This is a genomic window from Pseudomonas songnenensis, assembly GCF_003696315.1.
Taxonomy (GTDB): Bacteria; Pseudomonadota; Gammaproteobacteria; order Pseudomonadales; family Pseudomonadaceae; genus Stutzerimonas; species Stutzerimonas songnenensis.
The window spans coordinates 623,763-736,229 of the sequence record NZ_RFFN01000001.1 but is presented as its reverse complement, the minus strand read 5'-3'; the positions used below and the strand labels follow the sequence as shown (position 1 = coordinate 736,229).

102 protein-coding genes, 5 tRNA genes and 4 pseudogenes (2 of these 111 running past the window's edge) are annotated in these 112,467 nt (G+C 64.2%); 57 read left to right on the top strand and 54 right to left on the bottom strand.

The window, feature by feature from the left end; translation table 11 throughout:
• Positions 1-1,115, bottom strand: the 5' portion of a protein-coding gene (locus EA798_RS03370; RefSeq protein WP_122098050.1) for a sigma-54-dependent transcriptional regulator. Its footprint begins 445 nt before the window's first position; only the first 1,115 of its 1,560 coding nucleotides appear in the window; the start codon lies at positions 1,113-1,115; its stop codon lies off the left edge, out of view.
• A 250-nt stretch (positions 1,116-1,365) separates the two neighbouring features.
• On the opposite strand from EA798_RS03370, the gene phhA reads away from it, so the two are divergent.
• The 5 genes from phhA to cynS all read left to right on the top strand — a co-directional run bounded on the left by phhA (position 1,366) and on the right by cynS (position 5,338).
• Complete coding sequence (phhA, locus tag EA798_RS03365; RefSeq protein WP_122098049.1) at positions 1,366-2,151, top strand: phenylalanine 4-monooxygenase; 786 nt, start codon at positions 1,366-1,368, stop codon at positions 2,149-2,151.
• 137 nt (positions 2,152-2,288) lie between these two features.
• Positions 2,289-2,645, top strand: a complete 357-nt coding sequence (locus EA798_RS03360) for a 4a-hydroxytetrahydrobiopterin dehydratase (protein ID WP_011914586.1) — start codon at positions 2,289-2,291, stop codon at positions 2,643-2,645.
• On the top strand, positions 2,645-3,841 hold the full coding sequence (locus tag EA798_RS03355) for an amino acid aminotransferase (protein WP_122098048.1): 1,197 nt from the start codon (positions 2,645-2,647) through the stop codon (positions 3,839-3,841). Before EA798_RS03360 ends, EA798_RS03355 begins: the two co-directional genes overlap by 1 nt.
• 201 nt (positions 3,842-4,042) lie before the next feature.
• Positions 4,043-4,804: a phytanoyl-CoA dioxygenase family protein gene (locus tag EA798_RS03350; RefSeq protein ID WP_122098047.1), complete on the top strand. Its 762-nt coding sequence runs from the start codon at positions 4,043-4,045 to the stop codon at positions 4,802-4,804.
• An 84-nt stretch (positions 4,805-4,888) separates the two neighbouring features.
• Positions 4,889-5,338, top strand: a complete 450-nt coding sequence (gene cynS, locus EA798_RS03345; RefSeq protein ID WP_003279998.1) for a cyanase — start codon at positions 4,889-4,891, stop codon at positions 5,336-5,338.
• Between the two features lie 4 nt (positions 5,339-5,342).
• Here the strand turns inward: cynS and EA798_RS03340 are convergent, their stop codons facing one another.
• Both EA798_RS03340 and EA798_RS03335 read right to left on the bottom strand, forming a co-directional pair.
• Positions 5,343-5,900: an ankyrin repeat domain-containing protein gene (locus EA798_RS03340; protein WP_122098046.1), complete on the bottom strand. Its 558-nt coding sequence runs from the start codon at positions 5,898-5,900 to the stop codon at positions 5,343-5,345.
• Positions 5,901-6,011: 111 nt separating this feature from the next.
• Positions 6,012-7,550 carry a catalase gene (locus EA798_RS03335; RefSeq protein ID WP_122098045.1) on the bottom strand — a complete coding sequence of 513 codons (1,539 nt, stop codon included), beginning with the start codon at positions 7,548-7,550 and terminating at the stop codon, positions 6,012-6,014.
• Positions 7,551-7,839: 289 nt separating this feature from the next.
• Between EA798_RS03335 and codB the strand changes: the two genes are divergently transcribed.
• Positions 7,840-9,117: a cytosine permease gene (codB, locus tag EA798_RS03330; RefSeq protein ID WP_122098044.1), complete on the top strand. Its 1,278-nt coding sequence runs from the start codon at positions 7,840-7,842 to the stop codon at positions 9,115-9,117.
• Positions 9,118-9,130: 13 nt separating this feature from the next.
• A complete protein-coding gene (codA, locus tag EA798_RS03325; RefSeq protein ID WP_122098043.1) occupies positions 9,131-10,366 on the top strand; it encodes a cytosine deaminase in 1,236 nt (411 codons plus the stop codon).
• Here codA and EA798_RS03320 read toward each other — a convergent pair.
• Positions 10,360-11,046: a c-type cytochrome gene (locus EA798_RS03320; protein ID WP_106157633.1), complete on the bottom strand. Its 687-nt coding sequence runs from the start codon at positions 11,044-11,046 to the stop codon at positions 10,360-10,362. The two genes, codA and EA798_RS03320, sit on opposite strands and share 7 nt — an antisense overlap.
• A gap of 339 nt (positions 11,047-11,385) precedes the next feature.
• On the opposite strand from EA798_RS03320, the gene EA798_RS03315 reads away from it, so the two are divergent.
• Complete coding sequence (locus EA798_RS03315; protein WP_042927133.1) at positions 11,386-11,889, top strand: acyl-CoA thioesterase; 504 nt, start codon at positions 11,386-11,388, stop codon at positions 11,887-11,889.
• A gap of 117 nt (positions 11,890-12,006) precedes the next feature.
• On the top strand, positions 12,007-12,351 hold the full coding sequence (locus EA798_RS03310) for a zinc ribbon domain-containing protein YjdM (RefSeq protein ID WP_106157632.1): 345 nt from the start codon (positions 12,007-12,009) through the stop codon (positions 12,349-12,351).
• 47 nt (positions 12,352-12,398) lie between these two features.
• Here EA798_RS03310 and EA798_RS03305 read toward each other — a convergent pair whose 3' ends face one another.
• Positions 12,399-13,127, bottom strand: coding sequence for a DUF1294 domain-containing protein (locus EA798_RS03305; protein WP_122098042.1), 729 nt, complete (start codon positions 13,125-13,127; stop codon positions 12,399-12,401).
• Positions 13,128-13,263: 136 nt separating this feature from the next.
• Here EA798_RS03305 and EA798_RS03300 point away from each other — a divergent pair, with 136 nt between their 5' ends.
• Positions 13,264-14,091 (top strand): NYN domain-containing protein, encoded by an 828-nt coding sequence (locus EA798_RS03300; protein ID WP_106157630.1) that lies wholly within the window; start codon positions 13,264-13,266, stop codon positions 14,089-14,091.
• Here the strand turns inward: EA798_RS03300 and EA798_RS03295 are convergent.
• Positions 14,088-15,488 (bottom strand): diguanylate cyclase, encoded by a 1,401-nt coding sequence (locus EA798_RS03295; RefSeq protein ID WP_106157629.1) that lies wholly within the window; start codon positions 15,486-15,488, stop codon positions 14,088-14,090. The two genes, EA798_RS03300 and EA798_RS03295, sit on opposite strands and share 4 nt — an antisense overlap.
• A gap of 217 nt (positions 15,489-15,705) precedes the next feature.
• Between EA798_RS03295 and EA798_RS03290 the strand changes: the two genes are divergently transcribed.
• A complete protein-coding gene (locus EA798_RS03290; protein WP_122098041.1) occupies positions 15,706-16,104 on the top strand; it encodes a hypothetical protein in 399 nt (132 codons plus the stop codon).
• 12 nt (positions 16,105-16,116) lie between these two features.
• Here EA798_RS03290 and EA798_RS03285 read toward each other — a convergent pair whose 3' ends face one another.
• Genes EA798_RS03285 through EA798_RS03260 form a run of 6 tightly spaced genes read right to left on the bottom strand, consistent with a single transcriptional unit; the run spans position 16,117 to position 22,263 of the window.
• Positions 16,117-17,043: an ABC transporter permease gene (locus tag EA798_RS03285; RefSeq protein WP_122098040.1), complete on the bottom strand. Its 927-nt coding sequence runs from the start codon at positions 17,041-17,043 to the stop codon at positions 16,117-16,119.
• Entirely contained in the window at positions 17,043-18,179 is a 1,137-nt protein-coding gene (locus tag EA798_RS03280; RefSeq protein WP_122098039.1) for an ABC transporter permease, read from the bottom strand. Before EA798_RS03280 ends, EA798_RS03285 begins: the two co-directional genes overlap by 1 nt.
• Positions 18,172-19,749 (bottom strand): ABC transporter ATP-binding protein, encoded by a 1,578-nt coding sequence (locus tag EA798_RS03275; protein ID WP_122098038.1) that lies wholly within the window; start codon positions 19,747-19,749, stop codon positions 18,172-18,174. The genes EA798_RS03280 and EA798_RS03275 overlap by 8 nt, the downstream gene beginning before the upstream one ends.
• Positions 19,746-20,843 (bottom strand): BMP family ABC transporter substrate-binding protein, encoded by a 1,098-nt coding sequence (locus EA798_RS03270; protein ID WP_122098037.1) that lies wholly within the window; start codon positions 20,841-20,843, stop codon positions 19,746-19,748. The genes EA798_RS03275 and EA798_RS03270 overlap by 4 nt, the downstream gene beginning before the upstream one ends.
• A gap of 26 nt (positions 20,844-20,869) precedes the next feature.
• Positions 20,870-21,256 carry a VOC family protein gene (locus tag EA798_RS03265; RefSeq protein WP_122098036.1) on the bottom strand — a complete coding sequence of 129 codons (387 nt, stop codon included), beginning with the start codon at positions 21,254-21,256 and terminating at the stop codon, positions 20,870-20,872.
• Positions 21,253-22,263: an isopenicillin N synthase family dioxygenase gene (locus EA798_RS03260; protein ID WP_122098035.1), complete on the bottom strand. Its 1,011-nt coding sequence runs from the start codon at positions 22,261-22,263 to the stop codon at positions 21,253-21,255. Before EA798_RS03260 ends, EA798_RS03265 begins: the two co-directional genes overlap by 4 nt.
• A gap of 419 nt (positions 22,264-22,682) precedes the next feature.
• Here EA798_RS03260 and EA798_RS03255 point away from each other — a divergent pair, with 419 nt between their 5' ends.
• The 3 genes from EA798_RS03255 (at position 22,683) to EA798_RS03245 (ending at position 26,226) form a co-directional block, all read left to right on the top strand.
• Positions 22,683-24,239 (top strand): sensor domain-containing diguanylate cyclase, encoded by a 1,557-nt coding sequence (locus EA798_RS03255; RefSeq protein ID WP_122098034.1) that lies wholly within the window; start codon positions 22,683-22,685, stop codon positions 24,237-24,239.
• Between the two features lie 242 nt (positions 24,240-24,481).
• Positions 24,482-24,931, top strand: coding sequence for a DUF2231 domain-containing protein (locus EA798_RS03250; protein WP_167462872.1), 450 nt, complete (start codon positions 24,482-24,484; stop codon positions 24,929-24,931).
• Positions 24,928-26,226 carry a PQQ-dependent sugar dehydrogenase gene (locus EA798_RS03245; protein ID WP_122098033.1) on the top strand — a complete coding sequence of 433 codons (1,299 nt, stop codon included), beginning with the start codon at positions 24,928-24,930 and terminating at the stop codon, positions 26,224-26,226. The genes EA798_RS03250 and EA798_RS03245 overlap by 4 nt, the downstream gene beginning before the upstream one ends.
• A gap of 100 nt (positions 26,227-26,326) precedes the next feature.
• Here EA798_RS03245 and EA798_RS20735 read toward each other — a convergent pair.
• Positions 26,327-26,605: pseudogene (locus EA798_RS20735) on the bottom strand (tyrosine-type recombinase/integrase); the annotation flags it as partial.
• Between the two features lie 227 nt (positions 26,606-26,832).
• Between EA798_RS20735 and EA798_RS03235 the strand changes: the two are divergent.
• The 3 genes from EA798_RS03235 (at position 26,833) to EA798_RS03225 (ending at position 28,394) form a co-directional block, all read left to right on the top strand.
• On the top strand, positions 26,833-27,147 hold the full coding sequence (locus tag EA798_RS03235; protein WP_122098032.1) for a carboxymuconolactone decarboxylase family protein: 315 nt from the start codon (positions 26,833-26,835) through the stop codon (positions 27,145-27,147).
• Positions 27,148-27,416: 269 nt separating this feature from the next.
• On the top strand, positions 27,417-27,809 hold the full coding sequence (gloA2, locus tag EA798_RS03230; RefSeq protein WP_122098031.1) for an SMU1112c/YaeR family gloxylase I-like metalloprotein: 393 nt from the start codon (positions 27,417-27,419) through the stop codon (positions 27,807-27,809).
• Positions 27,810-27,935: 126 nt separating this feature from the next.
• Entirely contained in the window at positions 27,936-28,394 is a 459-nt protein-coding gene (locus EA798_RS03225) for a hypothetical protein (protein ID WP_122098030.1), read from the top strand.
• Positions 28,395-28,436: 42 nt separating this feature from the next.
• Here the strand turns inward: EA798_RS03225 and EA798_RS03220 are convergent, their stop codons facing one another.
• Positions 28,437-28,895: a carboxymuconolactone decarboxylase family protein gene (locus EA798_RS03220; protein WP_019405316.1), complete on the bottom strand. Its 459-nt coding sequence runs from the start codon at positions 28,893-28,895 to the stop codon at positions 28,437-28,439.
• A gap of 94 nt (positions 28,896-28,989) precedes the next feature.
• On the opposite strand from EA798_RS03220, the gene EA798_RS03215 reads away from it, so the two are divergent.
• From EA798_RS03215 to EA798_RS03205, 3 genes are all read left to right on the top strand, one after another.
• Entirely contained in the window at positions 28,990-29,796 is an 807-nt protein-coding gene (locus tag EA798_RS03215) for a helix-turn-helix transcriptional regulator (RefSeq protein ID WP_122098029.1), read from the top strand.
• 158 nt (positions 29,797-29,954) lie between these two features.
• Positions 29,955-30,944, top strand: coding sequence for a GlxA family transcriptional regulator (locus EA798_RS03210; RefSeq protein WP_122098028.1), 990 nt, complete (start codon positions 29,955-29,957; stop codon positions 30,942-30,944).
• Positions 30,945-31,032: 88 nt separating this feature from the next.
• Complete coding sequence (locus tag EA798_RS03205) at positions 31,033-32,214, top strand: MFS transporter (RefSeq protein ID WP_122098027.1); 1,182 nt, start codon at positions 31,033-31,035, stop codon at positions 32,212-32,214.
• Positions 32,215-32,236: 22 nt separating this feature from the next.
• On the opposite strand, the gene EA798_RS03200 is transcribed toward EA798_RS03205, so the two are convergent.
• Together EA798_RS03200 and rutR are read right to left on the bottom strand one after the other, a co-directional pair.
• Positions 32,237-32,611, bottom strand: a complete 375-nt coding sequence (locus tag EA798_RS03200) for a VOC family protein (protein ID WP_122098026.1) — start codon at positions 32,609-32,611, stop codon at positions 32,237-32,239.
• Between the two features lie 104 nt (positions 32,612-32,715).
• Complete coding sequence (rutR, locus tag EA798_RS03195) at positions 32,716-33,426, bottom strand: HTH-type transcriptional regulator RutR (RefSeq protein ID WP_122098025.1); 711 nt, start codon at positions 33,424-33,426, stop codon at positions 32,716-32,718.
• 282 nt (positions 33,427-33,708) lie between these two features.
• Between rutR and rutA the strand changes: the two genes are divergently transcribed.
• The 9 genes from rutA to EA798_RS03150 all read left to right on the top strand — a co-directional run bounded on the left by rutA (position 33,709) and on the right by EA798_RS03150 (position 40,582).
• Entirely contained in the window at positions 33,709-34,791 is a 1,083-nt protein-coding gene (gene rutA, locus EA798_RS03190; RefSeq protein WP_122098024.1) for a pyrimidine utilization protein A, read from the top strand.
• Entirely contained in the window at positions 34,791-35,537 is a 747-nt protein-coding gene (gene rutB, locus EA798_RS03185) for a pyrimidine utilization protein B (RefSeq protein ID WP_122098023.1), read from the top strand. Before rutA ends, rutB begins: the two co-directional genes overlap by 1 nt.
• Before the next feature lie 78 nt (positions 35,538-35,615).
• Positions 35,616-36,002 carry a pyrimidine utilization protein C gene (gene rutC / locus EA798_RS03180; RefSeq protein WP_013984042.1) on the top strand — a complete coding sequence of 129 codons (387 nt, stop codon included), beginning with the start codon at positions 35,616-35,618 and terminating at the stop codon, positions 36,000-36,002.
• A 64-nt stretch (positions 36,003-36,066) separates the two neighbouring features.
• Positions 36,067-36,864, top strand: coding sequence for a pyrimidine utilization protein D (rutD, locus tag EA798_RS03175; protein WP_122098022.1), 798 nt, complete (start codon positions 36,067-36,069; stop codon positions 36,862-36,864).
• A gap of 10 nt (positions 36,865-36,874) precedes the next feature.
• Positions 36,875-37,465, top strand: a complete 591-nt coding sequence (locus EA798_RS03170) for a malonic semialdehyde reductase (RefSeq protein WP_122098021.1) — start codon at positions 36,875-36,877, stop codon at positions 37,463-37,465.
• Positions 37,466-37,478: 13 nt separating this feature from the next.
• On the top strand, positions 37,479-38,003 hold the full coding sequence (gene rutF, locus EA798_RS03165) for an NADH-dependent FMN reductase RutF (RefSeq protein ID WP_122098020.1): 525 nt from the start codon (positions 37,479-37,481) through the stop codon (positions 38,001-38,003).
• 318 nt (positions 38,004-38,321) lie between these two features.
• Positions 38,322-38,726, top strand: a complete 405-nt coding sequence (gene dksA / locus EA798_RS03160) for an RNA polymerase-binding protein DksA (RefSeq protein ID WP_122098019.1) — start codon at positions 38,322-38,324, stop codon at positions 38,724-38,726.
• Between the two features lie 9 nt (positions 38,727-38,735).
• A complete protein-coding gene (gene zigA, locus EA798_RS03155) occupies positions 38,736-39,938 on the top strand; it encodes a zinc metallochaperone GTPase ZigA (protein WP_122098018.1) in 1,203 nt (400 codons plus the stop codon).
• A complete protein-coding gene (locus tag EA798_RS03150) occupies positions 39,938-40,582 on the top strand; it encodes a DUF1826 domain-containing protein (RefSeq protein ID WP_122098017.1) in 645 nt (214 codons plus the stop codon). Before zigA ends, EA798_RS03150 begins: the two co-directional genes overlap by 1 nt.
• Positions 40,583-40,627: 45 nt before the next feature.
• Here the strand turns inward: EA798_RS03150 and EA798_RS03145 are convergent, their stop codons facing one another.
• A complete protein-coding gene (locus EA798_RS03145; RefSeq protein WP_106157595.1) occupies positions 40,628-40,957 on the bottom strand; it encodes a four-helix bundle copper-binding protein in 330 nt (109 codons plus the stop codon).
• 209 nt (positions 40,958-41,166) lie between these two features.
• On the opposite strand from EA798_RS03145, the gene EA798_RS03140 reads away from it, so the two are divergent.
• From EA798_RS03140 to EA798_RS20600, 3 genes are all read left to right on the top strand, one after another.
• Positions 41,167-41,754 carry an IMPACT family protein gene (locus EA798_RS03140; RefSeq protein ID WP_102821368.1) on the top strand — a complete coding sequence of 196 codons (588 nt, stop codon included), beginning with the start codon at positions 41,167-41,169 and terminating at the stop codon, positions 41,752-41,754.
• 459 nt (positions 41,755-42,213) lie between these two features.
• Positions 42,214-43,164, top strand: coding sequence for an adenosine deaminase (locus EA798_RS03135; RefSeq protein WP_122098016.1), 951 nt, complete (start codon positions 42,214-42,216; stop codon positions 43,162-43,164).
• A 100-nt stretch (positions 43,165-43,264) separates the two neighbouring features.
• Entirely contained in the window at positions 43,265-43,429 is a 165-nt protein-coding gene (locus EA798_RS20600) for a hypothetical protein (RefSeq protein ID WP_167462869.1), read from the top strand.
• A 3-nt stretch (positions 43,430-43,432) separates the two neighbouring features.
• On the opposite strand, the gene EA798_RS03130 is transcribed toward EA798_RS20600, so the two are convergent.
• Entirely contained in the window at positions 43,433-44,605 is a 1,173-nt protein-coding gene (locus EA798_RS03130) for a Bcr/CflA family multidrug efflux MFS transporter (protein ID WP_122098015.1), read from the bottom strand.
• 202 nt (positions 44,606-44,807) lie between these two features.
• Between EA798_RS03130 and EA798_RS03125 the strand changes: the two genes are divergently transcribed.
• On the top strand, positions 44,808-45,455 hold the full coding sequence (locus EA798_RS03125) for a TetR family transcriptional regulator (RefSeq protein ID WP_122098174.1): 648 nt from the start codon (positions 44,808-44,810) through the stop codon (positions 45,453-45,455).
• A gap of 4 nt (positions 45,456-45,459) precedes the next feature.
• On the opposite strand, the gene EA798_RS03120 is transcribed toward EA798_RS03125, so the two are convergent.
• Positions 45,460-45,651: a heavy-metal-associated domain-containing protein gene (locus EA798_RS03120; protein ID WP_106157592.1), complete on the bottom strand. Its 192-nt coding sequence runs from the start codon at positions 45,649-45,651 to the stop codon at positions 45,460-45,462.
• A gap of 149 nt (positions 45,652-45,800) precedes the next feature.
• Between EA798_RS03120 and EA798_RS03115 the strand changes: the two genes are divergently transcribed.
• From EA798_RS03115 to EA798_RS20875, 4 genes and pseudogenes are all read left to right on the top strand, one after another.
• Positions 45,801-48,179 carry a heavy metal translocating P-type ATPase gene (locus EA798_RS03115; RefSeq protein ID WP_122098014.1) on the top strand — a complete coding sequence of 793 codons (2,379 nt, stop codon included), beginning with the start codon at positions 45,801-45,803 and terminating at the stop codon, positions 48,177-48,179.
• A gap of 13 nt (positions 48,180-48,192) precedes the next feature.
• Complete coding sequence (gene cueR / locus EA798_RS03110) at positions 48,193-48,636, top strand: Cu(I)-responsive transcriptional regulator (RefSeq protein ID WP_106157590.1); 444 nt, start codon at positions 48,193-48,195, stop codon at positions 48,634-48,636.
• Positions 48,637-48,816: 180 nt separating this feature from the next.
• Positions 48,817-49,836, top strand: a pseudogene (locus tag EA798_RS20880) (methyl-accepting chemotaxis protein); the annotation flags it as partial.
• 39 nt (positions 49,837-49,875) lie between these two features.
• Complete coding sequence (locus tag EA798_RS20875) at positions 49,876-50,739, top strand: methyl-accepting chemotaxis protein (protein ID WP_420849505.1); 864 nt, start codon at positions 49,876-49,878, stop codon at positions 50,737-50,739.
• Between the two features lie 42 nt (positions 50,740-50,781).
• On the opposite strand, the gene bfr is transcribed toward EA798_RS20875, so the two are convergent.
• Entirely contained in the window at positions 50,782-51,249 is a 468-nt protein-coding gene (bfr, locus tag EA798_RS03100; RefSeq protein ID WP_106157588.1) for a bacterioferritin, read from the bottom strand.
• A 234-nt stretch (positions 51,250-51,483) separates the two neighbouring features.
• Between bfr and EA798_RS03095 the strand changes: the two genes are divergently transcribed.
• The 3 genes from EA798_RS03095 to EA798_RS03085 are packed head-to-tail and all read left to right on the top strand — an operon-like array spanning position 51,484 to position 57,090.
• Positions 51,484-52,563: an efflux RND transporter periplasmic adaptor subunit gene (locus EA798_RS03095; RefSeq protein WP_122098012.1), complete on the top strand. Its 1,080-nt coding sequence runs from the start codon at positions 51,484-51,486 to the stop codon at positions 52,561-52,563.
• Between the two features lie 4 nt (positions 52,564-52,567).
• Entirely contained in the window at positions 52,568-55,612 is a 3,045-nt protein-coding gene (locus tag EA798_RS03090) for an efflux RND transporter permease subunit (protein WP_122098011.1), read from the top strand.
• On the top strand, positions 55,609-57,090 hold the full coding sequence (locus EA798_RS03085) for an efflux transporter outer membrane subunit (protein WP_122098010.1): 1,482 nt from the start codon (positions 55,609-55,611) through the stop codon (positions 57,088-57,090). The genes EA798_RS03090 and EA798_RS03085 overlap by 4 nt, the downstream gene beginning before the upstream one ends.
• Before the next feature lie 81 nt (positions 57,091-57,171).
• Here the strand turns inward: EA798_RS03085 and EA798_RS03080 are convergent, their stop codons facing one another.
• Positions 57,172-58,062, bottom strand: coding sequence for a PA4780 family RIO1-like protein kinase (locus EA798_RS03080; protein WP_003283153.1), 891 nt, complete (start codon positions 58,060-58,062; stop codon positions 57,172-57,174).
• A 157-nt stretch (positions 58,063-58,219) separates the two neighbouring features.
• On the opposite strand from EA798_RS03080, the gene ada reads away from it, so the two are divergent.
• Genes ada through EA798_RS03065 form a run of 3 tightly spaced genes read left to right on the top strand, consistent with a single transcriptional unit; the run spans position 58,220 to position 60,389 of the window.
• Positions 58,220-59,260: a bifunctional DNA-binding transcriptional regulator/O6-methylguanine-DNA methyltransferase Ada gene (gene ada, locus EA798_RS03075; protein ID WP_122098009.1), complete on the top strand. Its 1,041-nt coding sequence runs from the start codon at positions 58,220-58,222 to the stop codon at positions 59,258-59,260.
• 51 nt (positions 59,261-59,311) lie between these two features.
• Positions 59,312-59,554, top strand: a complete 243-nt coding sequence (locus tag EA798_RS03070; RefSeq protein WP_106157582.1) for a hypothetical protein — start codon at positions 59,312-59,314, stop codon at positions 59,552-59,554.
• A gap of 49 nt (positions 59,555-59,603) precedes the next feature.
• Positions 59,604-60,389 carry a TatD family hydrolase gene (locus EA798_RS03065; RefSeq protein ID WP_122098008.1) on the top strand — a complete coding sequence of 262 codons (786 nt, stop codon included), beginning with the start codon at positions 59,604-59,606 and terminating at the stop codon, positions 60,387-60,389.
• 12 nt (positions 60,390-60,401) lie between these two features.
• Here the strand turns inward: EA798_RS03065 and EA798_RS20870 are convergent.
• The 5 genes and pseudogenes from EA798_RS20870 to nfi all read right to left on the bottom strand — a co-directional run.
• Positions 60,402-60,971, bottom strand: a pseudogene (locus EA798_RS20870) (methyl-accepting chemotaxis protein); the annotation flags it as partial.
• Positions 60,972-61,259: 288 nt separating this feature from the next.
• Positions 61,260-61,463 (bottom strand): annotated as a pseudogene (locus EA798_RS20865) (HAMP domain-containing protein); the annotation flags it as partial.
• A 1,231-nt stretch (positions 61,464-62,694) separates the two neighbouring features.
• Complete coding sequence (gene ampE, locus EA798_RS03055) at positions 62,695-63,531, bottom strand: regulatory signaling modulator protein AmpE (RefSeq protein ID WP_122098006.1); 837 nt, start codon at positions 63,529-63,531, stop codon at positions 62,695-62,697.
• A gap of 16 nt (positions 63,532-63,547) precedes the next feature.
• Positions 63,548-64,099: a 1,6-anhydro-N-acetylmuramyl-L-alanine amidase AmpD gene (gene ampD / locus EA798_RS03050; RefSeq protein ID WP_122098005.1), complete on the bottom strand. Its 552-nt coding sequence runs from the start codon at positions 64,097-64,099 to the stop codon at positions 63,548-63,550.
• 105 nt (positions 64,100-64,204) lie between these two features.
• On the bottom strand, positions 64,205-64,933 hold the full coding sequence (gene nfi / locus EA798_RS03045) for a deoxyribonuclease V (RefSeq protein ID WP_122098004.1): 729 nt from the start codon (positions 64,931-64,933) through the stop codon (positions 64,205-64,207).
• Between the two features lie 155 nt (positions 64,934-65,088).
• On the opposite strand from nfi, the gene EA798_RS03040 reads away from it, so the two are divergent.
• Entirely contained in the window at positions 65,089-66,078 is a 990-nt protein-coding gene (locus EA798_RS03040; protein WP_122098003.1) for a GlxA family transcriptional regulator, read from the top strand.
• A gap of 143 nt (positions 66,079-66,221) precedes the next feature.
• On the opposite strand, the gene zapE is transcribed toward EA798_RS03040, so the two are convergent.
• From zapE to EA798_RS03025, 3 genes are all read right to left on the bottom strand, one after another.
• Complete coding sequence (gene zapE, locus EA798_RS03035; RefSeq protein ID WP_106157575.1) at positions 66,222-67,316, bottom strand: cell division protein ZapE; 1,095 nt, start codon at positions 67,314-67,316, stop codon at positions 66,222-66,224.
• A gap of 169 nt (positions 67,317-67,485) precedes the next feature.
• On the bottom strand, positions 67,486-68,844 hold the full coding sequence (locus EA798_RS03030; RefSeq protein WP_122098002.1) for a tryptophan--tRNA ligase: 1,359 nt from the start codon (positions 68,842-68,844) through the stop codon (positions 67,486-67,488).
• Positions 68,845-68,889: 45 nt separating this feature from the next.
• Positions 68,890-69,516, bottom strand: a complete 627-nt coding sequence (locus EA798_RS03025) for an alpha/beta hydrolase (protein ID WP_122098001.1) — start codon at positions 69,514-69,516, stop codon at positions 68,890-68,892.
• 138 nt (positions 69,517-69,654) lie between these two features.
• Between EA798_RS03025 and EA798_RS03020 the strand changes: the two genes are divergently transcribed.
• Entirely contained in the window at positions 69,655-70,086 is a 432-nt protein-coding gene (locus tag EA798_RS03020; protein WP_106157572.1) for a Z-ring associated ZapG family protein, read from the top strand.
• 47 nt (positions 70,087-70,133) lie between these two features.
• Here EA798_RS03020 and nadC read toward each other — a convergent pair whose 3' ends face one another.
• On the bottom strand, positions 70,134-70,982 hold the full coding sequence (gene nadC, locus EA798_RS03015) for a carboxylating nicotinate-nucleotide diphosphorylase (RefSeq protein ID WP_122098000.1): 849 nt from the start codon (positions 70,980-70,982) through the stop codon (positions 70,134-70,136).
• Positions 70,983-71,412: 430 nt separating this feature from the next.
• Here nadC and EA798_RS03010 point away from each other — a divergent pair, with 430 nt between their 5' ends.
• From EA798_RS03010 to EA798_RS03000, 3 genes are all read left to right on the top strand, one after another.
• A complete protein-coding gene (locus EA798_RS03010) occupies positions 71,413-73,671 on the top strand; it encodes a DUF1631 domain-containing protein (RefSeq protein WP_122097999.1) in 2,259 nt (752 codons plus the stop codon).
• A 122-nt stretch (positions 73,672-73,793) separates the two neighbouring features.
• Positions 73,794-73,967, top strand: coding sequence for a DUF3094 family protein (locus tag EA798_RS03005; RefSeq protein ID WP_015275657.1), 174 nt, complete (start codon positions 73,794-73,796; stop codon positions 73,965-73,967).
• A 53-nt stretch (positions 73,968-74,020) separates the two neighbouring features.
• Entirely contained in the window at positions 74,021-75,316 is a 1,296-nt protein-coding gene (locus EA798_RS03000) for an NAD(P)/FAD-dependent oxidoreductase (RefSeq protein WP_122097998.1), read from the top strand.
• A gap of 113 nt (positions 75,317-75,429) precedes the next feature.
• Here the strand turns inward: EA798_RS03000 and EA798_RS02995 are convergent.
• From EA798_RS02995 to rluD, 6 genes are all read right to left on the bottom strand, one after another.
• Positions 75,430-75,505 (bottom strand) — tRNA-Lys (locus tag EA798_RS02995).
• Between the two features lie 5 nt (positions 75,506-75,510).
• Positions 75,511-75,587 (bottom strand) — tRNA-Pro (locus tag EA798_RS02990).
• Between the two features lie 9 nt (positions 75,588-75,596).
• Positions 75,597-75,672: transfer RNA gene (locus tag EA798_RS02985), tRNA-Asn, on the bottom strand.
• Positions 75,673-75,868: 196 nt separating this feature from the next.
• Complete coding sequence (gene clpB / locus EA798_RS02980; protein WP_122097997.1) at positions 75,869-78,433, bottom strand: ATP-dependent chaperone ClpB; 2,565 nt, start codon at positions 78,431-78,433, stop codon at positions 75,869-75,871.
• 165 nt (positions 78,434-78,598) lie between these two features.
• Entirely contained in the window at positions 78,599-79,336 is a 738-nt protein-coding gene (gene pgeF / locus EA798_RS02975; RefSeq protein ID WP_208643704.1) for a peptidoglycan editing factor PgeF, read from the bottom strand.
• Positions 79,333-80,307: a 23S rRNA pseudouridine(1911/1915/1917) synthase RluD gene (gene rluD / locus EA798_RS02970; protein WP_122097995.1), complete on the bottom strand. Its 975-nt coding sequence runs from the start codon at positions 80,305-80,307 to the stop codon at positions 79,333-79,335. Before rluD ends, pgeF begins: the two co-directional genes overlap by 4 nt.
• Positions 80,308-80,512: 205 nt before the next feature.
• Here rluD and EA798_RS02965 point away from each other — a divergent pair, with 205 nt between their 5' ends.
• The 4 genes from EA798_RS02965 to EA798_RS02950 all read left to right on the top strand — a co-directional run bounded on the left by EA798_RS02965 (position 80,513) and on the right by EA798_RS02950 (position 84,900).
• Entirely contained in the window at positions 80,513-81,502 is a 990-nt protein-coding gene (locus EA798_RS02965; protein WP_106157565.1) for an outer membrane protein assembly factor BamD, read from the top strand.
• Between the two features lie 112 nt (positions 81,503-81,614).
• Positions 81,615-81,848: a PP0621 family protein gene (locus EA798_RS02960; RefSeq protein WP_106157564.1), complete on the top strand. Its 234-nt coding sequence runs from the start codon at positions 81,615-81,617 to the stop codon at positions 81,846-81,848.
• Positions 81,838-83,430, top strand: a complete 1,593-nt coding sequence (locus tag EA798_RS02955; protein WP_122097994.1) for a sensor histidine kinase — start codon at positions 81,838-81,840, stop codon at positions 83,428-83,430. The genes EA798_RS02960 and EA798_RS02955 overlap by 11 nt, the downstream gene beginning before the upstream one ends.
• A gap of 132 nt (positions 83,431-83,562) precedes the next feature.
• A complete protein-coding gene (locus tag EA798_RS02950) occupies positions 83,563-84,900 on the top strand; it encodes a sigma-54-dependent transcriptional regulator (RefSeq protein ID WP_122097993.1) in 1,338 nt (445 codons plus the stop codon).
• Between the two features lie 44 nt (positions 84,901-84,944).
• On the opposite strand, the gene EA798_RS02945 is transcribed toward EA798_RS02950, so the two are convergent.
• Positions 84,945-86,003, bottom strand: a complete 1,059-nt coding sequence (locus EA798_RS02945) for a DUF2333 family protein (RefSeq protein WP_106157561.1) — start codon at positions 86,001-86,003, stop codon at positions 84,945-84,947.
• Positions 86,004-86,220: 217 nt separating this feature from the next.
• Between EA798_RS02945 and EA798_RS02940 the strand changes: the two genes are divergently transcribed.
• Together EA798_RS02940 and EA798_RS02935 are read left to right on the top strand one after the other, a co-directional pair.
• On the top strand, positions 86,221-87,816 hold the full coding sequence (locus EA798_RS02940) for a response regulator (RefSeq protein WP_106157560.1): 1,596 nt from the start codon (positions 86,221-86,223) through the stop codon (positions 87,814-87,816).
• 139 nt (positions 87,817-87,955) lie between these two features.
• On the top strand, positions 87,956-89,917 hold the full coding sequence (locus EA798_RS02935) for a methyl-accepting chemotaxis protein (protein WP_122097992.1): 1,962 nt from the start codon (positions 87,956-87,958) through the stop codon (positions 89,915-89,917).
• A gap of 54 nt (positions 89,918-89,971) precedes the next feature.
• On the opposite strand, the gene EA798_RS02930 is transcribed toward EA798_RS02935, so the two are convergent.
• A complete protein-coding gene (locus EA798_RS02930) occupies positions 89,972-92,251 on the bottom strand; it encodes a YgiQ family radical SAM protein (protein WP_106157558.1) in 2,280 nt (759 codons plus the stop codon).
• A 168-nt stretch (positions 92,252-92,419) separates the two neighbouring features.
• Here EA798_RS02930 and EA798_RS02925 point away from each other — a divergent pair, with 168 nt between their 5' ends.
• On the top strand, positions 92,420-94,285 hold the full coding sequence (locus EA798_RS02925) for a diguanylate cyclase domain-containing protein (RefSeq protein ID WP_122097991.1): 1,866 nt from the start codon (positions 92,420-92,422) through the stop codon (positions 94,283-94,285).
• On the opposite strand, the gene alr is transcribed toward EA798_RS02925, so the two are convergent.
• The 9 genes from alr to rnr form a co-directional block, all read right to left on the bottom strand.
• Positions 94,273-95,349, bottom strand: coding sequence for an alanine racemase (gene alr, locus EA798_RS02920; RefSeq protein WP_122097990.1), 1,077 nt, complete (start codon positions 95,347-95,349; stop codon positions 94,273-94,275). The two genes, EA798_RS02925 and alr, sit on opposite strands and share 13 nt — an antisense overlap.
• A gap of 135 nt (positions 95,350-95,484) precedes the next feature.
• Positions 95,485-96,879 (bottom strand): replicative DNA helicase, encoded by a 1,395-nt coding sequence (gene dnaB / locus EA798_RS02915; protein WP_015275642.1) that lies wholly within the window; start codon positions 96,877-96,879, stop codon positions 95,485-95,487.
• 103 nt (positions 96,880-96,982) lie between these two features.
• Positions 96,983-97,429 (bottom strand): 50S ribosomal protein L9, encoded by a 447-nt coding sequence (rplI, locus tag EA798_RS02910; protein ID WP_015275641.1) that lies wholly within the window; start codon positions 97,427-97,429, stop codon positions 96,983-96,985.
• 21 nt (positions 97,430-97,450) lie between these two features.
• Complete coding sequence (locus EA798_RS02905; RefSeq protein ID WP_106157555.1) at positions 97,451-98,344, bottom strand: YybS family protein; 894 nt, start codon at positions 98,342-98,344, stop codon at positions 97,451-97,453.
• Positions 98,345-98,378: 34 nt separating this feature from the next.
• On the bottom strand, positions 98,379-98,609 hold the full coding sequence (gene rpsR, locus EA798_RS02900) for a 30S ribosomal protein S18 (RefSeq protein WP_003283112.1): 231 nt from the start codon (positions 98,607-98,609) through the stop codon (positions 98,379-98,381).
• Between the two features lie 28 nt (positions 98,610-98,637).
• Positions 98,638-99,054, bottom strand: coding sequence for a 30S ribosomal protein S6 (rpsF, locus tag EA798_RS02895; RefSeq protein WP_003298557.1), 417 nt, complete (start codon positions 99,052-99,054; stop codon positions 98,638-98,640).
• Positions 99,055-99,234: 180 nt separating this feature from the next.
• Entirely contained in the window at positions 99,235-101,403 is a 2,169-nt protein-coding gene (locus EA798_RS02890; RefSeq protein WP_122097989.1) for a PAS domain-containing protein, read from the bottom strand.
• Positions 101,404-101,577: 174 nt separating this feature from the next.
• Positions 101,578-102,333 (bottom strand): 23S rRNA (guanosine(2251)-2'-O)-methyltransferase RlmB, encoded by a 756-nt coding sequence (gene rlmB, locus EA798_RS02885; protein WP_122097988.1) that lies wholly within the window; start codon positions 102,331-102,333, stop codon positions 101,578-101,580.
• The gene (rnr, locus tag EA798_RS02880) at positions 102,330-104,831 is read right to left on the bottom strand and encodes a ribonuclease R (protein WP_122097987.1); all 2,502 of its coding nucleotides are present in this window, start codon (positions 104,829-104,831) and stop codon (positions 102,330-102,332) included. Before rnr ends, rlmB begins: the two co-directional genes overlap by 4 nt.
• A gap of 204 nt (positions 104,832-105,035) precedes the next feature.
• Here rnr and EA798_RS02875 point away from each other — a divergent pair.
• Both EA798_RS02875 and EA798_RS02870 read left to right on the top strand, forming a co-directional pair.
• A tRNA-Leu gene (locus tag EA798_RS02875) sits at positions 105,036-105,122 on the top strand.
• Between the two features lie 116 nt (positions 105,123-105,238).
• Positions 105,239-105,325, top strand: a tRNA-Leu gene (locus tag EA798_RS02870).
• Positions 105,326-105,479: 154 nt separating this feature from the next.
• On the opposite strand, the gene EA798_RS02865 is transcribed toward EA798_RS02870, so the two are convergent.
• The 7 genes from EA798_RS02865 to miaA form a co-directional block, all read right to left on the bottom strand.
• Positions 105,480-106,775, bottom strand: coding sequence for an adenylosuccinate synthase (locus EA798_RS02865; protein WP_122097986.1), 1,296 nt, complete (start codon positions 106,773-106,775; stop codon positions 105,480-105,482).
• 89 nt (positions 106,776-106,864) lie between these two features.
• The gene (locus EA798_RS02860) at positions 106,865-108,052 is read right to left on the bottom strand and encodes an ATP phosphoribosyltransferase regulatory subunit (RefSeq protein ID WP_122097985.1); all 1,188 of its coding nucleotides are present in this window, start codon (positions 108,050-108,052) and stop codon (positions 106,865-106,867) included.
• Positions 108,053-108,334: 282 nt separating this feature from the next.
• Positions 108,335-109,201: a protease modulator HflC gene (hflC, locus tag EA798_RS02855; protein ID WP_015275634.1), complete on the bottom strand. Its 867-nt coding sequence runs from the start codon at positions 109,199-109,201 to the stop codon at positions 108,335-108,337.
• Positions 109,201-110,379 (bottom strand): FtsH protease activity modulator HflK, encoded by a 1,179-nt coding sequence (gene hflK / locus EA798_RS02850; RefSeq protein WP_015275633.1) that lies wholly within the window; start codon positions 110,377-110,379, stop codon positions 109,201-109,203. The genes hflC and hflK overlap by 1 nt, the downstream gene beginning before the upstream one ends.
• A gap of 98 nt (positions 110,380-110,477) precedes the next feature.
• Positions 110,478-111,779 (bottom strand): ribosome rescue GTPase HflX, encoded by a 1,302-nt coding sequence (hflX, locus tag EA798_RS02845; protein ID WP_122097984.1) that lies wholly within the window; start codon positions 111,777-111,779, stop codon positions 110,478-110,480.
• An 11-nt stretch (positions 111,780-111,790) separates the two neighbouring features.
• A complete protein-coding gene (gene hfq, locus EA798_RS02840; RefSeq protein ID WP_003283098.1) occupies positions 111,791-112,045 on the bottom strand; it encodes an RNA chaperone Hfq in 255 nt (84 codons plus the stop codon).
• Positions 112,046-112,137: 92 nt separating this feature from the next.
• On the bottom strand, positions 112,138-112,467 hold the end of the coding sequence (gene miaA / locus EA798_RS02835; protein WP_122097983.1) for a tRNA (adenosine(37)-N6)-dimethylallyltransferase MiaA. It continues 642 nt past the right edge of the window; the window shows 330 of its 972 coding nt (coding positions 643-972); its start codon lies off the right edge, out of view — the gene reads right to left on this strand; its stop codon occupies positions 112,138-112,140.

Below are 112,467 nucleotides of genomic sequence, written 5' to 3'. Positions count from 1 at the left end.
AGCACGTTGAGCCGGTGGTACAGGTCCTGGCGAAACTGCCCGCTGGCGCAGAGTTCGGACAGATCGAGCTGCGTCGCGCAGATCACCCGCACATCCAGATAGACCTCCTCATCGCTGCCGACCCGACGGAAGCCTCCGTCCTGCAGGAAGCGCAGCAGCTTGGCCTGCAGCCGTGGGCTCATCTCGCCGACACCATCGAGAAACAGCGTGCCGCCTGCGGTCAGCTCCAGCAGGCCGAGTTTGCCTTCCGGACGCGCGCCTTCGAAGGCGCCGGGGCCGTAGCCGAACAGCTCGGTCTCGGCCATCGACTCGGGCAGGCCGGCGCAGTTGAGCGCCATGAACGGCGATTGCCCGCGCGGGCTCGACAGGTGACAGGCGCGCGCCAAGAGTTCCTTGCCGGTGCCGGTCTCGCCCTCGATCAGCAGCGGTGCATCCAGCGGCGCCATGCGCCGCGCCTCGCGCACCACCGCGGCCATCACTTTCGAGCTCTGGAAGATGCTGTCGAAGCCGCGCAGCTCCTGCTTGCGTACCTGGTAGATCCGCTCGCCCACCCGGTCGGCGCGATGCAGGGTCAGCACCGCGCCGGCCAGCGCCTCGCTGTCATCGTGTTCGGACTGCAGCGGCGCGATGTCGGCGAGGAACACGTCGCCCTTGATCTTCACCCGCAGGCCGTTGATCCGCGCCTTGTTGGCCCGCACCAGTTCGGGCAGGTCGAAGTCCTCGGCGTAGCGCGACAGGCTCATGCCCGGCACCTCGTCGACGCGCACGCCGAGCAGCTGCGCAGCGGCGCGGTTGGCGGCAACGATGGCACCGCTCATGTCGATGGACAGCACGGGAAACTCCAGCGCGCCGAGCAGTGCATTGAGTTCCAGCGAATGCCGCTCGCTGGGCATCAGGCTGACCTTGCGCAGCTCGAACACGCCAGGCAGCGCCTCGATCTTCGGCCGCAGGGCCTGCAGCTGCAGGTTCATCAGGTTGGGGCAGTGCAAATAGATGGCGTTGCCCTGCTCGCCGCCGACCTCGCCGCGGGCGACATTGATGCCGTAGTCGACCAGCAGGTTGAGCATGTCGCGCAGGATGCCGACGCGGTTCTGGCAGAGAATCTTGATACGCATGGCGAAGCCCTGTTGTTTTGTTGTGGGGCTGACGACGCTTCGTTCGAGCGCCGCAAAATTCCGTCAAGATTATTTGCCAGATAAGCCGCTTGGCAATGCCGCCGATCCAGACATTGACGCAAACGTCAGGCTTTCCTTACAGGCAGCATCCGGCAAGGTGCGACATCGCGCCACAGCGGGACTCGTCGAGGGTGCGTGTTCGCGTTCGAATGAGGGCAACAACAAGATGCCCAAGCGGCCAGGAGTACCGATGAAGACGACCCACTACGTAGCCCGCGAACCGGACGCGCAGGGGCATATTCATTACCCCGACGCCGAGCACGCGGTGTGGCAGACGCTGGTCGAGCGGCAACTGAAGCTGCTCGAAGGGCGCGCCTGCCAGGAATACCTCGACGGCCTCGACCAGCTCGCCCTGCCTCACGAGCGCATCCCGCAGCTGGGCGAGATCAATCGCGTGCTCGAGGCAACCACCGGCTGGCAGGTGGAGCGCGTACCGGCGCTGATCCCCTTCCAACGCTTTTTCGAACTGCTGGCGAGCAAGCGCTTTCCCGTCGCCACCTTTATCCGCACCCCGCAAGAGCTGGACTACCTGCAGGAGCCCGACATCTTCCACGAGATCTTCGGTCACTGCCCGCTGCTGACCAATCCGTGGTTCGCCGAATTCACCCACACCTACGGCCAGCTCGGATTGAAAGCCAGCAAGGAGGAACGGGTCTTTCTCGCCCGGCTGTACTGGATGACCGTGGAGTTCGGCCTGGTGGAAACCCAGGCCGGGCTGCGCATCTATGGCGGCGGCATCCTCTCCTCGCCGAAGGAGACGCTCTACAGCCTGTCCGCCGAGCCGGAGCGGCAGCCGTTCGATGCCATGGAAGCCATGCGTACGCCCTATCGCATCGACATCCTGCAGCCGCTGTACTTCGTCCTGCCGGACCTCAAGCAGCTGTTCGACCTCGCCCAGCAGGACATCATGGCCATGGTCCGCGAGGCCATGCGCCTGGGCCTGCACCAGCCGAAGTTTCCGCCGAAGGCGGCGTGATTCGGCCTGTGCGGTGCTGGTGGGCTGAGGCCCCGTACGCCCTCCACCTATTCGGGTAGGGTGAGCGTCAGCCCGCCATCTTGCCTAAGCTTCAACCTTCAAAAACGACTTCGATCATCAAGAAAGGGACCTACACCATGACCGCCCTCGCCCAAGCCCAATGCGAAGCCTGCCGCGCCGATGCACCCAAGGTGTCCGATGAAGAACTGGCCGAGCTGATCCGCGAAATCCCCGACTGGAACATCGAAGTGCGCGGCGACCACATGGAGCTGGAGCGTGTCTTCCTGTTCCGCAACTTCCGCCACGCCCTGGCCTTTACCAACGCAGTCGGCGCCATCGCCGAGGAAGTCGGCCACCATCCCGCCCTGCTCACCGAGTGGGGCAAGGTCACCGTCACCTGGTGGAGCCACGAGATGCGCGGCCTGCACCGCAACGACTTCATCATGGCCGCCCGCACCGACCAGCTCGCCGCCAGCGCGGAGGGCCGCAAGTAATGCACTTCGGCCAGATTCCCCGCGTGCCCGGCGACCCGATCCTCGGTCTGATGGACCTGTATCGCGCCGACACCAACCCGGCCAAGCTCGACCTGGGCGTCGGCGTCTACAAGGACGCCCAGGGCCTGACGCCGATCCCGCGCGCGGTGAAGCTGGCCGAGCAGCGCCTGGTGGACAGTGAGCAGACCAAGAGCTACATCGGCGGCCATGGCGACGCCCAGTTCGGCGCTCTCTTGCTGCGTCAGGTGCTCGGCAGCCGCGCCATTGCCCTCGGCGAGCAGCGCGCCGGCTGTACCCAGGCGCCGGGCGGCACCGGTGCGCTGCGCCTGGCCGGCGAGTTCATCGCCAAATGCCTGCCCGGGCGCAGCATCTGGCTGAGCGATCCGACCTGGCCGATCCACGAAACCCTGTTCGCCGCCGCCGGCCTGCGCGTGCAGCACTATCCCTACGTCGGTGCCGACAACCGCCTCGATGTCGACGGCATGCTCGCCGCGCTGCAGCAGGTGCCGACCGGCGACGTGGTGCTGCTGCACGCCTGCTGCCACAACCCCACCGGCTTCGACCTGAGTCACGACGACTGGCTGCGGGTGCTGGACGTGGTGCGTGCGCGCGAGCTGCTGCCACTGTTCGACTTCGCCTACCAAGGCTTCGGCGACGGACTCGAAGAGGACGCCTGGGCAGTTCGACTGTTCGCCGAAACGCTGCCGGAGATGCTCATCACCAGCTCCTGCTCGAAGAACTTCGGCCTCTACCGCGAACGTACCGGCGCGCTGATCGCCGTCACCAGCGATGCCGAGCGTCTGCTCGACGTGCGCAGCCAACTCGCGTCGCTGGCCCGCAACCTCTGGTCGACGCCACCGGCTCACGGCGCCTCGGTAGTGGCGACGATCCTGGCCGATGAGCCCCTGCGGCAGATCTGGCAGGACGAGGTGGAACGCATGCGCCGGCGCATCGCCAGCCTGCGTCAGGGGCTGGTCGAAGCGCTGACGCCCTATGGGCTGGCCGAGCGCTTCGCGCACATCGCCCAGCAGCGCGGGATGTTCTCCTATACCGGCCTGACCGCCGAGCAGGTACGCCGGCTGCGCGCCGAAGATTCGGTGTATCTGGTGGAAAGCGGCCGCGCCAACGTCGCCGGGCTGGATGCCGAACGCCTGGACGATCTGGCCAGGGCCATCGCACGCGTGGTGCAGGACTGAACGACGTGAAGGTGCGCGCCGGTGACGCCGCTTCTGGCGACGCCGCCGGGTACGCCGGAGCGAGGAGACAGTCGCGCGGCTCGTGACCACGCAGCTGGCTGCCGAAGCAGCGCCGGCACAGTAGCGCGGCAAGCTTTCAGCCGGCTTTCAACGCGCGCCCACCCTGCCTATGCTGAGCGAAAGTCATCCGCCAGCACCGCCATGCCTGAATCCAGCGACCTCCAGCAACAGCTCGCCGCCCTGCACCAGCAGGGCTTCGTGCTGCTGCCTGCCGTACTCGATCCCGCGGGCATCGCGGCGCCGCGCGAAGCCATCGATGGCCTCGAACCCATCCACTGGGATTACCAGGGCCTGGTCGACGACCACTACACGTGCGTCTTCAATCGCTCGCCGTTCTGGCTGCGCTTTCTCGATCTGCCCGGGGTGATCGAACTGGCCGAGGCGGCACTCGGGACGGACTGCCATATCATCGGCCAGACCGCCTGGCGCAGCCGCCCGGGCTTTATCGGCGGCGAGCTGCATGCCGACTACCTGGCCATGGAGCTGCCGGAAAGCCTGCTGGCCGATCCCTCCTTCGAACTGCCGATGCAGATCTGCACCGCGCACCTGTATCTGGACGACATCAATGCCGACCTCTGCCCGACGCTGGTGATTCCCGGCAGCCACCGCGCCGGGCGCAAACCGCAGCCGGGCGAAACCCAGTGGCACGGCCGCGCGGCCGTGCCGGTGCTGTGCAAGGCCGGCGACGTGCTGCTGTTTCGCAGCGACCTCTGGCACGCGGGCAGCCGCAACCGCAGCGCCGAGCGCAGCCGCTACCTGCTGCAGATCCACTACGGCCGACGCATGGTGGCGCAGAAGTTCTCGCCCTACCTGCACTTCAGTTTCAATCCCGAGGTGCTGACTGCCGCCACGCCGCGCCAGCGCCGCCTGCTCGGCGAGCACGAAGCAGCCGAATACGACTGAATCCCCTGGCACCGAACCTGCATCGACCGAAGCCCGCCGCGCCCGCGCGGCCATTGACTCGTATTCCCCAGATGAGGATTCGCCATGATCAGCAGTCGTGAACAGGTCACCCAGATGATCGTCGCCGCCAAGGTGCGCAAGGGCCTGAAGTGGGCACATGTCGCCGAAAGCATCGGCATGTCCAAGGAATGGACCACCGCCGGTTGCCTCGGTCAGATGGCCTTCGACAAGGCCCAGGCCGAGACCCTGGGGCAGCTCTTCGAGCTCTCCGACGAGGCCGTCGCCTGGCTGCAGATCGCCCCCTACAAGGGCTCGCTGCCCACTGCGGTGCCGACAGATCCGCTGATCTACCGCTGGTACGAGCTGGTCAACGTCTACGGCACCACCATCAAGGAACTGATCCACGAGGAGTTCGGTGACGGCATCATGAGCGCCATCGACTTCTCCATGGATATCCAGCGCCAGAGCGACCCCAAGGGCGATCGCGTCAATGTGGTGCTGTCCGGCAAGTTCCTGCCCTACAAGAGCTACTGAGAAATCAGCGGGTGCGGATCTCCCCGCGCGCCAGGCTTTCCACGCTGTTGCCCAGTGGGTCCGCCGCGTTCAGGTCCGCACCACGTTCGCGCAGCGCATCTAGCAATGCCTCGCGCTGGAACAGCGCGGCGTACATTGCCGGCGTCTGACCGGCGTTGTTGCGCTGGTTGGGATCGCACTCGGTGGCCAGCAGGCGCTTGGCGATACGCAGCTCGCCTTTGAAGATCGCCCCGAGCAGCGCCGTATTGCCGCGCTTGTCTTCGGCGCAGGCATCGGCCCCGGCGGCGAGCAGGCGCTCCACCGTCTCACCATGGCCGTTGTAGGCCGCCAGGATCAGGGCTGTATAGCCCTTGTCGTCGGCGCTGTTCAGGTCGTAACCGGCCTGGATGAATTCGTCGAGAACCTCGTTATCGCCGAAGCGCGCGGCATTGAAGAAGTAGTCGCGCAACTGCTGCCGGACCGCCTCGGGCGTGTCCGCGGCATTCGCCAGCGGGCCATCGGCGGCCAATGCAGCCCCGCTGCCCAACAGCAGCGCTGCCATCAGCAAAAAAAGACCTTGCATACTGCCTCCACAAAAAAAGACCCGGGCCATCGCCCGACCCGGGTCGAAACAACCGACGCCCATGCAGCGCAAAGGAGCCTCCACTGCATGCCGGGCGCCGGTCCGGGGACCTTAGTCCTTGAGCTCGGCGGCCAGCGCCTTGACCCGCTTGAGGTCGGCCTTGGCGACCTTGGTCAGGCCCTCGCCGTAGTTGGCATCGGCCTTGTAGAAGAACGACAGCAGGATGTGCCTGGCCTCGTCGTCCGCCTTGGCCAGCTCGCCGCCCAGGGTGTTGATCAGGTCGGTCTGCTCCTTCTTGCTGAACGAGCGATACAGATCGCCGGCCTGCTTGAAGTTCTGCTGACGCTGGATCGGCGCCTGCTGGGTGGTCCCGCTCAGCGGCAGCTTGGAGTAGACGGCGCGTGGCGTTTCCTCGCGGTTCTCGCGGCGGCTCGGCTGGTAGTTGACGCTGCTGGTGGTGTGGCCGGCGTTCAGCTGGCCGTCCTGGTTGCCGTTGTTGACCGGCACCTTCGGGCGGTTGATCGGCAGGCTCATGCCATTGGCACCGACGCGGTACATCTGGGTATCGGCGTAGGAGAACAGACGGCCCTGCAGCAGGCGGTCCTCGGACGGCTCGATGCCCGGCACCAGGTTGGCCGGCGCCATGGCGACCTGCTCGGTTTCCTGGAAGATGTTGTCCGGGTTCTTGTTCAGCACCATCTGGCCGATCTTGCGCTCGGGCACGTCAGGCCAGATCTTGGTGGCGTCCAGTGGATCGAAGTCGAACCTGGCCAGGTCCTCCGGCTTGAGCACCTGGATCATCAGGTCCCACTTGGGATAGTCGCCGTTGTCGATGGCGGTGATCAGGTCACGGGACAGGTGGCTGTAGTCCTTGCCCTGCATCGTCTCGTTCGCTTTCGGGTCGAGGTTCTTCAGGCCCTGCAGGCTCTTCCAGCGGAACTTCACGTAGTGCGTTTCGCCTTCGTCGTTGACGAACTTATAGGCGTGCACACCATTGCCATCCATCATCCGGTAGCTGGCCGGGGTGCCCTGGTTGGAGTACAGCAGGGTCAGGGTGCGGGTCGATTCGGGATGGTGCGAGAGGAAGTCGAAGCGGCGGCTGTCGTCATCCAGGTTGGTGCGCGGGTCCGGCTTGAAGGAGTGGACCATGTCCGGGAACTTGACCGCGTCGCGGATGAAGAAGGTCGGGAAGTTGTTGCCGACCAGGTCCCAGTTGCCATCGGCGGTGTAGAACTTGGTGGCGAAGCCGCGCGGGTCGCGCAGGGTTTCCGGCGAGTGCAGGCCGTGCACCACGGTGGAGAAGCGCACGAACACCGGCGTGGTGCTGCCCTTCTCGAAGACCTTGGCCAGGGTCAGGTCGGAGATGTCTTCGGTGGCGGTGAACTTGCCATGGGCTCCGGTGCCACGGGCGTGCACGACGCGCTCGGGGACGCGCTCGCGACCGAAACGCTGCAGCTTCTGCAGCAGCTGCACGTCCTGCAGCAGGGTCGGGCCGTTGGGGCCGGCGGTCTGGGAATTCTGGTTGTTGCCGACCGGCGCGCCATTGTCGCGGGTCAACGGGGCAGCATTGGCGGACAAGGCAAACAGGCTCGCGGAAAGAACGCCGAGCGCAAAACGCGCGGGCGCGGAGCGCAATTGATTCGGGGACATGATGCTTCCTCTTCTGATTTCTAATCGCGTACAGGACGCGGAATAGAAGCCTAAGAGCCGGCGCACGGATGCCCCAATTGAATAAGCCGAACAGACCGATAGAGAAAAAGTCGCTCCGCTTGCTGGAACTTTGAGTATTGGGCTTCATCGCGGTGCATTCGATTGCGCCTCGCACCAGCAAGCAACACGTGGGCGCCAGGCTCACGGACGCATACCGCGAGCTGGCCGATCGGTCAGCTATGGCATGGCATCTGCACCTCTGCTGCATCCACCTTGCGGAGCGTCCAACATGAAACAGCCCGTCGACACCGACTACCCCCTGAGCGAAGTGCCCGCCGGCGCGCGCAAGGGGCTGTGGTCCACCTCCATCCTGCTGTTCGGCTTCACCTTCTTCACCGCCACCATGTTCGCCGGCGGCAAGATCGGCCTGGCCTTCGACTTCAAGACCATGCTCTGGGCCGCGGTGATCGGCAATCTGCTGCTCGGCGCCTATGCCGCGGTGCTCGGGCTGATCGCCTGCCGCAGCGGGCTGAACTCGGTGCTGATGGGGCGCTTCTGCTTCGGCGAGGTCGGCAGCCGGCTTTCCGACTTCCTGCTCGGCTTCACCCAGATAGGCTGGTACGCCTGGGGCACGGCGACCATCGCCATCGTCCTGGTGCGCCTGCTGGCGTTGCCGGAAAGCTGGACGCTGCCGTTGATGGTGCTGTTCGGCTTCGGCTTCTGCCTGACCGCCTTCGTCGGCTACAAGGGCCTCGACCTGCTCTCGCGCATCGCGGTGCCGGCGATGCTGATCCTGTTGATCGCCTCGCTGTGGACCGCAACCCGTGACATTGGCGGGCTGGACGGCCTGCTGGCGGTGCAGCCGGGCGACAGCCTGACCCTCGGCATGGCCATCACCATGATCTTCGGCACCTTTGTCAGCGGCGCGACCCAGGCCACCAACTGGACGCGCTTCGCCCGTAGCAGCAAGGTCGCGGTATGGGCCAGTCTGATCGGTTTCTTCATCGGCAACGGCCTGATGATCGTCGCCGGCGCCTACGGGGCCATCGTCTACCAGCAGCCGGACATCGTCGAAGTGCTGGTGCTGCAGGGCCTGTCGATGGCGGCAGTGGTGATGCTTTTCCTCAACCTCTGGACCACCCAGGACAACACCATCTACAACTTCGCCGCGGCCGGCTGCAACCTGCTGCGCACCGAGCGCCGCCGCCTGGTGACCCTGGGCGGCGCCTTCGTCGGCACGCTGCTGGCGCTGGGCGGCATGTACGAGTTGCTGATCCCCTTTCTGATCCTGCTCGGCTCGATCATCCCGCCCATCGGCGGCGTGATCATGGCCGACTACTTCTACCGCCATCGCGGACAGTACCCGAAGCTGGCCGAAGCGCACCTGCCCAGGTACAACAGCCTGGGCCTGGCGGCCTATGTGCTGGGCGCTGCCTGCGCCTACTTCTCGCCCTGGGTGGCGCCCATCGTCGGCATACTGGTGGCCGCCGCAGCCTATATTGTGCTGTACGAGGGTCAGCGCCTGGCCCTGTCGCGCACGGTGCTGACGCAAACCGACGCCCGCTGATCAAGGAGCCACCATGAACATCCTCAACGCCCGCCTGCGCGGCCGCAGCGGCCTGTACCGCATCGAACTGGACGGCGCGCGCATCGCCGCCATCAGCGCGCAGCAGGCGCCGGCCGAAGCCAGCGAGGGCGATATCGACGCCGCCAGCAACCTGGTGGTGCCGCCCTTCATCGAACCGCACATCCACCTGGACGCCACCCTTACCGCCGGCGAGCCGGCCTGGAACATGAGCGGCACGCTGTTCGAAGGCATCGAACGCTGGGGCGAGCGCAAGGCGCTGGTGACCCACGAAGACACCAAGGCGCGGGCGAAGAAAACCATCGACATGCTGGTCGACCACGGCATCCAGCATGTGCGCACCCATGTCGACGTCACCGACCCGACGCTGTCGGCGCTGAAATCGATGATCGAGGTGCGCGAGGAAACCCGCCACCTGATCGACCTGCAGATCGTCGCCTTTCCGCAGGAGGGCATCGAGTCGTTCAAGGGCGGTCGCGAGCTGATGACCGAGGCGATCACCATGGGCGCCGATGTGGTCGGCGGCATTCCGCACTTCGAGAACACCCGCGACCAGGGCGTCAGCTCGATCAAGTTCCTCATGGACCTGGCCGAACGCACGGGCTGTCTGGTGGACGTGCACTGCGACGAAACCGACGACCCGCAGTCGCGCTTTCTCGAAGTGCTCGCCGAAGAGGCGCGGGTGCGCGAGTTGGGCGAGCGCGTCACCGCCAGCCACACCACGGCGATGGGCTCCTACGACAACGCCTACTGCTCCAAGCTGTTCCGCCTGCTCAAGCTGTCGAAGATCAACTTCGTCTCCTGCCCGACCGAGAGCATCCACCTGCAGGGCCGCTTCGACACCTACCCCAAGCGCCGCGGCCTGACCCGCGTGGCCGAGATCGACCGCGCCGGGATGAACGTCTGCTTCGGCCAGGATTCCATCGTCGACCCCTGGTACCCGCTGGGCAACGGCAACATCCTGCGCATCCTCGAAGCCGGGCTGCACATCTGCCACATGCTCGGCTACGAGGACCTGCAGCGCGGCCTGGACCTGATCACCGACAACAGCGCACGCACGCTGAATCTGGGCGAGCGCTACGGGCTGGAGGTGGGGCGCCCGGCGAACCTGCTGGTGCTGTCGGCGGCGGACGACTACGAGATGCTGCGCACCCAGGGCCATGCCCTGCTCTCGGTGCGCAACGGTGAGGTGCTGATGCGCCGCACGCCGGCGCAGATCCAGCGTTACTGAGCGGCGGCGGTGGTCTTGCGCAGGCGGCTGATGTTGGCCATCTCCTCGGCCGGGGTCAGCTTGAGGTGCGACAGGTAGGCCGCCAGCGCCTCGACATCTGCGGCGGACAGGTGGCTGGCAACGCCGATCATCACCGAGCCGGCACGGCTTGGGTCGTTCTCGCGGAAGCGCGTCAGCGCCTTGCGGATGTACTCGTCCGGCTGGCCGGCCAGCCGCGGCATGGTTTCCATGCCTTCGGCATGGGCACCGTGGCAGCCGGTACAGGTGGTCTTGAAGATCTTCTCGCCGCTCTTGTGCAATGCCAGGTTCGGTGCACCCTCCGGCGGATTGACCTTCTGCTGGCTGAAGTACACCGCGATGTTCACCCGTTCCTCCATGCTGAGGTTCTGCGCCAGCTTGGACATGACGAAATCGACGCGCTCGCCACTGGCGAACTTCTCGAAGGAATGGAACAGGTACAGCGGATTCTGCCCGGCGAGGTTGGGGATGTGCTTGCGCTTGCTGTTGCCGGTTTCGCCGTGGCAGTACGAGCAGAACACGGCGCGTTCCTGACCGGCCAGGCTGGCCTGCTCGCGGCGCTGTTCATCGGCCATCAGGTAGTTGAATCGCTCCATCGCCTCTTCGCTGGCATGGGCAAGCGGGACGAAGCAGGCGAGCAGAGCAAGAACGAGCGTGCGCATGAGGATCATCCGTGTATGGAGGTGGCCAATGGAACGTTGCGGGCGCCGACTATAGGAAGCGCGGCGGTGCAGAACCCCGGCACAAGTCAACAAAAGTGCTGCCTGACGAGCGCACCGCCGGACTTCCGTGACGAACATCACAAAAGCCCATCACTGGCCTTCTCGATACGATGATATTTGCGTCTTAGCACCGGCTTATTCAGCCAAATCACGCCAGTGCGCGCCTTTGCCGCATTGACGATAGAAAATTTTGATGAAGGGCTCTGCTGGTTTGACCAGACAGACGGGAGGCATTCGACTAAAGTAGCACCCCTTGATCACCGAGGAGCCGTAACCCCCATGCTAGATGGACACGCAGAGCTGACCATGACCGTGCTGATGACGCCGGACAAAGCCAATTTCTCCGGCAACGTACATGGCGGCACGCTGCTCAAGTATCTCGACGAAGTCGCCTATGCCTGCGCCAGCCGCTACGCCGGGCAGTACGTCGTCACCCTCTCGGTGGACCAGGTGGTGTTCCGTCAGCCGGTGCATGTCGGCGAGCTGGTCACCTTTCTCGCCTCGGTCAACTACACCGGCACCACATCGATGGAGATCGGAATCAAGGTCGTCACCGAAGACATCCGCGAGAAGACCGTGCGCCATACCAACAGCTGCTTCTTCACCATGGTTGCCCTCGGCGAAGACGGCAAACCGGTAGCGGTACCGCCGCTCAACCCGAAGACGCCGGAACAGCAGCGTCGCTTCGCCCAGGCCTACCAGCGCCGCGAAATCCGCCGCGAACTGGAACATCGCTACAGCGAGCTACGTGCTGGCAACGAGCGCCTCACTGCCGTGAAGTAAGCGCCGCTCTGTGAACCACGTGGAATCCGGCAGCCCGGATTCCACGGCGGCCCCAAATTTGTAACAAAACCTTATACAATGCACGGCTTTCCGCAATATCCCATTGAAGGACCTGCCGTGAGCACCTTGCCGCCCTGCCCCAAATGCAACTCCGAATACACCTACGAGGACGGCCAGATGCTGGTCTGCCCCGAGTGCGCCCATGAGTGGTCCGCCAACGAAAGCGCCGCGACCGCCGGTGAGAGCGACAAGGTGATCAAGGATGCCGTGGGCAACACCCTGCAGGACGGCGACACGGTCAGCGTGATCAAGGACCTCAAGGTCAAGGGCTCGTCGCTGGTGGTCAAGGTCGGCACCAAGGTAAAGAACATCCGCCTGTGCGATGGCGACCACGACATCGATTGCAAGATCGACGGCATCGGCGCGATGAAGCTGAAGTCCGAGTTCGTCAAGAAGGTCTGAGCCGCAATGCTCGCCCGAAAGCCCGGCATTCGCCGGGCTTTTGCGTTTCAGAGCAGCCGCAGCAGCCAGTCCAGGCGCTCGCGGGTAAAGCCGCTGCCGATGAACAGCAGATCGATCCAGAACGCCTGATGCAGCACCACGATCAGCCAGAACGCCAGTTGATAGCTCAGCTTGCGGGTCTTGTGGCGAAAGACCTGCTGCGCCACGAGGGCGCCCGGCCAGCCGCCGGCCAGCTCGAACAGGTGCAGCGTGGTTTCCGGCGTGCGCCAGCGATCCTTCAGCGCGCTGTGCTTGTCGCGCCAGTAGAGAAAGAAGGTCAGTAGGCTGGCAACGGCATAGAGCGCCAGCGGCAGCGCCGTGCCCATACGGTAAAGGCTACCCACCAGCGGCAGCAGGCACAGCAGCGCGAACAGCACCAGCTTGAGCGCAAGCCGCTGAATGTTACCGGCCGCCAGTCGACGTGCAGGTTTTCCAGCGGCTCGCCCGGACGTGCGCGGGCCGGCCTGCCGCTCGGTCGTCTGCCGCGCCCTGCCCGGGCGGTGGCGAATCGAGGGCTGATCCAGCGTCAGTGGCGCGTCCAGCCGCAGATGCTCGGCGCGCAGCCGTCCCTGTGGATCGCGCCCGGCCACATACAGCACCCGATCGCCCACCAGCGGCCGGCGCTCGCCATGCACCGCCGAGATGTGCGCGAAGACATCCTCGCCACCCTGCTCCGGGCGAATAAAGCCGAAGCCCTTCTGGTCGTTCCAGCTTTTCAGCGTGCCACGCTGTTCCATGCCTTCAATCCGTGCGTTCAAAGGCGCGCATGCTAACCGAGCCCGCCGTGTTCGGCATGCCCTGACCGCACGCCGCTATGGCCAGGGCACGGTTGTCGGCGTTATGGTCGGGCGATCTCAAGTCCAGGGAAGAACCATGGCCAGCAAGCCCAGCAGTTCGAACAAGCAGAAGCACCTCGCGGTTCTGATTGACGCCGACAACGCACCCGCCGCCATCGTCGAGGGGCTGTTCGAGGAGATCGCCAAGTATGGCGTCGCCAGCGTCAAACGCATCTATGGCGACTGGACCAAGCCCAACCTGGGCAGCTGGAAGAAGGTGCTGCTCGACTATTCCATCCAGCCGATCCAGCAGTTCGCCTACACCTCAGGCAAGAACGCCACCGACAGCTCGCTGATCATCGATGCCATGGACCTGCTCTACACCCGACGCTTCGACGGTTTCTGCCTGGTTTCCAGTGACAGCGACTTCACCCGCCTGGCCGCGCGCATCCGTGAGGAAGGCCTGACGGTGTACGGCTTCGGCGAACAGAAAACGCCCTCGCCGTTCGTCTCGGCCTGCGACAAGTTCATCTACACCGAGATCCTGCGTGCCGATGCGCCGAAAGCCGTCGAAGCGCCGTCGCCGGAGAAACTTGCCGCGGCGGCTCAGGTCGAGGAAGCAGGCAGCAAGCCGGCGCGTACCAACGACAAGGGCGATGCCATCAAATGCCAGCAGGTACCGGTGGACTTCATCGCCAAGGTGCTCGACGACCTGTCCGAAGAAGATGACTGGATCCAGCTGGGCACGCTCGGACAGAACATCAGCAAGCTGCGCCCCGCCTTCGATCCGCGACTATATGGCTGCAAGAAGCTCAGCGAGCTGATCGCCAACCAGCCCAGGCGTTTCGACCTGGAGTCCCGTGGCAGCAGCGCCACCGGCGGCAAGGATCTCTACGTACGGCTGCGCAAGCCCGGCAAGCACTAGCTCGGCTGCGCGTCGGCCGCCAGCCAGCAGACGCGGTCGCGGCCTTCACGCTTGGCCCGGTACAGCGCGGCGTCGGCGCGGCGCAGCAGGCTGTCCGGCGTGTCGCTCGGGCTCAGCTCGGCGACACCGGCGCTGAGGGTCTGACTGACGCCGGTGGCGAAAGGAAATGCCCGTGCCTGCTCACACAGACGTTCGGCGAACTGCACCGCCTGCGGGCCGCTGGTTTCCGGGCAGAGAATCAGAAACTCCTCACCGCCCCAACGCCCCACCGCATCGCTGCCGCGCAGGCAGTCGTCCAGCAGCGCGGCGAACTCCCGAAGCACGCGGTCACCCATCTGGTGGCCGAAGTCGTCATTGATGCGCTTGAAGTGATCGATATCCAGCATGACGATCGACAACGGTCGGCGATAGCGCCGCGCCTGCTCCAGCGCCGTGGCGAAGCGCCGATCCAGCGCCGCGCGGTTGGCCAGCCCGGTAAGCGAGTCGGTCTGCGACTTGATGCGCAGCTGATCGTTGAGCCGGCGCAGGCGCCTGATCCAGAACAAACTCGTCAGCAGCATCGCCGAGAAAACAACCACCACCTGCATGAGCAACCGGTAGTCGGTACCGGACTCGACGAGGATGGGTGCATGGCGGTTGGCGATCTGATGCAACTCTGCCGGTGTGATGGTGGCAATCGCCTTGTTCAGGATATCGCGCAGCACCGGCTCGCTCTTTAGCACACCGATCCGAAACTGGTTGTCGAGGCTGGCCACTTGCCCGGCGATCTTCAGGTTGAACCAGCCTTCGCGGCGAATGGTGTAGGCGGCCACGGTCAGCGAGCGCACCGTCAGGTCGGCCTTGCGCTCGTTTACCAGCGCCAGTGCCATGGCATCCGTCTCGGTGCTGATGACGCGCAACCGGGGAAAGTCGCGCCGCACGCTTTCCTCGATGAACGTGCCGGACGGCAGCGCCACCGTTGCATTCTCCAGAGCGGACAGATCAGCCACGTATGGGTGGTCTTCCCGTGCAATCACCACGTTGGCGTCGGTGAACAGCGGCTGGGTGAAGATCAGCCAGGCATCGCGCACGGGCGTCTGGTTGAGAAAGCTGAGCAGCTGGCATCGACCAGCCTGGGAAAAGGCGACCGACTGGCCCCAGTCACTGGTCGGCACGATATCCAGTTGCAGGCCTGACCGCTGCGCAACGAGCCGCAGCAGATCGGCCGCGATTCCCTCGTGCTCGCCACGCGCATTGAGCATTTCGAACGGCAGCCAGTCGGGATCGACGCAGATGCTGACCGAACGATTGGCCGCCAGCCATTCGCGTTCGGCCGCGTCGAGATCGAGCGCCACATCAGCCGTTGCCGCTGCACCGCCTGCAAACGCCAGCAACGCCAGAAGCAGATACCTAGTCACTTCAGCCACCCTCGGGAGAGCGCACGTAACATTGGCGACGGATACAGTTCAACACGACGCTAATGCCACGGCAAGGAAAGTCATGGCAATGAGCTATCACATATCGTGCCAAACGGTTTTTTGACGCTAGAAAATCATTTGCAATCATTCCTTGGCGCAACGATCGAACCGAGGGCGGATGCGCTCTTCTAAAGGGGACCGATCAATGGAGGTTTCCATGAGCAAACAGCTACTACTCGCCTGCGGCCTGGCGATTTGCGTGCCGGCAGCGCTGGCGCAGACGCCGCAGCCAGAGATCATCACCCACCTCAACGGCTTGGATGTCGAGGTCAGCCCCATGGGCGTGCCGGCCAAGTCCGAAGGCGTCGAGGGCGAACTGCTAGGGGTGCGCGCGGTGAAGGTGATGAACCGTACCGGCGGCCAGATATCCTGCGAATTCCACGTGCCGGCCGAAGCGCGCTCGGATACCTCGGCCTCGCCGGTGTTTACCGTCGCGCCAAATACCCAGCGTACCGAACGCGTGCCAGGCGACTATTCGCCCGACGAGCCCTACGCAGAGATCACCTGCCGTTCCAGCGACCAGAGCCAGAACCAGAACCAGAACCAGGCGCAGTAAGCCGTAAGGCTTTCAGCGGCGCTCCTCGCGGATAAAGGGAATGCCCAGCGCGCCCGGCTGGTTGCCGGTGGCGTGCCTGCCGCTGGCAACCCAGATCATCACCGCCAGCGTCACCGCGTAGGGCGTCATCAGCACGAAGTACTGCGGCAGGCGCACGCCAGCGGCGGCCAGCTGCGGAATCAGCGCCTCGATGCAGCCGAACAGCAGCGCTCCGGCCAGCGCCTTCCAGGGTGACCAGCGGGCAAAGATCACCAGCGCCACGGCGATCCAGCCGCGGCCGCCGGTCATGTCGGCGATCCACAGCTTGGTGCTGAGCAGCGAGATATAGCCTCCTGCCAGACCGATCAGCGCGGCACCGACGAGAATCGCTGCCAGCCGATAGCCGAGCACGGAAATGCCCGCGGCATCCGCCGCCTGCGGGTTTTCCCCCACCGCGCGCAGGCGCAGGCCCGTGGTGGTGCGGGTGAGAAACCAGACCACGGCGAGCACGATCAGCGGCGTCATGAACACCAGCGGGTTCTGCACGAAGAGCTTGCCCAGCAGTGGCAGCTCGGACAGCGGCCAGAGCTCGACGGCAGCCAGCCCCTTGACCGGCTTGTTGGTCCACTCCAGCAACGTGCCGAGCAAGCCGGTCAGCCCCTGACAGAAGAACACCAGCGCCAGGCCGGCGATGACCTGGTTGATGCGCAGCACCAGCACCATCAGCGCGAACAGCAGCGACACCACGGCCGCCGCCCCCATCGCCAACAGCAGCGAAACGCCGTGGCTGCCATAGGCCAGCTGCGCGCCGATGGCGGCCAGCGCACCGACCAGCATCAGGCCCTCGGCACCGAGGGCCAGCACGCCGGCACGTTCGGTGAGGATCAAGCCCAGCGCCGCGAGGGCGAAAGGCACGGCGAAGTCAGGCGTGTTGCCGAGCCAGTTGGCGATCATGTCCATCAGCTTTCGCCTCCCTGAACGCGGCGGATGCGGTGGCGGATAAAGAAATCCGAGGAGGCGACGCAGATCACCAGGATCGCCTGGATCAGCTGCACCATGGAAAAGGGGATCTGGTAGAACACCTGCAGGCTGCGCCCGGCGACGAACAACATCGCCATCAGCAGCGCCACCACCAGTGCCGCCACCGGGTTGTTGCGGGCGAGAAAGGCGATGAGGATGCCGGAGAAGCCATAGCCCTGATAGAACGACTGGGTCAGCCGCCCCTCCTGCCCCGCCGTGACCAGAAACCCGGCGATCCCGGCCATGGCGCCGGAAATCAGCACCGTGCCGATGATCATCTTCTGCACCGGCACGCCGACCGCGCCGGCCACCCGCGGGTTGGCATCGACAAAGCGCAGGTACAGCCCGGCGCGGGAGATGCCGAGAAACCACAGCGCCAGCAGCGCGACGACCACCGCCAGCGGCACCGCCGCGCTGATGCCATCGAACAGTTCGGGCAAGCGCTCGAACGTCTGGAACTGCGGCGAATAGGGAAACGAGCTTTTCGGGTCCTTCCAGCTTCCGTACAAAAGGTGCAGCAGGAAGTTGATCGCCAGGTAGTTGAGCATCAGCGTCGAGATGATCTCGTTGACCTTAAGCCGCAGCTTGAGCACCACCGGCGCCAGCGCCCAGAGCAGGCCGCAGAAAATGGCCGCCGCCAGCATCAGCGGCAGGCGCAGCGCCGGCGGGCCGACCTCGAACAGCGAGATCGCCGTGGCACCGATGGCGCCCCAGATCATCTGCCCCTCGAGGCCCAGGTTCCAGAACTTGGCGCGAAACGCCATGCAACCGGCCAGGCCGACAAGGATCATCGGCGAAGCCTGAAACAAGACCGCTTTCAGGCTCTGCGCATCGAACACCGTCAGGATGACGAACTCATTGAGCAGCTCGCCGGCCGGTACGCCAGCGGCGACGAGAATCGCGGCGGAAACGCCCAGCCCCAGCAACAGCGCGAGGCCGATGATCACAGCCTGCCAATGCCAGGCCAGTTGCTGGCGGATCTCCAGAGCGTAACAGCGCGACAGCAGCGGCTGTTTCGGGCGCTTCGCCGCCTGCGCGGCCTGCTCGAGCATCACCGGGCGTACCTGTTCATTCATGGCTGGCCCCTTCAGCTACTGGTTCTGCGTGGTCCTGTTCGTCGTGGCTGACCATGGCGCTGCCGATGGCCTGGCGATCCGCTGGCCGGTCGAATTCGGCGACGATGCGTCCGCCGCTCATCACGCCGATGCGATCGGCCAGGGCCAGCACCTCATCGAGGTCTTCGCTGATCACCAGCACCGCCGCGCCGGCCTCGCGGGCGGCGTACAGGCGGGCATGCACCGCGGCGGTGGCGCGCACGTCGAGGCCGCGGCTGGGGCTGTGTACCAGGACCAGCTGCGGGTCGCGGGAAAACTCCCGGGCGATCACCAGCTTCTGCGCGTTACCGCCGGAAAGCAGCGCGGCCTTCTGTTTCAGCGAGCGAACGCCCTGCACATCGAAACCCGCGACTGCCTCGGCAGCCTCCGCCTCCAGACGCTTGCGGCGCAATCGGAAGAAGGAACCGTAGCGGCCGCTATGGACCTGGCCGACACCGAAGTTCTCGGCCACCGAAAGCTCTCCCGCCAGCGCGGCGCCGTAGCGATCCGCCGGGATTGCGGCGATGCGCAGCTCGCGGCGTTGCTCGGCGCTGGCCCGGCGCAGATCGCCGAAGCCGGTCAGCTCCAGCGTGCCATCGCAGGGCTCGGGCAGCCCCATCAGCACGTTGGCCAGTTCGCTCTGGCCGTTGCCGCCGACGCCGGCGATGCCGTAGATCTCGCCGGCGCGCAGGTTCAGCGTCACACCATTGAGCGCGCCATGACCGCTCGCCCCCTTCGATCTGAGATTGCGCACCTGCAGTCGCACCTCGCCCGGTATCGCCGGCTGGTACTCGCTGGCCGGCGCCGACTCACCCACGGTGAGGCGCACCAGCTCGGGCACCGAGACCGTCTGCGGGTCGAGGGTCTGGATGGTACGACCGCCCCGCATCACGGTGACGCGGTCGGCGAAGCGCTTCACATCACTCATCTTGTGGGTGACCAGGATCACCGCCGCGCCCTGGCGGGCAAAGGCGCGCACCGTTTCCAGCAGGCGTTCGGCTTCCCCGTCGGTCAGTACCGCCGTCGGCTCGTCGAGGATCAGGATGCGCGCGCCGGCCAGCAGCACCTTGAGAATCTCCACCCGCTGCTGCTCGGCCACCGAAAGCGACTCGGTGATCTTGCGCGGGTCGATGCTGAAACCCAGTTCGGCCGCCTTGTCGCTGATCCGCTGCTCCAAAGCCGCCAGGCGCTGGCGATGGCTGCCCGAGAAGGCGTGGTTGCCCGGCCCCTCGGGCAGCGCCAGCTGGATGTTCTCGGCCACGGTGAAGGGCTTCACCAGCTTGAAGTGCTGATGAACCATGCCGATGTGGTAGCGGCTGGCATCCCGCGGGCCGCTGAGCCGCACCGCATTGTCGTTGATCAACAGCGATCCGCTCTCCGGTGCGTAGAGGCCGGCGGCGATGTTCATCAGCGACGACTTACCCGCGCCGTTCTCGCCGAGCAGCGCATGGACCTCGCCCCACCTGGCGGTAAAGTCCGCCTGGGACAGGGCCATGAAGCCGTCGAACGACTTGCTGACCCCGGAAAGCTGGATCGCGTTGAGGTTGCTCATTGCTGGGTGGTCACTCCCTTGACGAACCAGTCCATCTGCCACAGCGCGGGATCAGCCATCACCTCACCGGCGGCGATGCGCTCGGTGCCGTCACGGTCGAGCATCGGGCCGGCGTAGATCTGCTTCTCGCCTTTTAGCAGCTGCTCGCGGGTGGCCATGATCTTCGCTTTGTCCGCTTCGGAAACCGCCGGGCCGCAGCAGGCCGCGTCGGTGCCGCCCTCGGCCATGGACAGCAGCGCGCCGTTCTCCGGTGGCGTCCAGTTGCCGGCGCTGATCTTCTTCAGCTCCGGCGCGAGGAATCTGTCCCAGACCCAAACCGAGGAACAGACGGTGGCGTCCGGGGCAAATTCGCGCATGTCGCGATGGTGCCCGGTGCCGTGCACGCCGCGCTCCTGGGCGACGATCTGCGGCGTCGGGCTGTCGACGTGCTGGCCGAGCACGTCGGCGCCGGCATCGATCAGCGCCATCGCCGCGGCGCGCTCCTTGACCGGATCGTTCCAGGCGCCGGTGTAGACCACGGTGACGGTGGCGTCGGGGTTGATCGCCTGGGCGCCGAGGGCGAAGGCGTTGACCGTCCAGTTCACCTGTCCGAAGGGGTTGGCCGCGACGAAGCCGAGCTTGCCGGTCTTCGACGCCGCGCCGGCAGCCATGCCGCACAGGTACTGGCTCTCGTAGGTACGGCCGTAGAAGGATTCGAGGTTGGCGCTGTTGGTAGTGCCCGAGCCGTTGAGGAAGGCCACGTCCGGATACTTGGCGGCCAGCTCCTTGAAGGTGTCGGAATAGCCGAAGGCGGTGCCGATGATGACGTTGGCGCCGCGCTGGATCAGCCGGTCCACCGCAGGGCGGATCGAGGAGGCGTTCTCCGGCACGCTTTCGACGTACTGGATCTTGGTATCCAGCTCGGCTTCGAGCTTCTGCCGCGCCTCGTCGAAGGCCTGGGTCCAGCCACCGTCATTGCGCGGGCTGATGTAGAGCATGGCGATCTTCGCCGGTTTATCGAGGGTCAGCCCTTCCTGCGCCGAGGCGACGCCAAGGGTGGTCGCCAGGCCGAAAGCCACCGCCGCACACAAGGTCCGTTTCATCTGTTTGAGCATTTTGGGTCTTCCTGAGGGTTGGCACGTCAAAGCATGTGGTTGATGCGAAACACGTTGTCTTCCGGGTCCAGCAGTACCGCCTGATACCAGTGGTAATAGGTCTCGTAGGGCGCCTTGATCAGCCGCGCGCCCATGGCGACGGCGATGGGCACCAGCCGCTCGACCTCGTCTTTCGAATCGACGTCGATGTTCAGCAGGAACTTGCAGCCGCGGGCGTCGGCGAATGCGTCCAGCTGCAGCAGCTCGTAGGCTTGCGGCGCGTTGAAGCCGATGCAGCTCTTGCCGGTATCCAGCCCGCGAAAGATCGGCGAGGCGATCTCGGGGATGTTCCTGAAGCCGAACAGCTCGCGGTAGAAGCCGCTCAGCGCCTCGATGTCCCGGGCGAAGACGTTGACGTAGGACAGCGTGCTCATGCGACCTCCAGGCCTTTGCCGAAGGTGGTCTGCCTGACGAACTTGGAGAGCAGGTTGTCGCCGGAGGTGACTGGCGCGTGACGTGGCGGATTGGTCGCGCTGCAGCAGCCCGGCAGGCATTCGATCAAGGCGTCGTAGTTGGGTTGGTGGAAGAACACCAGCGACTGGCGACCGTTGTCCGCGGGGCTTTCGGCCGGCGGGTTGACCACTCGGTGCAGCGTGGAAATCCACTGATCATTGGTCCACTGCATCATCAGGTCGCCGATGTTCACGGCGAAGCCGCCCTCCACGTAGGGCACGTCCACCCACTCGCCCTGGCGGTTGCGCGCCTGCAAGCCGCCCAAAGCGTTGTCCGGCTTGACGATGGTCAGGCTGCCGTAATCGGTGTGGGCACCGGCGCGCATCTGCCCCGGCTCCACCGCGCCCTTCAGGTCCGGGTAGCTGAGGCTGCGGAACATGCTGATGTGCTTATCGATCTTGTCGTCGAAGAACGTCTCCGGCAGTTCAAGCGCCAGGGCGAAGATGCGCATCAGCGACTGCGCCAGCGTGCTCATGGCGGCGAAGTACTCGCGATAGGCCTGCTCGAAGCCCGCGATGCCGCTCGGCCAGACGTTCGGTGCGAAATGCGGGCCGGCGGCGGTGCAGCGGTAGTAGGGCTCGTCCGGTACGTCGCTGGGGCCGATGGAAAAGGACTCCTTCAGGTCACCCGGGGCCGCCTCTTCGAGCGAATAGGACAGGCTCTCCTCGGCCACCGCGCTGTAGCCGCGCACCATGTCCGGGCTGGGCCGGTCGACCTTGCGCTTCTCGGCCAGCGGCAAGGCGAAGAACTGCCGTGTTAGCCGCGACACCCGCTCGACCAATTCGGTAGGAATCTGATGGTTGGTGATGACCAGAAAGCCGATGTCGCGACAGGCCTGGTCCACGGCACGGGCGACTTGCAGCTTGCCCTCCGGCGTACCGGCGAAATATGGCGCCAGGTCGATGATGGGAACGTATTGCAGAGTCATGGGTGACGCACTCCTCTGACGCAAGGCGGGTAACGAGCGCGTCGCCGATGGCGCGGGCGCTTCTCTGTATGCGTGACGCCGCCGCCCGCGTGCACGCCGGGCGACAGGGAGGAGAGAGCAGAAAGCGTGCCACTGGATCGATTTGCTTATGGATCAGTAACTTGGCGTTTTAGCGAGGGCAAAACGGATCAAACGGTCCGCTTCGGAGCACTTGGTTTGTGCGTGGTGGCACGAAAAACGTGCCTGATAGCACTTCGCTCGCCGCGCTAGACCCCTCGATGGCGTTTTGCTAGCTTGGCAAGCACCTGCGGATGAAGCGTCGTCAGGACTTACACGTCCGCACCGGTGGCCTGGTGCAACCAGGCGTAAGGGGCAGGCCAAAGAACCCGTGCGTAAGTCGTCGGGAAGAGAAGTAATCGATGCTGACCAAACGCCGGCGCTCCTTTGCAGCCTTCATCCTGTTGTACTTGCTGCTGGCCGGCGTCTCCGCTCAGCTGCTGTTCGTGTCCGAAATTCAGCGCTGGGATGGCCGCTTCGCTCAGCAGGTGCAGCACATCTCCGCTGCGTTACGCTACAAGCTCGATACCAACGAAGCGGTCCTGGCAGGCTTCTCGGCCTTTCTACAAGCGGTCGATCAAAGCGACGAGGCTGCCGCCGCGCGCTATGCCGAGGCCGTTGTCACCGCATACCCACAGGTCTACATGCTGGAGGTTGCCCGCGGCGTTCCCCTGGCCGAGCAATACGCGTTCGAGGAGCTGCTACGTCTCAGCTGGCGCGCCGACTTCCGACTCAAGGACTTTCCCAGCTCGGCGCTACAGCCGGCGGCGGTACAGCCGCCATTGAGCGAAACCTGGCCGGTGCTGTTCATGTATCCGAAGCTCGTGCAGGCGAACACCATCTATGGTGTCCGCCTGGAGACGGTCGGCCATCTGTCCCAGGCGCTGGCCCGGAGCCGGCAAACCACGGCACCGGTCGCCTCGCCGGTATTCGCCCTGTACGAAGGGGGCGAGGCCTACATCCTGCTCCAGGCGGTCAGTCGCCCCGAAACACCTCGCCCGAGCGCCGGCCCCAACTTCTTCGGTAGCAGCATGGTTGCCCTGCTGCTGATGAGAACCGACGCATTGCAGGAAACTGTGCTTGCCACTGACAGGGATCGGCAGCTGCGCATCGAGGCGTTTCTCGATAGCGGCGTCGCTGCATCGAGTCTGCTGTTCGCGACCACCCCCGTACCGGCCGGCATGCTGGATCGCCTGTTGCTGCCACGCCTGGCAGCGCGGGTCGACATCGGCAGCAGCTCGCAGCCGACCACGTTGCTGATCGAACGGCAGCTGCATCTGGCCGATGTACTGACTCGCGAAACGCTGGCCGTCCTGCTGATTCTCATTGCCGCACTGGGGCTGCTACCGGCTGTGCTGGTGCGTCACTACCGGGCCATCGCGATGGCAGAGCGCGAGTATCAGCGTTCCACCTACCTGGCGACGCACGACGTCCTTACCCAGCTGCCCAACCGCCAGCTACTGGCGGACCGCTTCGCCGAGGCCTACGCGTACCTGCAGCGGCACGGAACGCCCTTTGCCGTGATGGTTGTCGACCTTGATCGCTTCAAGCACATCAACGATCGCTTCGGCCACGAGGTGGGCGACCAGGTGTTGATCGGCGTTGCCGAGCAGATGCGCCAGGTGATCCGCTTGTATGACACCGCGGCACGCTACGGCGGTGACGAGTTCGTCGTGCTGGTCAGGGATATGACCAGTGCTGCGGACGCCGAAGCCGCTGGGCACAAGCTGCTCGAGGCGGTCAGCCTGCCCATCGCGACCGACGCCGGCGAGCAGCGGGTATCGTGCAGCATCGGCATCGCCATGTGCCCCGCCGATGGCGAGAACCTCGACGAACTGCTGACCGCAGCGGACCGCGCCATGTACCAGGTCAAACAACACGGCCGTGAGAACGTCGCACTTTGCAGCGGCGATGCCTGACGGCGCATGCTTGCAGCGACAGCAGGTCAGCGGCCATCGAACGCTCCAGCGCCCTTCTCGTCTGTGCCAGGGCGCGCCAGGATCAACTCATTCCCGCCGCAATGAGCGCCCCGACTGTCCATCGGCAGTGAACTAACCCCGCGCCGTCACGATCCCCTTTAAAGCACAGCCAGAGCGATCCCGGCCGCCAGCGCATCCGCGCTGAGCATGAGGTCAGGCCTCCAAGCGATGAGGATATCCACGTGACCGTTATCACCCACCGCACCCAAACCACCACCCATAGCATCTCCCGCCATGTCCCCAACCCGTTGCATGGGACGTTGCTCGCCGGGACCGTCCCGCTGTTCCTAGGCGCCATGCTCAGCGACATCGCCTACTTCAAGACTTACGAGATTCAATGGAGCAATTTTGCCGCCTGGCTGATCGCCGGCGGGCTGGTGTTCTGCGGTCTGGCGCTGCTGTTTGCCGTGGTGAACCTAATCCGCGCACGGCACCGCAAAGGACGACCGCTGGCCTACTTCATCCTGTTGTTGGCGACCTGGCTGCTGGGCTTCATCAACGCGCTGGAGCACGCCAAGGACGCCTGGGCGACGATGCCGCTGGGCCTGGTGCTATCGGTGATCGTCACGGTGCTGGCCTGCGCCGCGACCTGGATCGGGCTGAGCAACCTGCGCGACGGAGGTGAGGCATGAAGCATCCAAGCTCAAGCGCACTAACCGCCCTGGCCATGGCCGTACTGCTGAGCGCATGCGGTGGCGAGCAGGACTCCGCCCAGCACTACGGGACGAACCCCAAGCTGCCCGAGCCGGAACGCGGCCTGCTGCCCAGCATGAAGATCGCCGAGCCAACCCCCTGGGGCGATCAGGTACCCACCGTGCCGGACGGTTTCAGCGTGACGGCAATTGCCACCGATCTGAAGATCCCCCGCCAGACCCTGGTGCTGCCCAACGGCGACATCCTCGTGGCGGAGGGCCGCGGCGGTAATGCAGCCAAGCTCAAGCCCAAGGACGTCATCGCCGGCTACCTCAAGGCCAAGGGCAACACCTCGGTAGAAAGCGGCAATCGCCTGACCCTGCTGCGCGACGCGGATGGCGACGGCACCTACGAGTTGCAAACGGTGTTCGCCGAAGACCTCAACGCGCCGTATGGGCTGGCCTTCCACGACGGCAATCTATATGTCGCCAACCAGGACGAACTCGTTCGCTTCGATTATCAGGATGGCCAGACCGAGGCGAGCGGCGCACCGACCAAGGTTGCGGACCTGCCGTCCGAGATCAATCACCACTGGACCAAGGCGCTGACCATCAGCCCCGATGGCCAGTACCTGTATGTCGGCATCGGCTCCAACAGCAACATCACCGAGCGTGGTATGGAAGCCGAGGTCGACCGCGCCATGGTCTGGCAGGTCAACGCCGAAACCGGCGCCTACAAGCCCTACGCCACCGGCCTGCGCAACCCCACCGCAATGGCGATACAGCCGGAAACCGGCCAGCTGTGGACGGTGGTCAACGAACGCGACGAACTGGGCGAAGACCTGGTGCCGGACTACCTGACATCGGTTAAGGAAGGCGGCTTCTACGGCTGGCCCTACGCCTACTGGGGGCAGAACGTCGATGATCGCGTGCGCCCGCAGGACCCGGACAAGGTGGCCGCCAGCATCACGCCGGACTACGCCCTGGGCTCGCACGTCGCCGCACTGGGCCTGGATTTTTCATCCGACGTGATGGGCGAGCGCTTCGCTGACGGCGTCTTCATCGGCGAACACGGCAGCTGGAACCGCAAGGAGCCGGTCGGCTACAAGGTGATCTTCGTGCCCTTCCGCGACGGCCGTCCCGCAGGCGAGCCAATCGACTTCGCCACCGGCTTTCGCACCGACGACGGCAAGACCCGCGGTCGCCCGGTCGGCGTAACCGTAGACCCGAGTGGCGCGCTGATCGTCGCCGATGACCTGGCCAATGTGGTGTGGCGAGTGACGCGTAGCCAGTAAGGCTCTACTGAACGCCGCCGCAGACTACGATCTGCATGATCGTTGCCTGCGACGGTGCCGTTAGCCTGCAGCGCCCGTGCTCACGTCAGCAAATAGAAGGTCACATACGATCGAGCGGACTCAGCACCGCTAACCCGCCACGGTTGAGCACATGGGTGTAAATCATCGTCGTTTTGACGTCCGCGTGCCCCAGCAACTCCTGCACCGTGCGTATGTCCTGCCCGCTTTCCAGCAGATGCGTAGCGAAGCTGTGGCGCAATGTATAAGACGTCGCAGGTTTGGCTATGCCGGACGCGTTGAGCGCACGCTTGAATGCGCGCTGTATACGCTTCTCATCGAAATGAGGCCGACGTACCGCTTGGCTGCGAGGGTCGACGGAAAGACCTGAGGCCGACTGTGCTGCTCAGTACGAAATGCATAGATCGAGCACTATTCGCAACAGCATCTATCTAGCCTGCAAGGAAGAGCGCGCCAAGCAGCGAATAAAAGAGCTTCAAAACTATGCTCCGTATTAGCCCTAACAAATGGTTCAAGTCGCTCGCTTCGCTCACTCGGGACCGGCTAAAGCCCGCCCCTTAACCAAACGTTAGGTCCATAGGAACCCTCATGAGCGTGTCAAAAGAATTCGCATTATTCATGCAAGAGGCTCCGGCCCATGCCAAGGCTTGGATGCAAGCAGCAGCAGCTCTTGATACTGCTAGCGCTCTGGACAAGAAGACCAAGGAACTAGCGTACATCGCCGTGCTGGGAGCGACCGGGAATACCTCTGGCATTCCATTTCATGTGCTTTCAGCAAAGTCGCATGGTGCGTCGAGACAGGAAGTATTGAGTGCTGTCCTTATCGGCCTGCCTGCCGCTGGCTCGGTTGTTATTGCCAGCTTCCTTGCTGCTGTGGAGGCGTACGATGGGCAAAACAAATAAGGCGTGGCATGAGATGAACCCCATGCCACGGAACGCAACTGTCCAGCAGCGCATTGATTGGCACATTGCCCATGCAGAAGCGTGTGGGTGTCGCCCGATGCCGCCCTCCATACGTGAGCTCGTTGAGGAGCGCAGGGCAGCTGGCGAGGCCTAACCAAACACCAAGCCTGAAAGCAGAATCCGACGCGCTACCCTAGGCCCTGCGTCGTCATGTTCATAGCACCCGCGACGCAACCCGTGTTGATCTAATCGCAACAGCAGGCCGTTACATGCTCCACTCGATCCACCATGCCGCAATCATCTGCTCCGACTATGCCGTGTCGAAGCGCTTCTATATCGAGGTGCTGGGCCTCAGCGTGATCGGCGAGCATTACCGCGAATCACGGCAGTCCTACAAGCTCGACCTGGCGCTGCCGGGTGGTGGTCAGATCGAGCTGTTCTCCTTTCCCGATGCACCGCTGCGCCCCTCGCGGCCCGAGGCGCAGGGGTTGCGGCATCTGGCGTTCGCGGTGGACGACGTCGCCGCCTGCAAGGCTGCACTGGAGGCGAAGGGCGTGGCCGTGGAGCCGATCCGGGTCGACGAATACACGGGCCGCCGCTTTACCTTCTTTGCCGATCCGGACGGCCTGCCGCTGGAGCTGTACGAAAAGGCATCGCGCTAGTTCGGCAGCCGGCCCATCCTGGCGGAGCTGGAAGCGAGATCACCTTGTTTCCTCAGGCCGTCCTCGGCTAGGGTGCCGCCTCGAAGAAATCGCTGGTCAGGAGCATGCGGATTGAGCAGAACAGGGATGTTGGCGCTGGGGTTGTCCCTGGCGCTATCGGCACAGGCGGCCGAGCGACAGGTCTATCTGGTGGCCACGGTGCAGCTGGACGGCTCCAGCCTGGCGCAGAGCATTTTCCTTCATGAGCCGCAGATCACCGAGCTGCAGGGCTGCCTCGACGCCGTGCGCGACGGGCAGAGCAAGCGTGACTGGCTCCTGTACCGGCACATCTTCCGCCGCGACCGCTTCAAGGGATTCTCCGGCCATATCCGCTACCAATGCGGCTACAGCGAGCAGCGCTTCAGCAGCTGGCACGACGGCCCGCGCTACAACAAGCCGCACCTGATTGGCGTGAACGACAACGCCGAGCTCAGGGTGGTGCGTACGCCCAGCCAGGCGCAGTGCATGACCCAGCTGCGCGCGCTGCCGGCGGCGCGGCAGGCTCAGAGCTTCTGTGCGATGGGCAACCAGGAATTGCAGCCCTGAACCGGAGCCGCCCGGCCAGCAGACCAGGCGGCACGCCATGCATCAGTCCGGCTGGTAACTGCCCGGCACCGGTGCGAAGGAGACGCCGAAGCGGTTCCAGGCGTTGATGGTGGCGATGGCCAGCGTCAGGTTGGCGAGCTGGGCTTCGGAAAACTGCTCGCGCACCTCCTCGAACAGCTGCTGCGACACGCCCTGGGGCAACAGGGTGTTGGCCTCGGCCCAGGCCAGCGCGGCACGCTCGCGGTCGCTGAAGAACGGGGTTTCGCGCCAGGCACTCAGGGCATAGATGCGCTGCTCGGTTTCGCCCAGGGCACGGGCGTCCTTGGTGTGCATGTCGAGGCAATAGGCGCACCCGTTGATCTGCGAGACGCGGATCTTGACCAGCTCCATCAGCGGCTTGTCGACGCCATCCTCGCGGCGGCTCTGCCGTGCCAGGTAGGTTTCCAGCCCGATCATGGCCGTCATCACGTCGGGGGCGGCGGCCTGGTAATTCATGCGCATGGTGGTCACTCCTCGGTTTGAATGTGCAACCCAGGCTACGCAGCCGCCGCGCTGCGCTATTGTAGATTTTCGACATCCTCCTACGGCGCTTGCCATGACCCAGTCCCTGCACGAACGTATGCCCTGCCTGCAGGGCTTCGTTGCCCGCCCGCCGAGCCCGGCGTTGGCGGCGTACGTGCAGCGTTTCTGGTGGATGGAAGGTGACGGTTCGCAGGTCTACGACGAACAGCTGCTGCACCCGGACGGCGGCAGTGGCGTGATCTTCAACTTCGCCGATCCGCTGAGTTTCGATGGCACGCTACGCGGGCCGCGGGCGCTGATCGCGGGCCCGCAGCTGGCCAGCACCCGCCTGCAGCTGGCCGGGCAGGTCAGGCTGATGGGGGTGCGTTTTCGCCCAGGCATGGGCGCTGCGGTATTCGGCATCGGCCTCGATGAGCTTCACGGATTTCAGGAGGCCGACTGGACCCGGCTGGGCCTGGCGCATCTGGTCGATCGGCTGGCCGAGCTGGAGCGGGACGCGCAGCAGGCCGTAGTCGAACTCGAATTGCTCCGCCGGCTCGAGGAGATCCAGGCACGCCGCAACCCGGTGCAGCAGCTGCTCAACCGGATCGCGGCCAGCGAAGGCCGGGCGCGGCTGGCCGATCTGCTGCAGAGCGTACCGCTCGGCCAGCGCCAGCTGGAACGCCTGTTCCGCCATCAGGTGGGGCTGACACCCAAACAGTTCAGCCGCATCCAGCGCGTGGCCCTGGTGCGCAGGGAATTGCGCGCCGGAGAGGCACTGCTGGACACCGCCCTGGCCTGCGGCTACAGCGACCAGGCGCACTTGATCCACGACTTCAAGACCGTGGTCGGCATGACGCCGGGGCAGTATCGCTTGCGGATCAAGCGCAGCGGCGCCTGAAGCGCAGGCCGCCATCCACAAAGTCGACTTTCGCGTTGCAGATCGCGCATGACCGCAGGTTCGCATGGCGCGATGCTGGCAAGATCCGTGGGAACCTTGTCATTGCGACAGCGGCGTCTCGGCAGCAGACTGCAGCCATCCACCCTGAGAGCTGCACCATGGACGCCACCCGCACCGTCGCCTGCCTGATCTACCCGGATGTGATGAGCCTGGACGTCACCGGCCCGATGCAGGTGTTCGCCTCGGCCAACGTCGAGCGGCAGCGCCAGGGTCTGCCGCGGCATTACGAGTTGATGCTGCTCGCTGCGAGCAGCGGGCCAGTCGCCACCTCGGCGGGGCTGAAGCTGATGGCGGACATGGGCTGGGCCGAGTGCGATCCGGCCATGCTGGACACCTTGCTAATCCCGGGCGGCGCCGGTGTGGATGCGCAGAAGCGCGACCAACGGCTGCTCGCCTGGCTGCGCGCCGCCGAACCCTGGGTGCGGCGCCTCGGCTCGGTCTGTTCCGGCGCGCTGATCCTGGCCGAGGCAGGGCTGTTCGACGGGCGCAAGGCGACCACGCACTGGGCAGACCTCGCGGCGCTGAGCGAGTACCCGACCATCGACGTGCAGGGCGACCGGTTGCACACCTACGACCCGACCGATCCGCAGGCGTCGCACCTGTTCAGCTCCGCGGGCGTCACCGCCGGCATCGACCTGGCGCTGGCCCTGGTGGAAGCCGATCTCGGCCGCGCACTGGCGCTGGCAGTCGCCCAGCGGCTGGTGATGTTCCTGCGCCGGCCCGGCGGGCAGACCCAATTCAGCCCGATGCTGGCGGCGCCGAGCGGCAACGTGGCGCGCCTCGCCGTGCTGCTGGAATGGATTCCAGGGCATCTGGGCGACGACCTGTCCATCGAGGCGCTGGCCGCCCAGGCGCATATGACCCCACGCACCCTCTGTCGCCTGTTCAGCCAGGAAACCGGCATGGGCCCGGGCCAGTACATCGAACGGGTGCGCCTGGAAGCCGCCCGCAATCTGCTGCTCGACGCCCAGGCCTCGATCGCGACGGTGGCGCGGCTGACCGGCTTCGGCCATCCGGAAAATCTCCGGCGCAGCTTCCAGAAGCACCTGTCGGTCAGCCCGCGGGACTTCTACCAGCGCTTCGGCTGACCAACCGACCTCATTCACCGTTCCCAGCCCGCTCGGCATCTGGCCAGGCAGCGCTGTGCCCGCTCGCCACCCTAAAGGAGCCGCTCATATGCACCTGTTGCTCAGCCATCCCCAGGTCCTGCGCCTGTTCATCGCCCAGGCGCTGTTCTGGTCCTGCTCGATGACCGGGATCATCTTCACCGCCATCGTCGGCCTGCGCCTGGCGCCAGCGGCCGGTCTCGCCACGCTGCCGCTGGCCCTGCTGATGCTCGGCGGCCTGCTCGCCCTGCAACCACTGGCGGGCCTGATGCAACGCCGCGGTCGCCGCGCCGGCTTTCTCATCGGTGCGTTGGCCGGCGTGCTGGGCGGGCTGATCAGCGCGCTATCGCTCTGGCTCGACAGCTTCACCCTGCTCTGTCTCGGCGCTCTGCCCATCGGCGCCTATCAGGCCTCGGCGATGTATTACCGCTTCGCCGCGCTGGAAGCGGTGAGCGATGCCTTCAAGGGGCGCGCCACGGCCTGCGTGATCGGCGGTGGCGTGCTGGCGGCGCTGATCGCGCCCACGCTCGGCCATATGGCGCGCGATCTCGCTGGCGTGCCCTTCGCCGGCACCTATCTGTTGATCGCCAGTCTGGCGGCACTGGGGTTCATGGTCTTGGCCGGGCTGCCGGCGACCTCGGGAATGCCGGCGACCCGGGCCGATGCGGCCACGGTCGGCTGGCAGGCGCTGCTAGCACGGCCGACCATTCGCGCCGCGGTGCTGACCACCGCTGCCGGCCACGGCCTGATGATCCTGGTGATGAACGCCACGCCCCTGGCGATGCATGGCGAAGGTCTGGATCTGCACGCCAGCGGCCAGGTCATCCAGTGGCACATGCTCGGCATGTTCCTCCCGGCGTTTGTCGCCGGGCCGCTGGTGGATCGTTTCGGCTGCCGGCTGGTCGCCTGCCTTGGCGGAGGACTGCTGATCGTCAGCGCAGTGGTCGCCCTGCTCGGGGTCAGCCACTGGCACTTCCTGCTCAGCAGCTGCCTGCTCGGCATCGGCTGGAACCTCATGCTGGTCGCCGGCACCACCCAGCTGGGCCAGGGCCACGCCGCGAGCGAACGCGCCCGGGCACAGGGCCTGATGGAGCTGAGCAACGGTAGCGTCGCTGCAGCCATGTCCTTCGCCTCGGGCGCGCTGATCGCCCAGGCGGGCTGGGCGGCGGTGAACATCGGGCTGCTGCCCATCGTGACGCTGGTGGTACTGCTGCAGGTTGCGCAGGGCTATCGGCAAAGGCAGGCGGCGTAGCGCTGCGCAGCCAGAGGTGCGTTCAGGACCGTTTCTGCTCGGAAATCAGATGGATGATATTGGCCGGGCTCGATATCCAGAACGCGCGGAAGCCGTCGGGCAGGGGTTCGATTTCGTCGCGACGGGCGCAATGCTGCTGTTGCAGAAAGGCCGCAGCAGCGTCCAGATCGTCCGTCACGATTTCCAACCATATTTCCGCCTGGCTGATACCCGCCACGCGATCGAGCCAGAGCACCTTGTCGCCGAACTCGAAGCGCGGTGTCTGTGCGCCAACGGCGTCGTTCGGTGTCAGCTCCTTCAGCCTCAGGGTTTCACGATAGAAGGCAACGGTGCTGGTGTACTCATGGGTGGGCACCTTCATCGCCATGTTTCGGCCGGGCAGGAATCTCGGATTCATCGGGTCGCTCCACTGGCGCGCCGACCAACCCGGCCGGCGCCGCTAGCAAGCCAGTACAGACGCCATCGGCCGTGCACGCAAGACGCCAGGGTAGGCGCTGCGGCTCAGCGCGGCCTGACGCCATCCAGGATCAGCGCCTGCAGACTCCTGAGCGTTTCCTCGAAGAAGGCCGGATCATCCAGCGTCTTGCCGGCCACGGCCTCGACCTGCACGCGGAAGTCGGCGTAGTGCTGGGTGGTCGCCCAGAGCGAGAAGATCAGGTGATGCGGCGCGATGGGCGCGAGCTTGCCGGCGTCGATCCAGGCCTGGATCACCGCGACCTTGTTCTCGACCAGATCGTGCAACGGCTGCTGCAGCTCGCCGAGCAGCAGCGGCGCGCCCTGCATGATCTCCATGCAGAACAGCCGCGATTCGGCGGGATGGTCGCGGGAGAGTTCGAGCTTGACCCGCAGGTATTCGCGGATCGCCTCGACTGGGTCCTGCTCAACGCTGAATGCTTGCAGTGGCTGCAACCAGACCTCCAGCAACTGCCGCAGGACGTTGATGTACAGCTCTTCCTTGCTGCCGAAGTAGTACAGCAGGTTGGTCTTGGAAACGTCGGCCTGCGTGGCCACCTGATCGAGGCTGGTGCCGTGCAGGCCGAAGCGGGAGAACAGCTCAAGCGCGGCGTGGAGGATGCTGGTGCGCTTGCTTTCGATCATGCGCAGGCGGCGGTCCTGGGCGCTGGCGCTTGGTACGCGGGTCGCACCCTTGAGCCGAGGGGTCTTGCTGGCAGTGAGGCGCTTGCGGGGCGGAACGGGAGGCTGATCTGTCACGGGATTACCGGCTGGGTTCGAACGAGTCGCTACTGTAGCGCGGCGAGTGTGTGGCGCACGAGCGACGAAGGCGGCTGCGACTGCTGCACGATCTTCGTGCGCCGCGCACAAACCAGGTGCTCCGATTCAGACCAAATGGTCCACATCGCACCACACAAGCGACTTATATCGTTGATAAGAAAGGCAATTCACTTTCTGGCCTGCATCCTGCTAATGCACCTTCGACCCTGCCCGTCACGTTCGGGCAGCGCTTTCTAGCCATTGCGTACAGAGGTGCTACCCATGGATGTTGGTGTTTTCATTCCGATCGGCAACAACGGCTGGCTCATCTCCGAGAATGCGCCGCAGTACATGCCGAGCTTCGAACTGAACAAGGCCATCGTGCAGAAGGCCGAGGGCTACGGATTCGACTTCGCGCTGTCGATGATCAAGCTGCGCGGCTTCGGTGGTAAGACCGAGTTCTGGGAGCACAACCTGGAATCCTTCACGCTGATGGCGGGCCTGGCCGCGGTCACCAGCAAGATCCAGCTGTTCGCGACTGCCGCAACGCTCACCCTGCCGCCGGCCATCGTCGCGCGCATGGCTTCGACTATCGATTCGATCTCCGGCGGCCGCTTCGGTGTGAACCTCGTCACCGGCTGGCAGAAACCGGAATACACGCAGATGGGCATGTGGCCGGGGGATGAATTCTTCGGCACTCGTTATCAGTATCTCGGCGAGTACGCCCAGGTGCTGCGCGACCTCTGGGCCACCGGCCGCAGCGACTTCAAGGGCGAGCACTTCCAGATGGAGGACTGCCGAGTCAGCCCGAAACCTCAGGCGGACATGAAGATCATCTGCGCCGGCTCATCCGATGCCGGCATGGCCTTCTCGGCGCAGTACGCCGACTACAACTTCTGCTTCGGCAAGGGCGTGAATACCCCGACCGCTTTCGCACCGGCCACCGAGCGACTGCTCAAGGCCACCGAGAAGACCGGCCGCCACGTCACTTCCTGCGTGCTGTTCATGGTGATCGCCGACGAAACCGACGAAGCCGCTCGGGCCAAGTGGGAGCACTACAAGGCCGGCGCCGATGAGGAAGCCATCGCCTGGCTTGGCGAGCAGGGTGCCGCCGACAAGGGCGCCGACAGCAACATCCGGCAGATGGCCGACCCGACTTCGGCAGTGAACATCAACATGGGAACGCTGGTGGGTTCCTACGCCAACGTGGCAAGGATGCTCGATGAGATCGCCACCGTACCCGGCATGCAGGGCGTGATGCTGACCTTCGACGATTTCCTTGAGGGCGTCGAAGCCTTCGGCCAGAAGATCCAGCCGCTGATGCAGAGCCGCCGGCACGTCACCGCGCTGAAGGAATCGGCCTGATGAACGCCGTCGAACAGATCTCCGGCTACGGCCTGAGCGCAACGGACGAACCTGTGCAACTGCCGGCACGACCCGAGCCGCTGGCGATGAAGGCGAGCGAAACCGCGCTGATCGTGGTGGATATGCAGAACGCCTACGCCAGCCGCGGCGGCTATCTCGACCTGGCAGGTTTCGATGTTTCGGCGACCCAGCCGGTGATCGCGAAGATCCGCCAGGCACTGGGCGCAGCCCGCGCCGCCGGCATGCAGGTGATCTTTCTGCAGAACGGCTGGGACAACGGGTACGTCGAGGCGGGCGGGCCGGGTTCGCCCAATTGGCACAAGTCCAATGCGCTGAAGACCATGCGCAAGCGTCCGGAACTGGCCGGCTCGCTGCTGGCCAAGGGCGGTTGGGATTACGCGCTGGTGGATGAACTGGCGCCGCAGCCCGGCGACATCCTGGTGCCCAAGCCGCGCTACAGCGGTTTCTTCAATTCGCAGCTGGACAGCACCCTGCGCGCCCGCGGCATCCGCAACCTGGTGTTCACCGGCATCGCCACCAACGTGTGCGTGGAATCGACCCTGCGCGACGGCTTCCACCTGGAATATTTCGGTGTGGTGCTGGCCGATGCCACCCACCAGGCCGGGCCGGAATTCGCCCAGCAGGCGGCGCTGTACAACATCGAGACGTTCTTCGGCTGGGTGTCCAGCGTCGACGCCTTCTGCCAGAGCTTCGCGACCACGCCAGAGGTGGCGGTAGCCAGCTGATTACCCCAAGTGCCCGACCGCGACGCCCGCAGAGGCGTCCGCCGGGTTCGCCTGAATGCCTTGCAAGGAATCAACCACATGCCCAAGCAATCGATCATCCCCGCCGGCACCGGCAAACCGCTCGCGCCCTACGTGCCCGGCTCCATGGCCGATGGCGTGCTCTACGTCTCCGGCACCCTGCCGTTCGACAAGGACAACAACGTGGTCCACGTCGGCGACGCCGCCGCCCAGACCCGCCATGTGCTGGAAACCATCAAGGGCGTCGTCGAGGCTGCCGGCGGCAACATGGACGACGTCACCTTCAACATGATCATGCTCACCGACTGGGCCAACTACGCCAAGGTCAACGAGGTGTACGCCGAGTACTTCCCCGGCGAGAAGCCCGCGCGCTACTGCATCCAGTGCGGGCTGGTGAAGCCCGATGCGCTGATCGAGATCGCCAGCATCGCCCACGTCGGCCAATAGCGCCTGCAGGGCGGGCCGTCCGGTCGCGCCGGCGGCCCGCATCTCGACCCCGCGGAGGTATGACATGCACTACGAACTTCATGGCCGCATGGAGCCGGATGCACCGACCCTGGTGCTCAGTTCCGGCCTCGGCGGCGCCGCTGCCTTCTGGACGCCGCAGCTGCCCGCTCTGACCCAGGACTACCGGGTGCTGGTCTACGATCAGTTGGGGACCAACAGGAGCCCGGCGAACCTGCCGGCGGGCTATTCCATCGAATCCATGGCAGTGGAATTGCTGGAGCTGCTGGATACCCTGGGCATCCGCCGCTGCCATTTCATCGGCCATGCACTCGGCGGGCTGGTCGGCTTGCAGATCGCCCTGCTGCGGCCGCAGCTGTTGCAGAGCCTGGTGCCGATCAATGTCTGGAGCAGCCCCAACCCGCACAGTGCGCGCTGTTTCGCGGTGCGCCTGAAACTGCTACACGACAGCGGCCCGGCAGCCTATGTACAGGCGCAGTCGCTGTTCCTCTACCCGGCCGACTGGATCGCGGCCAACAGCGAGCGACTGGCACGCGACGATGCCCATGCACTGGCGCATTTCCCACCGACGATGAATCTGGTGCGGCGCATCGAGGCACTGCTGGCCTTCGATATAGAGGCCGAGCTGCCGCGCATCACCACCCCGATCCTGCTGATCGCCAACCGCGACGACATGCTGGTGCCCTGGCAGCGTTCGCAGCACCTGGCCGCCGTCCTGCCCAACGCCCAGCTGGCGCTGCTGAACTACGGTGGCCACGCGTCCAGCGTCAGCGACAGCGAACCCTTCAACCAGATCCTGCTGGACCATCTTGCCGAGCAATGCGGCCAGGTCGCAGCAGCCTGAGGACCCGAACATGCACGCCCCCATCGACTCGAATGCCCTCGCGACGCTGTTCAGCGAGGCCCGCACCCACAGCGCCTGGCTGGACAAAGCGCTACCGGATGCCCTGCTCGAACAGCTCTACGACCACGTCCGCCTCGGTCCGACCGCGGTCAATAGCTGCCCGGCGCGCTTCGTCTTCGTACGCAGCGCCGAGGGCAAGCAGAAGCTCGCGCCCTGCCTGTCCAAGGGCAATCTGGACAAGACCCTGGCCGCGCCGGTTACGGTGATCGTCGCCTATGACGAGGACTTTCCGGAAACCCTGCCGGAGCTGTTTCGCCACGCCGACGCGCGCAGCTGGTACGCCGGCCAGCCGGCACTGATCACCGAGAACGCACTGCGCAACAGCTCGCTGCAGGCCGGCTACCTGATCCTCGCCGCCCGCGCCCTGGGGCTCGATTGCGGACCGATGTCCGGCTTCGACGACAAGGCATTGAACGAGGCCTTCTTCGCCGGCACCACCTGGAAATCCAATCTGTTGATCAACCTCGGCTACGGCGATGCCAGCAAGCTGCGCGACCGTCTGCCACGCCTGCCCTTCGACCGCGCCTGCGTCCTCGCCTGATGGAGAACCGACCATGCAACTGGCTCAATGCGAAACCACCAGTCAATTCAGCGCTCCAGTGATCCGTCAGGATTATCGTGATGCCATGGCGCGCCTGGCCGCGGCGGTCAATATCATCACCACCGACGGCCCCAGCGGCCGTGCCGGCTTCACCGCCACCGCGGTGTGCAGCATCACCGACGAACCGCCGACGCTGCTGGTGTGCCTGAACCGCAGCGCATCGGCACATCCCATCGTCATCGCCAATGGGCAGCTGTGCGTGAACACCCTGGCCGGTGCGCAGCGGGACTTGTCCAACCTGTTCGGCGGCAAGACGCCGATGGCCGAGCGCTTCGCCGCAGCGCAATGGAGCACCGGCGTGACCGGTTCGCCGCTGCTCGACGGCGCCACGGTGTCGTTCGACTGCCGCATCAGCCACAGCGCCAGCGTCGGCACCCACGACATCCTCTACTGCGAAGTGCTCGCCGTGTACCGCCGTGACAGCAGCGACGCGCTGGTGTACTTCGGCCGCAACTACCACGGCCTTTCAAGCAGCTGAGCAAACGAATGCTCTCCCATCGGGCGGGCTTGGGCGCATCCGCGGTGCAGAATGCGGTGGGCTGAAGCCCACCCTACAAAACCTCGAAGCCTTCTGCGCCTGCGCTACACGTCGCATCCCTCGTAAGGCGGGCTTCAGCCCACCAGAGCGCGCTAACTCGCCACAAGCCGGCGACAAGACCGCTATCGCAAACATCCTCGTAACCCAATCCAAGCCTACCCATCTGTTGCGCAATGCCTGGCACTACCCGATACGCACTCGTATCAGCCATAAATGTTATGTTATAACTAATCAATCAATCTTGCCGGGCACCCGCTCATGACCGAAGCCGAACTTCTCGCCCAACCCGCCGAGGCGTACATGAACGCCGAACAACAGGCCTTCTTCCGCGACCTGCTGCTGCACCAGCGACAGGAATTGCAGAGCCGCATCGCCGAGGAATTCGACGCCTTGCGCGAAGTTGAACCCAGCAGCGATCCAGCCGACATCGGCAGTGCCGAAGAGCAGCGCCAGTGGCAGCTGCGCGTGTTGGAGCGGGAAAAGAAGCTGCTGGACAAGATCGACGATGCGCTGGACGCCATCGCCCGCGGCGAGTACGGCTGGTGCGCCGAAACCGGTGAACCCATCGGCCTGCAGCGCCTGCTGTTGCGCCCCACCACGACGCTGTCCATCGAGGCGAAGCAACGCCAGGAACAGCGCGAAAAACACCAACGATCCGCCTGAGAGACCGCCATGAACCGCCTCCCCGTTACCGTCCTGTCCGGCTTCCTCGGTGCCGGCAAGAGCACCCTGCTCAACCACATCCTGAAGAATCGCGAAGGCCGCCGCGTGGCGGTGATCGTCAACGACATGAGCGAGATCAACATCGACGGCAACGAGGTGCAGCGCGGCGTCAGCCTCAATCGTGCCGAAGAAAAGCTGGTCGAGATGAGCAACGGCTGCATCTGCTGCACCCTGCGCGAAGACCTGCTCGAAGAGGTCGGCAAACTCGCCCGCGAAGGCCGTTTCGACTACCTGTTGATCGAGTCCACCGGTATTTCCGAACCACTGCCGGTGGCCGAAACCTTCACCTTCCGCGACGAGCAGGGCCAGAGCCTGGCCGATCTGGCTCGCCTGGACACCATGGTCACGGTGGTCGACGGGGTGAACTTCCTGCGCGACTTCCACGAGGCCGAGAGCCTGGCCAGCCACGGCGAAACCCTTGGCGAGGACGACGAACGCTCGGTCACCGAGCTGCTGATCGAACAGGTGGAGTTTGCCGACATCATCCTGATCAGCAAGATCGACCTGATTTCCGCCGCCGAGCGCGAAGAGCTGATCGCCATCCTCGGCAGGCTCAACACCCACGCCGAGATCCTGCCGATGAGCATGGGCCAGGTGCCGCTCGACCGAATCCTCGACACCGGCCGTTTCGATTTCGAACGCGCTGCGCAGGCGCCGGGCTGGCTCAAGGAAATGCGCGGTGAGCATGTGCCGGAAACCGAGGAATACGGCATCGCCTCCACCGCCTATCTGGCGCGCCGGCCGTTCCACCCACAACGCTTCTACAACTTCCTCAACCGCGAGTGGAGCAACGGCCGCCTGCTGCGCTCCAAAGGCTTCTTCTGGCTGGCCACCCGGCCAGAGGAAGCAGGCAGCTGGTCCCAGGCCGGTGGGCTGATGCGCTACGACTACGCCGGGCGCTGGTGGCACTTCACCCCGGAGTCGGCCTGGCCGAGCGACAGCGAAAGCCGCACGGCAATCCTGGCCAAGTCCCGCGGTGAGTTCGGCGACTGCCGCCAGGAGCTGGTCTTCATCGGGCAGAACATCAACTTCGACCAGCTGCGCCGCGAACTCGACGCCTGCCTGCTGAACGACAGCGAGTGGGCCGTAGGCGTCAACGGCTGGCTGCGCCTGCCGGACCCGTTCGGCCCCTGGCACGAGCAGGTCGCCTGATGCTGGCGCAGCAGATCATTCGCCCACAGCCACGCCAACTGCTGGGCGATTCTCCCGCGATACTCGGCGAAGCGCTGAACGATGGCGTCAACCTCGCCGTATGGCAGCGCCAGCTGCCGCTGCACATTGCCGAGTTCGCCGACACGCTGCTGGCCCTGGGCGAACCGCTGGCGGAATCGTTGGCGCTCGAACCGGCCGGCGACGGTGAGCTGCAGCTGCCAACCCTGGCGGCGGCCTATCGGGACCTTGCCGGCCATGCCGGTTTCGTCGCCGACGTGGCCTGGCTGGTGCGGGCGTTCAGCTGCCTGGTCGATGCGCGGCGCATTGGCTTGCGTCTGCGCATGCTGGACAAGCCCATGTGCCCGCGCTTTCACGTCGATCATGTCCCCCTGCGACTGATCACCACCTACGCCGGCGCAGGTAGCGAATGGCTTCATGAGGGCGGTATGCCGCGTCGGCGTCTGGGTGATCCGGCCGCCGAGCCGACCGACCCGGCTGCCATCCAGCAGCTCGGCGCTGGCGACGTGGCGTTGTTCAAGGGAGAGAAATGGCTAGGTAACGAAGGCGCCGGGATCATTCACCGCTCGCCGCAGGCGACAACGGCTGAGCGCCGTCTGATCCTGACGCTGGACTGGCTGAGCTAAAGCAAAAGGGCCGCAACTGCGGCCCTCCGGATCGACGAGAGCCGATCACGCGGCCATCTTTTCGCACTCTTCAGCACACTTGCGGCAGGCGTCGGCACAGGCCTGGCAATGGTCGTGCTTGTGCTTGCCGCACTCCGCGGCACAGTCGCGGCAGACCTGCGCGCAGAGCTTGCAGAAGGCCTTGGCGTAGGGGCTGTCGCGGGTCATCAGCACTGCCGCGATCGCACACATGTCGGCGCAGTCACGATCGAGCTCGATGCAGCGCGCCATCATCTTCACGTCATCCTCGCGCAAGCAGGATGCCGCACAGGTCTCGCAGACCAGGGCGCAATTGGAACAGGCCTGGATGCATGACTGGTAACTGGAATTGAGCATGGGATGTCCTCCATCTGGTGTGCCAGCGAAATGCGGTACGGCGGGGCCCTCTCCGGGCCACGCGAACCGCCCCTTACTAGCTAGGGGTTGGACGGTCCGGCGAAGTTCAATCCGTTCGCCGGATGGCCTCTTGCAGCATGGCGCAGCGCAGCCACGGCAGCGCCGTTACAATGGCCGCCCCGCAAACCTTCTCCGACGCCGTAACTGCCATGCCCTTTACCCTGTCCGCGCCCTGCGAGTTGCTGGAAGTCATCAGCAAAAGCCGCTTCCTGGCCAAGGCCGCACCGGTGCAAAGCCCGGAAGAGGCGCAGGCGTTCGTCCAGGCGGTCAGCGACCCCACGGCGACCCACAGCTGCTGGGCGTGGAAGATCGGCAATCAGTACCGCTTCAGCGATGACGGCGAGCCCGGCGGCACGGCGGGTCGGCCGATGCTCACCGCCATCGAAGGGCAGGATTTCGACCGGGTCGCGGTGGTGGTGATCCGCTGGTTCGGCGGCATCAAGCTCGGCACTGGCGGCCTGGCCCGTGCCTATGGCGGCACCACGGCGAAGTGCCTGCAGGCCGGCGAGCGCAGCGAGCTGGTATCGCGCTCGCGCTGCCGCTGTCATTGCCGCTTCGCCGAGCTGGCACTGTTCAAGGCGCGCCTGGCGGAGTTCGAAGCGCTGCTGGAAGCCGAGCATTTCGATGCCGAAGGCGCGACGCTGGAGCTTGCCCTTCCCGCCGCTCAGCTGCAGCCGCTGGAAAGATTGCTCGCTGATATCACCCGCGGGCGCAGCCAGCTGGAAGCATTGGACTAGAGCCTGCGTTGCCCACAAATACTGTGGACCCAATTGTGGATAACATTTGTATGGCCGTCTGCGAAGCGCTAGCGGCGGGCCCCCGAGAAGTCTGCACATTTTTTGACCAACCCGCTTCCAGCGCCCCAATGGAGTGCGTTAAACGCTTGAATTACTGCGTTTTTTGACTGAGCAGTCGGCTACTGACGTTTTGCCAACAATCGCGTTCTGCCACCCCAAGGTTATGCCCGAATCGAGTGGAGAACTTTGTGGATAACATTGGGAACAACCTCGCCAGCCCCCGTCAGAACTGGGCTGCAGACCGCTGGTCAATTAATCGCCAAATCGCGCCAATGGCCATGAAGCGGTCATCCGGCTGTCATCCAAGGGTGCTACGCCGGACAAACTGGTCGGCTGGCATATCAGTTGCTCCAACCCGCCGATAGAATGCCCAGACACCCGCAAGACGAGAATTTCGCGATGCACGACTGGCTCAACAACCTGCCCAAGGCCGAACTCCACCTGCACCTGGAGGGCTCTCTGGAGCCTGAACTGATGTTCCGCCTGGCCGAGCGCAACAAGATCGCCCTGCCCTGGAACGACGTCGAAGCCCTGCGCAGCGCCTACAACTTCGGCAACCTGCAGGAATTTCTCGATCTCTACTATGCCGGCGCCGACGTGCTGCGCACCGAGCAGGACTTCTACGACCTGACCTGGGCCTACCTGCAGAAGTGCGAAGAGCAGAACGTGGTGCACACCGAACCCTTCTTCGACCCGCAGACCCACACCGACCGCGGAATACCGTTCGAGGCCGCGCTCAACGGCATCAGCGCGGCGCTGGCCGATGGCCGTGAACTGCTGGGCATCAGCAGCGGGCTGATCCTCAGCTTCCTGCGTCATCTGCCGGAAGAGGAAGCCTTCAAGACCCTGGAACAGGCGCTGCCCTATCGCAACGCGTTCTTCGCCGTCGGCCTCGACAGCTCCGAAGTCGGCCACCCGCCGAGCAAGTTCCAGCGCGTGTTCGACAAGGCACGTGCCGAAGGCTTCCTGACCGTTGCCCATGCCGGCGAGGAAGGTCCGCCCGAGTACATCTGGCAGGCACTGGATCTGCTCAAGGTCAGCCGGATCGACCACGGTGTGCGTGCCGCGGAAGACCCGAAGCTGATCGCCCGGCTGATCGAGGAACAGATCCCGCTGACGGTCTGTCCGCTGTCCAACACCAAGCTCAAGGTGTTCGACGACATGCGTCAGCACAACATCCTCGACCTGCTGGAACAGGGCGTGAAGGTCACGGTGAACTCCGATGACCCGGCCTACTTCGGCGGCTACGTGACGGAGAACTTCGTCGCGCTGCACGAGAGCCTGGGCATGACCGAGGAACAGGCCCGCCGCCTGGCACAGAACAGCCTGGACGCGCGCCTGGCCTACTGAACCCGTCCGTCGGCGAAGGCCGACCTGCGGCACCATGGCTCGTCCCGCGGGCCATGGCAGCGCCTAGACTGTGCCGCGTCTACTACACGAGGAGATCGCCATGCACATTCTCGTCCGCCCCATGACGCCCCATCCAGACAGCGCCTGGCAGGTAAGTCTCGACCGACAGAAAGTCACCTTTCGCAGCGAAGCCGAGGCACGCGCCTTCGTCGAGACCCTGCGCCGTCGCCTGCAGGCGCCGCATCCCTTGCCACTCAGTGCCTGATCGTCATTCCGTGCTGGCGCGTGCCGTGGTGTAAGCCACGACCGTTGCCAGCAGGCCGCACAGGCTGATGATCGCCGCCAGCGGCACCGCCGTGCCGTTGTGCAGCGCCCCCACCGCGGACGCCGCGATGGCCGCGATGGTGAACTGCATGCTGCCGAGCAGCGCCGAGGCGCTGCCGGCATTGGCGCGCTGATCGGCCATGGCGCAGGCGGTGGCGTTCGGCAGCAGGCAGCCCAGGCAGGATACGCAGCAGAACAGCGGAATCAGCAACGGCCAGAGCGATTCGGGCTGCGCCGCCGCAACCGCCAGCAACGCCAGCGCACTGCCGAAGAAGAACCACACCCAACGCCGCACCCAGAACTCCGGCCCGCGCCAGCGCACCAGTCGCACGTTCACCTGCGCCATCAGGATGAAGCCCGCCGCATTGATACCGAACAGCCAGCCGAAATGCTCCGGCTTGATGCCGTACAGCTCGATGAAAACGAACGGCGAACCGGTGATGTAGGCGAACATGCCGGCCATGCACAGCGCGCCGGTCAGTACGTGGCCGATAAAAAAGCGATCGCGGAACAGGCGCAGGTACTGCCCTAGCGCGCCTGACATCGGCTGGCGCGGCAGCCCGACCGGATAGGTTTCCGGCAGCCACAGCGTGACCGCCACCAGGCAGATCGCGCTGAACAGCGTCAGCAGGATGAAGATCGACGGCCAGCCGAACGACGCCAGCAGCGCGCCGCCCGCCACCGGCGCGAGGATCGGCGCCAGGCCCATCACCAGCATCAGCTGCGAGAACACCTTGGCGCTGGTCATCGGATCGCACAGGTCGCGCACCACGGCCCGCGCCACCACCATGCCGGCGCAGCCACCGAGCGCCTGGACGAAGCGGACGCCGATCAGCCACTCGATGGACGGCGCAAAGGCGCTCGCCAGCGATGCCAGGGTGAATAGCGTCACGCCGATCAGCAGCGGCCCGCGCCGCCCGTAGCGATCGGCCAGCGGCCCGTAGACCAGCTGACCGATGGCCAGGCCGATGAAATAGGCGGCCAGCGATAGCTGCACGTGATCGACGCTGGTGCCGAACGATTGCGCCAGCAAGGGGAAGGCCGGCAGGTACATGTCGATCGCCAGGGGACCGAACGCGCTGAGCGCGCCCAGTATGAGAAGAATCCGCAGGGACATCGGAGGCTCGCAAGCTGAAAGAAGACGTGGCCGGGTGCGTTGTTGGGACCTCGACCGTGCCCGGGAATTTGCACCGGCGTGCAAGATGCTGTTACATACACCGCCGATTGTAAACATGCATCGCGACGAGATGCGCCGTTACACTGGCCGCCTCCATCGCTGCTGGACGCCCGAAGCAGCCGTCATCTGCCTGAACCTGCCCATGCGCCGAACCAAAGAAGAAGCCGAGAAAACCCGTATCGCCATCCTCGCCTCCGCCGAGCGGTTGTTTCTGGACAAGGGGGTGGCCCACACCAGCCTCGACCAGATCGCCCGTGATGCCGGGGTGACGCGAGGGGCGGTGTACTGGCACTTCCAGAACAAGGCGCACCTGTTTCACGAAATGCTCAACCAGATTCGCCTGCCACCCGAGCAGATGACCGAGCGTCTGTGCAGCTGCAATCAGCAGCAACCGCTGCAGGCACTGATCGCGCTGCGCAACCTGACGGTCGATGCCATCAGCACGCTGGCCAGCAACGAGCAGAAGCGCCGGATCTTCACCATCCTGCTGCACAAGTGCGAGTTCACCGATGAGCTGCGCGAAGCCGAAGAGCGCCACCACGCCTTCATCAACCAGTTCATCGACCTGTGCGAGAACCTGCTGCGCAACGCCTCGGCCTGCCTGCGCCCGGGCGTCACGCCGCGACTCGCCGCGCTGTCCCTGCATGCCCTGGTGGTCGGGCTGTTCACTGACTGGACGCGCGACACCGAACTGTTCGCCCCGGAGGTCGATACCAGGGCACTGATCGACCCGCTGTTCCGCGGCCTGGTCCGCGACTGGCCGGACGACCCCGACCAGCCCACCGGTTGAGCGATCAGCTCACCTGATACCCCTCTTCGCTGATCGCCTCACGGATCGCCTGCTCGCTGGCACTGCTCTGCACCTGCACGGTTCCGGCCGCCAGGTCCACCTGCACCTGCGCCTGCGGGTCCAGCGCCTGAATGGCCTGGGTTACCGCACGTTCGCAGTGGCTGCAGGTCATTGCGCTCACGTTGAATACTTGCATCGTCGCTCTCCTCGGCTGGTGATTGCGCCGATTCTCGACCTTGCCACCCGGGCAAGGTCAAGGCGCCTGCTGTCGCAGATCATGGTGTTGACCTTGCCATAGGGTTAAGGTCGATCCTGCGGCCATCGCAATCCCGAGGAGTCTCTACCATGTCCAGCGCCACCCATACGCTGCCGGTCAGCGGTATGACCTGCGCCAGCTGCGCCGGCCGCGTCGAGCGGGCCCTGCTCAAGGTACCTGGCGTCGCCGCCGCCAACGTCAATCTGGCCAACGAACAGGTGCGTATCGAAGGCCATGACCTGGGTGTGGCGACGCTGATCGAGGCCGTGGAAAAGGCCGGCTATGGCGTGCCGCTGCAGAACATCGAGCTGAATATCGAAGGCATGACCTGCGCCAGCTGCGTCGGCCGGGTCGAGCGGGCGCTGCTCAAGGTGCCCGGTGTACGCAGCGCCGCGGTGAACCTGGCCAGCGAGCGCGCGCATGTCGAAGTGATCGGCACGCCGGACCCGGCTGCGCTGATCCAGGCGGTCGAGGCCGCCGGCTACAAGGCAAGCGCTGGCGACCAGCAACGCCCCGAACAGGATGCCGAGCGGCGCCTGCAGCGCGAACGCTGGGCGGTGATCGCCGGCCTGCTGCTGGCTGCACCGCTGGTGCTGCCGATGTTCGGCGAACTGTTCGGGCAGCACTGGATGCTGCCGGCATGGATCCAGTTCCTGCTCGCCACGCCGGTGCAGTTCGTCCTCGGTGCGCGCTTCTACGTCGCCGGCTGGAAGGCGGTGCGCGCCGGTGCCGGCAACATGGACCTGCTGGTCGCCATCGGCACCAGCGCCGGTTACGGCCTGAGCCTCTATCAATGGTGGGCGACGCCGGCCGGGCAGATGCCGCACCTGTATTTCGAGGCTTCCGCGGTGGTCATCGCCCTGGTGCTGCTGGGCAAGTACCTGGAAAGCCGCGCCAAGCGCCAGACCAGCGCGGCGATCCGGGCACTGGAAGCCTTGCGTCCGGACCGCGCGACACGGGTGATCGACGGCCGCGAAGAAGACGTCGCCATCGCCGCACTGCGCCTGGACGACCTGGTGCTGGTCAAGCCCGGCGAGCGTTTCCCGGTGGACGGCGAAGTGATCGAGGGCGAAAGCCAGGCCGACGAAGCGCTGATCAGCGGCGAGAGCCTGCCGGTGAACAAGGCGCCGGGCGACCGCATCACCGGTGGCGCGATCAATGGCGAGGGTCGGCTGCTGGTGCGCACCACCGCGCTCGGTGGCGAGACCGTGCTGGCGCGGATCATCCGTCTGGTGGAAGACGCCCAGGCCGCCAAGGCGCCGATCCAGAAGCTGGTGGACAAGGTCAGCCAGGTGTTCGTCCCGGCGGTGCTGGTGATCGCCGTGTTCACCCTGATCGGCTGGCTGCTCACTGGCGCGCCGGCCGAAGTTGCACTGATCAATGCGGTCGCGGTGCTGGTCATCGCCTGCCCGTGCGCCCTCGGCCTTGCCACACCGGCGGCGATCATGGCCGGCACCGGCGTGGCGGCGCGCCACGGCATCCTGATCAAGGACGCCGAGGCGCTGGAAGTCGCCCATGCGGTCACGGCCGTGGCCTTCGACAAGACCGGCACGCTCACCTCCGGCAAGCCGCAGATCATCCACCTGCATGCCGTGGACGGCGACGAAGCGCGGATCCTGCGTCTGGCCGGCGCCCTGCAGCGTGGCAGCGAGCATCCGCTGGCGCGCGCCGTGCTGGAGCGCTGCGAAGCCGACGGCGTCACGGTTCCCGATGTGCAGAAGAGCCAGGCGCTCAGCGGCCGCGGTATCGCCGGAACGCTGGATGGTCAGCAGCTGGCGCTGGGCAACCGGCGCATGCTCGAAGAGTACGGCCTGCAGCCGGGCGAGCTGCTGGAAACCGCCCAGCGCTGGGAAGCCGAGGGCCGCACCCTGTCCTGGCTGGTGGAACATGCCCCCGAGCCGCGCCTCCTCGGCCTGTTCGCGTTCGGTGACAGCCTCAAGGACGGCGCCGCCGCAGCGATTGCCGGGCTCGCGGCGCGGCATATCCGCAGCCACCTGATCACCGGCGACAACCGTGGCAGCGCGCGGGTGGTGGCCGAAGCGCTGCATATCGACGACGTGCATGCCGAGGTGCTGCCGGCAGACAAGGCCGCCACCGTGGCGGAGCTGAAGAAGGGCGGCGCTGTGGTGGCGATGGTCGGCGACGGCATCAACGATGCGCCGGCTCTGGCCGCGGCGGATGTCGGCATCGCCATGGGCGGCGGCACCGACGTGGCCATGCATGCCGCCGGCATTACCCTGATGCGCGGCGATCCGCGCCTGGTGCCGGCAGCGCTGGAAATCAGCCGGCGCACCTACCGCAAGATCCAGCAGAACCTGTTCTGGGCCTTCATCTACAACCTGGTGGGCATTCCGCTCGCCGCCTTCGGCTTTCTCAGCCCGGTGGTGGCCGGTGCGGCAATGGCCCTGTCGAGCGTCAGCGTGGTGAGCAACGCCCTGCTGCTGCGTTCCTGGAAACCGGAAGAATGATCGGGAGCACGCCATGAACATCGGTCAAGCCGCCAAGCACAGCGGCCTCACGGCGAAGATGATCCGCTACTACGAATCCATCGGGCTGCTCACGCCCGCCGGGCGCGGCGCCAATGGCTACCGCCATTACAACGAGCGCGACCTGCATCAGCTGGCCTTCATCCGCCGCGCTCGTGATCTGGGCTTCTCCCTCGAAGAGGTCGGCAAACTGCTGGCGCTGTGGCAGGACCGCCAGCGCGCCAGCGCCGACGTGAAAGCCCTGGCCGGCGCGCATATCGACGAGCTGAACCGCAAGATCGCCGAGCTGGTCGGCCTGCGCGACACCCTGCAGGAGCTGGTCGACCACTGCCAGGGCGACGATCGGCCGGACTGCCCGATCCTGCAGGGCATCGAAAGCGGCTGCTGCGCCGTAGCGTCGTCTCGTCCCGCCGCCATGCCTTCGTCGAACAAAGGCTGACGCGGGCACCCTCACCCCACGCCTGGCCACCACATCCCAACGCCAGCGTGCCGGCAGGCCACGACCGTTCCTCGATTTACGTTCAAGTTCGTATGCGCGCAGCCGACAGAGGAGCCGAAGACACCCGCGGACGGCCGATGCCTCCGTTCGGATCGAACTATTCATTTGATTTGGAACGCCATGAATAACTGGTTTGCAAACATCGGGGTCAGCAGGAAGCTCGCACTGGGCTTCGGTGCCGTGCTGGTCCTGACCCTCATCCTTGCCTGGAATGGCTGGGGCAGCCTCGGCAGCGTCATCCAGCGCAGCGGCTGGATGACCGAAATCTCGTTGCTGAACAAGACGCTGACTGACCTGCGCATCGCCCGCCTGCAATTCATGCTGGCCAACGGCGACGTCGAGTCCACCGAGCGCCTGGACAAGAACCTCGGCATCTACCTCGCGCAGCAGACCCAGCTGCTCAATACGTTCAAGAACCCCGCCAACGTCGCCCAGCTCAAGGAGCAGGCCGGCTACAACGCGCAGTATCAGAGTTCGCTGAATGACATGCGCAAGGCCTATGCTCAGGCCAATGGCTCGCGGCAAGTCATTGATGGCGCCTCCGCCCGCCTGAGCGAGCTGACCGGCGGCGTCACGCGTCAGGTGTCGCAGCTTTCGGAGTACGACGAAGAGCGATTCGCACAGTTTCAGGCGATTACCGAGATCGAGGACGACGTGCAGCGTGCGCAATATCTGCTGCGCGTCTACATCGGCACGCCGGGCAACGAAGCAGCGAAGGCCATCTTCGCCCAGCTGGACGCCACGCAGGCCTCGCTGGCGCGCCACACCGCCGTGCTCGACGCCACCAGCGGCGCCGCGCTGCAGCAGATTCGCACAGTGCTCGACGAGTACCGCAGCGCCATCCAGGCGCTGGAGACGGCCACCCAGGCGATCGCCAAGGCGCGCCAGGAGATGACCGATCAGCAGAAGGAAATCGTCCGCATCAGCGACTCGCTCTACCAGTTCCAGCTGGATCAGCTCGAGGTGGAAAGCGCCGCTGCCCGTACGCGCCTGATTGTCAGCACCCTGCTGGCGCTGCTACTCGGAGCGCTGGCCGCCTGGCTGATCACCCGCCAGATCGTGCTGCCGCTGCGTGCCACCATGGCCGATGTCGAGCGCATCGCTTCCGGCGACCTCAGCGAAACCGCCCAGATCCACCGTCGCGACGAGCTCGGTGTGCTGCAGCGTGGCATCCAGCAGATGGGCTCGACCCTGCGCGAGCTGATCGGCGGCATCCGCGACGGTGTCAGCCAGATCAGCGCGGCAGCCGAGGAGCTGTCGGCCGTCACCCAGCAGACCAGTGCCGGCGTGAACAGCCAGAAGGAAGAAACCGACCAGGTCGCCACGGCCATGCATGAGATGTCGGCGACCGTTCAGGAAGTGGCGCGCAATGCCGAACAGGCCGCCCTGGCCGCCACCGAGGCGGACAGCGAAGCCCGGGAAGGCGATCGTGTGGTGACCGAGGTGGTGACGCAGATCGAGCGCATGGCCACCGCCGTGGTGCGCTCCACCGAGGCGATGACCGCACTGCAGGAGGAAAGCGACAAGATCGGCAGTGTGATGACGGTGATCCGCGCCGTGGCCGAGCAGACCAACCTGCTGGCGCTCCACGCCGCCATCGAAGCCGCCCGTGCCGGCGAGGCCGGCCGCGGATTCGCCGTGGTCGCCGACGAGGTGCGCGGGCTGGCGCAGCGCACGCAGAAATCCACCGAGGAAATCGAAGGGCTGGTCGCTGCGCTGCAGAACGGCACGCAGCAGGTCGCCTCGATCATGCACACCAGTCGCGACCTGACCGACAGTGGTGTCGAGCTGGCGCGCCGCGCCGGCGCGTCGCTGGGCAACATCACCCGTACCGTGTCGAACATCCAGGCGATGAACCAGCAGATCGCCGCGGCGGCCGAAGAGCAAAGCGCGGTGGCCGAGGAAATCAGCCGCAGTGTGGTGAATGTGCGTGATGTGTCGGAACAGACCGCCGCCGCCAGCGAGGAAACCGCTGCATCGAGCACCGAGCTGGCGCGTCTGGGCGGTCAGTTGCAGATGATGGTGAGCCGCTTCCGGCTCTGAGATGAGGCACCGCGAGGCAGGACCTGCCTCGCGGTGCAGCGATCAGCTGGCCTGGGATTGCAGGTAGTTCTGCAGACCGATGCGATCGATCAGGCCGAGCTGCTGCTCGAGCCAGTAGGCGTGGTCTTCTTCGGTGTCGTGCAGCTGCAGCGCCAGCATGTCGCGGGTCGGGTAGTCGCCATGCTGCTCGGCCAGCGCGATGCCCTGGGCCAGCGCAGCACGCACCTTGTACTCCAGCGCGAGATCGCTGCGCAGCATTTCAGGCACGGTATGCCCCGGATGGATCGGCTCCGGCGTCATGTCCGGCGTGCCTTCGAGGAAAAGGATGCGCTTGAGCAGTGCATCGGCGTGCTGGGTTTCCTCTTCCATCTCGTGGTTGATGCGCTCGTAAAGCTTGCTGAAGCCCCAGTCGGCGTACATCCGCGAGTGCAGGAAATACTGGTCGCGCGCCGCCAGTTCGCCGCGCAGCAGCTCCTTCAGATAGTCGATTACCGGTGCCTGGCCTTGCATTGCGTATTCCCCATGACTGATGCGCCTCTGACAGCGGGCAAGCATCCCCGCTGAGTCTGTGCCGGTCAAGCGTTGCGCAGCCGCAGCTGCGCCATTCCCCAGTGTGGCAGAACCCGCACAGAAAGCGACCGCCCGGTCACATCATTGGCAGTACTTTGCCGGCGAACTCCTGCGACGGCGCGGGGCTCTATTGTCAGTCCCAGCGCCTTCAACGCCATTCAGTCAGGAGCCCCGATGACGTCAACGCCAGCTTTCCCAGTGTCCAAGGCCTGGTTGACGATCATCGTCTGTGCGCTGCCGCTGCTCGGCGGCTGTTCCTCGGAAGCCGAGCCATCGCCCGAGCCGCCGCGGGTGGCGCTGGTCGAACCGCTGCAGCCGGCCAGGCCGGAGGCCGAGGCACTGCGTTTCTCCGGTGTGGTGCAGAGCGTGACCAGCACCCAGCTGTCGTTCGAGGTGGTCGGGCGCATCGAGCGCATCCTGATCGACGAAGGTGCCCGTGTTCGCCGCGGGCAAGCCTTGGCCCAGCTGGACCGCACCGACTATCGCCTGCAGATGCGTGAGGCCGAGGCGCGCCTGCGCCAGCTCGAAGCAGACCTGGCGCGCAAGCGCACCCTGCTCGCCGAAGGCATCCTCGCCCCCGCCGCCATCGAGGCGCTGGAGGCCAACACGGTGGCCGCCCGCGTGGCCCGCGACAGCGCCCAGCGCAATATCGATCACAGCACCCTGACGGCGCCATTCGACGGCGTAGTGGCGCGCCGCCTGGCCGAGCCGGACATGGTGGTCGCGGTCGGCACGCCGGTCTTCGAAATGCAGGACAACCGCCATATCGAGGTCAGCGTCGATCTGCCGGAAAGCGCGGCGCTGAGCGTTCCGCTCGGGCCCGAGCTCAAGGCCGAGGCCGAGCTGGTGATCGCCGACCTGCGCCTACCGCTGCGCTACAAGGAACACAGCACCCAGCCGCGCGAAGGCGCGCGCACCTACCGGCTGGTGCTGCAGGGCGAACCGCCGGAGGATTTCAACCTGCTGCCCGGTATGGCCATGCGCGTCAGCCTGGAGCGCCCCGCCCGGCCACAGACGGACGATGACGGCTTCCGCCTGCCGCTGTCGGCACTGCAGACCGACAGCAACGGCAAACACTTCGTCTGGCAGGCCGACGACGGCCGCGCCCGCCGCCATCCGGTTCAGCTGCAGCAGGTCGATGGCGATCAGGCGCTGATTCGCGGCGACGCACTGCAGGCGCAGATGCCAATCGTGGTAGCGGGTGGCAGCAAGCTGCACGAAGACCAGGCGATCGAAGCGCGGGAGCGGAACTGAGCCGATGGATTTCGCCCGTTACGCCATCACCCGCCCGGTCAACATCTGGATTCTGGTACTGATCTGCCTGTTCGGCGGCATCCTCGCCTTCTTCGAGATCGGCCGCCTGGAAGACCCGGAATTCACCATCAAGCAGGCCATCGTCAATGTGCAATACCCCGGCGCCACGGCGCTGGAGGTCGAGCAGCAGGTGACCGAGCCGCTGGAAAGCGCCATCCAGCAGATGTCGCAGATCAAGGAGATCCGCTCGCGCTCGATGCCGGGCATCGCCGAGATCCGCGTGGAGATGCAGGACCGCTACGCCGGCGATGCGCTGCCGCAGATCTGGGACGAGCTGCGCAACAAGATCAACGATGCCCAGGGCGACCTGCCGCCGGGCATCGAGCCGCCGATGGTGAATGACGATTTCGGTGACGTATACGGCATCTTCTACGCCCTGACCGGCGACGGGCTGACCCTCAAGGAGCTGCACGAAACGGCCAAGGACCTGCGCCGCGCCCTGCTCACTGCAGATGGCGTCGGCAAAGTGGAGATCGCCGGGGTACAGGAAGAACGCATCCTGGTGGAGGTCGATCAGGCGCAGCTGGCCGCACTGGGCGTCGCCCCGGACGAGATCGCCGCGGCCCTGGCCGATACCGATGCCGCGGTGGATGCCGGTGGCGTCAATGCCGGCGACTTCTTCGTGCGGCTGCGCCCGAGCGGTGCCTTCGACTCTCTCGACGAGTTGCGTGCACTGCCGGTCGGCCAAGGGCCACAACGGGTCGAACTGGGCGCCATCGCCAAGCTATCGCGAGAATACGCCGAGCGGCCACAACAGATCATCCGCCACAACGGCCAGCAGGCGCTGACGCTCGGCATCAGCGGGGTATCCGGGGCGAATATCGTCGAGATCGGGCATAGCGTCGAAGCTGTCCTGCAGGCCAACGAGCACCGTATGCCGCTGGGCGCCGAGCTGCATCCGCTGTATGAACAGCACCAGATCGTCGACGAGTCGGTGAACAGTTTCGCGCTCAACGTGTTCCTCTCGGTGGCCATCGTGGTCGGCGTTCTGTGCATTGCCATGGGCATGCGCGCCGGCTTCATCATCGGTGCGGTGCTGTTCCTCACCGTGCTTGGCACACTGCTGGTGATGTGGCTGGTGGGCATCGAGCTGGAACGGATTTCCCTCGGCGCGCTGATCATCGCCATGGGCATGCTGGTGGACAACGCGGTGGTGGTCTGCGACGGCATGCTGGTGCGCCAGCGCCAGGGCAAGAGCATTCTCGAAGCCTCGCAGCAAACGCTGCGGCAGACGCAATGGCCGCTACTGGGCGCAACCATCATCGGCATCCTCGCCTTTGCGGGAATCGGCCTGTCCCAGGACACCACTGGCGAATTCCTCTTCTCGCTGTTCTTCGTCATTGCCGTGTCGCTGCTGCTCAGCTGGTTGCTGGCCCTGCTGCTGGTACCGCTGTTCGGCCATTACCTGCTGCGCAATGCCGGCACCGACCAGGACCCCGATGCGGCCTACAACGGCCCCTGGTACAACCGTTATCGGCGCCTGGCCGGTGGCGTGCTGCACCGGCCCTGGCTGACCATCGGCGTGCTGCTGGTGCTGACGGTGGTCAGTGCCGTGATCTTCACCCGCCTGCCGCAGAGCTTCTTTCCGCCGTCGAGCACACCGCTGTTCTACGTCAACCTGTTCCTGCCCCAGGGCACGCATATCCGCGATACGGCGCGCACCGCGACTGACGTCGAGGAGTACCTGGCGGAGATGGAGGGCGTCAGCGGCGTGTCCAGCTTCATCGGCGCCGGGGCCTCGCGCTTCATGCTCACTTACATGCCGGAGCAGCCGAACTCATCGCTGATGCACTTCCTCGTGCGCACCGAGGATGCCGAGCTGATCGACGGCCTGGTCCGGCAGATCAACCAGGAGTTGCCGCAGCGCTACCCATCGGCTGACGTCACGGCCGCTCAGTTCATGTTCGGTCCCAATGCCGAGGCCAAGCTGGAGGCACGCATCAGCGGCCCGGACATCGACGAGCTACGGAGGATATCTGCCGAGGGTCGCAAGCGACTGCAGGATGAGGGCAAGGTGTTCAACGTGCGCGACGACTGGCGTCAGCCGGTGCTGGTGCTGCGCCCGCAACTGGCACTGGATCGCCTTGCAGACGCCGGGCTGACCCGCCAGGCGGTGGCGCGTGCACTGGCTGCCGGCAGCGAGGGCCAGCGGGTCAGTCTGCTGCGTGAGCGCGACGAGCTGATCCCGGTGCTGCTGCGCGCCGCGCCGGATGACCGCATCGGCAGCGACGACTTGCTGCAACGGCTGATCTGGAGCCCGGCGGGCAACGGCTACGTGCCGCTGGCGCAGGTCGCCGACGGCATCGAGCCGACCAGCGAAGACAGCATCATCGTGCGCTACGACCGCGAGCGCACCATCTCCATTCGCGCCGAGCCGCGGGATGGCGAGAACACCAACGAGGCGCACGAGCGCATTCGTCCGCTGATCGAGGGCATCGAACTGCCGGTCAACTACAGCCTGAAATGGGGCGGCGACTACGAACAGTCATCCGATGCCCAGCAGGCGCTGGCCAGCACGCTGGCAGTGCCCTACCTGGCGATGGTGCTGGTCACCGTGCTGCTGTTCGCCAAGGTGCGCCAGCCGCTGATGATCTGGCTGGTGGTACCCATGGCGATCTGCGGCGTGAGCTTCGGCCTGTTGCTCACCGGTCAGGCCTTCGGCTTCATGGCGCTGCTCGGCCTGCTCAGCCTGACCGGCATGCTGATCAAGAACGCCGTGGTGCTGGTGGACGAGATCGACCGGCAGATCGATGACGAAGTGCCACGCCTGACCGCCATCATCGAGGCCTCGGCGTCACGCCTGCGCCCGGTGATGATGGCTGCTGGCACCACGGTGCTGGGCATGGTGCCGCTGCTGTTCGACCCGTTCTTCGCCAACATGGCGGTTACCATCATGGGCGGCCTGGGCTTCGCCACGCTGCTGACCCTGCTCGCGGTGCCCTGTCTGTACCTGCTGCTGATGAAAGTGCGCCCGGAGGAAACCGCATGACTGCCAAGGCCCTGGCCGCCCCGCTGCTGCTCGCCCTGGCCCTGAGTGCCTGCTCCAGCGCACCGCAGCACGCCGATCCGCCACTGCCGGAAGGCTGGTTCAGTGCCGCCGGCGCGCAAGCGGCGGATGCCGAAACGCTGGCCGCCTGGTGGCGCCAGTTCGATGACCCACAGCTCAGCGCACTGGTCAGCCGCGCCATGCAGCAGAACCACGATGTGCGCCTGGCCATGGCCCGGGTCACCGCAGCGCGGGCTCAGCTGCGCCAGTCGCGTGCCGGCCTGCTGCCGAGCTTCGACCTGCCCGGTTCGGCCAGCCGCCAGTGGGTCGAGAACGATCAGGACGCCGAACCTGGAAGCCCGCTGGCCGACTTTATCCCTGACGACGATGTGATCAGCGTCGACACCTGGGAGCTGGCCTTGCAGGCCACCTGGGAGCTCGACCTGTTTGGCGCCAACCGCGCGCGGCGTGACAGCGCGGCCCGGCAACTGCGTTCGGCCGAGGCGCAGACGGTGGCGGCGCGGCTCGCCGTGGCCTCGAACACCGCGCAGGGCTATCTGCAACTGCGCGCGCTGCAGGGCCAGCGCGCCCTGCTGGTCGAAGGCATTGAAGTGGCGCGCGAGCTGGAGCGAATCGCCGGACTGCTGTTCCACGCCGGCGAGGTGACCCGGCTGGACGTGGAAGCCACCTCCGCCGAGCGCGCGTCGCTGGAAGCCGATCTGGATGAGCTGGATATCCACCTGGCGGAGGCGCAGCTGGCGCTGGACACCCTGCTCGCCGAATCGCCGGGCAGCACCGCCGCGCGCCTCGCCGCCAGCGCGCCGGTACCACTGGCAGAACAGCGCATCGCCCCCGGCCAGCCCATCGACCTGCTGCGCCGCCGTCCGGACCTGATTGCCGAAGCGGCACGGCTGGACGCCGCCGAGCTGCAATCACTGGCGGCTCGCCGCGACCTGTTTCCCAAGCTGGCGGTGCAGGCCGCGGTGGGCCGCTCCGGCTTCGCGCTGGGCGACGCCATTTCCAGTGCGTCGAACTTCGCCCGGGTCGGTGCCACCTTCGGCCTGCCACTGCTGGATTATCCACGCCGCGGCGCCGCCATCGACCTGGCCGATGCCGAGGGCGAGACGGCCTATGTCGCCTTCGAGCAGACGCTGGCCCGTGCGCTGGAGGAAGTCGAGCGGGGCCTGACAAGGATGGCCGGTCAGCAGCGCAGGCACGTATCGCTCAGCCGCACCCGCGAGCACCGCGAACGTGCGCATCGACTGGCGCAGCGCAGCTACGAGCTGGGGGAAGCCAACCTGAGTGAAGTGCTGGACGCCCAGCGTGGGGCGCTGCAGGCCCGCCAGCGGGCGCTGGAAGGCCGGACTGCGCTGGCGACGGCGCAGGTGGCGTTGTATGTGGCATTGGGCGGTGGGTGGCAGGCAGCGTCCGCCGATCGCGCGGACGCCGGGACAAGGTCTACCGAGCAATCGACGCAGTGACTAACCGGAGCCTTTGAAACCTCTGGCAAACCGGCAGCAAGACAGGACCGGCAGCCTCCGCCTGCTGCCGGAGGCTGCCGATCAGCCTCTCATCCATGGCGGCTCCGGCGGCTCATCCTTCGGCGCATCATCCGCCCCGCGCAAGGCCTCCCGGCGCTCCTGCTCGGCCAGCGTGGCCTTGATCTCGCGCATCACCGCGTCGATATCCGCGGCATCTTCGGGCTCGGCAAACTCGCCGGTCAGCTCGGTCTCGGTGGTCAGCTTGCCCTGCTCGTACAGCGCCCACATCTCCTTGGCGTAACGGGTGAACTTGAGTTCCGGCGCGAACTGTCCGAAATAGGCCGACATGTTGCCGACATCGCGTTCGAGCATCTCGAACGCATGGTTGTTGCCGGCCGCATCCACTGCCTGCGGCAGGTCGATGATCACCGGGCCGTGCTCGTCGAGCAGCACGTTGAACTCCGACAGGTCACCGTGCACCAGCCCGGCGCAGAGCATCTTGACCACTTCGTGAATCATGAACGCATGGAACTCGCGGGCATCGTCCGGATGCAGGTCGACGTCGTTCAGTCGCGGTGCGGCATCGCCATCCTCGCCGGCGATCATCTCCATCAGCAGCACGCCGTCGAGGAAATCGTAGGGCTTGGGCACTCGCACGCCGGCGTCGGCCAGGCGGAACAGCGCCGCCACCTCGGCGTTCTGCCAGTTGTCTTCCTTTTCCTTGCGCCCGTGCTTGGAGCCCTTGGCCATGGCGCGTGCGTCGCGGCTGCTGCGCACCTTGCGACCTTCCTGGTACTTCACGGCCTGGCGGAAACTGCGCTTGTTGGCCTCCTTGTAGACCTTGGCGCAGCGCAGCTCGTCGCCGCAGCGCACCACGTATACCGCTGCTTCCTTGCCGCTCATCAGCGGCCGCAGCACCTCGTCGATCAGGCCATCCTCGATCAGCGGTTCGAGTCGTTTAGGCGTTTTCATCAGCGGCTTGCAGGTCCTTCTCGGTCAGGGCGATGCTGCAGGTTACGGCAATCACGGGGCGGCTTCCATGCTCCCCATCGACTTTGAAAGCACGCTTTGGCTTGGCGCACGACCTGCGCAGGTCCGACAATCGCAGCATCAACCAGGGAGTCACGCCATGCTCGACCAGGACCGCTGCTGGCAAGCGCTATGTGAACGCGATGCCGCCTTCGATGGGCGCTTCGTGTTTGCCGTGCGCTCGACCGGCATTTTCTGCCGCCCCAGCTGCCCGGCACGCCGGCCGGCGCGCGAACGCGTGGTGTTCTACACCGACGCCGAGAAGGCCAAAGCCGACGGATTTCGCCCATGCCGACGCTGCTCGCCCTGCGGCCCGAGTCCGAGCGAGCAGCTCGATGCGTTGGTGGTCGCGGCCTGCCGCCTGCTCGATGAAACCGAGGCGCCGCTGCCGCTGCAGCAGCTGGCGATGCGTATCGGCTTGTCGCCGGCCTACCTGTCGCGTGCTTTCAAGGCCCGTACCGGTATGACACCCCACGCCTGGGCCGCAGCACGCCGCCGCGAGCGCTTGGAAGCTCGCCTGCCACAAGCCGATTCGGTTCTCGACGCGGCGCTTGCCGCCGGCTATTCGGGCACCCGCGCGCCCTATGCCGAAGCACAGGCGCTGACCCCGGCCCAGCGCCGCCGCAAGGGTGCAGGCGAAACCCTGCGCTACGCCCTTGCGCCCTGCCCGCTCGGCATGCTGCTGATCGCCGGCAGCGACAAAGGTATCTGCGCCCTGCTGTTCGGCGATGACGAAGCCGCGCTGGAAGAGGAGCTGCGGTCGCGCTTCGCCGCCGCGCAGCTGCAGCGCGACCAGGCCGGCCTGGGTGAATGGCTGCAGGCGATCATCGCGCAACTGGAAGAGCCACAGCGTGCCGCCCAGCTACCGCTCGATCTGCGCGGCACGGCCTTCCAGCAACGCGTCTGGCAGGCGCTGCAGCAGATACCGGCGGGCGAGACGCGGCGCTATGGCGAACTGGCCGCAACCCTCGGCAGCCATGCCCGCGCAGTGGCGCGCGCCTGTGCCAGCAACCCGGTCGGACTGCTGGTGCCCTGTCACCGCGTGGTCGGCAGCCAGCAGGCCTTGACCGGCTACCGCTGGGGCCTGCAGCGCAAGGCGGCGCTGCTCGAGCGTGAAGCCCGAGACGAGCCGGGAGCCTGAGCGGTTTTCGGCGGTCGGATGTATCAGCGCACCCACCGCAGGAAGCCCGCCATGACCGATCTGAAACGTTACCGCATCCACTACCGCATCAACGGCGAGCCCGCATCGCTGCTGATCAGCTCGTTCGAAGTACCCGGGCTGGAGCAGGCCGAGCTGGAAATTCTGCTGCATCACGTTCGTGAGCCGCGCGCCGCCGTCGACGCGCCCTGGGAAAATCCGATCCGCCCCAGCGAGGCCAGTCGACTCAACGAGCTGGGCGTCAGCGACATCCAGATCGAAGAGGAAAGCCGCTGAAGGCCATGTAGCATTACCGCCCGCCCACCGGACCACATGGAGTCTGCTCGTGCAGTTGATCGACACCCACACCCACCTCGACTTCGAGATGTTCGATCACGACCGGGCGCAGGTCATTGCTCGCAGCCAGGACGCCGGCGTCGAGCGCATCGTGGTGCTCGGTGTACATGAAGCCAACTGGCAGCGTGTCTGGCAGCTGGCCTGCGAGCAGCCAAATGTGTATGCCGCGCTGGGCCTGCACCCGGTGTTCATCGAAGCGCATCGGGACGAGCATGTGCAGCAATTGCGCGGCTGGCTGCAGCGCCTGCACGGCAACGCCAAGCTCTGCGCCATCGGCGAGATCGGTCTGGACTACTACGTGGAAGACCCGAACGTGGAGCGGCAGCACGAACTGCTCGACGCGCAGCTGGCGCTGGCCGCGGACTTCGCCTTGCCAGTGCTGCTGCACGTACGCCGTGCGCATGCCCCCATGATCGCCACGCTCAAGCGGCACGGCTTGGCACGCGCGGGTGTCGTGCACGCGTTCAGTGGCAGTTGGGAAGAGGCTCGGGAATACCTGCGCCTGGGATTCAAGCTAGGCCTTGGCGGCGCCGGAACCTGGCCACAGGCGCAGCGCATGCACCGGGTGCTGAAACAGCTGCCGCTGGACGCCATCGTGCTGGAAACCGACGCCCCGGACATACCGCCGGCCGGTTATGCCGGCGAACGCAACAGTCCGGAATTGCTGCCGGACATCTGCCGGATGCTGGCCGATCTGAAAGGCGTCAGCGCCGAAGAGCTGGCCGCTGCCAGCTATCGCAACAGCTGCGAGCTGTTCGGCTGGCCACGGCCCTGAGCGGTAGGGCACTCAGACGCGGAACGCGCTGATCAGCTGCTGCAGACGTCCGACCAGCTGGGACAGTTCGCGACTGGCCTGCTCGGTATGCCCGGCACCCTCGGCGGTACGCTGGCCAGCCTCGTTGATGGCGACAATGTTGCGATCGATATCGTGCGCCACGGCCGTCTGCTGTTCGGCCGCGGCGGCGATCTGCTGGTTCTGATCGACGATCAGCCCCACCGCACCGAGGATGTTCTCCAGCGCCTGCTCCACCTGCCCGGATTGACCAACCGTGTCTTCGGCAAGCGAATGGCTGGCGTGCATGGTTTTAACCGCGGCGCCGACCCCATTCTGCAGACGCGCGATCATCTGCTCGATCTCCGCCGTCGATTTCTGCGTCCGCTGCGCCAGCCCGCGCACCTCGTCGGCCACCACCGCGAACCCGCGGCCCTGCTCACCGGCGCGCGCAGCCTCGATGGCCGCGTTGAGCGCCAGCAGGTTGGTCTGCTCGGCGATGGTCTTGATCACGTCGAGCACCTGGCTGATCGCCTTGCTGTCGCCGGCCAGCTGATTGATCACCTGCACCGACTGTTCGATCTCGCCAGCCAGGCGCTGGATGCCACCGACCTGCGCCACCACCAGCGCCCGTCCACTGACGGTTTCCTCGTTGACGCTCTGCGCGCTGCCCACCGCCGCCTCGGCACTGCTGGCAACCTCCTGGGCCGTGGCGGACATCTCGTTCATCGCCGTTGCGACCTGCTCGATCTGGCCGCGCTGCTCGGACACGGTCTGATTGCTCTCGCCAGAAACGCTTTCGACCCGCTGCGCCTGCCGTTCCACCTCGGCGACCGTCTGGCCGACCCGCTCGATCAGCTCACGAACCTGCGCCACGGTGGTATTGAACACCTGTCCCAGCTCGCCGAGCTCGTCGCGGCTCTGCACCTGATAGCGCGCGGTCATATCGCCGGCGGCAACCTTGTCCATGATCTTGCCCAGACTGCGCAGCGAGGCGCGTGTCGAGGCATAGAAGCCGGCGTACAGATAGGCGACCAGACAGAGCACGATGGCCACTGCCGAGATCAGCAGGGTCATCAGCAGACGCTTCTGCTCCAGCCGCTCGGCCAGCTCCACTTCGAGGAAACCGAGGATGGCATCGTTCAGCTGGTAGGTTTTCGCCATCTCGGCACTGATGCGCTCGTAGAACTGCTCCCACGGCCGATCCAGCGCATCGGCCATGATCACCTCGTCCTGCAGGATGTCGCTGCTCGCCTGCAGGGATTCCCGGCTGGCGGTGGCGAACGATTCGAGCTTGCGCCGCGCGGCTGCGCTCGCACCGAGGGCGTCCTGCAGCTGAGCGGCGTACTGCGCCTGCTGCTTTTCCAGCTCCAGCACGAGGTTGTCGAGCGTATTGCTGGCATCCGAATTCAGGTAGCCCTGGCCGAAGGTGTAGGAGCCCACCGCGCGGCCTTCGCCGAGCGCTGCGCTGATGGCCGGGGTCACCGTGGTCAACAGCTCGGCAAGCAGGCGAACCTCGCGTTCGAGGTCCTGACTGAGGCCCGACTGCCCGGCGACCAGCTTGATCATCACCTGCGACTGACCCAGCAGCGTTTCCGCCATCGCGGCCTTGGATTGCAGCGATTGCTCGGCCTGGGCGGCATTCAGCCCCGCCACCAGCTCATCGCGGCGGGCATTGAACTCGGCGACCTGTTCTGGCGCATCGCCAACCGGGGCAAGGGCCTGCAACTGCGTCGCCAGCTCACCTTCGACACGGTTCAGGCGGGTTTGCAGGGCCTCGACATTGCCGGTCTGACCGATGATCGACTCGATCCGCACGAGGTCCTTCCAGTCTTCCATGCTGCGCCGCACCTGCAAGGTCGAGCCGAGCAGCTCCAGGCTTTGCAGTTCGGTACGGGTGCCGACGAACGCCCGGTACGAATCACGTACCAGGTAGTAGTTGCTCAGCAGCATGGGAACGAAGAACAGGACGCTGACCAGGCTGAACTTCATGCCGAAGCTCAGGCGGTTCATGAACGCGATCGCGGGATACAACAGGCTATTCACACGACGTCTCCCAATTTTATTGGTATGGGCTTGCACGCAATTGCAACGCGCAGCAGGGCTCGTCAGAGAGTGGCATCTGCCCGGGTTATACGGGATATCGGTAGGTGCTTTTGTAACTTAAGGTAATGGCCAAATGATGGCTACCGGACGGATGGTAGCCATTGCAAGCGCAGCCGCTCTGGCTCGCAGGCTGCGGCCTGTCGGGCAGCGAACGGCCATCCAGCAGTTTGATGGAGGGCCATTCACTTGAGCCTGCTCCAGGTCAGGCGAGGATGGTCAGAACAGCGATCACGGCGTACCAGAACACCCGGGTACGCACCAGCAGGGCGGCGATGCCATCGAGCCGGGCAATGCCCGCCTCGCCATCGATCGAAGGTGAGAGATCGGCGGCCAGTGGCCCTGCATCGGCCAGCAGGCGCCGCGCTGGTACGTCCCAGCTCAGCAGCTCGTGGAGCAACGCCCGGTTGACCGCGACGAAGTTGCCGACCAGGGCAAAGCTGCCCAGCAGTACGCGCACCGGCAGCCAGTCGAACGCATGGCGTAACTGCTCGGCACGTTCGCGCAGGCCGTCCAGCGAAGCATGTTCAGCACACAGCGCCAGCAGCCGATAGGCCAGCGCCGCCATCGGGCCCAGCAGCAGGTACCAGAAAATGACGGCGAAAAACCCCTCATAGCTCTTCCACAACAGCCGCGTCTGCACCGCTTGCAGCAGGCTGGGCGGATCCTGTTCCTGCAAGCTGAGGTCACGTTCGGCGGCCAGTGCCGCAGCCTCCTGGTCGCCACGCCGCCAGGCGTCGCGGAAGGCGCCAAGCTCGGACTTGGCATGGCCACGACCGAGGCTGTAGAGCAGGATCAGCAGATGCAGCGGCAGGCTCAGCCAGCCATACGCCAGCGGCTCCAGCGCCGCCAGCAACAGGCCCAACAGCAGCACCGGCAACAGCACCAGCAGGAGCAGCGCGAGCCAGGGCGCACGCTGCAAGCGCTGATTGCTCTCCGCCTGGCGCAGCCGCGCCAGCCAGGGCCCGTCATGTTGAACGCGCGGACGCCAATCAGAAAACTTGTCCACCAGCAGCACGAGCAGGATTACCAGAAAACTCATCGCTCTTTTCCTTTCGTCAGCAGGTAATGAAAGCCGCGCGCAACCGCTGCCAGTCGAACGCCGGGCCGGGATCGGTCTTGCGGCCCGGGGCAATATCGCTGTGGCCACACACCCGTTCGGGTGTAATGGCGGGATAAGCGCCTTGCAGCAATCGGCAGAGTTCGATCAGCGCGCGGTACTGCGCGTCACTGAAGGGCTCGTGGTCCGTACCTTCCAGCTCGATACCGATGGAAAAATCGTTGCAGCCCTCGCGCCCGTCGAAGCAGGACACGCCGGCATGCCAGGCACGGTCCAGACAGGAGACGAACTGGGTGACCGCGCCATCACGCTCGATGAGAAAATGCGCCGAGACCTGCAGCCCTGCGATCTCTTCGAAAAAAGGATGCTCGCAGCGCTGCAGTGCGTTCTGAAAGAACTGCTGGACCCTGCCGGTGCCGAACTGGCCTGGCGGCAGGCTGATGTTGTGAATCACCAGCAGGGATATCTCGCCGGCCGGACGCTGGTTGAAATTTGGTGACGGGCAGTGGCGGACGCCATGACACCAGCCGGTGGCGCGATCCAGATGCATCGTGAAGGTCCATGCTGACAGCATGGTCAGCAGGCTAGCGCCTGCGAGACGCCAGCTGCAAGCACCGCTGCAGCCCGTGGCAATCCCGGTTACAACTGCTGCTGGCTACTCCAGCATGCCCGACATGCGCCGCGCGGCAGCCTTTTCTTCCCGCCGCGACGCCAGCCGATCGGCCAGACGCGTCGGTTCGGGCAGGCGGTAGCGCGTCAGGTAGCGCATGACCAGCTCCGGCGCCGTGGCGATGCTCACCCGGTTGCCCGGCGAGATGATCAGCGGCCGCACCTTGTCCTTGCTGCGCAGCACGCAGCCAATCACTTCTCCGGACTTCTTGTCGCGCAACGCCACCTGCGCGCCGCGCGTAAGGCCGAGTTCGTCATGTTCGCCAGTCAGCAACTTCTTCGCCACGCCGATGGTAGGCAGGCCGGTGACCACGCCCAGGTGCGCAGCGATGCCAAGGCGCCGCGGGTGGGCGATACCATGGCCGTCGGAGAAGATCAGGTCGGGGACGGCAGGCAGCTCGGCAAGGGCTTGCAGAACGGCCGGCAGCTCGCGAAAAGACAGCAGGCCCGGGATGTAAGGCATGTTCGTCGGGATGCGCGCCAGGCTGCTGCCAACCAGTTCGAGCGTGTCGGCATCCAGCAGCACCGCCGCCGCCCGGGTGATGCTGCCACCCTCCTCGAAGCCTACATCCACCCCGGCGATAAGGCGCAGCGGCGGAAAATCGTCCTGCAATCGCACCTGCGAGGCCAAGGCCAGCTGCATCGCTCGCGCGGCTGCCGGACTGCCGTCCCAATCGCCGAACGGGGCGGCGGGATACGGGTTGTTTTCGCTCATGGTTCGCTCCTGTGCATCAGCGGTTCGACGCCATGCCGGTACAACGGTTCAGCCGATCTGCAGCAGTCGGACTGGACAGCGCAGTGGAAAAATAGGACGCTCCAGCCGCCAGACGGCAGTTTCACCCTGTTACTCCACACAATAATTAGAATCGCATGCCCAATCACGCCTCCATCAGACACGTCAGCATACTGGCCACCGAAGGAGTGTTCGCCTCGACACTCATGCAGGCCAAGGATTTCTTCCACATGGCCAGCCTGCGCTATGGCAGGCAAATCGGCCTTGACCTGACCCCCGCTTTCGAAACCCGCCTGGTCAGTCCCGACGGCCAGCCGGTGAACACTTTCAGCGGCACAGGCATAGCGGTCGATGGCCTGCTCGGCGAAGCCGACATGGTGATCCTGCCGGCATTCTGGGGCGATTTCGATGCACTCTGCGCGCAGTATCCGGAAGTCTCGCCGTGGTTGCGCGAGCGACACGCTGCCGGCAGCGTCATTTGCGGCGAAGCCACCGGCGTCTTCTGGATGGCCCAGGCCGGCCTGCTTGAGGGGCGGGAAGCGACCACCCACTGGCGCTTCGCCAATGATTTCGCCGAACGCTTTCCCGCTGTGACTTTCAGCGCCGACAAGCACCTCACCGACAGCGACAACCTCTACTGCGCCGGCGGTACGACCTCGGCCTGCGACCTGTACATGTACCTGGTCGAGCGCTTTTGCGGTGCGCATGTGGCGCAGGGCATGGCCCGCGATGTGCTGTTCGAGCTGCAACGCAGCTACAGCCCGGGGCGGCTCGGTTTCGGCGGGCAGAAGCTGCACCTCGATACGCGGATTCTGCAGATTCAGGAGTGGCTGGAAGCGAACTTCGCCGAGAAATTCCGCTTCGAGGATGTGGCGCGCCAGCACGGCATGAGCATTCGCAACTTCATGCGGCGCTTCCAGGCCGCCACCGGCGACAAGCCGCTGCACTATCTGCAACGACTGCGGATCGAGACGGCAAAGAGCCTGCTTGCCACCACCGGCAAGAGCATCAAGACGATCAGCTATGAAGTGGGCTACGACGATGCCAGCTTTTTCGCTCGCCTGTTCCGCCAGCACACCGAGCTGTCACCCAATCACTACCGGCAGAAATACCGGCCCGAGTCGTAAGGGAACCATGGAGAAGCCAATGCGGCCCTGCTGACGCAGGATGCCGCGCCCATCACGGGCGAGACCGCCGCTACGAAGCCGTAACGCAAGCGGCCCCGAGGCAGCGGCGCTGGCCGCGGAGGGTATCCGCGGCCAGCGTATGGTCAGGGCTTGTGCGGTCGAGCCAGGTACTCGTGGGACTGCATTTCCAGCAGGCGGCTCAGGGTGCGCTGGAATTCGAACTCCAGACGACCACCGGTATAGAGGTCCTTGAGTTCGACCTCGGCGGAGATGATGAGCTTGACGTTGCGGTCGTAGAACTCGTCCACCAGGTTGATGAAGCGGCGTGCCATGTCATCCTTGGCGACGTTCATCTGCTCGACATTGGCCAGCAGGATGGCGCCAAAGATCTTGCCCAGCTCGATATAGTCGTTCTGGCTACGCGGGCCGTCGCAGAGTTCGCGGAACTCGAACCAGGCCACGTCGTTGCCGGTCTTCACGGCGCGGATCTCACGATTCTCGATCATCAGCGCATCGTTGTTCACGACCCGGCAGTTCTCCGGCAGCAGGCTCTTGAAGCTGCGCTCCAGGCTCTGTTCGGCCTCGGCATCGAGGGGGAAGTGGAACAGCTCGGCCTGCTCCAGCGCGCGCAGACGATAGTCGATGCCGCTGTCGACGTTGACGATCTCGGTGTGCTTCTTCAGCAGCTCGATCGCGGGCAGGAAGCGCGCACGCTGCAGGCCGTCCTTGTACAGCCCGTCCGGGACGATGTTGGACGTCGCCACCAGGCTGACACCGTTCTTGAACAACTCTTCGAGCAGCGTGGCGAGAATCATCGCGTCGGTGATATCGGAGACAAAGAACTCGTCGAAGCAGATCACCCGCGATTCGTCGGCGAAGCGTTTGCCGATGATGGTCAGCGGGTTCTTTTCGCCCTTGAGCGTCTTCATTTCCTCGTGCACGCGCTTCATGAAGCGGTGAAAGTGCGTGCGCGTCTTCTGTTTGAAGGGCAACGCATCGAAGAAAGTGTCGACCAGATAGGTTTTGCCGCGGCCAACGCCGCCCCAGAAGTAGATGCCCTTGATCGGCTCCTGCTGTTTCTTGCCGAACAGCTTGCCGAGCAAGCCGCTCTTGCTGCGATCGTCTGCCACCAGATCGTCGTACAGACGCTGCAGGTGACGCACCGCGTTTTCCTGGGCGGCATCGTGGAAGAAGTCAGGACGTTTCAGGTCGGCCTGATAGCGCTCAAGAGGAGTCATGGCGGAGTCTGGGTAGTGAAACGGGGCCGACACTTTAGCCGCGCCCTCGGTGGTTGGCAATTTACTCAGGTCGTTCAAGCGTCAGCCCTCCTGGGACACCCGTTCATGGAGACCTTCACGAGGCAGCGGAACGCAGCCAATCGGTGCGTTCCGCCATGGCCGCGCAGCCTTACTCGACGAGCGTGGCCAGCGCCTCGCGCACCCGCAACATGGCGGCATCGAGCGCCTCGGCACTCTCGAAGTGCGGACTGTCGGCGATGCATTCGTCGTCCAGCCACAGAGTGAATTGATCGCCTTCGTCCTCGCGAAGTTCCAGCGCGTCCGGCCCGCCGGCAATCAACCGCTGGGTCAGGCTGCCAATGGCCTTTGGGTTGCTCAGCGGGCGGGACAGCAGCAGCTCTTCGCCGTCGGCGGCAAAGAAGCGGAAACGGAAGGCACCGTCTGCCTCGCGGAAGCTGGCGAAACGCGCCACCTTGCTGGATTTCTTCTTGGCTGGCGCCGCGCTTTTCACTTCGCTGCGGAAGTTGCGCAAGCCAACTGCCTCACGCAGCTCGCCGAGAAACGGCGTAGCGATCCGGCGCGCCTTGGCCGCGCCTGCCTGCAGGATATCCTCCAGCTCGGCGGGCTTGGTGATCAGCTGGTGATACAGCTCACGCGCCTCACCCAGTTCGTTATCGAGCAGCTCGAACAGGCGCTGCTTGGCATCGCCCCACGCCAGCCCGTCGAGCAGTTCCTGGCGGAAAGCGGCCTGCTGCTGCGCGGTGGCGAACGCCTGGTACAGGGTGAACAGGTGGGAGTTGTCCGGGTCCTTCGGCTCGCCCGGCAGGCGCGAGTCGGTGACGATGCGCGCGACCGCCGCCTTGAGCTCCCTGGCGCTGCCAAACAGCGGAATGGTGTTGTCGTAGCTCTTGGACATTTTGCGCCCGTCGAGACCGGGCAGCGTGGCGACGCCCTCCTCGATCACCGCTTCGGGAAGGGTGAAGAACTCGCGGCCGTTGCCGAACAGGTGATTGAAGCGCTGGGCGATGTCACGGGCCATTTCCACGTGCTGGATCTGATCGCGGCCAACCGGCACCTTGTGCGCATTGAACATGAGGATGTCCGCTGCCATCAGCACCGGGTAGCTGTACAGGCCCATGGTTACGCCGGCGTCCGGGTCTTCGCCATTCTCGACATTCTTGTCCACCGAGGCCTTGTAGGCATGGGCGCGATTGAGCAGCCCCTTCGCGGTGACGCAGGTCAGCAGCCAGGTCAGCTCCGGAATCTCCGGCACATCGGACTGGCGATAGAAGGTCACGCGCTCGGCGTCGAGCCCACACGCCAGCCAGGTCGCAGCGATCTCCAGACGCGAACGCTGGATGCGCAGCGGGTCATCGCATTTGATCAGCGCGTGATAGTCGGCCAGGAAATAGAAGGAATCGGCGGCCGCATCACGGCTGGCGAGGACCGCTGGGCGAATCGCACCGGCGTAGTTGCCCAGATGCGGTGTGCCAGTAGTCGTGATGCCGGTAAGGATTCGGGTAGTCATTCAGCGGTATCTCGATCGTTGCGTACTGAAGAACGAAAGCAGCGGCTAGAGGCGTGGTGCGACCAGCTCTTTCAATTCCACCAGTTTGCCGTGAAAAAAGTGGCCGCATTCTGCCACTTTCAGCAGCTCGTGGGGGTGCTGCAGCGCGGCGGAAAAGGCATATACCGACTCGGCTTCAATCACCTCATCCTGCTCTGGCTGGATGATGGTGAGCCGGCAATCGTCCGCCAGTGACAGGCTGTTCAGCCGCGACACGGCCGGTGCCACCATCAGCAGACGCTGCACACCCTGCCCCTCGTCTTTTAGGCGCGCCGCCAGGCTGCCGGCGACGAAGCCACCGAAGGAAAACCCCAGCAGCGTCAACGGCAGCTCGGGTTGCTGCTGCCGCAGCCAGCGCAATGCGGCCTCGGCATCATCGACTTCCCCTTCGACCATATCGTGCGCGCCGGCGCTGCCGCCCACGCCTCGGTAGTTGAAGCGCAGCGTGCAGTAACCTGCGTCGCGCGCGGTACGCTGCAGGGTCGACACCACCTTGTTGAGCATAGTGCCGCCCTTGACCGGGTTCGGATGGCAGATCAACGCCAGGCCGGTCGGCTGAGGCTGATCGAAATACAGCGCTTCCAGGGCGCCGCAGGGACCGTCGAGGGAGAGAGGGGTTTCGCGTTTCAACAAAGCAGGAACTCCGTGACCTTGGGACGAGTCGACTCGTCTTGCTAACTAGCTGCCAACAACCGCCGCCTCGCGTTGCGGTATACAGAGCAGGTACGAGACGTTAACGTAAGCACAGCCGTTTATATAGAGGAAGGACTCGTGGAACAGACCCTCGCGACCTGGTTGCTCCCGATCGTCGGCCTGATCGCCGGCATCGCCATCGGTTATCTGGTGGCGCGCAGCAGCGCACCGAACCGTACACAGCGTCAGGTCGATGACCTGCAGGAACGCTTCGACACCTATCAGAGTGAGGTGGTCACCCACTTCAACACCACCGCCAGCCTGCTGCGCAAGCTGACCAACAACTACCAGGACATTCAGGATCACCTGTCCGACGGCGCCAGTCGCCTGGCACTCGACGAGCAGACCCGCCAGCGCCTGATGGCAGCCTTGCACAGCGAGGACAATCACGGCACCCGCGAGCGCCTGTCGTCGCCGACCTTCACCGAGCCGCCCAAGGATTACGCCCCGAAAGGCGACGACACTCCTGGCACGCTGCATGAGAACTTCGGCCTGAAGAGCCGCCACTGACCTCTCCGCCTGGCGCAGTTTCTGCGCCAGGCAACGCAACCCCTTACTTATTGACGCAACCGCATCGACAGATCCACGGCGCGTACATGCTTGGTCAGCGCGCCAATGGAGATGTAGTCCACCCCGGTTTCCGCCACGCTGCGCAGCGTCTCATCACTGATGCCACCCGACGCCTCCAGCTTGGCCCGCCCCGCGGTCATGGCGACCGCAGTGCGCATGTCGTCCAGACTCAGCTCATCCAGCATGACGATATCGGCACCAGCGCACAGCGCCTGCTCGAGCTCGTCCAGACTTTCCACCTCGATCTCCACCGGCTTGCCCGGCGCGATGCGATGAGCGGCCGCAACGGCTTCGGCAATTCCACCGCAGGCGGCGATGTGGTTTTCCTTGATAAGGAAAGCATCGTAAAGCCCGATCCGATGGTTATGGCAGCCACCGCAGGTGACCGCGTACTTCTGCGCCAGGCGCAGCCCCGGGATCGTCTTGCGCGTATCGAGCAAGCGCACACCGGTACCGGAAACCATGTCGGCGTAATGCCGGCAACGCGTCGCGACACCGGATAGCATCTGCAGGAAGTTCAGCGCGCTGCGTTCGCCAGTGAGCAGCGCACGTGCGGGCCCCTCGAGCTGGAACAGAACCCGGTCGGCCTCGACCCGCTCGCCATCGGTGACCTGCCAATGGACCGCCACCCGCGAGTCGACCTGGCGGAATACCGCGTCAACCCAAGCGGTGCCACTCACCACCGCCGCCTCGCGGGTGATGACCGAGGCGTGGGCCAACCTCTCGGCCGGAATCAATTGCGCGGTGATATCGCCGCTACCGACATCTTCGGTCAGCGCTCGACGCACGTTGGCCTCGATTTCAGCAGTTAAATCGGCAAGGGTGAGATTCGGCATGGCGGGCTCCTCGGAATTGCGCGGATTATAAAGGTTGGACACGTCAGCGATAGCACCAACCTGCCAACCGGATTCGTGCCTTCAGACCGAGCTTTTTTACCTCTCGGCGGAAAACCTGCGAGTATCTGTGAGCCAAGTCATGTCCAATGAAAAACCGGGCTTGGCACATGCAATCGATGCTTATAATGCCGTCTAAGAAATTGACGCCACGCAAATGGCGACACCTTACTGACGAAGCGCCGTTGTAAAATCATACCGCTCGGCTATGCTGCGCCAGGATCCGGTTCGACATGACAAAAAACCGCACTAGACTGCGGTCTCGCCCGGTACCTTCCGCCTTGCCCTGCCGACTTGGTTACTTTATTAAGACGCTGCTGGAAATCTGGCGTTGTGTCCGCCCCAAATAGCAGGCGACAGCAGGAGAGTCTCGATGCGAACCGACGCGAAAGTGGTGCACCTGAACAAGGCCGCCCCTGAGCACAAGCCTTCCTCCCCGGCAGGCCGCTTGCCCGTGGCGCTGATTAGCGTGCGCGACAAGGCTGCTCAGCAACTTCGCCAGGCTCTGCAGTCGCTGTTCGACAACGCTGACGACTCGCTTTTCGAAATCGCTGACCGAGCGACGAGCAACGCCGAACAAAACGCCTTTTTCGAAGCGATGCGCGACTTGCGCATGAAGCGCCGCAACATCGAGCGCGGCTTTCTGCAACAGCTGTTCGACGCTTTCGCCAAGCTGAACCAGTACGAGATCGGCAAGCCGCCCGCCATGGACAGCGTCTCTTTCGACAGCCTGTCGCTGGTACAGAACGACGAACTCGAAGAATCGGTTGCCATTGACACCATGGTCGCCAAGGTCATGACTCGCGCCGCGCAGCCGCTGGCCCATCTGACCACGCGGATGAATGCGCTGATCAGCAAGAAGCTCGATGACAAGAGCAACCCGCTGGGTCCACATGCACTCTGCGACCATTTCATCGAAGCGAGCAGCAGCCTGGGCGTGGAGATCAAGGTAAAGCTGATCATCTTCAAGCTCTTCGAAAAATACGTACTCGGCGATATCGACCAGCTGTACGCCGAAGCGAACCAGACCCTGGTGGCGGCGGGCATTCTACCGGAACTGCAGTCAGCGCCGCCGCGTCGCCAGCAGCGCCCTGGAGCGCCAACAGGCAGTCACTCAGCGACTACCCCCCTGGGTGGTCAATCTACACACGCTGATGAGGGACTGCAGGAGGCCGCATTCAGCGCCCTGCACAACCTGCTCTCCGAACTTCGCGGCACTAGCATTCTCCCTGCCCGCAGCGTTCCGAGCGACGCCATTCCGATCTCCAGCGCAGACCTGCTTCGCCTGCTGTCACACATGCAAGCCAGGGCACCGCAGACCGTCGACGATTTCGATCTGCAGGAGCAACTCGCCAACCTGTTGAGCCGAGTCAGCGCAAAAACGGGCAAGTCACGCGTCGTAGGCGAAATCGACGACGACGTGATCAACCTCGTATCCATGCTGTTCGAGTTCATCCTCGACGATCGCACCCTGCCGGATTCGCTCAAGGCGCTGATCGGCCGTCTGCAGATCCCACTGCTCAAGGTCGCGGTACTGGACAAGACGTTCTTCAGCCGCGGCAGCCATCCAGCCAGGCGGCTACTCAATGAGATCGCATCCGCGGCGATGGGCTGGGGCGACCAGGACGAGGCGCAGCGCGACAGCCTGTACCAGAAGATCGAGCAGATCGTTGCGCGCCTGCTCAACGATTTTGTCGATGACCCGGCCATTTTTTCCGAGTTGCTGGCTGATTTTCTTGCCTTTACCGGTGACGAGCGCCGCCGCAGCGAGCTGCTGGAACAACGCACCCGTGATGCCGAAGAGGGCCGCGCAAAGGCCGAAATCGCGCGCCAGGAAGTGGAGCGCGCGCTGAACCAGCGCCTGCTCGGCAGAACCCTTCCCGAAGTCGTTGTGCGCTTGCTGCAAGAAGCCTGGAGCAAGGTCCTGCTACTGACCTGCCTGAAACATGGCACCCAGTCCGAGGAGTGGCAGGCCGCTCTCGACACCATGGATGACCTGGTGTGGAGCGTTACACCGCACGAGGATGACGTATCGCGAGCACGCCTGCTGGAGCTGGTCCCGAGCCTGCTCAAATCCCTGCGCGAAGGCTTGGTCAGTGCCGCCTTCGACCCCTTCTCCACTGGCGACTTCTTTACGCAGCTCGAAGCGCTTCACGTCCAGACGCTGCAGCGTTTTCAGCAGCCGCAGCTGCAGCCAGGCGACACGCAACCAGCCGACTCTGCAGCAACGGATACAGAGCCGACCGCAGCCGAAACCGCGCCAGCAATGGTCGAAGTGGTCGACCAGATCGTACTGCTTGCGCCGGGAGAAAGCCGCGAGCAGGAGCCCGAGATCAGCCTGCCGGATAACGACGAGGCACTGATTCAGGTCGATAACCTGCGAGTCGGCAGCTGGGTGGAATTCCAGGAGGACGAGGAACACAAGCTGCGCTGCAAGCTGGCTGCAGTGATCAAGCCCACCGGCAAGTATATTTTCGTCAACCGCACCGGCATGAAAGTCCTGGAGAAGACTCGCATGGGTCTGGCGACCGAGTTCCAGCGTGGCGCCATTCGGCTGCTCAACGACACCCTGCTGTTCGACCGCGCCCTCGAGTCAGTGATTGGCAATCTTCGCAAGCTGAAGAACACCTGACCACACCGATGAGCATGCTGCCCCGGCATGCTCATCGCTCCATCACGCGGCAAAGCGCCGCACTTCGCGCTTGGCTTTTGACTCTGCACAGCTAGAATGCCTGCATTCCATTCGAGGTGCCTATGCCCAGCCGCCTGAACCCCGAAGACCAGCAGCGCGTCGACGATTACCTCCGCGCTCCGCAGCACCAGGTCGAGCGCCAGCCGTTTCGCCCCTGGATCCTGCTGCTCGTCGTGCTGGCCGTGGTGCTTGGCCTCGGGCTTCTGAGCCGCCTACTGAGCCGACTGGTGCTTTGAGCCTCGCTCGCCCCGTCGCGCCGCAGATTTCCTTGCAGCTATGAGTCAATCCCATGTCACATCGGATCGTAATCGTCGGCGGTGGCGCCGGCGGGTTGGAGCTCGCTACCCGTCTGGGTAGAACCCTTGGCAAGCGCAGCAGAGCCCGGATCACCCTGGTTGACGCCAACCTCACCCATATCTGGAAGCCTCTGCTGCACGAAGTCGCCGCAGGCTCGCTGAATTCCTCCGCCGACGAGCTGAACTATGTGGCGCAAGCCAAGTGGAATCACTTCGAGTTCCAGATGGGCCGCATGGCGGGCCTGGATCGCGCCAACAAATGCATTCGCCTGGAAGCGACGCGCGACGAGTTCGGGGTGGAACTGGTGCCCTCGCGCTCACTGAGCTACGACACGCTGGTCATCGCGGTCGGCAGCACGACCAATGACTTCGGGACCCCTGGCGCTGCCGAGCATTGCATCTTCCTCGACACCCGCGAGCAGGCCGAGCGCTTTCACCGGCAGCTGCTGAGCCACTATATGAAGGCGCACGCCGGTGAGGGCGCCTCGAGCGAAATCAGCATGGCAATCGTCGGCGCTGGCGCTACCGGCGTCGAACTCGCCGCAGAACTGCTGCATGCCGCCAAGGAGCTGGCCGCGTATGGCCTCGATGGGATCAAGCCCGAAGACGTGAAGATCACCCTCATCGAGGCGGGCCCAAAGGTACTGCCGGCACTACCCGAGCGAATCAGCCAACCGGTGCACCAGACGCTGCTGGACCTGGGCGTCACGGTACTGACAGGCGCCGCGGTCAGCGAAGTGACCGCCGAAGGCCTGCAGACCAAGCAGGGCCAGTTCGTGCCGGCCAGCCTCAAGGTCTGGGCCGCCGGAATCAAGGCCCCGGCCTTCCTTCACGAACTCGACGGGCTGGAAACCAACCGCATCAACCAGCTGGTTGTACACCCGACACTGCAGAGCACACGCGACGACAACATCTTCGCCTTTGGCGACTGCGCCGCCTGCCCACAGCCGGACAGCGACCGCAACGTTCCGCCTCGCGCGCAGGCGGCACACCAACAGGCCTCGATGCTGGCCCGCTCGATCCGCAATCGACTGGAAGGCAAGCCTCTGCCTACCTACCGCTACAAGGATTACGGCTCGCTGATCTCACTATCGAGCTTTTCGGCCGTGGGCAATCTGATGGGCAACCTGACCGGGAACGTCATGCTCGAGGGCTGGCTGGCGCGAATGTTCTATATCTCGCTGTACCGCATGCATCAGATCGCGCTGTATGGCGTACCGCGAACGCTGTTGATGATGCTCGGCGACAAGCTGAGCCGCACCACCGAGCCGCGCCTGAAGCTTCACTGATGCCGAACCGGCGCACCTTCGGGTGCGCCAGCAAGAGCGATAAATCGCGGGCAAAAAAAAGCTGGCCATCCGTGAGGAAAGCCAGCTTTTCATGCTTGCCGAACAAGCTCGTATGGTGGGTCGTGTAGGATTCGAACCTACGACCAATTGGTTAAAAGCCAACTGCTCTACCAACTGAGCTAACGACCCAAAAATGGTCGGGGTAGGGGGATTCGAACTCCCGACATCCTGCTCCCAAAGCAGGCGCGCTACCGGACTGCGCTATACCCCGATTGGAATTTGGCTCCGCGACCAGGACTCGAACCTGGGACCCAATGATTAACAGTCATTTGCTCTACCGACTGAGCTATCGCGGAACAACTTCAATTCCAGCTCTTCGGCGTTACGTTACCGCCTCAGAGGCGCGCCATTTTACGGTTCCCGGCTCGCCTGTCAACCCTAAAAATACGATTCCTTACAACACTTTGCGTTCACCCTGCAGTTCGGTGAAAACACTGCGCCGCTTGGCGTGACCTGCAGGGATGGCTCCACCCCCACAGGCCACTGCATTGCTCAATCGAAAACGATCTGCTCGCCCTCTACCCGAGCCTTGACGCTGCTGCCAGGCGCGAACTGACCCGAGAGGATCTGCTGCGCCAGCGGGTTCTCGATCCAGCGCTGAATGGCACGCTTGAGCGGCCGCGCACCATAAACCGGGTCGTAGCCAACGGCGATCAGCTTATCCATTGCCTCTTGACTGAGCTCCAGACTCAGCTCCCGTTCAGCCAGACGCTTGCGCAGGCGGCCCAGCTGAATATCAGCGATACCGGCGATCTGCTCGCGACCGAGCGGATCGAACACGACCACTTCGTCGATACGGTTGATGAACTCGGACCGGAAATGATGAGCCACCGCATCCATTACCGCAGCCCGTTGCGCATCAGGATCACCGACCAGCTCCTGAATCTGTGTCGATCCCAGGTTCGAGGTCATCACGATCACGGTGTTCTTGAAGTCCACTGTCCGGCCGTGGCTATCGGTCAGACGACCGTCCTCGAGCACCTGTAGCAGCACGTTGAATACGTCCGGATGAGCCTTCTCCACTTCGTCCATCAGCACCACCGAGTAGGGCTTGCGGCGCACCGCTTCGGTCAGGTAGCCGCCCTCCTCGTAGCCGACGTAACCCGGCGGCGCACCGATCAGGCGGGCGACCGAATGCTTCTCCATGAATTCGGACATGTCGATGCGGATCATCGCCTCCTCGGTATCGAAGAGGAATTCGGCCAGTGCCTTGCACAGCTCGGTCTTGCCGACCCCGGTAGGGCCCAGGAAGAGGAACGAGCCACTTGGCCGGTTCGGATCAGCCAACCCGGCACGCGAGCGACGCACGGCATTGGATACAGCGACCACCGCCTCGTGCTGACCGATGACGCGGGTGTGCAGCATGTCTTCCATCCGCAGCAGCTTGTCGCGCTCACCTTCGAGCATCTTCGACACGGGAATACCGGTCCACTTGGAAACCACCTCGGCGATCTCCTCGTCGGTCACCTTGTTGCGCAGCAGCTGGTTCTCCTTCTTGCCGTGCTGATCGACCATCTCCAGGCTGCGCTCGAGGTCCGGAATGATGCCGTACTGCAGCTCGGCCATGCGTGCCAGATCACCCTTGCGTCTCGCCGCCTCGAGCTCGGCCTTGGCCTGCTCGATCTTCTGCTGGATCTGCGCCGAGCCCTGCACCTCGGCCTTCTCCGACTTCCAGATTTCTTCCAGATCGGCGTATTCGCGCTCCAGCTTGGCGATGTCGTCTTCCAGCTTGGCCAGGCGCTTCTTGGTGGCCTCGTCGTCCTCTTTCTTCAGCGCCTCACGCTCGATCTTCAACTGGATCAGACGTCGGTCCAGGCGGTCGAGCTCTTCCGGCTTGGAATCGATCTCCATGCGGATGCGGCTGGCGGCTTCGTCGATCAGATCGATGGCTTTGTCCGGCAGCTGACGATCAGTGATGTAGCGATGGCTGAGCTTGGCCGCTGCGATGATCGCGCCATCGGTGATGGTCACCCCGTGGTGCACCTCGTAGCGCTCCTTGAGGCCACGGAGGATGGCGATGGTGTCCTCCTCGCTCGGCTCGTCGACCAGCACCTTCTGGAAGCGACGCTCCAGCGCGGCGTCCTTCTCGATGTACTGGCGGTATTCGTCGAGCGTGGTAGCACCGACGCAGTGCAGCTCACCACGCGCCAGGGCCGGCTTGAGCATGTTGCCCGCATCCATGGCGCCCTCGGCCTTGCCGGCACCGACCATGGTGTGCAGCTCGTCGATGAACAGGATGACGCGGCCTTCCTGCTTGGACAGCTCGTTGAGCACGGCCTTGAGGCGCTCCTCGAACTCGCCGCGGAACTTGGCACCGGCGATCAGCGAGCCCATGTCCAGCGCCAGCAGGCGCTTGTCCTTGAGCCCGTCAGGCACCTCACCATTGACGATGCGCTGCGCCAGCCCTTCGACGATGGCCGTCTTGCCCACGCCGGGCTCACCGATCAGCACCGGGTTGTTCTTGGTGCGCCGCTGCAGGACCTGAATGGTGCGGCGGATTTCATCGTCGCGACCAATCACCGGATCGAGCTTGCCGTCCTCGGCGCGCTTGGTCATGTCGACGGTGTACTTGTCCAGCGCCTGCCGCGACTCCTCGGCATTGGGGTCGTTGACTGCATCGCCACCGCGCAGGTTGTTGATGGCGTTCTCCAGCGCCTTCTTGCTGACACCCTGGGCCAGCAGCAACTTGCCCAGACGCGTGCTGCTGTCCAGCGCTGCAAGCAGCACCAGCTCGCTGGAGATGTACTGGTCGCCTTTCTGCTGGGCGAGGCGATCAGCCTGGTTGAGCAAGCGGGCAAGATCCTGCGACAGGTTCATGTCGCCAGTTGGGTTCTGCAGCTTGGGTAGCTGGTCGAGCTCCTTGGTCAGGGCCTGGCGCAGCGCGTTGATGTCAAAGCCAACCTGCATCAGCAACGGCTTGATCGACCCACCCTGTTGCTCCAGCAATGCCTGCATCAGGTGAAGCGGTTCGATGGCGGGGTGATCCAGGCCGACAGCAATGGATTGGGCATCGGAGAGCGCAAGCTGGAGCTTGCTGGTCAATCGATCGATACGCATGGATGTTCATCCTCAAGTAGAGCGGGCCGGCACCGTGAATCGCGCCACACAAACCCGCGAGATGCAGCATAGATGAGGATGATTGTTGAGGATTCAAGGCGGATGACATTGATGCATGTCATGCCGGGACCGCAGAGCTACTGCCGGCCGGGCGAGAGTGGCGTCTTAGGGTGCCAGCCAGATGAGGCTGGCGAAGCGCCCTGTGCGCGAGGCACGACGGTAAGAGTAGAAACGCGCATCGCTGAAGGTGCACAGCCCGCCACCGTAGACCGCATGAACGCCAACAGCCGCCAGACGGATACGTGCAAGCTGGTAGAGGTCCGCCACGAAACGCCCGGCGTTGGCGCTTGGCACAAAGGCTGCGGCAGCGGCTGGATGCTGTGCCAGAAATGCCTCGCGCACCTCGGGGCCGATCTCGAATACCGCCGGCCCGATCGCCGGCCCCAGCCAGGCGAGCACCTCACCGGCAGGAACCGCCAATGCCTCGAGCGTTGCTTCGAGAACGCCGCCAGCCAGCCCCCGCCAACCAGCATGCGCAGCCGCGACACGGGTCGCCGCGCGATCACAGAACAATACAGGCAGGCAGTCGGCGGTCAGTACCGCACAGGCCAGGCCAGGCGTCTCGCTCCAGCTGGCATCGGCAGTCGCGCGATTTCCCGGAGCAGCCTGGACAGCCACGCTCGAATGCACCTGCTCCAGCCAGACTGGCTGGCAACCGAGCACATCCTGAAGGTGCTGGCGATTCCAGGACAGCGCGGCCGGCTCATCACCAACGTGGTCACCCAGATTGAAGCTGTCGAACGGGGCACGACTGACACCGCCCCGACGCGTGGTAACACAGGCGCGGACATTGGCCGGAGCGGGCCATTCGGGCAGCAGCCAGTCCTCGCCCCAGCGGCTCACCCGACGAACGCCTCGCGATCCTGTTGCAGCAAGGTCAGCAGCCAGACGAAGTCGTCGGGCAGCGGCGACTCCCATTTCATCCTCTGCCCGGTCACCGGATGATCAAGTTCGAGGAAGCGGGCATGCAGGGCCTGCCGCGGGAACTCGCGAAGTGTCTGCACCAGCGTCGGATTCGCCGCCGGCGGAATGCGGAAGCGCCCGGCATACAGCGGATCACCCACCAGTGGATAGCCGAGATGAGTCATATGTACGCGGATCTGGTGGGTACGCCCGGTCTCCAGCTTGACCCGAACGTGGGTGTGCGAGCGGAAGCGCTCCAGCACGCGGTAATGACTGACCGCCGGCTTGCCGCCTTCGACCACGGCCATACGCTGGCGCTGCTGGCCGTGACGGCCGATCGGGGCATCAATGGTGCCACCGGTGATGATCACGCCGATGACGATCGCCTCGTAGATGCGGCTGACGCTGCGCGCCTGCAACTGCTCGACCAGGCGGGTCTGCGCCTGCAACGTCTTGGCGACCACCATCAAGCCGGTGGTGTCCTTGTCCAGGCGGTGGACGATGCCGGCACGGGGTACGTTGATCAGGCCTGGAACATGGTGCAGCAGCGCGTTGAGCAGTGTGCCATCGGCATGCCCGGCCGCAGGGTGCACAACAAGCCCGGCAGGCTTGTCGATCACCAGAATCTGATCATCCTCGTAGACGATCTCGAGCGGGATGTCCTGTGCCACCCACTCGCCTTGTGCCTGCTGCTCGGCATTCAATTCGAGCACCGCGCCCGCATGCACGGTGTCACGGGGGCGCAGCACGGCGCCATCTACGGTCAGAAGACCATCCTTGATCCAGGCGGCAAGACGCGAGCGCGAGTGTTCGGAAAAGAGCTGCGCCGCGACCTGATCGAGACGTTGCCCGCCAAGGTCAAACGGCACCTCGGCACGGAGTTGAATGGCCTGTTTGGAAGTCGTGGACATACGGCGAGATAGGTTCGTCTGAGAGAGGCAGGCGGCATCCGTTGGTGACGGATGGGCCCGGGGACCGCAGATGGCGGAGCGGCCTTTGGTTTCGGCTACACGCTTGTGTTTAAATACGGCGTCTTTGTCCCGGCGCACCGGGGCGCTCATCATAACAGGACGGCTCCGCGCGAGACAGCCAGCCGTCACAGGGACGCAAGCCGCCATGCAAGTGAAACACCTGCTGCTGATCGCCATTCTCGCCCTTACCGCCGCCTGTTCATCCAACGAAACCGTCGACGAGAACCTTGGCGAAGTCGAGCTGTACCAGCAAGCACAGGCCGACCTGGACAATAAGAGCTACACCAGCGCCATCAGCAAACTCAAGGCACTGGAGTCGCGCTACCCATTCGGTCGCTTCGCCGAGCAGGCGCAACTCGAGCTGATCTACGCCTATTACCGTAACGTCGAGCCGGAAGCCGCACGCTCGGCCGCAGAGCGTTTCATTCGCCTGCATCCACAGCACCCGAACGTCGATTACGCCTACTACCTCAAGGGGCTGGCCTCTTTCGATCAGGATCGCGGCCTGCTCGCCCGCTTCCTGCCGCTGGACATGACCAAGCGCGACCCGGGCGCCGCACGCGACTCGTTCAACGAATTTGCCCAGCTCACCAGCCGCTATCCCAACAGCCGTTACTCACCGGACGCCAAGGCGCGCATGATCTACCTGCGCAATCTGCTGGCAGCCAACGAGATTCACGTCGCCCACTACTACCTCAAGCGCCAGGCGTATGTCGCAGCGGCCAACCGCGGCCGCTATGTGGTGGAGAACTTCCAGGGCACCCCCGCCGTAGCCGACGGTCTGGCCGTGATGACCGAAGCCTATCAGCGTCTCGGCCTCGATGACCTGGCCGACACCAGCCTGAAGACCCTGCAGCTCAACTACCCGGATCACGCCACGCTGGAAGGCGGCAAGTTCACGCCCGTCGAGCGCGAAGACGACAACCGTAGCTGGTTGAGCAAGGCGACCCTCGGCCTCATCGAAGGCGAGGCGCCGCGCCCGGATACCTCGCGCGCCAACCGCGACGTACTGCGTCAGTACGAGAATGCCTCGCGCGACCTGCCTGAAGAGCTGCGCCCGGTGCTCAAGGACGTGGAGCAGCAGGAGCAGAAACGTTCCTGGTGGAGCCGCCTTACCTTCGGCCTGTTCGACTGAGCGCGCTGCCCTGGCGCCGGAGCGACAAATACACCGCACGGCGCCAGCGCTACAAAGGGCCAGGACCGGCCCTGGCTCGACCGGTCGCCACGCTTAACAGGAAGGAATCGATATGGGGCTGTTTCGACTGCTGTTCTGGATCGCGCTGATCGCCGCCGCGTTCTGGCTCTGGCGCCGCCTTGTGCAAAAGAAGGCCGCCGCAAAGCCGCACCAGACTACGCTGCCGATGGTCCGCTGCGCCCAGTGCGGCGTACACGTACCTCAGGACCAGGCGCTACAGTCGCAGGACCGCTGGTATTGCAGCCGCGCTCACCTGGAGCAGGACAGCAACGCTGGTGGGCGCTGAAAATCTCACCTTCTTCGGCGACCAGGGACGGCGAATCCTTCGCCTGTATCACCTCTATCGCCTGACCATCGGCCTCGCGCTGGTCCTGCTGATCAGCGCCGACCTGCACAACGACCTGCTGCAGATGAGCAATCCGCAGGCGTTCCAGTATGGCGCATGGCTCTACCTGATCCTCAACATGCTGGTCGCCGTGCTGGTGCAAAGCCCCGAGCGCGATCTGTCCGTGCTTGGCCTGGCGTTGATGGACGTGATCCTGCTGTCGGGACTGTTCTATTTCGCAGGCGGCACGCCGAGTGGCATCGGCAACCTGCTGATCGTCGCCGTCGCCATCGCCAACATCCTGCTGCGAGGCAGGGTCGGCTTCTTCATCGCGGCGGTGGCGGCGACCGGACTGATCTATCTGACCTTCTACCTCAGCGTGAGCCGGCCGGAAGCGAGCAGCCAGTACGTACAGGCCGGTGCGCTCGGCACGCTGTGCTTTGCCGCGGCGCTGCTTGTGCAAGGGCTGACCCGACGCCTGCAGGTCAGCGAGACGCTGGCACGCCAGCGTGCCGAAGAAGTCGCCAACCTCGAGGCCCTCAACGCTCTGATTCTTCAGCGCATGCGTACCGGCATCATGGTGCTGGACCCTCAGGAGCGCGTCCTGCTCGCCAACCAGGGCGCGTTACAGCTGCTCGGCCAGGACTCGCTGGCTGGCGAACGCCTGGCGCCGCGTTGCCCCGACCTGCTCAAGGCACTGCAGCAGTGGCGTGACAACCCGACCCTGCGCCCAAGGAACTTCAAGGCCATCGCAGGCGGCCCGACCCTCCAGCCGAGCTTTGCCGCCCTTCAGCACGGCAACAAGCTGGACACGCTGGTGTTTCTCGAAGACACCTCGCAGATCGCGCAGAAGGCACAGCAGCTCAAGCTCGCCTCGCTCGGCCGCCTCACTGCCAGCATTGCCCACGAAATCCGCAATCCACTGGGCGCCATCAGCCATGCCGCACAGCTGCTCCACGAATCCGAAGAGCTGGACGGGCCCGACCGGCGCCTGGCGCAGATCATCCAGGATCACTCGCGGCGCATGAATCTGGTGATCGAGAACGTCCTGCAACTCTCACGGCGACGTCAGGCCGAGCCGCAGCTGCTCGACCTCAAGTACTGGCTGCACCGCTTCGTGAGCGAGTATCGCCAGGGGCTCAACGCTCAGCAGACGGTGCATCTGGAAACCATCGGCAGTTCGCTGCAGACGCGCATGGACCCCAACCAGCTGACGCAGGTCCTCACGAACCTGGTGCAGAACGGCCTGCGCTACAGCGGCCAGCAACATGAGCGCGCGCAGGTCTGGCTACGCCTGTACCGCGAGGAAACCACCGATCTACCCGTCGTCGACGTGCTCGATGACGGGCCCGGCATCGCCGTCGAGCAGCTGCATAACGTGTTCGAGCCTTTTTTCACTACCGAAAGCAAGGGCACCGGATTGGGACTCTATCTCTCGCGCGAGCTGTGCGAGAGCAACCAGGCACGCCTGGATTATCGCGAACGGCCCGAGGGGGGCAGCTGCTTCCGCATCGTCTTTTCCCACCCGCGCAAGCTGGGCTGAACCTCGCGGACCGGTTGCTGGCAACACATCACACATCGACCAAAGCGGCAGCCACGGCGGCCTCCGGGGAGTTAACATGCTCACCGGCCGCATTCGCGGCGACATACGCCTCACGAATTCAAGAGCAGGACCATGACCGCGCGCCAGAAAGCACTGATCATCGATGACGAGCCGGATATTCGCGAGCTGCTGGAAATCACCCTCGGCCGCATGAAGCTCGACACCCGCAGCGCGCGCAACCTCAAGGAAGCACGCGAACTGCTTGCCCGCGAGCATTACGACCTGTGCCTGACCGACATGCGACTGCCTGATGGCAGCGGCCTGGAACTGGTGCAATACATCCAGCAGCAGCATCCGCAACTTCCGGTGGCGATGATCACCGCCTACGGCAGCCTGGACACCGCGATCGGCGCACTCAAGGCCGGTGCGTTCGATTTCCTCACCAAGCCGGTAGACCTCAACCGCCTGCGCGAGCTGGTCAGCACCGCCCTGCGCCTGCGTGCACCCGCCGCGGAGGCGCCGGTAGACAGCCGATTGCTGGGCGGCTCGCCGCCGATGAAGGTGTTGCGCAAGCAGATCGGCAAGCTCGCCCGCAGTCAGGCGCCGGTGTATATCAGCGGCGAATCCGGCAGCGGCAAGGAGCTGGTGGCCCGCCTGATCCACGAACAAGGGCCACGTGCTGAAAAACCCTTCGTGCCGGTCAACTGCGGCGCGATTCCTTCCGAGCTGATGGAAAGCGAGTTCTTCGGCCACAAGAAAGGCAGTTTCAGTGGCGCCATCGAGGACAAGCCGGGCCTGTTCCAGGCCGCCAACGGCGGTACCCTCTTTCTCGATGAGGTGGCGGATCTGCCACTGCCGATGCAGGTCAAACTGCTGCGCGCCATCCAGGAGAAGGCCGTTCGTGCGGTCGGTGGCGCGCAAGAAGTCATGGTCGATGTGCGCATCCTCTGCGCGACTCACAAGGACCTGGCCGCCGAAGTCGCGGCTGGGCGCTTCCGTCAGGATCTGTACTACCGCCTGAATGTGATCGAGTTGCGCGTACCGCCACTGCGCGAACGCCGCGAGGACATCCGCCTGCTCGCCGATGCCATGCTCCGGCGCCTGGCCCAGGAATGCGGAGACAGCATCACCCATCTGCATCCTGAGGCCCTGGCCAAACTGGAGAGCTACCGCTTCCCAGGCAACGTGCGCGAACTGGAGAACATGCTTGAGCGCGCTTATACGCTCTGCGACGGGGAGGAAATCAAGGCCGGAGACTTGCGCCTCGCCGACAGCACCGGCCCGTCCGAAAACGGCGAAGCCAGCCTGGCGCAAATCGACAATCTGGAAGATCACCTGGAAGAGATTGAGCGCAAGCTGATCATGCAGGCTCTCGAAGAAACACGCTGGAACCGCACGGCGGCTGCCCAGCGGCTCGGCCTGACCTTCCGCTCGATGCGTTATCGCCTGAAAAAGCTCGGCCTGGATTGAGTAGCGACGGGCCTGGGCCCGCCGCCAAAGGATGCCAGCCTCAGCTAGCCCTGCGACAGCAGGTTGCGCAAATCGATGATTGCCGCGTTGGCGCGGGAAATGTAGTTGGCCATCACCAGCGAGTGATTGGCCAGCACGCCATAACCGCTGCCATTGAGTACCATCGGACTCCACAGCGGCTCCTGCGCCGCCTCAAGCTCACGAATGATCTGACGCACGCTGATCGTCGCATTCTTCTTCGCCAGCACGTCGGCGAAATCCACCTCGATAGCCCGCAGCAGGTGGGACAGTGCCCAGGCCTGGCCACGCGCTTCGAAGAACACATTGTCGATCTGCAGCCAGGGCGTCTCCACGACCTGCTCCTTGACCTGCGGCACGATACCCGCGCGCTCCTGCTCAGGAGCGATATCGGTATCCAGCCGCACCCGGCCGACACTGGCCGAAAGCCGTTGCGAAAGCGAGCCCAGTCGGGTAGCTGCGTCGCCAAGCCAGTTGTTCAGATTATCGGCGCGGGTATAGAACAGCGCCTTGGGCTCAGGATCGCTGAGGCGAGCCAGATAGCGATCCAGGCCGCGGATCGCGTTACGGTATTCGGACTCGGAGGCCGGTAGCGCCCAGCTGCGGTTGTCGAAGTTGAACAACGGTTCGGCCTTGGCCAGGTCTGGGTCTTCGGTGGACTGCGACTGCGAGCGCGCAAAGTCCTTGCGCAGCGCCCGCGAAAGATCCCGAACCTGCACCAGCACGCCATATTCCCAGCTCGGCATGTTGTCCAGCCAGAGGCCCGGCGGTGCAATATCGTTGCTCAGATAACCGCCTGGTTTGTCCAGCAGGGTGCTGGCAACGCGCTTGAGGGTTTCCACCGTCGTGTAACCGCTGACCAACTGGCGCTGCGATGCCTCAGCCGCCTGGCGAGTGTGCTGCTGCACGGGGAACATATCCGGCTCCCGACTCCAGTACCATCCGAGTATCAGCGTGACCAACAGGTAAACACCCAGAAGGCCAGCAAGAATCAGCAGAAGCGGGCTGCCTGGCCGATGGCCGGTCGCCCCGGCAGAGCCATTCGAGCGGCCTAGGCGGGCGAAGCGATTCTTCCAGTCCAACATGGGCAATGTGTCCTTCTCGCGAGTTCAGGAATTCGACCGCATAGCGTCGGCGACGTTGCGATGAGATACCCTCACTATAACGCACGCCCCCAACCAGCTCAGTGCCAAATTGAGAACCACTACCGCACCGACGCGCTTTCAAAGCGCCCCGCGGGTGATAGCATGCCGCCACTATAAAGCACCAGGGCAGCGCACCTGGCGCACCAGGAAAACCGAGATGTCGGATCAGGAAGAACTCAAGCAGCATTTCGCCCAACGCGTCATCCACCAGGCACGGGAAGTGCTGGAAGTGTGGCAGCAGCTGCAGCGCAGCGAATGGAACGGCGATTACCACGCGGCCCTCACCGAAGCGACCACCCGCCTGCGCCGCTTCGCCGACCGTTTCGAACAAGCCGAGCACAGCGAACTGGCGCTGAGTATCGAGGATTGCCTGGGCGACATCCGTGACAACCGCGGCCGCCTTTCCAGCAGCACCATCTCAACCCTTAGCCAGCTGATCTATCGCCTCGCGCGCACCGGCCTGCGCCACAGCGATCCGCACAATCAGTCGTTTCTTCCGCCGCTGAGCAAACCGGTGTATATCGCGCTGCAGGATCCGCAGCGCGCCGAACACCTGGTACGCCAACTGGATTTCTTCAGCATGTCCGCGCAGGCATTCACCGACGTCGCTGCCTTCCGAACCGCGATGCATCGACGCCACCCTGCGGCCATCGTCATGGATGTCGATTTCAACGGCCCCGGCGAGGGGCTGCGCCTGGCCGAACAGGTGCAACAGGGACTGGAAGCCAAGCTACCGATGCTGTTTTTCAGTCATGCCGAAACCGATACCCCCACGCGCCTGGCTGCCGTGCGCGCGGGCGGCCTGGAATTCTTCACGGGCACCCTGGACGCCAGCAGCCTGCTGGAGAAGATCGAAATCTTCACCCGTACCGCGCACTACGAACCGATCCGCGTGCTGATCATCGACGACTCCCGCGCCCAGGCCACCCATACCGAGCGGGTCTTGAACAATGCCGGCATCGTCACTCAGACGCTGATCGAGCCGATCCAGGCCATCAGCGTGCTGGCCGAGTTCCAACCGGACCTGATCATCCTCGACATGTACATGCCCGAGTGTCTCGGCACCGAACTGGCGAAAGTGATTCGCCAGCACGAGCGCTACGTCAGCGTACCGATCATCTACCTTTCCGCCGAAGACGACCTGGACAAGCAGCTGGATGCCATGGGCGAAGGCGGCGATGACTTCCTCACCAAACCGATCAAGCCCAGTCACCTGATCGCGACCGTGCGCACCCGTGCGACCCGCGCCAGAAGCCTGAAGGCGCGCATCGTGCGGGACAGCCTCACCGGCCTCTACAATCACACCCACAGCCTGCAGCTGCTCGAGGACGCCCGCTTCCGTGCGCTACGCGACAACCGTCCGCTGAGCTTCGCCATGCTGGATATCGATCACTTCAAGCAGGTCAATGACACCTTCGGCCATCCCATGGGCGATCGGGTCATCAAGAGCCTCGCGCTGTTCCTGAAACAGCGGCTGCGCAAGACCGACCACATCGGCCGCTACGGCGGTGAAGAGTTCGCCGTGGTCCTGCCCGACACGCCGGCCGAGGCGGCCTGCAAGGTGCTGAACGAGATCCGCCAGCGCTTTGCGGAGATTCGCTTCCCGGCTCAGCCGCAGGACCTCAGCTGCACGTTCAGCTGCGGCATCACCGAGCTCACCGGTGACGCCGAGGTCAAGGTGCTCACGCAGCAGGCCGACGAGGCGCTGTATCGCGCCAAGCACGGCGGCCGCAACCGCGTCGAGCGCTACTGATCCGCGGCCTCGTCTCAGCACGAATCCGGACGAGCCGGCTTCAATCGAACCGCTGACAGCGCCACCGCGACAGCTGTAACGCGAATGACATCAAACTGCCATACCTTGCAGGCCTCCCGATCTGTCCTGCGAGGCAAGGATGCGCCTGAAGTCGCTCACCACTCTCAATACCCTGCTGCTCGTTGCGGTCTGCCTGGCGCTCGGTGCCACGCTCTGGTGGTCCGAGCGCGCCATGGAGCGCCCCTACCTGCTCATGGCGCGCTACCTGAACCTGTCCCAGCAGTTTCAACACCATGCTGCAGAAAACATACAACGCTATCTCGCCAGCGGCGACGCGTTTCGCTACAGCCAGGCACAGCAGGCACTCGCCGAGCTGCAGGAAGGCACCACCGAGTTGCCTAGCGCCCTGGCGGAAAACCTGCGGCCGAGCCTGGACGAGCTGATCCGCTTCAGCGCCGTTGATCTGCTCGCCGCCGGCAAGCTGGCCGGTGATCCGCAGGGCCTGCTGCTGCAGGCGGAACGTGAAATATCCGCAGCACTGACGCAACTCGACGGCTATCGAGCCCAGTCCGACAACCCGGCTGCGCAGCATTACCAGCAGCCGTTGTTCACCACTGGGCAACAACTGCTGCGACTCAGCCATGCGCGGGGGAAGCTGGTGGCCTCCGGCCGCGACGAGCTCGCCGGTGAAGTCGAGCAAACCTTGCGCCAGCTCGAACAGAGCGCGGCGAAGATCGATGCGCTGCCACTGCTTGGCGTGTTGACTGCAGACCAATCGGCAGCCAGCAGTTTCGCCGCGCTACTCGATCTGAACGATAGGGCCGAACAGACCAGCGAGGACCGCGGCATCGCGCTGAAACGTGAACTCGCCGGCCTGATCAAGCGCTACCCGGCCGAACTGCAGCGCACCCGCGAGCTGATCCGCCAGCGCAGCGAGCTGTTGCAGAGCAGCGCCAGTAAGATCGATGCCGTGCAGCAGGCCCTGGCAGAACTGGAGCCGACGGTACGCGGCGAGCATGCCCGGATCCAGGCCGAGGTGCGCATGCTGCAGGTCGGCATCATTCTGCTGATCCTGCTGATCGCCCTCGCTATCGATCGCCTGCAGCGCCAGCTGACCCGCGCCCTCGGCCAGCTGGTGCCGGCCCTCTCGGCATGGGCTAGAGGCGACTTCGCCAGCGATGCGAGGCTCGAGTCGAAGATCCGCGAGATCGTCGATATCGAAAGCTCACTCAATCGCCTGCGCAGCTACCTGCTGGACCTGGTCGGCACCTTGCGCCAGCAGGCGACCCAGGTCGCCGCCAGCAGCCGCAGCCTTGATGAAATGAGCAGCGACCTGCACGAAGGCGCCCAGCGCCAGACTGGCGATACTGCACAGATACGCGATTCGCTGAGCGAACTGGAGGCCACCATCCAGCAGGTCGCCGATGGGGCCGGAGAGGCCGCCGAGGCGAGCCGCGCAGCGGCGCGGGCCGTGCACCATGGTCAGCAGGTGATCGGCCAGAGCCTGAGCGGCCTGCACGGGTTGGTCAGCGAGGTGCAGGACAATGCAGCGGCGATCGAACGCCTTGCCGACGAGACCACCACCATTGGCAATGTACTGACCGTCATCCGTGCCATTGCCGAGCAGACCAACCTGCTCGCGTTGAACGCCGCCATCGAAGCCGCGCGGGCCGGCGGTCATGGGCGCGGGTTTGCGGTGGTAGCCGACGAAGTGCGCTCACTCGCTCAACGCACCAGTGGCGCAACCGAGGAAATCCAGCAACTGATAGGCCGCCTGCAGCAGGCGGCCAGACAGTCGGTTGAGGCCATGCGCAGCCAGGTAGCACACGCCGAAAGCACGGCAAACCTGGCGCAAAGTGCCGATCAGGCGCTGAACGAGATCGTCTCGACCATCGCCACCATCAGTCGCATGGCCGAGCAGATCGCCCAGGCGACCGCCCAGCAGGGTGACGCGGTGGGCGAGATCCGCGGGCACAGTGAACGCATCCATCAGCTGGGCGATGCCAACCTGAACCACATCAGCCGGGGACGTGAGCAGAGTGCGCAGATGCTGCAACTGGGCAGTGAGCTGGATCGAGCGACCCAGGCGTTCAGGTTCTGAAAAAGAAAAACGGAGCCTGGCGCTCCGTTTTCTTGTGCCGAGGAACCGCTAACGCTAACGGGGTGCGACCGGGCGCTGCTGCTTGCCGCCCTTGCCCGCCGGCTTGCCGCTCTTTTCCGCCTTGCGCCGGGCTTCGGCCGCGGCCTTGGCCTGCTCGCGCTTGTCCCAGGCGTTGCCGTCATGACTGCGTGGCGGCAGACCGTTGTGCTGGGTGAGGATCTTGCCACCCTGCCCGGCCTTCTTGCTGCCGACCGGCGTCGAGTTCTTGCGCCGTGCGCTCTGATAGCCCTCGGTGGCCGGCTGGTGCGCCGGGATCAGCTGGTGCTTGCCGTTGCCGATCAGGTCGGCGCGGCCCATGCGGGTCAGCGCCTCACGCAGCAGCGGCCAGCCCTTGGGATCGTGATAGCGCAGGAAGGCCTTGTGCAGACGACGCTGCTCCTCGCTCTTGACCACGGTGACGCCTTCGCTCTTGTAGGTCACCTTGCGCAGCGGATTCTTGCCGGTGTGGTACATGGCGGTGGCCGAGGCCATCGGCGACGGATAGAACGCCTGCACCTGGTCGGCGCGGAAGCCGTTGGCCTTCAGCCACAAGGCGAGGTTCATCATGTCCTCGTCGGTGGTGCCGGGGTGCGCGGCGATGAAGTACGGGATCAGGTATTGCTCCTTGCCCGCCTCCTTCGAGTACTTCTCGAACATCCGCTTGAAGCGATCGTAGGTGCCGATGCCCGGCTTCATCATCTTGTCCAGCGGACCACGCTCGGTGTGCTCCGGCGCAATCTTCAGGTAGCCGCCGACATGGTGGGTGACCAGCTCCTTGACATACTCCGGCGACTCGACGGCGAGGTCGTAGCGCAGGCCGGAGGCGATCAGGATCTTCTTCACGCCAGGCAGTGCACGTGCCTTGCGGTACAGCTCGATCAGCGAGCTGTGATCGGTATTGAGGTTCTCGCAGATGCCGGGGAACACGCAGGACGGCTTGCGGCAGTGCTTCTCGATTTCGTGGCTCTTGCAGGCCAGGCGATACATGTTGGCAGTCGGCCCGCCGAGATCGGAGACCACGCCGGTAAAGCCCGGCACGTTCTTCATCTCCTCGATCTCGTGCAGGATCGACTCGTGGGAACGGCTCTGGATGATGCGCCCCTCGTGCTCGGTGATCGAGCAGAAGGTACAGCCGCCGAAGCAGCCGCGCATGATGTTCACCGAGAAGCGGATCATCTCGTAGGCGGGAATCTTCGCGCCGTTGTAGGCCGGATGCGGCACGCGCGCGTAGGGCGCGGCGAACACGTAATCCATTTCCTCGGTGGTCAGCGGAATCGGCGGCGGATTGAGCCACAACTCCCGGTCATCGTGACGCTGTACCAGCGCGCGGGCGTTACCGGGGTTGGTTTCCAGGTGCAGCACGCGGTTGGCGTGGGCATACAGCGCCGGGTCGTTGCGCACCTTCTCGAACGACGGCAGGCGAATCACCGTGCGGTCACGCTCCAGCTTCGGGTGCGGCAGCAGCTCCACCGGCCGGGCTTCGTTCGGGTCGTCCTGTGGCCCCTTGTCCTTCTCGATGGCGCAGGCGGACAGGTCCTGCGTGTTGACGTAGGGGTTGATGATCTTGTCGATCTTGCCCGGGCGGTCGATGCGGGTGGAGTCGATCTCGAACCAGCCTTCGGGTGCGTCCTTGCGAATGAACGCCGTGCCGCGCACGTCGGTGATCGCTTCAACCGGCTCGCCGCGCGCCAGGCGCTGCGCGACCTCGACGATGGCGCGCTCGGCATTGCCGTAGAGCAGGATGTCCGCGGTGGCGTCCATCAGGATCGAGCGGCGCACCTTGTCCGACCAGTAGTCGTAATGAGCGATGCGGCGCAGCGAAGCCTCGATGCCGCCGAGCACCACCGGCACATGCTTGTAGGCTTCCTTGCAGCGCTGGCTGTAGACCAGGCTGGCGCGATCCGGCCGCTTGCCGGCCAGACCACCCGGGGTATAAGCGTCATCGGAGCGGACCTTGCGATCGGCGGTGTAGCGATTGATCATCGAGTCCATGTTGCCGGCCGCGACGCCGAAGAACAGGTTCGGCTCGCCGAGCTTCATGAAGTCGTCTTTGCTCTGCCAATCCGGCTGGCTGATGATGCCCACGCGAAAGCCCTGCGCCTCGAGCAGGCGGCCGATGATCGCCATGCCGAAGGACGGATGATCGACATAGGCATCACCGGTGACGATGATGATGTCGCACGAGTCCCAGCCGAGCTGATCCATCTCCTCCCTGCTCATCGGCAGGAACGGCGCCGGACCGAAACACTCGGCCCAGTACTTGGGATAGTCGAACAGTGGCTTGACGGCGTGCATGGCGGGAAACCGGGGCAACGAAAACGGGCGCGGAATATAGCACAAAAAATAACCAAGTCCGACCAGCGTGCAGGGTCTTTATCAACCTTGGCGACGGGCGCGCGCAGTGTCATTGTCGCCCGCTATACTCGCGCCACCCGACCCACGCATCGAGCCCGGGAGATCCTGGTGCACGCCATCCTCCTCGCCCTGCTGCTGTGCCTAGGCACGCTCTTGCCGGCCCATGCCGATACTGCCCTGATCGGCGCACATGACAGCGGCCGCAGTCTGAATGCCCACGTGGAATTGCTGATGGATCCCGGCGCCGAGCTGAGCATCGACGAGCTGCAAGACCCAGACGTACAGGCGCGGTTCCTGCCAGCCGAAGGCAAGGCCAGCGTCGGACAGAGTCCGCATCCCTGGTGGATCCGCGTCAGCCTGCAACGGGACAGCGACGCGCCGCCGCAGTGGTGGCTGGAAGTTGGCTCGGTAACGCTGAAGGACCTGCGCATCTATTTGCCGGACGGCAACGGTGGCTGGACCGAGCGTCAATCCGGCGAGCTGGTCGGCTTTCACGAGGGCCGCGACCATGCCTACCGGCGCATGCTGTTCAGGCTTCCACCTCTCGGCGACCAGCAGCCGGTGACCTTCTACCTGCGCAGCCATGATCCCGCAGGCAACTCCTTTCCGCTCAAGGCCTGGCAGCTCGACGCCCTGCAGGAGCAGGCCGTGGGCGAGAACCTGTTTCTCGGCCTGATCTACGGCGTCATCCTGGCGATGCTGCTGTACAACCTGTTCATCTTTCTCAGCCTGCGCGACAGCGCCTATTTCTGGTACGTGGTGACCACCACCGGCGCGTTGCTGATGATCCTGGCGATGACCGGCCATGGCTTTCAGTACCTCTGGCCAGGCGGCCCGGTGCCCTTCTGGCTCGACCGCATCAGCATCCCGGCACTCTGGGGCTTCAGCGCCTGCCGCTTCACCCAGACGCTGTTGCAGACGCGGCAGTTCGTGCCCTGGGCCCATCGCCTGCTGACCTTCGCCCTGATTCTCTATGTCACGGCCGTACTGCTCAACGCCTTCGGCTGGCGGGCGTTCGGCGCCTGGGTATTCGTGGCCCTGGCGCTCACCGCGATCCCCGCCTCGCTATGGGCTTCGTTCCGACGCTGGCGCCAGGGCTATTTCCCGGCGCTACTCTATCTGCTCGGCTTCGGCGTGATCCTGGCCAGCGTCAACCTGCTTCTGCTGCGCGCCACCGGCATAGTTCAGCCTGCGAACTGGAATGCCTACCTCTTCCCGCTGGCGGTGACCGCAGAATCCATCCTGTTCTCCTTTGCGCTGGCCTACCGCATCCAGATCCTCAAACAGGAACGGGCAGCAGCGCTGGAGCATGCGGATCAGGAAAAGAGCGCACGACTGAGGCAGGTTCAGGCCAGTGCCGAGCAGCTCAGCCTGGCGGTGGAATTGCGCACCGCCGAGCTCGCCGAAGCCAACCGGCATCTCAGCGAACGGGAAGTCGAGCTCAAACAGGTCGCCTTCCACGACCCGCTGACCGAGCTACCCAACCGGCGCTACCTGATCGAACGTGTCGAGATGGCGCTGAGCGATGCCAGACGCCGCCATGAATCCATCGGCCTGCTGCTCATCGACCTTGACCACTTCAAGCCCATCAACGATAGCCACGGCCACGATGCCGGCGATCTGCTGCTGCGTTCACTCAGCCAGCGGCTGCGCGACCTGGTACGCAGCAGCGATATGGCGGCACGACTGGGCGGGGATGAATTCGCTGTGCTGCTCACCGGTCCGAACGTCGAACAGGACGCTGCGCAGATCGCCGAACGGCTGCTGCACGAACTATCGCAGCCCGTGCCCTACCGCGGCATCAGCCTGACTGTCACGATTAGCATTGGCGCGGCGTTCTTTCCACGCCACGCCGAGGGGTTTTCGCAGCTGTACAAGGCCGCGGATGAGGCGCTTTACCGCGCCAAGCATCAGGGACGCGGGAACTGGGTACAGCAGGACGAGCAACGGCAACCAGACGATCAGCCGACGTAGCGGCGCGGTACCCGACCGGTCACCTTGGTCAGCAGCTCGTAGCCGATGGTCCCGCAGGCCTGCGCCAGCTCGTCGATCGGCATCTGCGGCCCCCACAGCTCCACGGCATCCCCGAGCTGCGCCTGCGGCACGTCGGTCAGATCGACTGCCAGCATGTCCATCGACACCCGGCCGGCCAGCGGCACGCGCTGGCCATGGATCACCACCGAGGTGCCGGAAGGTGCGGTACGCGGATAGCCGTCGGCATAACCGCAGCTGACGGTGCCGATTCGCGAAGGGCGCTGCGCCACCCAACTGGCACCGTAGCCGACACTCTCGCCCGGCTCCAGCTCACGAATGGCGATCAGGGCGCCGGTGAGCGTCATCACCGGCCGCAGACCGAGCGCCTGTGCGCTCAGCTCGGCAAACGGCGTGGCGCCGTAAAGCATGATGCCGGGACGAATCCACGCCATGTGCGCCTGGGGTAATGTCAGGACCGCGGCGGAGTTGGCCAGCGAGCAGTTGTCGAACTCCAGCGGCAGCAACTCAGCGTAACGCTCCAGCTGCAGCTCAGTCAGCGGGTGGCCGCGTTCATCGGCGCAGGCAAAATGGCTGATCAGGTTCAGTTCACCGACCTGCGCCTTGCCCTTGAGTCGCTCATGGCAGTCACGCAGCCCCTCCAAAGTGAAGCCGAGCCGATGCATGCCGGAATCCAGCTTCAACCAGACGTTGAGTGGTCGACTGATATCGGCGGCCAACAGCCAGTCAGCCTGGCGCTGGTCCTGGACGGCGACATCCAGCCGCAATTCGGCTGCGCGTAGATACTCGGCCGGTTCGAAACAGCCTTCAAGCAGCAGGATACGCGCGTCCGGCGCGCTGAGACGGACATCTTCCGCCTCTTCCAGACAGGCCACGGCAAAACCATCGGCAATCTCGCGCAGTGCCGTTACCGCCTCGCGCGCGCCATGCCCGTAGGCGTTCGCCTTGACCACGGCAAACGCCTTGCGCTGCGGTGCGCATTGCTTGGCTAGCAGGTAGTTGTGACGAAGCGCGGTCAGATCGACCGTGGCAACCAGCGGGCGCATGAAAATCTTCCTGTACAACGGCGGGTGGACGAAATCTTACTCCTGTCGACCGGGGCGCGCAGGCAGAGGTTCTGCCGAAAGCGCGCCACGGATCATGCCGTACGCCTTCGAATACCCATACTCCTCCGGCTCAGGTCAGTCGTCGTCGAACTGATAGCTGCCCGGAGCCAGATTTTCGAAGCGCGAATAGCGGCCGAGAAACGCCAGACGCGTGGTGCCGATCGGGCCGTTACGCTGCTTGCCGATGATGATTTCGGCGACACCCTTGTACTCGGTTTCCGGGTGATACACCTCGTCCCGGTAAACGAACATGATGATGTCGGCGTCCTGCTCGATCGCCCCCGATTCACGCAGGTCGGAGTTCACCGGGCGCTTGTTGGGTCGCTGTTCGAGCGAGCGGTTGAGCTGCGACAGGGCGATCACCGGACAGTTGAATTCCTTCGCCAGCCCCTTGAGCGAGCGGGAAATCTCGGAGATCTCATTGGTACGGTTGTCGCCACTCGAACCGGGGATCTGCATCAGCTGCAGGTAGTCGACCATGATCATGGCGATCTCGCCGTGTTCACGAGCCAGGCGCCGGGTTCGCGCGCGCATCTCTGACGGACTGATGCCTGCGGTGTCGTCGATGAAGAGCTTGCGGTCGTTGAGCAGGTTCACCGCCGAAGTCAGTCGCGGCCAGTCATCGTCTTCGAGCTTACCGGCGCGCACCTTGGTCTGGTCGATGCGGCCGAGCGACGCGAGCATACGAATGACGATGGAGTCGGCGGGCATTTCCAGGGAGAACACCAGTACCGCCTTGTCGGTGCGCAGCACGGCGTTCTCGACAAGGTTCATGGCAAAGGTCGTCTTACCCATGGAGGGACGGCCGGCGACGATGATCAGGTCGGCCGGCTGCAGCCCGTTGGTGGCTTCATCCAGATCGGTAAAGCCGGTGGAAAGGCCGGTAATCGCCTCGCCCGCATTGAACAAGGTATCAATGCGATCGATCGCCTTTACCAGAATATCGTTGATGCCCACCGGACCGCCGGTCTTGGGCCGTGCCTCGGCGATCTGGAAGATCAGGCGCTCGGCCTCATCGAGAATTTCCTCACCGGTGCGACCCTGCGGTGCGTAGGCGCTGTCGGCGATCTCGTTGCTGATGCCGATCAGCTGGCGCAGGGTGGCCCGCTCGCGAATGATCTGCGCGTAGGCCTTGATGTTCGCCACCGACGGGGTGTTCTTCGCCAGCTCACCGAGATAGGCCAGGCCACCGACCTGCGGCAGGTGCCCTTCCTTGTCCAGCTGCTCGGACAGGGTGACCACATCGAAGGGCGAGTTACGCTCGGCGAGGGTAAAGATGGCGCGGAAAATGAGGCGATGATCGTGACGATAGAAATCGCCATCGGATACCTGGTCGAGCACGCGTTCCCAGGCATTGTTGTCCAGCATCAGACCGCCGAGCACCGCTTGCTCTGCTTCGATGGAGTGTGGCGGCACCTTTAGTGCGGCGGTTTCCAGATCATATTGCTGCGGGACGCTGATGTCGTTCATGGCACTCGGAATTCGGAACTACAGAAAAACAAAGGGCACGCTCCATTCGCATGGAAACGCGCCCGATGTTACTCGTCAGGCACCAGCGGTGCCAGACGATGGCTTAGCCGGCTACGACGATCAGCTTGACGGTCGCTTCGACGTCGGTGTGCAGATGCACAGCCACGTCGTATTCACCAACCTGGCGGATGGTGCCGTTCGGCAGACGAACTTCGCTCTTCGCCACTTCAACGCCAGAGGCGGTCAGTGCGTCGGCGATGTCGTGAGTACCGATGGAACCGAACAGCTTGCCCTCATCGCCCGCAGTAGCGGTGATGGTGACTTCCAGCTCGGCCAGCTGAGCAGCGCGAGCTTCGGCAGATGCCTTGCGCTCGGCAGCAGCTTTTTCCAGGTCAGCACGACGAGCTTCGAACTCGGCGATGTTAGCTGCGGTAGCAGCAGTAGCCTTGCGCTGCGGCAGCAGGTAGTTGCGGCCGTAACCAGACTTGACGTTTACCTTGTCGCCCAGGTTGCCCAGGTTTGCGACTTTTTCCAGCAGGATGACTTCCATTTGAGTCTTACCTCTTAACTTTTAACCTTCACCGTTCGCAGGTCCCGCACCGTTCTTACCGGCTGCGCGACCACGAAAATCAAACAGACTGTCGACAATGGCCAAAACGGCCAGTAACGGATAAATCAACTGCATGAACAGCACCAGCGTGACGTACAGACCCACCAGCCAGAATCGCGGCAGACGTCCCTGAGCCACCAACCCATGCATCAGCGCGATGCCGGCGAATACCAGCGGCACGCTGCACAGAGGCGTCAGCACGGCCAGCTGCGCACCGAGATTTGGCCCCAGCAGCATGCCGACCAGCAGCGACATCGCCAGCAGCGGTGGAAACCGCAGCGCACGAAACTCGCTGCCGAATCCGCCTGGGTTGTACAACGCAGCCTGCCAGTAACGACCAAGCATCAGGCTCAGCAGGGTGACGATCTGCAACAGGGCGGCCAGAAGACCGGTCAGCACAGGTGCCAGCAGTGATTCCAAACGCCCGCGCTCTTCCACCGAAAGCTGCTGATAGGCACCCGACAATGCGTCGGGCAACACTTTCTGCAGTTCGCTGGCCAGCGCCGCGATGGGCTCGCCAAACACCGCACCGAGCGCCCAGACATACAACAGTCCGAGCCCCACGCTGCATAACATGACCCGCTCCCACGACGCCTGGCTGCGCAACAGCAGCGCCAGCCCCAGCGAGCCCAACAGTACCAGCAGGGTTCGCGGATCGCCGAAGTACCACCAGGCCAGCGCCGGCAATACGGCCCAGACCAGCACACCCAGCGCATCGTTGAGGCCCCGCCGCAACAGCACCAGGCAGCCCGCAGCAGCACTCAACCAGAACAACATGGGCAGCGCCGCAGCCCCGGCCACCACGAAGATGGCCTGCATACGGCCGCGCATGATGAACTCAGCCAGGGCGCGCATGCGATTTATCCTTTACTTCTGCCGACCAGCCGGATCAACGGCCGTGGCTGTCGGTGTAGGGCAGCAGGGCCAGGTAGCGGGCGCGCTTGATAGCGGTAGCCAGCTGACGCTGATAACGTGCCTTGGTTCCGGTGATACGGCTAGGAACAATCTTGCCGGTCTCGGAGATGTAGGCCTTCAGGGTGTTGAGATCCTTGTAGTCGATCTCTTTCACGCCTTCGGCGGTGAAACGGCAGAACTTACGACGACGGAAAAAACGTGCCATGAAATAGGCTCCTCAATAGATCCGTGGATTACTCGTCAGCGTTGTTATCGCTGTCACTGTCGCTCTCGTTGGAGCCATCAGTGTTGTCAGGGCGATCACGACGCTCGCGGCGTTCGCTACGGTTTTCCTCGGCCTTGAGCATTTCAGACTGTTCGGTCTCGGCTTCGTCGCGACGAATGATCAGGTTGCGGATGACGGCGTCGTTGTAGCGGAAGTTGTCTTCCAGCTCGGCCAGGGCCTTGCCACTGCACTCGACGTTCAGCATCACATAGTGAGCCTTGTGCACGTTGTTGATGGCGTAAGCCAGCTGACGACGGCCCCAGTCTTCCAGGCGGTGAATCTTGCCACCGTCTTCTTCGATCAGCTTGGTGTAACGCTCCACCATGCCGCCGACCTGTTCGCTCTGGTCCGGGTGAACCAGAAAGATGATTTCGTAATGACGCATAATTGCTCCTTACGGGTTGCAGCCTGCCGACGATGCGGTCAGGCAAGGAGTGAATGACTTGTTGTCTTGCTTGCAGAAAGGCGCGCAAACGCCTGCCATCCAGGCAAGGGGCGCCATTCTAGAGAAGGGCCGACAGTGGCGCAAGGCAAACTGGTGAATATTTAACCAGCCCAGCGCATCTCAGACGTGCAGCGCGGCACGCTCGGCGCGAATGCCGTCAAGCAACTCGCGAACCTGATGAATATCGTACGGCTTGAGCATGGTACGCAGTCGATCGAGCCCGACGTCCGACGCATTGACCGGATAGCCCGAAGCGATCACCAATGACAGCAGCGGCTGACGCGTACCGGCTTCGCGCGCCAGATCGATTCCGCTCATCCCAGCCAGGCCGACATCGGTCAGCAGTACATCGAACGGCTGCTGCTCGAGAATTTCCAGCGCCTCTTCCGCCGTCTCACTGGCAACGACCTGGTGACCGAGCTCCATCATCACTTCCCCGGTCAGCATGCGCAGCGTAGGGTCATCCTCGACGAAGAGAATCCGAAGGCTGCCATCCTCTGAGTCCGCGCCCGACTCAGCAGCCGCGGGAGAGGTGTCAGCCTGATCCGGGATCAGCTCGACTGCAGCGTCGCCGCCCACACCCGAGTGCTGCTGCTCGCCTTCCACGTGGCGCGGCAAGTGAACATGCACGGCCGTGCCGCCCTGCTCGCCACTCTCCAGGGTGACGAAGCCACCACTCTGCTTGACGAAGCCATAGACCATGCTCAGGCCGAGACCGGAAGCATTGCTGTTCTGTTTGGTACTGAAGAACGGCTCGAATGCCCTGGCGCGCACATCCTCGGTCATGCCGCTCCCCTCATCGATCACGCTGAGCAACACATAGTCACCCCCCTGACCGACCGGAACGTCTGCGCCCAGCAGGCGATTCTCCAGGCGCAGCACGACGCGACCGCCACCGGACATCGCATCACGCGCGTTCGCAGCAAGATTCAGCACCACGCTCTGCAGGTTGCCGACATCCACGAATACCGGCCACGGCTGACCCAACACCTGCAGTTCGAGCTGCACGGCCGAACCCAGGGCACCGTTGAGCAACTCATGCATCTGCTCAAGCAGGTCCGGCAGATGCACCTGCTGCGGAAGCAATGGCTGGCGACTGGCAAAGGCGAGTAGTTGCGACGCAAGACGCGCGCCCTTCTCGACCCCACTGACAGCAGAGTCCAGCCGGCGCGCGGCGGTTTCGTCACCACCTAGACTGCGCCGCAACAGCTGCAGGTTGCCGCCGATGATCTGCAGCATGTTGTTGAAATCGTGGGCGATGCCGCCGGTCAGCTTGCCCACCGCCTCCAGACGCTGAGCCTGGAGCAGCGCCTGTTCGGTCATCTGTCGCTCAGCCTCGCTCTGCTGCAGCGCCAGCGTGCGCTCGCGCACCAGCTCTTCCAGATGATCGCGATAGCGGCGCAGCTCCGTCTCGTTGCGCTGCTGGTCGGTGACGTCCTGTCCTTGAACGAAGATACCGATCACCTTGCCGTCGTTTTCGAAGATTGGCTGCAGTACAAAGTCGAGAATCACCTCTTCGGGCTCCCGACCCGGCTGCCGCTTGAGGAACAGCGACACGCGTTTGCCGATATACGGCTGACCGGTCCGATAGACGTCATCGAGCAAGCCGATCAGGACCTGCCCCTCGATCTCCGGCAAGCCGTCGCGAATCGTCTTGCCCAGTAGCTGACGGTGGCCGGTGACCTGCCGATAGGCATCATTCACCAGCTCGTAGACGTGCCGCGGGCCTCGCAGAAAACAGACGAACCCGGGGGCCTGGGCGAACAAACGCCGCAACTGCTCGCCTTCCGATTGCAGCAGCTTCGCCCGTGACATGACGCTCTGCTCCAGCTGCTGCACGGGCTGGCGCCCGCCAGCCGCCTGACTCAACGAATCCTTGATCGCCTGTAGCTCAGTGATATCCGAGGTGTGCTGCAGAATCGCCGCCACCTCCCCCTGCTCGTCCAGGATCGGGGTATGCGTGGCGCTCCAGTAACGATCCTCGTAAACCGGGCCAAGCGGCGTTTGCCGCGCGATGGAGTAACGGATCACCGGCAGCGTATCGACAGCCTTGCGACTGAGAACACGTGCAAAGGAATCGAGCAATTCCTGCACCCGGGTCGTTTCTGGACTGAGCGGATCGGCGGCGAACGCCTCATGCAGGCGCTGCCCCTGGATCTCCTTCAGCTTGCGCCCGGTCAGCGCGAGATAAGCTGCATTGGCGTCCAGGATGACCAGATCGCGATCAAGCAGGACATAGGCGTTCGGGGAAAGCCGGAACAGGCTTTCGAAAGACGGGCGCTGCTGCATACAACCTCCATGGTACGAGCCTGACGCCGCGTAACGAACTCAGCAAGGCTCCGACAGCACCCGGAGCGCTCAAGCAATATGACGGGAAGCCGCTATCCGGCGGACGGGCCTGGGACACCGATTGACCACAAAAAGATCAATCGGTTTCAGGAGGGCGGCGCGACCACGCTGGAATCAGCTAGCGGCCTTGGCGACCTTGCGCTGACGCAAGGCCTCGAACAGGCAAACACCGGTCGCCACCGAGACGTTCAGACTGCTGACACTTCCCGCCATCGGCAGGCGCACCAGGTAATCGCAGTGTTCACGGGTCAAGCGCCGCATACCGCGACCCTCTGCCCCCATGATGAGAACGATGGGCCCGGTAAGGTCCTGATCGTAAAGCGACTGCTCAGATTCTCCAGCTGTCCCGACGACCCACAGACCGCGCTGCTGCAACTTCTCCAGGGTGCGCGCAAGGTTGGTCACGGCAACCAGGGGAATCACTTCCGCCGCCCCGCAGGCCACTTTCCGCACGGTGGCGTTGAGTGTTGCCGATTTATCCTTCGGCACGATCACGGCCAGCGCACCCGCGGCATCGGCAGTGCGCAGACAGGCGCCGAGATTGTGCGGATCGGTCACTCCATCGAGCACCAGCAGCAATGGTGGCCCATCGGCGCGATCGAGCAGCTCCTCGAGCATCGCCTCACCCCAGACCTGGCTTGGACTGACATCGGCGACCACGCCCTGATGGACGCCTTCGACCCAGGCGTCCATCTCGCGGCGCTCGCACTGCCCGACACTCACACGCGCCTGTGCGGCGAGCTCGATCAGCACCTGCACACGCGGATCGCCACGCCCCTCGGCCAGCCAGACCTGCTTGACCCGCTTCGGGTGATGGCGCAACAGCGCTTCCACGGCGTGCAAGCCGTAGATCTTCTCCAGCTGACTCATGACTTGGCCTTGCGCTTTCTGGGGCCACCGCTGGCAGCGGACGGCTTGTCACCCGACCTGGCGGCAGACTTGGGCTTCGCGGAGCCCGAGCGGGACTTGCCAGCGGCCGACTTCTCACCCTTGCCCTTGCGCCCCCCTTTGGCCTCGTCCAGCAGAGCCTTCTTCAGCTCGCGACTCTTGCGTACATCGGCATTGCCAGGCTCGCGACCACGCCCCTCGCCATCGCGCTGACCCGGGGCCGATTTGGTACCGCCTGCAATCAGCTCGAAATCGATCTTGCGCTCATCCAGGTCGACGCGCATGACGCGCACCTCGACGCTGTCACCAAGACGGAAGCTGCGCCCACTGCGCTCGCCGGACAGGCGATGGTGCAACGGATCGAAGTGGTAGTAATCGCCCGGCATCGCCGTGACGTGCACCAGCCCTTCCACATAGATATCGGTCAGCTCGACGAACAGGCCAAAGCCGGTCACCGCTGTAATTACACCAGGGAAGGTCTCGCCGACGCGATCCTTCATGAACTCGCACTTGAGCCAGTTGGTGACGTCACGGGTAGCTTCATCGGCGCGCCGCTCGGTCATCGAGCACTGCTCGCCCAGCTGCTCCAGCGCCGCTTCGTCATACGGATAGATACGCGCCTTGGGCATGCTGGTGGCGCCTTCACGGCGCACGTGCGGCGTGTCGCGACGGGAACGAATGACACTGCGAATGGCACGATGCACCAGCAGGTCCGGATAGCGCCGGATCGGCGAGGTGAAATGCGCGTAGGCTTCGTAGTTCAGGCCGAAGTGTCCGTGATTCTCCGCGCTGTACACCGCCTGACTCAGCGAGCGCAGCATGACGGTCTGGATCACATGAAAATCCGGACGCCCCTGAATCTGCTCCAGCAGCGCTTGATAATCCTTGGGCGTCGGACCTTCCTTGCCCTTGTGCAACGAGAGCCCCAGCTCGCCCAGAAACGCACGCAGCTTTTCCTGGCGCTCCAGCGGCGGCGCATCATGAACACGATAGAGCGCCGGGATTTCGTGTTTCTGCAGGAACGCGGCCGTCGCGACGTTGGCGCACAGCATGCATTCTTCGATCAGCTTGTGCGCATCGTTGCGCTCGGTGGGCTTGATCTCGGCGATCTTGCGATCGCTGCCGAAGACGATACGTGTTTCCTGCGTTTCGAAGTCGATTGCTCCGCGGGTGTGGCGCGCCTTGAGCAGCACCTTGTACAGCGAATAGAGCTGCTTGAGATGCGGTAGTACCTCGGCATACTCGGCGCTCAGTCGCTTGCCTTCGGCAGACTTGGGCTGCTCCAGCATCGCGCTGACCTTGTTGTAGGTCAGCCGTGCGTGAGAATGAATCACCGCTTCGTAGAACTGGTAGTCGGTCATCTTCCCCGACTTGCTCAGGGTGATCTCGCAGACCATGGCCAGTCGATCGACGTGGGGATTCAGCGAGCAGAGGCCGTTGGACAGCTCCTCGGGCAGCATCGGCACCACGCGCTCGGGGAAGTACACCGAGTTGCCGCGGACCACCGCCTCCTTGTCGAGCGCCGAATCGACTTTCACGTAGTGCGAAACATCGGCAATGGCCACATACAGACGGAACCCGCCGGTCAGCAGCTTCCACCCGCCCGGCTTCTCGCAGTAGACCGCATCGTCGAAGTCCCGCGCATCCTCACCATCGATGGTGACGAATGGCAGATGGCGCAGGTCGACGCGCTTGTGCTTGTCCTTCTCCTCCACCTCGGGCTTGAGGCGGGAAGCCTCCTTCAGCACCGCTTCCGGCCAGACATGCGGGATATCGAAGCTGCGCAGCGCGACGTCGATCTCCATACCCGGGGCCATGTAGTTGCCAATCACCTCGACAATGTCGCCCTGCGGCTGAAAGCGCTGAGTCGGCCAGTGAGTGATCTTCACCTCGACGAACTGGCCTGGTTTGGCGTCGAGCGCGCGGCCCGGCGTCACCAGCACTTCCTGCTGAATCTTCGGATTATCGGGAATGACGAAACCCACATCGCTTTCGATGTGGTAGCGACCGACGATGCTTTCGTGCGCGCGGCTGATCACTTCAACGATGGCACCTTCGCGGCGCCCGCGCCGATCCAGGCCGGCTACACGTGCCAGACAGCGATCACCGTCGAAAACCAGGCGCATCTGCGCGGGACAGAGAAACAGATCGTCGCTGCCATCGTCAGGAATCAGAAATCCGAAACCATCACGATGACCACTGACGCGACCACAGACCAGGTCCAGCTTGTCCACCGGGGCATAGGTGCCACGCCGGGTGTAGATCAACTGACCATCACGCTCCATCGCCCGCAGACGGCGACGCAGCGCTTCGATATCTTCTTCGGACACAAGCCCGAACTCTTCAACCAGCTCTTCGCGGGCGGCCGGCGAGCCGCGCTCACCGAGATGCTGGAGAATCAGCTCGCGACTGGGAATAGGGTTGTCGTACTTTTCCGCTTCACGAGCGGCCTCGGGATCGAGGGATTGCCAATCGGCCATTAAGAGATGTCACCTTTCATTCATTTATAGAGGCAGAACGCCCTTTTTCTATTGAAGCGCGAATCGCCGCCGGACGGCAGCTTTGATGCGAATTATTTTTCGGCATCAGGGGTTTACAAGGCCAAACCTCAGCCGTATAGTTCGCGCCCACAATGTCTGGTAGACGTTGTAACACGGAAACGGCCAAGTATCATCGTTTCTCGTGCCCAGGTGGCGGAATTGGTAGACGCACTAGGTTCAGGTCCTAGCGGTGGCAACACCGTGGAAGTTCGAGTCTTCTCCTGGGCACCACTTATTCAAATGAAACCCGCCGAAAGCTGGCGAGTCTCATGCAAGACGAAGAAGCCGACTTCGGCCGATCTGATCGGTGAAACGGCAAAAAAGTCGATGAGCAATCATCGCAATGTGCCCAGGTGGCGGAATTGGTAGACGCACTAGGTTCAGGTCCTAGCGGTGGCAACACCGTGGAAGTTCGAGTCTTCTCCTGGGCACCACTCTTCAAGAAAAAACCGAGCCTCTGGCTCGGTTTTTTCGTTTCAGCGCCAAACCGACCAGCAGCCTCAAAGCGCTCACCCTATCCGGGCCCAACCAGCCGCAAAACAAAAGACCGCCTTCGGGCGGTCTTTTGCTGCAGCCAGAGCCCGTTGATCAGGCGTATGGATGACGTAGCACGATGGTCTCGTTGCGGTCAGGGCCGGTAGAAATGATATCTACCGGCGCCTCGACCAGCTCCTCAAGGCGCTTGATATAGGCGCGAGCATTGGCAGGCAGCTCATCGAGCGTCTTCGCACCAACGGTCGATTCGCTCCAGCCCGGCATTTCTTCGTAGACCGGTTGCAGACCATCGTAGCTGTCGGCGTCAGTAGGCGCATCGACGAGCACGTCTCCGTTGCGGTCCTTGTAGCCGACACAGATCCGGATGGTTTCCAGCCCATCGAGCACATCGAGCTTGGTCAGGCAGATGCCGGAGATGCTGTTGATCTCGATGGCGCGACGCAGAATGACCGCATCGAACCAACCACAACGCCGCGCACGGCCGGTAGTCGAACCGAACTCGTGCCCACGCTCGGCCAGCCGAGCACCAACATCGTCGAACAGCTCGGTCGGGAACGGACCGGAACCGACGCGGGTGGTGTAGGCCTTGGTGATGCCCAGGATGTAATCCAGATACAGCGGACCGAAACCGGAACCGGTCGCCGTGCCGCCGGCGGTCGTGCTGGAGCTGGTCACGTACGGATAGGTACCGTGGTCGATGTCCAGCAGCGAACCCTGCGCACCTTCGAACATGATGCAGGCACCCTGCTTGCGCAGCTCGTGCAGACGGGCAGTAACGTCGGTGATCAGCGGCCTGAGGATTTCCGCATAACCGAGAGCTTCGTCGAGGGTCTTCTGGAAATCAACCGGCTCTACCTTGTAGAAGTTCTGCAGCACGAAGTTGTGATACTCCAGCAACTCATGCAGCTTGACCGTGAAACGCTCCGGATTGAACAGGTCAGCAATGCGCAGACCCCGACGCGCAACCTTGTCTTCGTACGCCGGACCGATGCCACGCCCAGTGGTACCGATCTTGCCTTCCGAGCGCGAAGCCTCGCGCGCCTGATCCAGGGCCACATGGTAAGGCAGGATCAGCGTGCAGGAAGGGCTGATGCGCAGGCGCTCGCGCACCGGTACACCTTTCTCTTCCAGCTTGGTGATCTCACGCAACAGCGCATCGGGAGCGACCACTACGCCATTACCGATCAGGCATTGCACGTTGTCGCGCAGGATGCCGGACGGAATCAGGTGCAATACGGTCTTCTCACCGTCGATGACCAGGGTGTGACCGGCATTGTGGCCGCCCTGGTAACGCACGACCGCAGCCGCCTGATCGGTCAGCAGATCGACGATCTTGCCCTTGCCCTCATCACCCCACTGGGTGCCCAGGACCACGACGTTCTTACCCATAACCCTTTGTCCTCTTCGGCGAAGCATGTGCCGGTCGCAACCGGCGATAATCGAAACCTGGCCGGCACCGCGGTGCGGCGCCGCAACCTTCAGGACGCCAGCGAGGCCACCGTCCAGACACCATTACTCAACAGCAACTTTCGATCACAGCCCAGCGGTGCGGCATCAGCCTGCGACTGACCTTCGAGCGCCTGCACCACGCGCTCACCCTGACGTCGCAATTCGCGAATCGCACCCCACAAACCAGGCTCATCGACATGCGGCGCCCAGATGCCCGACACAGGCGTCGAGAGATCCGCGTTACCCAGGCTGACCAAGGTTTTCAGATCCGTGGAAAATCCCGTCGCCGGACGTGCACGACCGAAATCGGCACCGATATCGTCATAACGCCCGCCCTGAGCGATCGACTGACCGACGCCAGGCACGAATACCGCGAACACCACTCCAGTATGGTAGTGATAGCCACGCAGTTCGCCCAAATCGAAATACAGCGGAACATCCGGATAACGCGCTGCCAGCTGATCAGCGATCAGAACCAGGGTTTCCAGCGCTGCCTGCACCTCAGCCGGCGCACCCGTCAACGCCTCACGAGCTTCATCGAGCGCCTGGCGTCCGCCGCACAGTCGCGCCAGCGCACGCAGCATATTAGCCAGAGCAGGCTCGAGCGCAGCGGTCAGCTCGGCGATCTCGTCCATCGCCTTGCGCTGCAACGCATCGAACAGGCGTTGCTCGGAGTCACCATTCAGGCCGGCAGCCTTGGCCAGACCGCGATAAATGCCGACATGACCGAGATCCATGTGCACGTCCGGAACATCGGCCAGCTCAAGCATCTCCAACATCAGGCTGATCACCTCGATGTCACTGGATGCAGACGCGTCGCCATACAACTCGGCACCCAACTGAATCGGACTGCGCGAAGTGGAAAGGGCCTGCGGCTTGGCATGCAGTACGCTGCCGGCGTAACACAGACGGCTCGGGCCTTCTCGACGCAAGGTATGCGCATCGACACGAGCCACCTGCGGTGTGATATCGGCACGAAGGCCCATCTGCCGACCGGAAAGCGGATCGATGACCTTGAAGGTACGCAAATCCAGATCCTGCCCGGAACCGGTGAGCAGCGACTCGAGAAACTCCACATGCGGGGTGATGACCAGCTCGTAGCCCCAGCGCTGGAACAGGTCCAGCACGCGTCTACGTGCCGTTTCGATACGCGCCGCCTCGGGCGGCAGCACCTCTTCGATGCCATCTGGCAAAAGCCAGCGGTCTACCGTTGCCATTCGCGAAATCACCTCTCGTTCCGGTAAGCCCAGACGAAAACCGTGGCAACAGCCTTGGCTGGCCTTCGGTCGCGTGCAGTTGTATTCGATCATGGCATCCGAGCCATGCCCCTCAGGGGTCGGCATGACCGCTGCATGCCTGGGATAGCCTGCGACCTCAAGGGCACAGACGCAAAAAAGCCGGGATTTTCCCGGCCGGCGGATCATAGCAATCTTTTCCCTACCGGTCACCCGGCGGCACTCGCGCGCCGCCGGGAAAGCCGTTCAGGTGGCCATGAAGCGCTACTTGCTGCTTTCCAGATAACGGAAGAAGTCGCTCTTCGGATCGAGCACCAGCACATCTTCCTTGCTGGAGAAGCTTTCGCGGTAGGCCTGCAGGCTACGGTGGAAGGCGTAGAACTCCTGGTCCTGTCCGTATGCGGAGGCGTAGATCGCAGCCGCTTTGGCATCGCCATCACCGCGCAGCTCTTCGGCCTCGCGGAACGCCTCGGCCAGCAGAACCCGCCGCTGACGATCAGCATCCGCACGGATACCTTCGGCAAGCTCCTTACCCTTGGCGCGGTGCTCACGAGCCTCGCGTTCGCGCTCGGAACTCATCCGCTCGAATACGCTGCGGTTCACTTCTCGTGGCAGGTCGATACCCTTGACCCGCACGTCAACCACTTCTATGCCCAGCTCCTGCTGTGCTGCGCGATTGAGGCTGGTGGTGACCTGAGCCATCAGCTCGTCACGCTGACCGGATACCGACTCGTGCAGCGTGCGCTTACCAAACTGGTCACGCAGCGCGGCTTCCAGACGGCGCGCCAGACGCTCATCGGCAATCTGTTTCACACCCGAGGTCGCGGTATAGAAGCGCTCGGCATCATCCACACGCCACTTGGCATAGGAGTCGACCATCAACGCCTTCTTCTCCAGCGTCAGGAAGCGCGAAGTGGTCGTATCCAGCGTCAGCAGTCGCGCATCGAACTTGCGCACCGAGTTCACGTACGGAATCTTCATGTGCAGGCCAGGCTTCACGTCAGGCTCGACGATACGGCCGAAGCGCAGCAATACCGCACGTTCGGTCTGCGAGACGATGTAAAAACTGTTCCACAGTACGATCGCAGCGACCACACCCACGATCAACGCCGTAAGGGATTTATTGCTCATCAGCGACTCTCCCTTGTACGAACTTCACGCGGATCCAGCTCCGGCGGCAGACGAGTGCCCTGAGTTGCGGCACCCGAAGCAACGCCGGCAGGCGCTGGCGTGCTTGCACCGCGACTGTTGATCATCTTGTCCAGCGGCAGATAGAGCAGGTTCTGCCCCCCGTCGCCACTGACCATGACCTTGCTGGTATTGCTCATGACTTCCTGCATCGTTTCCAGGTACAGACGCTCACGAGTGACCTCCGGCGCCTTCCGATACTCGGCGACCAGCTTGCTGAAGCGATCAGCCTCACCCGTGGCACGCGAGATTACCGCGTCGCGATAACCACTGGCCTCTTCCAGCATGCGCTGGGCCTGACCGCGGGCTTCGGGAATCACGCCATTGGCGTAAGACTCGGCCTGATTCTTCTCGCGCTGCTCGTCTTCGCGTGCGCGGATCACATCATCGAACGCTTCCTGCACTTCACGCGGCGCTGCCGCACTCTGCAGGTTGACCTGGGTGACGACGATGCCAGTGCCATAGTTGTCGAGGAACCGCTGCAGGCGCTCCTTGACCTCCCCAGCCATGACCTCACGACCTTCGGTCAGCACCTGATCCATTGCGGTCGAACCCACCACGTGGCGTACGGCACTGTCGGTAGCATGCTGCAGGCTGATTTCGGGCTGATCGACGCTGAGCACGAACGATTGCAGATTGCTGATCTTGTACTGAACGGTCAGCGGCACCTCGATGATGTTCTCATCCTCGGTGAGCATCTGCCCCTGCTTGCTGTACGAGCGCTCGCGGGTGACGTTCTCCTGGAACTTGCGATCGATCGGCGGGAAGTAGATGTTCAGGCCCGGCCCTACCGTCTCGTGATACTTGCCGAAGCGCAGCACGACTGCCTGCTCCTGCTCGTCGACGATGTAGATCGCATTGAACAGCCATACCGCCAACAGAACGACCAGGGCAACCCAGACCAAGCCGAAGCCGCCACGCTTGCCGCTGCCACCGAAATTGCTGCCACCACCACGCTTCTTGCCGCCGAACATGCCGTTCAGGCTGTCCTGCAGCTTGCGGAAAGCCTCATCGAGGTCCGGCGGGCCTTTCTGGTCGCCGCCGCCACCGCGACGACCACCACCACCACTGCCCCAGGGATCCTGGTTGTTCGAGTTGCCACCCGGCTCATTCCAAGCCATAGCGCTCTCCATTCAAATAAAGCTAAAGGCGCGCCCACGGCACGCCCGCCAATGCTACAGAAAGCCCCGAACCACCGGCAAAATTGCCAGCGGAGGCTTTATTGCAAAGTGTGTTGCTCGATGAACTCGTCCACCCGCAACCCTTCGCGGCTGATCAAGCGATTCAATTCGATTCTCGGCAAGCGAACTTCCAGCAGGCTGCCGCCTTCTTCATCATGGGTCTCGCGCTGCACAGCGCTCAGCTCGAAGAACTGCGCACGCAGCCGCCCGAGTCGCTGCGGCAGGCGCAGCGTTCCGACGAACAGGTCATTGCCCAGCAATTCGGCGATCGCCTGGCGCACAAGATCCAGACCCAGCCCGTCACGTGCCGACACCCAGACCCGCTGCGGTTTGCCATCGGCATCACGCTGGATCTGCGGCTCGATACCCTCCATGAGATCAACCTTGTTGTAGACCTCGAGCATCGGCAATTCGTTGGCACCGATCTCGCCGAGCACAGCCAGTACCTGCTCGATCTGCTGATCGCGCTCCGGCTCGTGTGCATCGATGACGTGCAGGAGCAAATCGGCATTGCTGGATTCTTCGAGCGTTGCCCGGAACGATTCCACCAGCTTGTGGGGCAGATGGCGGATGAACCCCACGGTATCAGCCAGAATCACCGGACCGACATCGTCGAGCTCCAGTCGACGCAGCGTCGGGTCCAGCGTGGCGAACAGCTGATTCGCCGCGTAAACATCGGACTCGGTCAGTGCATTGAACAGCGTGGACTTTCCGGCGTTGGTGTAACCGACCAGCGATACCGAGGGAATATCGGCGCGACGCCGACCACGCCGAGCCTGCTCGCGCTGCCCGCGGACCTTTTCCAGGCGCTGCTTGATTTGACGAATACGCACACGCAAAAGTCGGCGGTCGGTTTCCAGCTGGGTTTCACCCGGGCCGCGCAGGCCGATGCCGCCCTTCTGGCGCTCGAGGTGGGTCCAGCCGCGTACCAGTCGCGTGCTCATGTGCTCGAGCTGAGCCAGCTCGACCTGCAGCTTGCCCTCATGGGTGCGGGCACGCTGAGCGAAGATATCCAGAATCAGACCGGTACGATCCAGCACACGGCATTCAAGCGCGCGCTCGAGGTTGCGCTCCTGACTGGGCGTGAGGGTGTGATTGAAGATCACCAGCTCGACCTCGCCATCCTTGACGAGGTCATGCAGCTCTTCGACCTTGCCGCTGCCGATGAGGAACTTGGCGGACGGCTGATGCCGAGAGACATTGACGAAGCCGACCGTTTCGGCGCCGGCAGAACGCGCCAGCTCCTGGAACTCCTGTGGGTCCTCGCGTGCCGCGGGGTCCTGGCCGTCCAGGTGCACCAGGATAGCCCGCTCACCACCACCGGGACGTTCGAAGAACAAGGAAACCTACCTCAGTCGTTGCCCGACTCGGATTGCTCGGCATCGCCAGCGGTCGGCAGGCGCACTGGACGGCCCGGAACGACGGTGGAAATGGCGTGCTTGTAGACCATCTGACTGACTGTATTCTTCAGAAGAATGACGAATTGGTCGAAGGATTCGATCTGGCCCTGCAGCTTGATGCCGTTTACCAGATAGATGGAAACCGGAACGCGTTCCTTACGCAGTGTGTTGAGGTAAGGGTCTTGTAGCGAATGCCCTTTTGACATGTGCCGCACTCCTTAGAGGATCTGTTTTCATTAGTGTTCTAAAAGTACAACCGACGATCCACGTGTTGAGAATAGACGGTCAATTCGCAGTGTCAGCTCAATATGGAGAGCGATTGCAGGTATTTCAATGCGCGCGGCAGATTGTCGCGGGACAAACTGTCCAGCCAGTGCACCTCCCCCCAACTGCGCAACCAGGTGAACTGCCGTTTGGCCAGCTGCCGAGTTGCGATGATGCCGCGCTCCACCATTTGCTCTCGGATCGATGATCCGTCCAGATATTCCCAGACCTGACGATAACCGACCGCACGCATCGACGGCATTCCGGGATGCAGATCACCGCGGCGCATCAGGGCTTCGACCTCTTCGACGAATCCCTGTTCAACCATGTGCCGGAAACGGCTCTCGATACGCTCGTGCAGGAT

Excerpts from the sequence above, each read along its gene's own strand:
- phhA (WP_122098049.1), top strand. The coding sequence starts at position 1,366 with ATGAAGACGACCCACTACGTAGCCCGCGAACCGGACGCGCAGGGGCAT.
- EA798_RS03360 (WP_011914586.1), top strand. The coding sequence starts at position 2,289 with ATGACCGCCCTCGCCCAAGCCCAATGCGAAGCCTGCCGCGCCGATGCA.
- EA798_RS03355 (WP_122098048.1), top strand. The coding sequence starts at position 2,645 with ATGCACTTCGGCCAGATTCCCCGCGTGCCCGGCGACCCGATCCTCGGT.
- EA798_RS03350 (WP_122098047.1), top strand. The coding sequence starts at position 4,043 with ATGCCTGAATCCAGCGACCTCCAGCAACAGCTCGCCGCCCTGCACCAG.
- cynS (WP_003279998.1), top strand. The coding sequence starts at position 4,889 with ATGATCAGCAGTCGTGAACAGGTCACCCAGATGATCGTCGCCGCCAAG.
- EA798_RS03340 (WP_122098046.1), bottom strand. The coding sequence starts at position 5,900 with ATGCAAGGTCTTTTTTTGCTGATGGCAGCGCTGCTGTTGGGCAGCGGG.
- EA798_RS03335 (WP_122098045.1), bottom strand. The coding sequence starts at position 7,550 with ATGTCCCCGAATCAATTGCGCTCCGCGCCCGCGCGTTTTGCGCTCGGC.
- codB (WP_122098044.1), top strand. The coding sequence starts at position 7,840 with ATGAAACAGCCCGTCGACACCGACTACCCCCTGAGCGAAGTGCCCGCC.
- codA (WP_122098043.1), top strand. The coding sequence starts at position 9,131 with ATGAACATCCTCAACGCCCGCCTGCGCGGCCGCAGCGGCCTGTACCGC.
- EA798_RS03320 (WP_106157633.1), bottom strand. The coding sequence starts at position 11,046 with ATGCGCACGCTCGTTCTTGCTCTGCTCGCCTGCTTCGTCCCGCTTGCC.
- EA798_RS03315 (WP_042927133.1), top strand. The coding sequence starts at position 11,386 with ATGCTAGATGGACACGCAGAGCTGACCATGACCGTGCTGATGACGCCG.
- EA798_RS03305 (WP_122098042.1), bottom strand. The coding sequence starts at position 13,127 with ATGGAACAGCGTGGCACGCTGAAAAGCTGGAACGACCAGAAGGGCTTC.
- EA798_RS03300 (WP_106157630.1), top strand. The coding sequence starts at position 13,264 with ATGGCCAGCAAGCCCAGCAGTTCGAACAAGCAGAAGCACCTCGCGGTT.
- EA798_RS03290 (WP_122098041.1), top strand. The coding sequence starts at position 15,706 with ATGAGCAAACAGCTACTACTCGCCTGCGGCCTGGCGATTTGCGTGCCG.
- EA798_RS03285 (WP_122098040.1), bottom strand. The coding sequence starts at position 17,043 with ATGGACATGATCGCCAACTGGCTCGGCAACACGCCTGACTTCGCCGTG.
- EA798_RS03280 (WP_122098039.1), bottom strand. The coding sequence starts at position 18,179 with ATGAATGAACAGGTACGCCCGGTGATGCTCGAGCAGGCCGCGCAGGCG.
- EA798_RS03275 (WP_122098038.1), bottom strand. The coding sequence starts at position 19,749 with ATGAGCAACCTCAACGCGATCCAGCTTTCCGGGGTCAGCAAGTCGTTC.
- EA798_RS03270 (WP_122098037.1), bottom strand. The coding sequence starts at position 20,843 with ATGCTCAAACAGATGAAACGGACCTTGTGTGCGGCGGTGGCTTTCGGC.
- EA798_RS03265 (WP_122098036.1), bottom strand. The coding sequence starts at position 21,256 with ATGAGCACGCTGTCCTACGTCAACGTCTTCGCCCGGGACATCGAGGCG.
- EA798_RS03260 (WP_122098035.1), bottom strand. The coding sequence starts at position 22,263 with ATGACTCTGCAATACGTTCCCATCATCGACCTGGCGCCATATTTCGCC.
- EA798_RS03255 (WP_122098034.1), top strand. The coding sequence starts at position 22,683 with ATGCTGACCAAACGCCGGCGCTCCTTTGCAGCCTTCATCCTGTTGTAC.
- EA798_RS03245 (WP_122098033.1), top strand. The coding sequence starts at position 24,928 with ATGAAGCATCCAAGCTCAAGCGCACTAACCGCCCTGGCCATGGCCGTA.
- EA798_RS03235 (WP_122098032.1), top strand. The coding sequence starts at position 26,833 with ATGAGCGTGTCAAAAGAATTCGCATTATTCATGCAAGAGGCTCCGGCC.
- gloA2 (WP_122098031.1), top strand. The coding sequence starts at position 27,417 with ATGCTCCACTCGATCCACCATGCCGCAATCATCTGCTCCGACTATGCC.
- EA798_RS03225 (WP_122098030.1), top strand. The coding sequence starts at position 27,936 with ATGTTGGCGCTGGGGTTGTCCCTGGCGCTATCGGCACAGGCGGCCGAG.
- EA798_RS03220 (WP_019405316.1), bottom strand. The coding sequence starts at position 28,895 with ATGCGCATGAATTACCAGGCCGCCGCCCCCGACGTGATGACGGCCATG.
- EA798_RS03215 (WP_122098029.1), top strand. The coding sequence starts at position 28,990 with ATGACCCAGTCCCTGCACGAACGTATGCCCTGCCTGCAGGGCTTCGTT.
- EA798_RS03210 (WP_122098028.1), top strand. The coding sequence starts at position 29,955 with ATGGACGCCACCCGCACCGTCGCCTGCCTGATCTACCCGGATGTGATG.
- EA798_RS03205 (WP_122098027.1), top strand. The coding sequence starts at position 31,033 with ATGCACCTGTTGCTCAGCCATCCCCAGGTCCTGCGCCTGTTCATCGCC.
- EA798_RS03200 (WP_122098026.1), bottom strand. The coding sequence starts at position 32,611 with ATGAATCCGAGATTCCTGCCCGGCCGAAACATGGCGATGAAGGTGCCC.
- rutA (WP_122098024.1), top strand. The coding sequence starts at position 33,709 with ATGGATGTTGGTGTTTTCATTCCGATCGGCAACAACGGCTGGCTCATC.
- rutB (WP_122098023.1), top strand. The coding sequence starts at position 34,791 with ATGAACGCCGTCGAACAGATCTCCGGCTACGGCCTGAGCGCAACGGAC.
- rutC (WP_013984042.1), top strand. The coding sequence starts at position 35,616 with ATGCCCAAGCAATCGATCATCCCCGCCGGCACCGGCAAACCGCTCGCG.
- rutD (WP_122098022.1), top strand. The coding sequence starts at position 36,067 with ATGCACTACGAACTTCATGGCCGCATGGAGCCGGATGCACCGACCCTG.
- EA798_RS03170 (WP_122098021.1), top strand. The coding sequence starts at position 36,875 with ATGCACGCCCCCATCGACTCGAATGCCCTCGCGACGCTGTTCAGCGAG.
- rutF (WP_122098020.1), top strand. The coding sequence starts at position 37,479 with ATGCAACTGGCTCAATGCGAAACCACCAGTCAATTCAGCGCTCCAGTG.
- dksA (WP_122098019.1), top strand. The coding sequence starts at position 38,322 with ATGACCGAAGCCGAACTTCTCGCCCAACCCGCCGAGGCGTACATGAAC.
- zigA (WP_122098018.1), top strand. The coding sequence starts at position 38,736 with ATGAACCGCCTCCCCGTTACCGTCCTGTCCGGCTTCCTCGGTGCCGGC.
- EA798_RS03150 (WP_122098017.1), top strand. The coding sequence starts at position 39,938 with ATGCTGGCGCAGCAGATCATTCGCCCACAGCCACGCCAACTGCTGGGC.
- EA798_RS03145 (WP_106157595.1), bottom strand. The coding sequence starts at position 40,957 with ATGCTCAATTCCAGTTACCAGTCATGCATCCAGGCCTGTTCCAATTGC.
- EA798_RS03140 (WP_102821368.1), top strand. The coding sequence starts at position 41,167 with ATGCCCTTTACCCTGTCCGCGCCCTGCGAGTTGCTGGAAGTCATCAGC.
- EA798_RS03135 (WP_122098016.1), top strand. The coding sequence starts at position 42,214 with ATGCACGACTGGCTCAACAACCTGCCCAAGGCCGAACTCCACCTGCAC.
- EA798_RS20600 (WP_167462869.1), top strand. The coding sequence starts at position 43,265 with ATGCACATTCTCGTCCGCCCCATGACGCCCCATCCAGACAGCGCCTGG.
- EA798_RS03130 (WP_122098015.1), bottom strand. The coding sequence starts at position 44,605 with ATGTCCCTGCGGATTCTTCTCATACTGGGCGCGCTCAGCGCGTTCGGT.
- EA798_RS03125 (WP_122098174.1), top strand. The coding sequence starts at position 44,808 with ATGCGCCGAACCAAAGAAGAAGCCGAGAAAACCCGTATCGCCATCCTC.
- EA798_RS03120 (WP_106157592.1), bottom strand. The coding sequence starts at position 45,651 with ATGCAAGTATTCAACGTGAGCGCAATGACCTGCAGCCACTGCGAACGT.
- EA798_RS03115 (WP_122098014.1), top strand. The coding sequence starts at position 45,801 with ATGTCCAGCGCCACCCATACGCTGCCGGTCAGCGGTATGACCTGCGCC.
- cueR (WP_106157590.1), top strand. The coding sequence starts at position 48,193 with ATGAACATCGGTCAAGCCGCCAAGCACAGCGGCCTCACGGCGAAGATG.
- EA798_RS20875 (WP_420849505.1), top strand. The coding sequence starts at position 49,876 with ATGGGCTCGACCCTGCGCGAGCTGATCGGCGGCATCCGCGACGGTGTC.
- bfr (WP_106157588.1), bottom strand. The coding sequence starts at position 51,249 with ATGCAAGGCCAGGCACCGGTAATCGACTATCTGAAGGAGCTGCTGCGC.
- EA798_RS03095 (WP_122098012.1), top strand. The coding sequence starts at position 51,484 with ATGACGTCAACGCCAGCTTTCCCAGTGTCCAAGGCCTGGTTGACGATC.
- EA798_RS03090 (WP_122098011.1), top strand. The coding sequence starts at position 52,568 with ATGGATTTCGCCCGTTACGCCATCACCCGCCCGGTCAACATCTGGATT.
- EA798_RS03085 (WP_122098010.1), top strand. The coding sequence starts at position 55,609 with ATGACTGCCAAGGCCCTGGCCGCCCCGCTGCTGCTCGCCCTGGCCCTG.
- EA798_RS03080 (WP_003283153.1), bottom strand. The coding sequence starts at position 58,062 with ATGAAAACGCCTAAACGACTCGAACCGCTGATCGAGGATGGCCTGATC.
- ada (WP_122098009.1), top strand. The coding sequence starts at position 58,220 with ATGCTCGACCAGGACCGCTGCTGGCAAGCGCTATGTGAACGCGATGCC.
- EA798_RS03070 (WP_106157582.1), top strand. The coding sequence starts at position 59,312 with ATGACCGATCTGAAACGTTACCGCATCCACTACCGCATCAACGGCGAG.
- ampE (WP_122098006.1), bottom strand. The coding sequence starts at position 63,531 with ATGAGTTTTCTGGTAATCCTGCTCGTGCTGCTGGTGGACAAGTTTTCT.
- ampD (WP_122098005.1), bottom strand. The coding sequence starts at position 64,099 with ATGCATCTGGATCGCGCCACCGGCTGGTGTCATGGCGTCCGCCACTGC.
- nfi (WP_122098004.1), bottom strand. The coding sequence starts at position 64,933 with ATGAGCGAAAACAACCCGTATCCCGCCGCCCCGTTCGGCGATTGGGAC.
- EA798_RS03040 (WP_122098003.1), top strand. The coding sequence starts at position 65,089 with ATGCCCAATCACGCCTCCATCAGACACGTCAGCATACTGGCCACCGAA.
- zapE (WP_106157575.1), bottom strand. The coding sequence starts at position 67,316 with ATGACTCCTCTTGAGCGCTATCAGGCCGACCTGAAACGTCCTGACTTC.
- EA798_RS03030 (WP_122098002.1), bottom strand. The coding sequence starts at position 68,844 with ATGACTACCCGAATCCTTACCGGCATCACGACTACTGGCACACCGCAT.
- nadC (WP_122098000.1), bottom strand. The coding sequence starts at position 70,982 with ATGCCGAATCTCACCCTTGCCGATTTAACTGCTGAAATCGAGGCCAAC.
- EA798_RS03010 (WP_122097999.1), top strand. The coding sequence starts at position 71,413 with ATGCGAACCGACGCGAAAGTGGTGCACCTGAACAAGGCCGCCCCTGAG.
- EA798_RS03005 (WP_015275657.1), top strand. The coding sequence starts at position 73,794 with ATGCCCAGCCGCCTGAACCCCGAAGACCAGCAGCGCGTCGACGATTAC.
- EA798_RS03000 (WP_122097998.1), top strand. The coding sequence starts at position 74,021 with ATGTCACATCGGATCGTAATCGTCGGCGGTGGCGCCGGCGGGTTGGAG.
- clpB (WP_122097997.1), bottom strand. The coding sequence starts at position 78,433 with ATGCGTATCGATCGATTGACCAGCAAGCTCCAGCTTGCGCTCTCCGAT.
- rluD (WP_122097995.1), bottom strand. The coding sequence starts at position 80,307 with ATGTCCACGACTTCCAAACAGGCCATTCAACTCCGTGCCGAGGTGCCG.
- EA798_RS02965 (WP_106157565.1), top strand. The coding sequence starts at position 80,513 with ATGCAAGTGAAACACCTGCTGCTGATCGCCATTCTCGCCCTTACCGCC.
- EA798_RS02960 (WP_106157564.1), top strand. The coding sequence starts at position 81,615 with ATGGGGCTGTTTCGACTGCTGTTCTGGATCGCGCTGATCGCCGCCGCG.
- EA798_RS02950 (WP_122097993.1), top strand. The coding sequence starts at position 83,563 with ATGACCGCGCGCCAGAAAGCACTGATCATCGATGACGAGCCGGATATT.
- EA798_RS02945 (WP_106157561.1), bottom strand. The coding sequence starts at position 86,003 with ATGTTGGACTGGAAGAATCGCTTCGCCCGCCTAGGCCGCTCGAATGGC.
- EA798_RS02940 (WP_106157560.1), top strand. The coding sequence starts at position 86,221 with ATGTCGGATCAGGAAGAACTCAAGCAGCATTTCGCCCAACGCGTCATC.
- EA798_RS02935 (WP_122097992.1), top strand. The coding sequence starts at position 87,956 with ATGCGCCTGAAGTCGCTCACCACTCTCAATACCCTGCTGCTCGTTGCG.
- EA798_RS02930 (WP_106157558.1), bottom strand. The coding sequence starts at position 92,251 with ATGCACGCCGTCAAGCCACTGTTCGACTATCCCAAGTACTGGGCCGAG.
- alr (WP_122097990.1), bottom strand. The coding sequence starts at position 95,349 with ATGCGCCCGCTGGTTGCCACGGTCGATCTGACCGCGCTTCGTCACAAC.
- dnaB (WP_015275642.1), bottom strand. The coding sequence starts at position 96,879 with ATGAACGACATCAGCGTCCCGCAGCAATATGATCTGGAAACCGCCGCA.
- rplI (WP_015275641.1), bottom strand. The coding sequence starts at position 97,429 with ATGGAAGTCATCCTGCTGGAAAAAGTCGCAAACCTGGGCAACCTGGGC.
- EA798_RS02905 (WP_106157555.1), bottom strand. The coding sequence starts at position 98,344 with ATGCGCGCCCTGGCTGAGTTCATCATGCGCGGCCGTATGCAGGCCATC.
- rpsR (WP_003283112.1), bottom strand. The coding sequence starts at position 98,609 with ATGGCACGTTTTTTCCGTCGTCGTAAGTTCTGCCGTTTCACCGCCGAA.
- rpsF (WP_003298557.1), bottom strand. The coding sequence starts at position 99,054 with ATGCGTCATTACGAAATCATCTTTCTGGTTCACCCGGACCAGAGCGAA.
- EA798_RS02890 (WP_122097989.1), bottom strand. The coding sequence starts at position 101,403 with ATGCAGCAGCGCCCGTCTTTCGAAAGCCTGTTCCGGCTTTCCCCGAAC.
- rlmB (WP_122097988.1), bottom strand. The coding sequence starts at position 102,333 with ATGAGTCAGCTGGAGAAGATCTACGGCTTGCACGCCGTGGAAGCGCTG.
- rnr (WP_122097987.1), bottom strand. The coding sequence starts at position 104,831 with ATGGCCGATTGGCAATCCCTCGATCCCGAGGCCGCTCGTGAAGCGGAA.
- EA798_RS02865 (WP_122097986.1), bottom strand. The coding sequence starts at position 106,775 with ATGGGTAAGAACGTCGTGGTCCTGGGCACCCAGTGGGGTGATGAGGGC.
- EA798_RS02860 (WP_122097985.1), bottom strand. The coding sequence starts at position 108,052 with ATGGCAACGGTAGACCGCTGGCTTTTGCCAGATGGCATCGAAGAGGTG.
- hflC (WP_015275634.1), bottom strand. The coding sequence starts at position 109,201 with ATGAGCAATAAATCCCTTACGGCGTTGATCGTGGGTGTGGTCGCTGCG.
- hflK (WP_015275633.1), bottom strand. The coding sequence starts at position 110,379 with ATGGCTTGGAATGAGCCGGGTGGCAACTCGAACAACCAGGATCCCTGG.
- hfq (WP_003283098.1), bottom strand. The coding sequence starts at position 112,045 with ATGTCAAAAGGGCATTCGCTACAAGACCCTTACCTCAACACACTGCGT.